The sequence below is a fragment of the Arthrobacter sp. AG367 genome, assembly GCF_007828995.1.
Classification (GTDB): domain Bacteria; phylum Actinomycetota; class Actinomycetes; order Actinomycetales; family Micrococcaceae; genus Arthrobacter.
Window position 1 is genome coordinate 341890 of the sequence record NZ_VIVE01000002.1, and the last position, 113109, is coordinate 454998.

Annotated in this window: 109 protein-coding genes (2 of these 109 cut by a window edge); 65 read left to right on the plus strand and 44 right to left on the minus strand. The window is 65.5% G+C overall.

Annotated elements, in window-relative coordinates; all coding sequences use genetic code 11:
• The 3 genes from FB478_RS08640 to FB478_RS08650 form a co-directional block, all read right to left on the minus strand.
• Positions 1-268, minus strand: partial view of a hypothetical protein gene (locus FB478_RS08640; protein WP_144600195.1) — the beginning only. It extends 272 nt beyond the left edge of the window; 268 of the gene's 540 nt are visible here — the first part of the coding sequence; its start codon is at positions 266-268; its stop codon lies off the left edge, out of view.
• 59 nt (positions 269-327) lie between these two features.
• The gene (locus FB478_RS08645; RefSeq protein ID WP_261377368.1) at positions 328-1149 is read right to left on the minus strand and encodes a hypothetical protein; all 822 of its coding nucleotides are present in this window, start codon (positions 1147-1149) and stop codon (positions 328-330) included.
• A gap of 523 nt (positions 1150-1672) precedes the next feature.
• Positions 1673-2551 carry a MurR/RpiR family transcriptional regulator gene (locus tag FB478_RS08650; protein ID WP_026265989.1) on the minus strand — a complete coding sequence of 293 codons (879 nt, stop codon included), beginning with the start codon at positions 2549-2551 and terminating at the stop codon, positions 1673-1675.
• 101 nt (positions 2552-2652) lie between these two features.
• On the opposite strand from FB478_RS08650, the gene FB478_RS08655 reads away from it, so the two are divergent.
• From FB478_RS08655 to FB478_RS08665, 3 genes are read left to right on the plus strand one after another with little or no spacing between them, the layout of a single operon-like run.
• A complete protein-coding gene (locus FB478_RS08655; RefSeq protein ID WP_026265988.1) occupies positions 2653-4047 on the plus strand; it encodes an MFS transporter in 1395 nt (464 codons plus the stop codon).
• Entirely contained in the window at positions 4044-4535 is a 492-nt protein-coding gene (locus tag FB478_RS08660) for a GAF domain-containing protein (protein ID WP_134165511.1), read from the plus strand. The genes FB478_RS08655 and FB478_RS08660 overlap by 4 nt, the downstream gene beginning before the upstream one ends.
• Positions 4532-5770 carry an amidohydrolase family protein gene (locus FB478_RS08665; protein ID WP_144600196.1) on the plus strand — a complete coding sequence of 413 codons (1239 nt, stop codon included), beginning with the start codon at positions 4532-4534 and terminating at the stop codon, positions 5768-5770. The genes FB478_RS08660 and FB478_RS08665 overlap by 4 nt, the downstream gene beginning before the upstream one ends.
• Before the next feature lie 70 nt (positions 5771-5840).
• Here FB478_RS08665 and FB478_RS08670 read toward each other — a convergent pair whose 3' ends face one another.
• The 3 genes from FB478_RS08670 to FB478_RS21105 all read right to left on the minus strand — a co-directional run bounded on the left by FB478_RS08670 (position 5841) and on the right by FB478_RS21105 (position 9943).
• On the minus strand, positions 5841-6809 hold the full coding sequence (locus FB478_RS08670; protein ID WP_018770697.1) for an SRPBCC family protein: 969 nt from the start codon (positions 6807-6809) through the stop codon (positions 5841-5843).
• A gap of 177 nt (positions 6810-6986) precedes the next feature.
• Positions 6987-9629: a Tat pathway signal sequence domain protein gene (locus FB478_RS08675; protein WP_144600197.1), complete on the minus strand. Its 2643-nt coding sequence runs from the start codon at positions 9627-9629 to the stop codon at positions 6987-6989.
• A 158-nt stretch (positions 9630-9787) separates the two neighbouring features.
• Entirely contained in the window at positions 9788-9943 is a 156-nt protein-coding gene (locus tag FB478_RS21105) for a hypothetical protein (protein ID WP_018770695.1), read from the minus strand.
• Between the two features lie 227 nt (positions 9944-10170).
• Between FB478_RS21105 and FB478_RS08680 the strand changes: the two genes are divergently transcribed.
• Positions 10171-10782, plus strand: a complete 612-nt coding sequence (locus tag FB478_RS08680; RefSeq protein WP_018770694.1) for an NADPH-dependent FMN reductase — start codon at positions 10171-10173, stop codon at positions 10780-10782.
• Positions 10783-10875: 93 nt separating this feature from the next.
• Here FB478_RS08680 and FB478_RS08685 read toward each other — a convergent pair whose 3' ends face one another.
• A complete protein-coding gene (locus tag FB478_RS08685; protein ID WP_018770693.1) occupies positions 10876-11352 on the minus strand; it encodes a sensor histidine kinase in 477 nt (158 codons plus the stop codon).
• 169 nt (positions 11353-11521) lie between these two features.
• Between FB478_RS08685 and FB478_RS08690 the strand changes: the two genes are divergently transcribed.
• On the plus strand, positions 11522-12274 hold the full coding sequence (locus FB478_RS08690; RefSeq protein ID WP_056391631.1) for a ZIP family metal transporter: 753 nt from the start codon (positions 11522-11524) through the stop codon (positions 12272-12274).
• 12 nt (positions 12275-12286) lie between these two features.
• Here the strand turns inward: FB478_RS08690 and FB478_RS08695 are convergent, their stop codons facing one another.
• Positions 12287-12991: an ABC transporter ATP-binding protein gene (locus FB478_RS08695; RefSeq protein ID WP_018770691.1), complete on the minus strand. Its 705-nt coding sequence runs from the start codon at positions 12989-12991 to the stop codon at positions 12287-12289.
• A 26-nt stretch (positions 12992-13017) separates the two neighbouring features.
• Positions 13018-14121 (minus strand): FtsX-like permease family protein, encoded by a 1104-nt coding sequence (locus tag FB478_RS08700; RefSeq protein ID WP_144600198.1) that lies wholly within the window; start codon positions 14119-14121, stop codon positions 13018-13020.
• 166 nt (positions 14122-14287) lie between these two features.
• Here FB478_RS08700 and FB478_RS08705 point away from each other — a divergent pair, with 166 nt between their 5' ends.
• The 4 genes from FB478_RS08705 to FB478_RS08720 all read left to right on the plus strand — a co-directional run bounded on the left by FB478_RS08705 (position 14288) and on the right by FB478_RS08720 (position 18224).
• Positions 14288-15607, plus strand: coding sequence for a sensor histidine kinase (locus tag FB478_RS08705; protein WP_186447766.1), 1320 nt, complete (start codon positions 14288-14290; stop codon positions 15605-15607).
• Complete coding sequence (locus tag FB478_RS08710) at positions 15600-16259, plus strand: response regulator transcription factor (RefSeq protein ID WP_018770688.1); 660 nt, start codon at positions 15600-15602, stop codon at positions 16257-16259. The genes FB478_RS08705 and FB478_RS08710 overlap by 8 nt, the downstream gene beginning before the upstream one ends.
• 86 nt (positions 16260-16345) lie before the next feature.
• Positions 16346-17959: an AMP-binding protein gene (locus tag FB478_RS08715; protein WP_144600199.1), complete on the plus strand. Its 1614-nt coding sequence runs from the start codon at positions 16346-16348 to the stop codon at positions 17957-17959.
• Positions 17960-18038: 79 nt separating this feature from the next.
• Complete coding sequence (locus FB478_RS08720) at positions 18039-18224, plus strand: hypothetical protein (protein ID WP_144600200.1); 186 nt, start codon at positions 18039-18041, stop codon at positions 18222-18224.
• Between the two features lie 189 nt (positions 18225-18413).
• Here FB478_RS08720 and FB478_RS08725 read toward each other — a convergent pair whose 3' ends face one another.
• Positions 18414-18932, minus strand: a complete 519-nt coding sequence (locus FB478_RS08725) for a GNAT family N-acetyltransferase (RefSeq protein WP_144600201.1) — start codon at positions 18930-18932, stop codon at positions 18414-18416.
• A 127-nt stretch (positions 18933-19059) separates the two neighbouring features.
• Here FB478_RS08725 and FB478_RS08730 point away from each other — a divergent pair, with 127 nt between their 5' ends.
• A complete protein-coding gene (locus tag FB478_RS08730; RefSeq protein WP_144600202.1) occupies positions 19060-20298 on the plus strand; it encodes a GAF domain-containing sensor histidine kinase in 1239 nt (412 codons plus the stop codon).
• Between the two features lie 59 nt (positions 20299-20357).
• On the opposite strand, the gene katG is transcribed toward FB478_RS08730, so the two are convergent.
• Positions 20358-22652, minus strand: coding sequence for a catalase/peroxidase HPI (gene katG / locus FB478_RS08735; protein WP_144600203.1), 2295 nt, complete (start codon positions 22650-22652; stop codon positions 20358-20360).
• A 573-nt stretch (positions 22653-23225) separates the two neighbouring features.
• On the opposite strand from katG, the gene FB478_RS08745 reads away from it, so the two are divergent.
• Positions 23226-24353: an SDR family oxidoreductase gene (locus FB478_RS08745; RefSeq protein WP_144600205.1), complete on the plus strand. Its 1128-nt coding sequence runs from the start codon at positions 23226-23228 to the stop codon at positions 24351-24353.
• A gap of 66 nt (positions 24354-24419) precedes the next feature.
• On the opposite strand, the gene FB478_RS08750 is transcribed toward FB478_RS08745, so the two are convergent.
• Positions 24420-26300 carry a GAF domain-containing protein gene (locus tag FB478_RS08750; protein ID WP_144600206.1) on the minus strand — a complete coding sequence of 627 codons (1881 nt, stop codon included), beginning with the start codon at positions 26298-26300 and terminating at the stop codon, positions 24420-24422.
• Positions 26301-26431: 131 nt separating this feature from the next.
• On the opposite strand from FB478_RS08750, the gene FB478_RS08755 reads away from it, so the two are divergent.
• From FB478_RS08755 to FB478_RS08830, 16 genes are all read left to right on the plus strand, one after another.
• Complete coding sequence (locus tag FB478_RS08755; RefSeq protein ID WP_144600207.1) at positions 26432-27910, plus strand: aldehyde dehydrogenase; 1479 nt, start codon at positions 26432-26434, stop codon at positions 27908-27910.
• A gap of 87 nt (positions 27911-27997) precedes the next feature.
• Positions 27998-29323: an MFS transporter gene (locus FB478_RS08760; RefSeq protein ID WP_222430058.1), complete on the plus strand. Its 1326-nt coding sequence runs from the start codon at positions 27998-28000 to the stop codon at positions 29321-29323.
• The gene (locus FB478_RS08765; RefSeq protein ID WP_144600209.1) at positions 29320-30510 is read left to right on the plus strand and encodes an FAD-dependent monooxygenase; all 1191 of its coding nucleotides are present in this window, start codon (positions 29320-29322) and stop codon (positions 30508-30510) included. Before FB478_RS08760 ends, FB478_RS08765 begins: the two co-directional genes overlap by 4 nt.
• Before the next feature lie 29 nt (positions 30511-30539).
• Complete coding sequence (locus FB478_RS08770; protein ID WP_144600210.1) at positions 30540-30980, plus strand: hypothetical protein; 441 nt, start codon at positions 30540-30542, stop codon at positions 30978-30980.
• Entirely contained in the window at positions 30977-31954 is a 978-nt protein-coding gene (locus tag FB478_RS08775) for an amidohydrolase family protein (protein WP_144600211.1), read from the plus strand. Before FB478_RS08770 ends, FB478_RS08775 begins: the two co-directional genes overlap by 4 nt.
• Positions 31951-33069, plus strand: coding sequence for an NADH:flavin oxidoreductase/NADH oxidase (locus FB478_RS08780; RefSeq protein WP_144600212.1), 1119 nt, complete (start codon positions 31951-31953; stop codon positions 33067-33069). Before FB478_RS08775 ends, FB478_RS08780 begins: the two co-directional genes overlap by 4 nt.
• A 53-nt stretch (positions 33070-33122) precedes the next feature.
• Positions 33123-33818 (plus strand): VOC family protein, encoded by a 696-nt coding sequence (locus FB478_RS08785; RefSeq protein WP_144600213.1) that lies wholly within the window; start codon positions 33123-33125, stop codon positions 33816-33818.
• A gap of 32 nt (positions 33819-33850) precedes the next feature.
• On the plus strand, positions 33851-35158 hold the full coding sequence (locus tag FB478_RS08790) for an MFS transporter (RefSeq protein ID WP_144600214.1): 1308 nt from the start codon (positions 33851-33853) through the stop codon (positions 35156-35158).
• Between the two features lie 72 nt (positions 35159-35230).
• Positions 35231-35494, plus strand: coding sequence for a hypothetical protein (locus FB478_RS08795; RefSeq protein WP_144600215.1), 264 nt, complete (start codon positions 35231-35233; stop codon positions 35492-35494).
• A gap of 284 nt (positions 35495-35778) precedes the next feature.
• Positions 35779-35976 (plus strand): hypothetical protein, encoded by a 198-nt coding sequence (locus FB478_RS21230; protein WP_261377369.1) that lies wholly within the window; start codon positions 35779-35781, stop codon positions 35974-35976.
• A gap of 133 nt (positions 35977-36109) precedes the next feature.
• A complete protein-coding gene (locus FB478_RS08805; RefSeq protein WP_056391598.1) occupies positions 36110-37858 on the plus strand; it encodes an ABC transporter ATP-binding protein in 1749 nt (582 codons plus the stop codon).
• The gene (locus FB478_RS08810; RefSeq protein WP_144600216.1) at positions 37855-39891 is read left to right on the plus strand and encodes an ABC transporter ATP-binding protein; all 2037 of its coding nucleotides are present in this window, start codon (positions 37855-37857) and stop codon (positions 39889-39891) included. Before FB478_RS08805 ends, FB478_RS08810 begins: the two co-directional genes overlap by 4 nt.
• Positions 39892-40071: 180 nt before the next feature.
• The gene (locus FB478_RS08815; RefSeq protein ID WP_144600217.1) at positions 40072-41520 is read left to right on the plus strand and encodes an HNH endonuclease signature motif containing protein; all 1449 of its coding nucleotides are present in this window, start codon (positions 40072-40074) and stop codon (positions 41518-41520) included.
• A 308-nt stretch (positions 41521-41828) separates the two neighbouring features.
• A complete protein-coding gene (locus FB478_RS08820; RefSeq protein ID WP_144600218.1) occupies positions 41829-42707 on the plus strand; it encodes a phosphatidylinositol-specific phospholipase C/glycerophosphodiester phosphodiesterase family protein in 879 nt (292 codons plus the stop codon).
• Between the two features lie 27 nt (positions 42708-42734).
• On the plus strand, positions 42735-43790 hold the full coding sequence (locus tag FB478_RS08825) for a hypothetical protein (protein WP_144600219.1): 1056 nt from the start codon (positions 42735-42737) through the stop codon (positions 43788-43790).
• 179 nt (positions 43791-43969) lie between these two features.
• Positions 43970-44452, plus strand: a complete 483-nt coding sequence (locus FB478_RS08830; RefSeq protein WP_018770662.1) for an SRPBCC family protein — start codon at positions 43970-43972, stop codon at positions 44450-44452.
• 79 nt (positions 44453-44531) lie between these two features.
• Here the strand turns inward: FB478_RS08830 and FB478_RS08835 are convergent, their stop codons facing one another.
• A complete protein-coding gene (locus FB478_RS08835) occupies positions 44532-45929 on the minus strand; it encodes an MFS transporter (RefSeq protein ID WP_018770661.1) in 1398 nt (465 codons plus the stop codon).
• A gap of 115 nt (positions 45930-46044) precedes the next feature.
• On the minus strand, positions 46045-46980 hold the full coding sequence (locus tag FB478_RS08840) for a dihydrodipicolinate synthase family protein (protein ID WP_144600220.1): 936 nt from the start codon (positions 46978-46980) through the stop codon (positions 46045-46047).
• A gap of 166 nt (positions 46981-47146) precedes the next feature.
• On the opposite strand from FB478_RS08840, the gene FB478_RS08845 reads away from it, so the two are divergent.
• The gene (locus FB478_RS08845; RefSeq protein WP_144600221.1) at positions 47147-48172 is read left to right on the plus strand and encodes a LacI family DNA-binding transcriptional regulator; all 1026 of its coding nucleotides are present in this window, start codon (positions 47147-47149) and stop codon (positions 48170-48172) included.
• An 8-nt stretch (positions 48173-48180) separates the two neighbouring features.
• Here the strand turns inward: FB478_RS08845 and FB478_RS08850 are convergent, their stop codons facing one another.
• The gene (locus FB478_RS08850; protein ID WP_144600222.1) at positions 48181-48660 is read right to left on the minus strand and encodes a GNAT family N-acetyltransferase; all 480 of its coding nucleotides are present in this window, start codon (positions 48658-48660) and stop codon (positions 48181-48183) included.
• A gap of 190 nt (positions 48661-48850) precedes the next feature.
• Here FB478_RS08850 and FB478_RS08855 point away from each other — a divergent pair, with 190 nt between their 5' ends.
• Together FB478_RS08855 and FB478_RS21110 are read left to right on the plus strand one after the other, a co-directional pair.
• Positions 48851-49771 (plus strand): patatin-like phospholipase family protein, encoded by a 921-nt coding sequence (locus tag FB478_RS08855; RefSeq protein ID WP_144600223.1) that lies wholly within the window; start codon positions 48851-48853, stop codon positions 49769-49771.
• A 208-nt stretch (positions 49772-49979) separates the two neighbouring features.
• On the plus strand, positions 49980-50123 hold the full coding sequence (locus tag FB478_RS21110) for a hypothetical protein (protein WP_155845608.1): 144 nt from the start codon (positions 49980-49982) through the stop codon (positions 50121-50123).
• A 238-nt stretch (positions 50124-50361) separates the two neighbouring features.
• Here FB478_RS21110 and FB478_RS08860 read toward each other — a convergent pair whose 3' ends face one another.
• Complete coding sequence (locus FB478_RS08860; protein ID WP_144600224.1) at positions 50362-50721, minus strand: VOC family protein; 360 nt, start codon at positions 50719-50721, stop codon at positions 50362-50364.
• Between the two features lie 119 nt (positions 50722-50840).
• On the opposite strand from FB478_RS08860, the gene FB478_RS08865 reads away from it, so the two are divergent.
• From FB478_RS08865 to FB478_RS08905, 9 genes are all read left to right on the plus strand, one after another.
• Positions 50841-51743 (plus strand): LysR family transcriptional regulator, encoded by a 903-nt coding sequence (locus tag FB478_RS08865; protein ID WP_144600225.1) that lies wholly within the window; start codon positions 50841-50843, stop codon positions 51741-51743.
• A gap of 131 nt (positions 51744-51874) precedes the next feature.
• Positions 51875-53248 (plus strand): MFS transporter, encoded by a 1374-nt coding sequence (locus tag FB478_RS08870; protein WP_018770652.1) that lies wholly within the window; start codon positions 51875-51877, stop codon positions 53246-53248.
• The gene (locus tag FB478_RS08875) at positions 53245-54156 is read left to right on the plus strand and encodes a shikimate dehydrogenase (protein ID WP_018770651.1); all 912 of its coding nucleotides are present in this window, start codon (positions 53245-53247) and stop codon (positions 54154-54156) included. Before FB478_RS08870 ends, FB478_RS08875 begins: the two co-directional genes overlap by 4 nt.
• Positions 54153-54893 carry an SDR family NAD(P)-dependent oxidoreductase gene (locus tag FB478_RS08880; RefSeq protein ID WP_056391576.1) on the plus strand — a complete coding sequence of 247 codons (741 nt, stop codon included), beginning with the start codon at positions 54153-54155 and terminating at the stop codon, positions 54891-54893. Before FB478_RS08875 ends, FB478_RS08880 begins: the two co-directional genes overlap by 4 nt.
• A 66-nt stretch (positions 54894-54959) precedes the next feature.
• Complete coding sequence (locus FB478_RS08885; protein WP_056391575.1) at positions 54960-56084, plus strand: Gfo/Idh/MocA family protein; 1125 nt, start codon at positions 54960-54962, stop codon at positions 56082-56084.
• 8 nt (positions 56085-56092) lie between these two features.
• Positions 56093-58159, plus strand: coding sequence for an FAD-dependent oxidoreductase (locus tag FB478_RS08890; RefSeq protein WP_056391572.1), 2067 nt, complete (start codon positions 56093-56095; stop codon positions 58157-58159).
• A complete protein-coding gene (locus FB478_RS08895; protein WP_056391569.1) occupies positions 58156-59025 on the plus strand; it encodes a sugar phosphate isomerase/epimerase in 870 nt (289 codons plus the stop codon). Before FB478_RS08890 ends, FB478_RS08895 begins: the two co-directional genes overlap by 4 nt.
• Positions 59022-59861 carry an aldo/keto reductase gene (locus tag FB478_RS08900; protein ID WP_056391568.1) on the plus strand — a complete coding sequence of 280 codons (840 nt, stop codon included), beginning with the start codon at positions 59022-59024 and terminating at the stop codon, positions 59859-59861. The genes FB478_RS08895 and FB478_RS08900 overlap by 4 nt, the downstream gene beginning before the upstream one ends.
• 12 nt (positions 59862-59873) lie before the next feature.
• Entirely contained in the window at positions 59874-61667 is a 1794-nt protein-coding gene (locus tag FB478_RS08905; RefSeq protein WP_056391566.1) for an FAD-dependent oxidoreductase, read from the plus strand.
• Positions 61668-61728: 61 nt separating this feature from the next.
• Here the strand turns inward: FB478_RS08905 and FB478_RS08910 are convergent, their stop codons facing one another.
• Both FB478_RS08910 and FB478_RS08915 read right to left on the minus strand, forming a co-directional pair.
• Entirely contained in the window at positions 61729-63600 is a 1872-nt protein-coding gene (locus FB478_RS08910) for a pectinesterase family protein (protein WP_056391563.1), read from the minus strand.
• Complete coding sequence (locus FB478_RS08915) at positions 63600-64943, minus strand: polysaccharide lyase family 1 protein (RefSeq protein ID WP_261377370.1); 1344 nt, start codon at positions 64941-64943, stop codon at positions 63600-63602. The genes FB478_RS08910 and FB478_RS08915 overlap by 1 nt, the downstream gene beginning before the upstream one ends.
• Before the next feature lie 165 nt (positions 64944-65108).
• On the opposite strand from FB478_RS08915, the gene FB478_RS08920 reads away from it, so the two are divergent.
• The 4 genes from FB478_RS08920 to FB478_RS08935 all read left to right on the plus strand — a co-directional run bounded on the left by FB478_RS08920 (position 65109) and on the right by FB478_RS08935 (position 66564).
• Positions 65109-65411 carry a hypothetical protein gene (locus FB478_RS08920; protein ID WP_144600227.1) on the plus strand — a complete coding sequence of 101 codons (303 nt, stop codon included), beginning with the start codon at positions 65109-65111 and terminating at the stop codon, positions 65409-65411.
• An 82-nt stretch (positions 65412-65493) separates the two neighbouring features.
• Positions 65494-65808 (plus strand): helix-turn-helix transcriptional regulator, encoded by a 315-nt coding sequence (locus FB478_RS08925; RefSeq protein WP_018770641.1) that lies wholly within the window; start codon positions 65494-65496, stop codon positions 65806-65808.
• The gene (locus FB478_RS08930; RefSeq protein WP_144600228.1) at positions 65805-66212 is read left to right on the plus strand and encodes an SRPBCC domain-containing protein; all 408 of its coding nucleotides are present in this window, start codon (positions 65805-65807) and stop codon (positions 66210-66212) included. The genes FB478_RS08925 and FB478_RS08930 overlap by 4 nt, the downstream gene beginning before the upstream one ends.
• A 103-nt stretch (positions 66213-66315) precedes the next feature.
• Entirely contained in the window at positions 66316-66564 is a 249-nt protein-coding gene (locus FB478_RS08935; protein ID WP_144600229.1) for a hypothetical protein, read from the plus strand.
• Between the two features lie 462 nt (positions 66565-67026).
• Here the strand turns inward: FB478_RS08935 and FB478_RS08940 are convergent, their stop codons facing one another.
• From FB478_RS08940 to FB478_RS08950, 3 genes are read right to left on the minus strand one after another with little or no spacing between them, the layout of a single operon-like run.
• On the minus strand, positions 67027-68490 hold the full coding sequence (locus FB478_RS08940; protein ID WP_235509802.1) for a hypothetical protein: 1464 nt from the start codon (positions 68488-68490) through the stop codon (positions 67027-67029).
• Positions 68491-68540: 50 nt separating this feature from the next.
• A complete protein-coding gene (locus FB478_RS08945) occupies positions 68541-70292 on the minus strand; it encodes a DUF5671 domain-containing protein (RefSeq protein ID WP_144600318.1) in 1752 nt (583 codons plus the stop codon).
• Positions 70289-70753, minus strand: coding sequence for a hypothetical protein (locus FB478_RS08950; protein ID WP_144600230.1), 465 nt, complete (start codon positions 70751-70753; stop codon positions 70289-70291). The genes FB478_RS08945 and FB478_RS08950 overlap by 4 nt, the downstream gene beginning before the upstream one ends.
• Positions 70754-71018: 265 nt before the next feature.
• Between FB478_RS08950 and FB478_RS08955 the strand changes: the two genes are divergently transcribed.
• The 3 genes from FB478_RS08955 to FB478_RS08965 all read left to right on the plus strand — a co-directional run bounded on the left by FB478_RS08955 (position 71019) and on the right by FB478_RS08965 (position 74655).
• Entirely contained in the window at positions 71019-72389 is a 1371-nt protein-coding gene (locus tag FB478_RS08955) for an MFS transporter (RefSeq protein ID WP_018770636.1), read from the plus strand.
• A gap of 110 nt (positions 72390-72499) precedes the next feature.
• Positions 72500-73756: an aminopeptidase P family protein gene (locus FB478_RS08960; protein WP_144600231.1), complete on the plus strand. Its 1257-nt coding sequence runs from the start codon at positions 72500-72502 to the stop codon at positions 73754-73756.
• A 62-nt stretch (positions 73757-73818) separates the two neighbouring features.
• Positions 73819-74655, plus strand: a complete 837-nt coding sequence (locus FB478_RS08965) for an IclR family transcriptional regulator (RefSeq protein WP_056391544.1) — start codon at positions 73819-73821, stop codon at positions 74653-74655.
• Positions 74656-74682: 27 nt separating this feature from the next.
• On the opposite strand, the gene FB478_RS08970 is transcribed toward FB478_RS08965, so the two are convergent.
• Positions 74683-76017, minus strand: coding sequence for an MBL fold metallo-hydrolase RNA specificity domain-containing protein (locus FB478_RS08970; RefSeq protein WP_261377371.1), 1335 nt, complete (start codon positions 76015-76017; stop codon positions 74683-74685).
• A gap of 66 nt (positions 76018-76083) precedes the next feature.
• Positions 76084-76551, minus strand: a complete 468-nt coding sequence (locus FB478_RS08975; protein WP_186447768.1) for an Hsp20/alpha crystallin family protein — start codon at positions 76549-76551, stop codon at positions 76084-76086.
• Positions 76552-76822: 271 nt separating this feature from the next.
• On the opposite strand from FB478_RS08975, the gene FB478_RS08980 reads away from it, so the two are divergent.
• Entirely contained in the window at positions 76823-77290 is a 468-nt protein-coding gene (locus tag FB478_RS08980; protein ID WP_056391542.1) for a DUF4383 domain-containing protein, read from the plus strand.
• 44 nt (positions 77291-77334) lie between these two features.
• Positions 77335-77790 carry a universal stress protein gene (locus FB478_RS08985; protein WP_134165487.1) on the plus strand — a complete coding sequence of 152 codons (456 nt, stop codon included), beginning with the start codon at positions 77335-77337 and terminating at the stop codon, positions 77788-77790.
• A gap of 501 nt (positions 77791-78291) precedes the next feature.
• On the opposite strand, the gene FB478_RS08990 is transcribed toward FB478_RS08985, so the two are convergent.
• The gene (locus FB478_RS08990) at positions 78292-79905 is read right to left on the minus strand and encodes a PucR family transcriptional regulator (protein ID WP_144600232.1); all 1614 of its coding nucleotides are present in this window, start codon (positions 79903-79905) and stop codon (positions 78292-78294) included.
• Between the two features lie 106 nt (positions 79906-80011).
• Between FB478_RS08990 and FB478_RS08995 the strand changes: the two genes are divergently transcribed.
• Both FB478_RS08995 and FB478_RS09000 read left to right on the plus strand, forming a co-directional pair.
• A complete protein-coding gene (locus tag FB478_RS08995; RefSeq protein WP_144600233.1) occupies positions 80012-81562 on the plus strand; it encodes a cytosine permease in 1551 nt (516 codons plus the stop codon).
• Positions 81563-81624: 62 nt separating this feature from the next.
• On the plus strand, positions 81625-82572 hold the full coding sequence (locus tag FB478_RS09000) for a polysaccharide deacetylase (RefSeq protein ID WP_144600234.1): 948 nt from the start codon (positions 81625-81627) through the stop codon (positions 82570-82572).
• 87 nt (positions 82573-82659) lie between these two features.
• Here FB478_RS09000 and FB478_RS09005 read toward each other — a convergent pair whose 3' ends face one another.
• Positions 82660-83502: a helix-turn-helix transcriptional regulator gene (locus tag FB478_RS09005; RefSeq protein ID WP_018770626.1), complete on the minus strand. Its 843-nt coding sequence runs from the start codon at positions 83500-83502 to the stop codon at positions 82660-82662.
• Between the two features lie 85 nt (positions 83503-83587).
• Here FB478_RS09005 and ilvD point away from each other — a divergent pair, with 85 nt between their 5' ends.
• The 6 genes from ilvD (at position 83588) to FB478_RS09035 (ending at position 89880) form a co-directional block, all read left to right on the plus strand.
• Positions 83588-85447 carry a dihydroxy-acid dehydratase gene (gene ilvD / locus FB478_RS09010; protein ID WP_144600235.1) on the plus strand — a complete coding sequence of 620 codons (1860 nt, stop codon included), beginning with the start codon at positions 83588-83590 and terminating at the stop codon, positions 85445-85447.
• Between the two features lie 105 nt (positions 85448-85552).
• Positions 85553-86326 carry a hypothetical protein gene (locus FB478_RS09015; protein ID WP_018770624.1) on the plus strand — a complete coding sequence of 258 codons (774 nt, stop codon included), beginning with the start codon at positions 85553-85555 and terminating at the stop codon, positions 86324-86326.
• An 82-nt stretch (positions 86327-86408) separates the two neighbouring features.
• Positions 86409-87227, plus strand: coding sequence for an oxygenase MpaB family protein (locus tag FB478_RS09020; RefSeq protein ID WP_056391521.1), 819 nt, complete (start codon positions 86409-86411; stop codon positions 87225-87227).
• The gene (locus tag FB478_RS09025) at positions 87220-88128 is read left to right on the plus strand and encodes a DUF817 domain-containing protein (protein WP_261377372.1); all 909 of its coding nucleotides are present in this window, start codon (positions 87220-87222) and stop codon (positions 88126-88128) included. Before FB478_RS09020 ends, FB478_RS09025 begins: the two co-directional genes overlap by 8 nt.
• A gap of 70 nt (positions 88129-88198) precedes the next feature.
• Positions 88199-89440 carry an MFS transporter gene (locus FB478_RS09030; protein WP_144600237.1) on the plus strand — a complete coding sequence of 414 codons (1242 nt, stop codon included), beginning with the start codon at positions 88199-88201 and terminating at the stop codon, positions 89438-89440.
• 44 nt (positions 89441-89484) lie between these two features.
• Positions 89485-89880: a cupin domain-containing protein gene (locus FB478_RS09035; RefSeq protein WP_144600322.1), complete on the plus strand. Its 396-nt coding sequence runs from the start codon at positions 89485-89487 to the stop codon at positions 89878-89880.
• 77 nt (positions 89881-89957) lie between these two features.
• Here FB478_RS09035 and FB478_RS09040 read toward each other — a convergent pair whose 3' ends face one another.
• The 6 genes from FB478_RS09040 to FB478_RS09065 all read right to left on the minus strand — a co-directional run bounded on the left by FB478_RS09040 (position 89958) and on the right by FB478_RS09065 (position 95847).
• Positions 89958-90380, minus strand: coding sequence for a universal stress protein (locus FB478_RS09040; RefSeq protein ID WP_018770619.1), 423 nt, complete (start codon positions 90378-90380; stop codon positions 89958-89960).
• A 112-nt stretch (positions 90381-90492) separates the two neighbouring features.
• Entirely contained in the window at positions 90493-91869 is a 1377-nt protein-coding gene (locus FB478_RS09045; RefSeq protein WP_018770618.1) for an LLM class flavin-dependent oxidoreductase, read from the minus strand.
• Positions 91870-91893: 24 nt separating this feature from the next.
• Positions 91894-92652 carry an ABC transporter ATP-binding protein gene (locus tag FB478_RS09050; protein ID WP_018770617.1) on the minus strand — a complete coding sequence of 253 codons (759 nt, stop codon included), beginning with the start codon at positions 92650-92652 and terminating at the stop codon, positions 91894-91896.
• Positions 92628-93482, minus strand: a complete 855-nt coding sequence (locus FB478_RS09055; protein ID WP_144600238.1) for an ABC transporter permease — start codon at positions 93480-93482, stop codon at positions 92628-92630. The genes FB478_RS09050 and FB478_RS09055 overlap by 25 nt, the downstream gene beginning before the upstream one ends.
• Positions 93479-94597: an ABC transporter substrate-binding protein gene (locus FB478_RS09060; RefSeq protein WP_144600239.1), complete on the minus strand. Its 1119-nt coding sequence runs from the start codon at positions 94595-94597 to the stop codon at positions 93479-93481. The genes FB478_RS09055 and FB478_RS09060 overlap by 4 nt, the downstream gene beginning before the upstream one ends.
• 356 nt (positions 94598-94953) lie before the next feature.
• Complete coding sequence (locus tag FB478_RS09065) at positions 94954-95847, minus strand: helix-turn-helix transcriptional regulator (protein WP_026265975.1); 894 nt, start codon at positions 95845-95847, stop codon at positions 94954-94956.
• A gap of 140 nt (positions 95848-95987) precedes the next feature.
• On the opposite strand from FB478_RS09065, the gene FB478_RS09070 reads away from it, so the two are divergent.
• The gene (locus FB478_RS09070; protein WP_018770613.1) at positions 95988-97004 is read left to right on the plus strand and encodes a zinc-dependent alcohol dehydrogenase family protein; all 1017 of its coding nucleotides are present in this window, start codon (positions 95988-95990) and stop codon (positions 97002-97004) included.
• A 145-nt stretch (positions 97005-97149) separates the two neighbouring features.
• On the plus strand, positions 97150-98190 hold the full coding sequence (locus FB478_RS09075) for an NAD(P)-dependent alcohol dehydrogenase (protein WP_144600240.1): 1041 nt from the start codon (positions 97150-97152) through the stop codon (positions 98188-98190).
• 93 nt (positions 98191-98283) lie between these two features.
• Here FB478_RS09075 and FB478_RS09080 read toward each other — a convergent pair whose 3' ends face one another.
• The 5 genes from FB478_RS09080 to FB478_RS21335 form a co-directional block, all read right to left on the minus strand.
• Positions 98284-99321 carry a nitronate monooxygenase gene (locus FB478_RS09080; RefSeq protein ID WP_144600241.1) on the minus strand — a complete coding sequence of 346 codons (1038 nt, stop codon included), beginning with the start codon at positions 99319-99321 and terminating at the stop codon, positions 98284-98286.
• Positions 99322-99458: 137 nt separating this feature from the next.
• On the minus strand, positions 99459-99653 hold the full coding sequence (locus tag FB478_RS09085; RefSeq protein ID WP_018770610.1) for a hypothetical protein: 195 nt from the start codon (positions 99651-99653) through the stop codon (positions 99459-99461).
• 318 nt (positions 99654-99971) lie between these two features.
• Entirely contained in the window at positions 99972-100703 is a 732-nt protein-coding gene (locus FB478_RS09090; protein WP_018770609.1) for a GAF and ANTAR domain-containing protein, read from the minus strand.
• A 100-nt stretch (positions 100704-100803) separates the two neighbouring features.
• Positions 100804-101154 (minus strand): hypothetical protein, encoded by a 351-nt coding sequence (locus FB478_RS09095; protein WP_144600242.1) that lies wholly within the window; start codon positions 101152-101154, stop codon positions 100804-100806.
• A 9-nt stretch (positions 101155-101163) separates the two neighbouring features.
• Entirely contained in the window at positions 101164-101508 is a 345-nt protein-coding gene (locus FB478_RS21335) for an ANTAR domain-containing protein (protein WP_261377373.1), read from the minus strand.
• 443 nt (positions 101509-101951) lie between these two features.
• On the opposite strand from FB478_RS21335, the gene FB478_RS09105 reads away from it, so the two are divergent.
• Positions 101952-102686, plus strand: coding sequence for a GAF and ANTAR domain-containing protein (locus FB478_RS09105; protein ID WP_144600243.1), 735 nt, complete (start codon positions 101952-101954; stop codon positions 102684-102686).
• Positions 102687-102717: 31 nt separating this feature from the next.
• On the opposite strand, the gene FB478_RS09110 is transcribed toward FB478_RS09105, so the two are convergent.
• Positions 102718-103443 (minus strand): Type 1 glutamine amidotransferase-like domain-containing protein, encoded by a 726-nt coding sequence (locus tag FB478_RS09110; RefSeq protein ID WP_144600244.1) that lies wholly within the window; start codon positions 103441-103443, stop codon positions 102718-102720.
• 82 nt (positions 103444-103525) lie between these two features.
• Here FB478_RS09110 and FB478_RS09115 point away from each other — a divergent pair, with 82 nt between their 5' ends.
• The 3 genes from FB478_RS09115 to FB478_RS09125 all read left to right on the plus strand — a co-directional run bounded on the left by FB478_RS09115 (position 103526) and on the right by FB478_RS09125 (position 105124).
• Positions 103526-103858 (plus strand): helix-turn-helix transcriptional regulator, encoded by a 333-nt coding sequence (locus tag FB478_RS09115; RefSeq protein ID WP_056391489.1) that lies wholly within the window; start codon positions 103526-103528, stop codon positions 103856-103858.
• A 12-nt stretch (positions 103859-103870) separates the two neighbouring features.
• Complete coding sequence (locus FB478_RS09120) at positions 103871-104368, plus strand: SRPBCC domain-containing protein (RefSeq protein ID WP_018770603.1); 498 nt, start codon at positions 103871-103873, stop codon at positions 104366-104368.
• A 156-nt stretch (positions 104369-104524) separates the two neighbouring features.
• Positions 104525-105124 (plus strand): DUF1992 domain-containing protein, encoded by a 600-nt coding sequence (locus FB478_RS09125; RefSeq protein ID WP_056391486.1) that lies wholly within the window; start codon positions 104525-104527, stop codon positions 105122-105124.
• A gap of 132 nt (positions 105125-105256) precedes the next feature.
• Here FB478_RS09125 and FB478_RS09130 read toward each other — a convergent pair whose 3' ends face one another.
• Positions 105257-107428 (minus strand): transglycosylase domain-containing protein, encoded by a 2172-nt coding sequence (locus FB478_RS09130; protein WP_056391483.1) that lies wholly within the window; start codon positions 107426-107428, stop codon positions 105257-105259.
• A gap of 178 nt (positions 107429-107606) precedes the next feature.
• Between FB478_RS09130 and FB478_RS09135 the strand changes: the two genes are divergently transcribed.
• The gene (locus FB478_RS09135; RefSeq protein WP_018770600.1) at positions 107607-108233 is read left to right on the plus strand and encodes a PadR family transcriptional regulator; all 627 of its coding nucleotides are present in this window, start codon (positions 107607-107609) and stop codon (positions 108231-108233) included.
• A gap of 24 nt (positions 108234-108257) precedes the next feature.
• Here the strand turns inward: FB478_RS09135 and FB478_RS09140 are convergent, their stop codons facing one another.
• The 3 genes from FB478_RS09140 to FB478_RS09150 form a co-directional block, all read right to left on the minus strand.
• Positions 108258-109577, minus strand: coding sequence for an ammonium transporter (locus FB478_RS09140; protein WP_144600245.1), 1320 nt, complete (start codon positions 109575-109577; stop codon positions 108258-108260).
• 322 nt (positions 109578-109899) lie between these two features.
• Positions 109900-110694, minus strand: a complete 795-nt coding sequence (locus FB478_RS09145; RefSeq protein WP_134165460.1) for a carbon-nitrogen hydrolase family protein — start codon at positions 110692-110694, stop codon at positions 109900-109902.
• Positions 110694-110930 carry a DUF2630 family protein gene (locus FB478_RS09150; RefSeq protein ID WP_026265973.1) on the minus strand — a complete coding sequence of 79 codons (237 nt, stop codon included), beginning with the start codon at positions 110928-110930 and terminating at the stop codon, positions 110694-110696. The genes FB478_RS09145 and FB478_RS09150 overlap by 1 nt, the downstream gene beginning before the upstream one ends.
• Before the next feature lie 85 nt (positions 110931-111015).
• Here FB478_RS09150 and FB478_RS09155 point away from each other — a divergent pair, with 85 nt between their 5' ends.
• Entirely contained in the window at positions 111016-111414 is a 399-nt protein-coding gene (locus FB478_RS09155; protein WP_018770596.1) for a hypothetical protein, read from the plus strand.
• 32 nt (positions 111415-111446) lie between these two features.
• On the opposite strand, the gene FB478_RS09160 is transcribed toward FB478_RS09155, so the two are convergent.
• From FB478_RS09160 to FB478_RS09170, 3 genes are read right to left on the minus strand one after another with little or no spacing between them, the layout of a single operon-like run.
• Entirely contained in the window at positions 111447-111782 is a 336-nt protein-coding gene (locus FB478_RS09160) for a DUF202 domain-containing protein (RefSeq protein WP_144600246.1), read from the minus strand.
• 4 nt (positions 111783-111786) lie between these two features.
• On the minus strand, positions 111787-112182 hold the full coding sequence (locus FB478_RS09165; protein ID WP_018770594.1) for a YidH family protein: 396 nt from the start codon (positions 112180-112182) through the stop codon (positions 111787-111789).
• Positions 112183-112191: 9 nt separating this feature from the next.
• Entirely contained in the window at positions 112192-112551 is a 360-nt protein-coding gene (locus FB478_RS09170; RefSeq protein WP_056392051.1) for a YnfA family protein, read from the minus strand.
• Positions 112552-112605: 54 nt separating this feature from the next.
• Here FB478_RS09170 and FB478_RS09175 point away from each other — a divergent pair, with 54 nt between their 5' ends.
• Positions 112606-113109: the start of an LLM class flavin-dependent oxidoreductase gene (locus FB478_RS09175; RefSeq protein WP_056391473.1), read on the plus strand. It continues 525 nt past the right edge of the window; 504 of the gene's 1029 nt are visible here — the first part of the coding sequence; its start codon is at positions 112606-112608; the stop codon falls past the right edge of the window.

A 113109-nucleotide genomic window follows, 5' to 3' on the forward strand; every position in this document is an offset into this window, starting at 1 on the left:
CATCAAAGAGAACCATGCCCATGCCTCGATTGCCGGCGTTGAAGATCTCGGCCAGCGCGAAGCCCATGGAGGGATCCAATTGCGCCTCGTGCTGCCACGACCTGTGGAAGACGTTGCATTCACCTGGCTCGGTCGGACCGAGGATCGGCGGAGTCGATCCAGACGCCGGTGGTTGGGTGATCAAGGCATAGGACTTGCGGACCATGGCCGTGTCTTCGGCCCTTCCGCCGTGAGGCTCCAGCACTTTGCTGCTGGCTTCTGGATGCATCGGGGTCCTCCTCCTGTTGGTTTCCGTCCCAGAGCTTGTTGGGGCGGGCAGGGGCTGTCTCAGAAGTCGATCCCCTTGACCAAGGTGACGAACTGTTCCTTAACCTGCTCTTCGGTGCGTCCAGCTGGTGAGATCAGGATCTCTGCGACGAATATGGCCATGTTCTGGCCGCGGGCCACCATCAGTGACATGTAGGTAACCGGTACATCACTTGGCGGCCGGAGAGCCTTGGGTCCGCCCGGGTCTGATCGGATTACCAGGATTGCTTTGTCTCCAACGCCTTCGATGCTTTGGCCATCAGGCGGCATAGGCCCCGAGAGCGCGGACGCACCGCCTTGATGGAGCTCGATGGCGAATTTGAGCGAGTCCGGCCCGGGCGTACCCAGAGCACCAAATTGGTACCGACAGTTGCCCTCACCCGGGAGAACCTGCGCCTGCGTTGTGGTGCCAAAAGCCTGCTTGAGCGCGTCTAGGCTTACCAAGGCACATACGGGATTGTTCGTCTCAGTCTGGGGACCGACGGGCGGGGCGGGCGGTACACGGAGTTCAGCCCCGTTGCCCCACCCGCCCTCGACAAGGGCCTGGGCAAGTGCGCGCGCCGCGGCGTCGCCGTCCGGTCCCGGGGTGTCCGGTGACATTGGCGGCATGGCCACGATCCGCAGGTCGAGCGACTCGTTGCCGCGGACAGCCTTGAGCACCGTGTTTGCCGACGCCCCGCCGGACTCGCCGCGGAACCAGCCCGACCACTGCATGCATGCGAAATCACCGATGCCCTCAATGACCGAGCAGTCCGGTGTCTTTTTCGTTTCGGCGATCTCCGCCGCCGACGCGGGTGAGGTCAGTGAAACGGTGAGCGCAAGGACCTTCTCCGCCTTGCTCATGTAACTGCACACATACCCCTGGCTCCCCGCCGGTTTGCCCCCTGGGCCCATTTGGGCCAAACCAAGATCGATCTTTACGGCGATCTCGGGTGTGATCAGGTCACAGGCCGGACTGCCCGACTTGGCTGAAGCTGACCGCGTTGGTCCGGACAAGGGGGACTGCATTGGTTCGGATGAGGGCGACGCTGTTGGTGACGGAGGCGCACCGCCTTGCGCGCACCCTCCGAGGAGAAGGGCCTGTGCCGCGACAAGCGCAAGACCTTTCCACGGGGAGAGTTTCCGGTCAGCGCTCATTGCTTTCCCCTCCACCTCCAAAAAGCTGCCAAGCATCCGGCTGTTCTAATGCGCTGATGCTATGGGTGTGAAGGGCGGGTCGAAAGAGGCTAAGGACCCGCTGAAAAGAGAAGACGTGAACCGCTGAACTTCACCGTGAGTTGTTCCGATCAAGCCGCGCGCACATCAGTACCGATACACCGGCCACCCACCTGAACGGCTACCTCTGCCGGTCCTATCATTGGGCAGCTTATGAACTGGGCCGCGGGTGCATGATCCGCATCTGGTCCCAGGTGCGTTCCGAAGCCGCGATACTCCGCGTCGAACGATCGCGATCCAAGGAAGCGAGCTCAACAGCCACAGCCTGCACCGCCGCCACTGCGCCCGTCAGGGAGGGGAAGAAGCCCGCACTTTCAGCAGGCACCACAATCCGGTCCGTTGCATGTTCCGCAACCGGTGAGCTGGCGGTGTCCGTGATGGTAACGATCCTGGTGCCGAGACTGTGTGCGATGTCCACGGCCCGGACGGTGCTGTCATAGACGCGCCAAAGGCTGATGGCAATGACCAGATCGTCCGGCGTCAGGCGAGCCACAGCATTGGTCAGTGCCGCCACGTCGGCGTCGAACAGCCTGACGTCGTACCCGGCAATGATGGCGTTGTGTTCCAGCGCCTTACCCGGAATGGCATAACTGCCGGCAGCAATAATGAGGGTTTGCCGCGCACCTGCGATGGCCTCGGCAACCGCATGGACCACGCCCGGATCCACGGTCCGCTCCAGGTGCGCCAGGTTGGACCGATCGGTGGTCAGCGAGGCCTGCGCCGGGCTGCTGACGTGGCCGTTGTGTTCGGCGGCGATTTCGACTGCGCTCAGCGATGCGAGGAACCGGGAGCGGAGCTCGAATTGAAACTCAGCCCACCCCTTGAAACCAAGCGTTTGGGCGGTGCGGGTCACGGTCGACGCGTTCGACGATGCCGCGGCCGCTATGTCGCTGACTGAACCGTAGGAGGCCAGCCGGGGCTGGGATCGAAGGACACCCAGTACCTGCAGCTGCCGGGCTGCAAGCTTGCGTCCCTGGGCCTGGCCGTCGAGCCATTCGGTCAAGGTGGCGCTGTTAACTTCTTGTTTCACCTATTGACCTCCGCAAGTGATCCACGTAACTTCAATCTACATGCACGGATCTGTGCAAATACCAAAAACTGTACAACTTGGCCCACTTCGGCAGGATTCCCATGTCTCTAACAGCTCGCCTGGACCGGCTCCCACTCAGTCGTCCACACTACAAGCTTCTCCTTATCGGAGGGCTTGGATACTCCTTTGACGGCATGGACGGCGCGGTCGTGGCCTTCCTGCTGCCCCGCATCCAGGAACTCTGGGGCCTCAGCACGGCGTCCCTGGGCCTGGTTGGCTCCGCTGCGCCGCTGGGCTTCTTCTTTGGCGCTATTCTTTCCGGCTGGATGGGGGACCGGTTCGGGCGCAAGAAGGTCATGCTGTGGGCCCTTGCCTTCTACTGCGCCATGTCCGTGGTTGCTGCCATGGCGCCCAATTTTGAAGTCTTCCTTGTGGCACGTGTCCTTGCAGGGCTCGGCGCTGGAGCGGAAAGCGTCATCATCGCCCCGTTCCTCTCAGAGTTCATCCCGCCCAAGCGGCGTGGCTGGTTCATCGGGACGCTGGCCGGGTTCTTCTCCTTCGGCTTCGTTGCCGCCGCATTCATCGGACGGTTCGTCGTCCCCGTGGGCGACGACGGATGGCGGTGGGCGCAGGTCATCACGGCAGTTCCCATCCTGCTGCTCCTCTGGTGGCGCCGCAGCCTGCCTGAATCACCCCGCTTCCTCATGAGTCAAGGCCGTGCGGCGGAGGCCCAACGCGTGGTTGAAGGCTTCGAGCAGAAGGTCCTCCGCGCAACAGGCAAGGAGTTGCCGGCAGCGGAGGAAGGCGTCGAGGATATTGCCAAGCATGGGCAAAAAATCAGCATTTGGAACGCCCTGAAGGTCATGTGGTCGCCGGCCCTCCGTCGCAGGACCGCCGTGATCTGGCTGATTTGGTTCGTCATCACCTTCTCCTACTACGGATTCTTCTCCTGGATCCCCACCCTTCTTGTGGGGCGCGGAATCACGGTCACCAAGAGCTTCGAATACTCCATCATCATTTACCTGGCCCAAATCCCCGGCTACTTCTCCGCCGCCTGGCTCTGCGACCGCATCGACCGCAAGAACACCATCGCCCTGTACCTGGCGGGCTCGGCCCTCAGCGCGTTCTGGCTCAGCCAATCCAGCGATGCCGGGATGATCCTGGTGGCGGCAGCAACGCTTTCCTTCTTCCTCAACGGCACCTACGCCGGCGTTTACGCATACACGCCGGAACTTTTCCCCACGTGGATGCGGGCTACCGGCGTAGGGCTGGCAAGTGCCGTTGGCAGGGTGGGAAGCATCCTGGCCCCGTCCATCATCGGTGTGTTCGCCGCAACCCTGGGCTTCGGCGGTGTCTTCACCATGACCACGGTGGTCCTGGCAGTTGGCGTTCTGGGTGTGGTCATCTTTGGAACGTCGACAGCGGGCAAGTCCTTGGAAGATATCAACGCCCGCACTGAACCGGAGCGCCCGGCCGCAGTGGGAGGCGGCAAATGAACGGATCGAAAGTCGACGCAGCACTCCAGGCCGTTTACGGAGAATTGCGCCAGGATCCTGGGGTCATCCTGTTCACCGCACTCCGTTGGCTGCAGGCAGACTCCGTATTGCGGCGTGTGTTCACCAGCCATCCAGAGGAGTACCCGCTGGGTGCTGAAAAGTCAGTGGAAATCTCTGCAGGCTGGCTGGAAACCGTCATAGCTAAGCAGCGGCCATTCCTGGCACCCGATCTGGAGTCGCTGGCCGAAGTGTTTACTGATGTTGCCCTGATTCAGTCCCTCGGATGCGGTGCGGTCATCAATATTCCCGTGGTCTCCGGCGGTGCGGTGGTGGGTGTGTTGGCACTGCTTGATGCCGAGGGAAAGTACACCGATCGGAGCCTCAGCACCGCATCAGCAGTTGTGTCCGCTGCGACCGAAGAGATCGCGTCGGCCTTTATCAATTCAGACCAAACCGTCTTTACCGGAAAGGAAGCAGTCCGCCCGTGACTCAATCCACCCAACCACTTGTCATTAGGAACGCCAGTGTCCTGGACGTTCACGTCGGCACCTTCTCGGTCGCCGACGTAGTCACAGCAGACGGAAAAATCAGGAGTGTAGAGAAGGGTGCGGATGCTCCGGAAGAAGCGCAGATCATCGACGGAACGGGCAAATATGTCATCCCGGGCCTCATTGACGCCCACGTGCACGTCGTGGCCTCGAGCGCGGACTTCCGTTCGCTGACCTGGACTCCGCCCTCCTATGTGTATGCGCAGACCGCCCGAATCATGCAGGGTATGCTGCGGCGGGGCTTCACCACCGTCCGTGACCTTTCAGGTGCAGATTTCGGCCTGGCGAAGGCGCAGGCCGAAGGGCTTCTTGAGGGTCCCAAGCTTCACTTCTGCGGGCGGGCCCTCAGCCAGACGGGTGGCCACGGCGATATGCGCCTTCCCGGCGAGGACCATGAGCCCAACCGCAAAGGCTGCTGCGGGATCGGCCGGGTTGCCGATGGTGTGGACGCCGTGCGCGCCGCGGCCCGTGACGAGCTCCGCAAGGGAGCCCACCACATCAAAATCATGGCCTCAGGAGGGGTATCGTCCCCCACCGATCGCATCGACTCCACCCAGTACTCGCGCGATGAAATGCGGGCCGCCGTGGAGGAAGCGGAGGCGGCCAACCGGTACGTCGCCGCGCACGCCTACACTGCCCGCGCCATCAACCGGGCCCTGGAGGCAGGAGTCAGGTCGATCGAGCACGGCAACCTTCTTGATGACGAGAGCCTTCGTCTCTTCCTGGAAAAGGACGCCTTCCTGGTGCCCACCCTTGTGACATATTGGGCCCTGAAGGAAGAAGGACGGGAGTCCGGGCTGACGGAGGAGATGTGGGCCAAAGTGGATTCTGTCCTAAACAGTGGACTTGAAGCCATTGCCCAGGCCCACGAAGCAGGCGTGAAGCTGGTCTACGGTTCAGACCTGCTGGGCGGCATGCATCGTCACCAGAACGAACAGTTCAGGCTGCTGGGAAAGGTCCAGCCGGCCATCGACGCTATCCGTGCCGCGACCACCACGGCCGCCGAGTTGCTGGGAAGGCCCGGTGAAATTGGAATTACCGCGCCCGGAGCGGACGCCGACATGCTCGTCCTGACGGCTGATCCGGTACAGGACATTGCTGTGCTTGCCGACATGGCTGACCATCTTGAGTTCGTCATCCAGGACGGCGCCGTCATCCCGGGGGCCGCAAACTAAGCAGTGACGGCAAAGCGCCGCCCGCCTTTGGGGGAAAGGCGGGCGGCGCTGGTTCTTGGGTTGGGACGGGTCAGTGGCCGCCGAGGTTGCCGCCCACAGGCGGAAGGCCGCCGTCGGCGTTGCTGTCGTCCTCGCGCCGTTCGCCGGCGCTCAGGTTTTCGCCGGCAACCGTGTCATCGGACTCGCCGGTGGTGTCCACGAGGCCGTTGGTCTGGTCAAAAGCGTGGCCGATCCTGTCATCGCCCAGGTCGGCGACCGAGCCGGTGGAGCCGGCCCCCGACGTCGTGCCTGGGGTTGTGGTATCAGTTGTCCCCGTGCCCGGGTAGGCGCTGCCGGTGGTGGCGCCGGTGGTGAGGGGCTCTGCGGGTACAACCGGTTCTGCCGGGACCGCGGGAGTGGTCTGCGTAACCGTCACGTCACGCGTTTCGGTGTCTTCCTTGTTGCCGCTGGCAGCCATGGCCGCTGCTGCGCCCGCAGCCGCTGCGATGCCGACGCCGGCCGCAACCTTGCCGGAGACGCCGGCCTTGCCGGAATCGCCGCGGGAGCCCCCTGCATGTTCAACACCGGGCGTGCCCACAGCTGAGCCGGCATTGACGGATCCGCGCCAGGCGCCGCTGGCGTAGCCTTCGTCCTCAATAAATTCCTTGAACTTCTGCAGGTCCGATTCCGCCTGCCGGTCCACGACGTTGAGCTTGTCGCCCACCTTCTCGATCAGGCCTTCGGGCTCGTATTCGAGGCTCAGCCGGATGGAGGTCTGGCCGCCTCCCACGTCCTCGAACTCCACAGCGCCGGCGTTCGTGGCACCTTCGGTCGCGGCCCACGCAACTTTGCGGTCCGGGACCTGCTCCAAAATCTTGGCTTCCCATTGCCTGCGGACGCCGCCGATCTCGGCCACCCATTCCAGCCGGTCGTCACTGAGCTGGGTCACGCTCTTGACGCCGCCCATGAAGTGCGGGAATTCCTCGAACTGGGTCCACTGGTTATAAGCGGTGCTCACCGGTACGTTCACCAGAATGCGTTTTTCCACCTTCGTGCTCATAACGTCTCCTTCGCTTTGCTACCGGAAACCAATGACTCGGGAAGAATCATCAGCATGCTTACTAACATACCTTTTGATCGTGGATGTTTCCAGAGTCCAACTTGGTCATGGGGGAAAACGGACGACGGCGGCACCCGGCCAGGTGCCGCCGTCGCGGTTTTGTGCCACGCAGGAGTGTCAGTCCAGGTACCGGCCCACGAGCGCCAGGTTCTGGATGACTGCCAGCCCGAACTGGGCGGTGTCATTGGTGGACACCGTCGGCGCCTCGTCCACGGGCGCCAGCACGTGGGGCGGCTCGATTTTCCGCAGGGTGAAGGCCGATTCGTGGTTCAGGTGCTCCCCGCCTTCGGCAAAGCTTTCCCATGCCCGGGCTGCCAGTTCGGGGTCCTGCAACCTGGCCGCCGCGTAGGCCGTCAGCCTGCTGTGGGCCTGGGTGAGATGGATGCCGTCGAGCGGCCGGCCCACGGCTTCCACCTGTTCCTCCTTCGATGCCAGAAAGAGCCGGCAGTACTGCAGCCAGGACCGCTCGAACTCCGGGTCCGGCACCAGGTCCACCAGCTCGCTGCAGATTTCCACCAGGCCGAACACCGCGCTGAGGTGTGAGACCTGGATCTGCTCGCGGCCGGTGTCGAACCGGCCCTTGTCCAGGTCATACAGCGCTTCACCGGTGAGGAAACCGTACTTGAGCGAACCGATGTCCGCCATGGTTCCCAGCAGCCGGTCGCGGGAACGCGGGTTGCCGGTGCGTTCCCAGTCCGTCAGCCAGGTTGCGGCGAGGGAACCCCAGTCCGTCCCCAGCCCAACGCCAAGTGCGCCGCGGTTGGGGCGGTAGGTGTCGGCATCCGGGCGGACCTTGCGCACGGGGTCAAGACCCAGGAAGTTCTGGTCGCTGTCCACCAGTTCGGTCAGCAGGTCCCCGGTGCGCTCGTCCGCCGTCAGGTAGTAGTAGAAACGCCGGTAGGCCGGCGTGCTGATCCGCAGCTGCTTGGCGCTGCAGCCCCAGTGCTGGACGTTGTGCCGTGAGCCGAGCCCCTTCCAGGGACCCAGGTGGTAAACGTCCACTTCTCCCGTGTGCCGGGTCATGGCCTCGGCAAAGCGGAAGATGTCCGCCCGGCCGGAGCGCAGGCTGGAATACCAGAGCCACAGGTCGGGGGACAGTTCCGAATTGTCCCAGGCGTAGCCGCCCACGTCGTACCGCCACACGTGCCGGTCAAAGTCGTAGGTGTGCATCACGTCGCCGTAGTTCCAGAAGCCGTACCAGCGCCGCTGTTCCACCTGGCCGGCGTAGAAATCGAACAGGAAGTCCAACCGGTCTTCAAGCACGGCCCGCGCGGGAGTGCTCCGGTCCACCGGATCCCAGTCGCCAAAGACGCCCGCCGAGTGCAGATACTCCGGTGTGGCCTGCAGCAGGGCCGGGGTGGCAGCGGAGGCGGCGTCGGCCGCGAGGCTTTCGGTGGGCGCGGTGGCATCGTAGGCGAACAGGGTCAACTCGTGGGTGCGGGCAATTCCCGTGGGGTTGCCGAAGCCCGGCTCATAGTCCTCATACGTGATTTCCAGGCCGTCGAGCTGTTCCTCGAACGTTTCCTGGCCCAGGCCGTCGTGGTAGAAACGCAGGTCCATGGGCTGGGCCTCGGGGGAGAACAGCCACGCCGTGAGCGAGGCCTCGCCGGTGGCGGCGCCGCGGATGTCCAGCTGGCCCGGGTGGGACTGCCAGAAGTCCTTGATGCACACCCCGAGTCCGCCGCGGGTATCGCTCAGGGAGCAGAAGCCGCCGGCGCGGGTGCCGCCGGTGATTCCCACCCAGCCGTGGCCGGCGGCGGTGCGCTTGCGCAGCTCGAATCCGTCGGCGCTGAGCTGGCTCAGGGTGTAGTCGCCCCACGTGGGAACCAGGTGGAGGCGGGTCGAGACTTCAGGATTCCAGGTATCCGGCGGGGGAGTGGGGCGGCCGTTAATCTGCGCCTCCCGTACGTCCTCGCCCGGGTCGCGGCGGAGTCCGGTGAGGCCGCGGACTGCCTCGGCGAGGAACCCGCCGTCGGCTCCGGCGATGCGGATGTGCCGGTTGTGCAGCTCCGCCGCCAGTGGCACCGTGAACCGCACGCCCAGTCCTGCCAGGAAGTCCTGGTCCGCGTCTCCGTCCCAAATGAAAGAGTGCACCATCCGCACGCTGCGGGCGTTGGCATGGAAGTAGAAGCGGACCACAAACGGCAGCCAGTCCCGCTTTCCGCTTTCTGGAGTGTCCGGACGGTGGTTGCCTTCCAGCCGCACCACCGCCCGCACGGGGCCGCTTTGTTCCAGGACGACGGCGGTGACCCCGCCGGTGAAGGCGTTCCGGCCAACCGTTCCCGCGCCCTCGGGGACGCTGTCCTGCAGCAGGCTGACCAGCCGGGCGTCCCGGGCAACTTCCCGCCCGTTCCGGGAAAGGGTGCTGAACAGGGTGGAACCGCCGCGGTTGATCACCATCTGCAGGACGCCGGTGTCCACGGTGAGGGTGTCCGCACTTTCGGTGACCGTGACGGACGCGCCGGCCGACGACGGCTGGCTGGGTTCGGCGGCCGTGCCGCCGTCGGCCCTCACCTGATAGGTGTCCGAGGGGGTGTCCGTTGCCGGCAGCGCAATGCCCGCCCACTTCAGGGACCCGTCCGGCCAGGTGGCCAGGGGCCAGGCCTGGCTGGGGACCGGCGTGCCGCTGCCGTCCGCAACTGACAACGCCTCCACACCTTGCGCGGTGCCGCGCGGGAACGGCATCCCCCACGTGGTTCCGCCGCTGATTTCTGCGGGTGCCTGCCCGTCGATCCACCTGATGAGGGTGTTGTCCGTCATGTCATCCAATTCCACTGGTGATTGCTGCGCGCGGAAGTCCCGATAGTGGGAAAGCGCTTTCTCGATGACCTACAACGTAGTAGACAGGTGGCGTGCGTGCAAGGGGATTTTGCCAGGCGGGACGGTTGGCTGCTGGGCCGGGGCTGGCGTCCGGGCGGCTATTTCCTGGCGGGGTCCCCGTCGTCGTCTGCTCCCTCGGCGGGGTCCTGGGAGTGGACGCGGATGTCGGCAGGGTCTGCGTCCGGATCGCCTTCGGCGGGCGATTCAGCGTGGACCCGGTCGTCGTCGTCGTTCCGTGAGCGATCTTCAGTCATGGCTGCTCCTCGTGGCGCTGGTTCGCGGTACCCCTCATTCAGCGCTTCGCTCCATGACGTGTCAAGGACCTCCCACGCACTCTGGCCGCAGCAGGGCTTGTGTGCTGGACTGGTGAAGCAGTGAGCACCAACCGCCGTTTCTTCGCTCCTCCAGGCTGCTGGGACGGCGCCATTTCCAACCCAAACCGACCCAGCCGGCGCGGCCCGGCTGTTGGAAAGGACCACTCATGGCAACTTACAAGATTGGATATTTCGTGGGCAGCCTGGCCAGCGGCTCCATCAACCGGGTTCTGGCCAAGGCCCTGATCAAACTCGCGCCCGGGGAACTGGAATTCACGGAGATCCCAATCAAGGACCTCCCGCTGTACAGCTACGACTACGACGCCGACTTCCCGCCGGAGGGCCGGGCCCTCAAGGAAGCCATCGAGGCCGCGGACGGGATCCTCTTCGTGTCCCCGGAATACAACCGCTCCATCCCGGGAGCCCTCAAGAACGCCATCGACTGGGGATCCCGGCCCTGGGGCACCAACTCCTTTGCCCGCAAGCCCACCGGCATCATCGGCGCCTCACCTGGCAGCATCGGGACGGCCGTGATGCAGTCCTCCATGCGGGCCGTCCTGAGCTTCCTGGACGCACCGCAGCTGAATGCGCCGGAGGCCTACGTCAAGTACGATCCCAAGGTTTTCGGCGACGACGGCGAGGTCAAGGACGGGTCCACCGCCAAGTTCCTCAGCCACTACATGGAAGAGTATGCGGCCTTCGTGGCACGGGTCCTGGCCGCCAACGCGCCCGGTCACATCGGCGACCTGGAACCGGACGCCGCCAAGCTTTCCCGCTGATTCCCTGGCGGGTTTTCATAAGGCGTACGGATGCCCGCCGTCCCAGCAACGGCGGGCATCCGAGTCTTTATGCCGGCATTGCGAGCCGGCGGGTCAGTCCAGCGGCAGCGTCACCGTCACACTGGTGCCCTGGCCGGGGCTGGAACTGATCTCCACAGCGCCGCCCGCTTCCTGCACGGCGACCGCCATGAGCCGCAGGCCGTAGCCGTGGTGCCGCCCGCTCTTGGCGAGGATGCTGTCGAAGCCCGTGCCGTCGTCGGCCACTACCAAGCGGATGCCGTGGTCAACAGCCGCCAGCTGGATGCTGAGCGTGGACGCGGACGAGAATTTGAACGCGTTGCTGAGCGCCTCCCGGGCCGACTGGTACAGGAGGGACGCGCAGTCCGCCGGGATCTCGACGCCCCAGTGCGGAGTATCCCAGTGGACCGAGGTCCCGCGCTGCCTCAGGGGGGCGGTAAGCCGGTCAATGCACCCGGCCAGTCCCAACGTGTGGAAATCCAGCGGCTGCTTGTCCGTCAGCACGCCTCCCACGGTTGTGACCTCGTTGTCCAACGCTGTTCTGCTTCCCATGACTTCCTGCTCCCCACAAGCTGGTTTGGTCCTATGGCTAAAGCGTGGACCTGCAATGTCTAGGGATGGCAAGGTTTGCCTCAAGATCCCATCAATTCTGCGCGTGGAGGGTGACCGGGTGCACTGCTGCCCCTTGTTTCATTGCCGCCGCGCTGGGGACGGAAGAGGTATGCCTACCTGGTTGATGTCACTTGTATGGGGCACCGGTGCCGGTGCTGCCCTGGTCCTGGGAGCTGCCGTGTCCTGGCGGTGGTCCATCCCCTCCAAAATCGTCTCGACGGTCATGGCTTTCGGCGCAGGTGTGCTGATCTCGGCCCTTGCCTTTGAACTGGTGGACGAGGCGGTCAAGGGCGGTGGCCTTTGGCCCACGGTGGCGGGCTTCCTGGCGGGGGCAGTGGTGTACGTGGGCGCCAACGTGCTCCTGGCCAGGGCCGGCGCCAAGCACCGCAAGCGGTCCGGGGACCAGCAGCCCTCCGAAAAGGACAATCCGGGCAGCGGCACCGCCATCGCCGTCGGTGCACTGCTGGACGGCGTCCCGGAATCGGTGGTCCTGGGCGTCGGCCTGCTGGCCGGCGGAGCGGTGAGTCCTGCCATGCTGGCAGCCGTCTTCATCTCCAACGTGCCGGAGGGCCTGTCCGGCACCGCCGGCATGAAGAAGGCGGGCCGGAGCAGGGGGTACGTGTTCGGGCTCTGGGGCGGCATTGCGCTCCTGAGCGGAGTGGCAGCGCTGCTGGGATATGTGGCGCTGGAGGACGCCCCGGATGAGCTGGTCGCATTCATCACCTCCGTTGCCGCCGGCGGCATCCTGGCCATGCTGGCGGACACGATGATTCCCGAGGCCTTCGAGGAGCACCACAACCTGACCGGACTCACCGCGGCCGTGGGGTTCCTGACGGCGTTTACGGTGCACCACCTGGGGTGAGGACAGGGGCCCCTACGCCCCCGTCAGCACCGGCGCCGTCAGCCTGCCGTCCCGCATGGTGGCCACCACGTCCGTCAGCGGCACGAACTCGGTGTCATGGGTGACCATCACGGTGGCCACCCCGAAACCGGTGGTCACCTGGCGGAGGAGCCCGATGATCGAGGCGCTGCGTTCATGGTCCAGAGCGGCGGTTGGCTCGTCCACCAGCAGCACTTTGGGGCTGCCCATGAGTGCCCGGGCGATGTTCACCCGCTGGCGCTGGCCGCCGGAGAGCTGGTGCGGCAGTTTCCGCGCACTTGCGGAGAGGCCAACGACGTCCAGCAGTTCCGCGGCCTTCGTCCGAGCCGCCTTGGCAGGCTTTCCGCGCAGGTGGTCGCTGATGATGAGCTGTTCGACGGCGGTGAGCGAGGGCAGCAGGTTGGGCTGCTGGAAGATGATGCCCACCTTGTGCCGGCGCAGCGCGGTGAGCTCCTTGTCCCTGAGGCCACCGGTATCGGTGCCGTCAATCATGACCTGCCCGTGGGAGGGGCGGACCAGGGTGGCGGCGACGGCCAGGAGGCTTGATTTGCCGGAGCCCGAAGGGCCCACGAGCGCAACCAGCTGGCCGGCCGGGGCCGTGAGGCTGACCCGGTCCAGGGCGGTGGTGGTTCCGCCGCCGTCCGGATATTCGAGGGTGACGTTGACCAGGCTCAGGGGAGCGGGGGTGGGGGAGGGCATGATGGCGTTCCTTTCGTAAGGGTGGATTAGTTGCCGCCGAGCGCCAGGAGCGCGTCGACCTTGGTCACCCGGCGGACCGCCAGTGCGGCGCCGGCCAGGCCCAGGGCAACAATCCCGCCGACGGGAAGCACCGTGGTGCCCGCGTTCAGCAGGAACGGGGCAGCCTGGGCGGCAAGGGAACCGGCCGCGACGCCCACGGCTCCACCTACGGCGGCACCGGCGGTGAGGACGATCGCGGCCTGGGTCAGGGCGTCCCGGAGGATGTAGGCACCGGGCGCGCCCATGGCTTTCAGCACGGCAATGTCCCGGGTCCGCTGGATGGTCCATACGGTCAGGAATGCCACGATCACCAGTGACGAGATCCCGTACAGGAACGCCTGCATCAGGGTCAGGGACCCGTTCTCGCTCTTGAAGGAGCCCAGCGCCTGGAAGGACCCGGTGCGTGAGGCGCTGACCGTATGCGCGGCTGCGTCGACGGCGGCGCCGTCCACCGTGGCCCCCGGGGCGTAGGTGACGGCGACGACGGTCGCCAGCTGTCCGCCGTCGGACACGTGCGCTGCCCTGGCCCACGCCGGCAGGGCCGTCCACACCACGCTGGTATGTGCGTACCACTGATCCGGCACCACCGCGGCGACGGAAAGCTCCGCGCCGCCCAGGGAGACTTTGTCGCCTTGGCCGGCCGACAGAGCCTCCGCAACCGAGGTGCCCAGCACCGCGGTGCCGGCGGACACCTCAACGGGTGCCAGCGGGCTTCCCGGGGAAACGCCGAAAACCGCCACGTTTGCCGTGCCCGACCCCTTGACGGTCTGGGCCCGGGTCTGGGTAATGCCCAGCGGCTCTGCGGACCTGACGCCGGGCTGGTTCTTCCAGCGCTCCACCTGGGCGGCCGTCACGGAGCTTTCCGTGTAGGACGCCTTGGGGGTGGCGGAACCGGGAGCGCCGAAGACGATGGTATCCACCGGCCTGGTGCCGGCCGCGCCCAGCTTGTCGATGGCCGACGTCGACTGCTCGGCCAGGCCCGCCGTCAGGCCTGACAGCATGACCAGCAGGAGGGTGATCAGGGCTACGACGCCGCCCATCATGGCGAACCGGCCTTTGGCGAAGCGGATGTCGCGGATTGCCAGGAACACGTTGTTTCTTCTCTCAGCAGGGGTGGATTCTTGTGTCCTTCCACTCTCCCGGGGGCTGCCCCCGGCGGCATCGCGGGGACGGTTGATCCTCCGGTATGGAAGGGTTGAGCCGGGAGTCAACCGTTCGGTTGATCCCCTGCAGGCGGTCCCGGCATAAGCTGGGGAAATGCCTGCCACGCCCCTGCCGCAACCCCCGGAGAAGGCCGGCGGCATCCCCGCGACGGGGCCGCTGAATGCGCTGGAAAACGCATCGTCGGCGGCAATCCTTCGGGTCCTGCGGGTCACCCTGCACACGGGGTTCGCGGTGCTGCTGGCCGTGGCCCTGGTCCGGATGCTGATGTCCGGTGGTTCCCTGCGCTGGCTGTGGGCGGGCGCCGCCGTTGTCCTCGCTGCTGTGTACCTGGCCGGAACGGTCCTCGAAAAGCGCCACGCGGAAGCCCGGATCGGCTTCAACCCCCGCCGTTACGGCCTGCTCTGGCTGGCCCTGGTCACGGGCTTGTGGGCGTTGCTGCTTGCCGGGAGTGCGGACTTTGCGTGGCTGGCGTTCCCCATCTTCTTCCTGCACCTGCACCTGCTGCCCCGGCGGGCTGCGCTGCCGACCATCGCGCTGATGACGGTGGCGGTGGTTGCTTCCCAGTGGGCTGCCAGCGGCGCCCCGGTGCCGCATGCCGCGGCCGTGGTGGGACCTGTGCTGGGTGCGGTCTTCTCGGTAATCACCGGGCTGGCGTACGCGGCCCTGTACCGCGAGGCCGAAAACCAGCGGCGTGCGGCCGACGAACTGCGCCGGACGCGGGAGGAGCTGGCCAGGTCCCAGCACGACGCCGGGATGCTGGCGGAGCGGGAGCGGCTGGCCCGGGAAATCCACGACACCCTGGCCCAGGGGCTGTCCAGCATCGTGCTCCTGGGACGGGCGGCGGAGCAGTCCCTTGCCGATGGTGATGCCGCGACCGCATCCTCACGGCTGGCGCTGGTGCAGCAGACCGCCGCCGAAAACCTGGCGGAGGCGCGCAGCTTCGTCCGCGGCCTGTCCTCGCCACAGCTGGAGGGGACCACTTTGGTGGAGGCCCTGCGCCGGTTGTGCGGCAAGACGGAGGCGGGCGCCGCGGCCGCTGGGGTGGCGTTGCGGTGCCGGCTGGAGGTGGACGGTGAGCCGCAGGATCTGCCCCAGCCGGTCCGCGTGACCCTGCTGAGGGCGGCGCAGGCGAGCCTCGCGAATGTCCGCGAACACTCCCGGGCAGCGAACGCCGTCGTCACCCTTGCCTTCCTGGGCACCGAGGTGACCATGGACATTTACGACGACGGCACGGGCTTTGATCCCGCCGCTGCGGCCGGTGCCGCGGACGCAGCGGACGGCAGCGGGTTCGGGCTGCGCTCGCTGCGGGAGCGGGTCACCGGATTGAACGGGACGCTTGCACTGGAGTCCGCGCCCGGCGAGGGCGCCGTGGTGGCCATCCGGCTGCCGCTGGACGGTGGTCCCCGTGGGTGAGGTGCACGTCCTGCTGGTGGACGACCACCCCGTGGTCCGTGCCGGGCTGCGTGCCATGCTCACCGGAATCGAGGGCATCTCCATCGCCGCCGAGGCCGCTGACGGGGCCGCTGCGCTGAAGGAACTGGCCCGGCTGACGGCGCTGGGCGAGGCGCCGGATGTGGTCCTCATGGACCTGCAAATGGGCGAGGGGATGGACGGTGTCACGGCCACTGCCGAGATCCGCAAACTTCACGCCGCTCCGCCGGTACTCATCCTCACCACGTACGACACCGACGCGGACATCCTGGCGGCCGTCGAGGCGGGAGCCAGCGGGTACATGCTGAAGGACGCGCCGCCGGACCAGCTCCGGCAGGCGGTTTTGCAGGCGGCTGCTGGCGGGACGGCCCTGGCGCCGCGGGCGGCTGCGCTGCTGATGGACCGGATCAGCAACCCCGGCACTTCGCTGACCCCCCGGGAGGTGCAGCTGTTGGAGCTGCTTGCCACGGGCCTGTCCAACCGCGCCATCGCCAGGCAGGTCTTCATTTCCGAGGCGACGGTGAAGACCCACCTGGTGCACATCTACGGCAAGCTCGGCGTGGACAACCGCACCGCCGCCATCGCGGCCGCTGCCCAGCGGCGCATCATCAGGCCGCCGGGCGCCAGGGGCTGACCTGCAGTACGTTTATTCCACTGCGTTACAGAGGCCGCTGTTTCCAGGTGCCGCTGTTCCAGGTCACATTGTTCAAAGGAGAATGAATGTCCCGTCCGGTCCCAGCCGTTGATGCCCTTCTTTCCACCTACGGTGCGGCCGACGCCTGCGCGGCCGAACTCCTGTGTGACAGCCACGATCCCAACGCCGTTGCCTTTACGGTGGTTGCTGCCGACCTCTCCGCCGAGGACATCACCTACGGCGAGCTCCGGGAACGCTCGGAACGGGGAGCCGCCGCCTTGGCGGAGTTGGGAATAGGTCCGGGAGATGCGGTGGCCACCCTGATGGGAAAGTCGGCGGACCTGGTGGTCATGCTCCTGGCTATTTGGCGCCGCGGTGCCGTCCACGTGCCGCTGTTCACCGCCTTCGCGTGGCCGGCCATCGAGCTTCGCCTCACAGCCTCCGGCGCAAAGGCTGTGATCACCGACGCCGACCAGCGGGCGAAGATCCACGAAACCGAGGCCGCCGTCGTGGTTGCCGGCGCAGAAGCATCCCTGCCGGACCTGGCGCTCACGCCGCTCCTTGCCAGGCAGCAACCGGGGATCGCGGCCGAAGCTGTGGGAGGTGACGGTGATTTGGTGCTGATCTTCACGTCCGGAACCACCGGTGCACCCAAGGGCGTACCGGTGCCCGTCCGGGCGTTGGCCGCGTTCCGCCAGTACGTCGAGCTGGGCCTGGACGTCAGTGACGAGGATGTTTTTTGGAATGCCGCAGATCCCGGCTGGGCCTACGGCCTGTACTACGGGATCCTCGGTCCCATGGCGGCAGGGCGGCGGAACCTCCTGCTGCGCCCGGGTTTCTCGCCGGAACTCAGCTTCAAAGTGCTGGAGGCGTTTTCCGTCACCAACTTCGCGGCTGCCCCCACCGTGTACCGCACCATGCGCGCGAAAGCCGGCGCCGGAATCAGTCCTTTCCACCTTCGGCGCGCCTCGTCCGCCGGCGAACCGCTGACCCCGGAGGTGATCAGCTGGGCCCGGGAGGTGCTGGGGGTTCCGGTACGGGACCATTACGGACAGACCGAACACGGGATGATGATCATCAATGCCTGGCATGACGACGTGCGGACGGAACTCAGGCCGGGTTCCATGGGCCGGCCCCTGCCGGGGTGGAGCTGTGCGGTCCTCAAGGACAACGCCGACGAGCCGGCCGCGCCGGGTGAACTGGGCCGGGTTGCCGTCAATGTGGCAGACAGCCCCATGATGTGGTTCAAGGGGTACCAGGACGCACCGGAAAAGACGGCGGAAAGATTCAGCGCGGACGCCAAGTGGTACCTGACCGGCGACGCGGGCACGGTGGACGCGGACGGCTACTATTTCTTCTCCTCCCGTGATGACGACGTGATCATCATGGCCGGCTACCGGATTGGCCCTTTCGATGTGGAGAGCGTCCTGGCCACCCATCCGGCGGTCCTGGAAACTGCCGTGGTGGGCGCTCCCGACGAACTGCGCGGAGAAGTCCTGGAGGCTTATGTTGTCCTGGCGGAAGGGACCACCGGCAGTGATGCCCTGGTGGCCGAACTGCAGACCATGGTCAGGACGCAGTTCGCCGCACACGCCTACCCGCGCCGCATCCACTTCGTTGAGGACCTGCCAAAGACGCCGTCGGGCAAGCTGCAGCGCTACATCCTGAGGCAGCAGCGGGCCGCGGAACTGGGCAGCTGACTTCAGGAGATGGCCGCCTTCCGGCGCCTTTTGGGTCGGGGGCTGTTAGCGTGGAGGCCCAGCCACAGAAGGAGGAGCGATGTCCATCAATTCACCTGATTCACTGCCCGAGGATGAGCCGCAGGAAGGCTCGGCGGCCGGCAAAGGCAATGCCGACGGCGGGATCCCCGGTGGCAAGGACGGCGTCGGGATTTCCGACGGCGCCGAGCCCAACACCTTTGAACCGGAAGAGGATCCGGATGCCGCGGCGGGGCCAACGGACTGAGTTCCGATGAGATCGCGCAGTGAGCTCCGCTCAAGGTTGGCTCAAGATTGGCCGAAGGTGCCGGTTTTGGACATTTAGGCAGGCTACCGACGGTAATTTCTTAACTGCTTCCACGTCAGTTCCCCGGCAGGAAGCATTGGAGGCCCCTGCGCTGGAGCTAGACTCGCGCGGGGGCTTCCCCCCCATGGGCTAGGCGTTCTCTATCCAATAGCGGCGCTTGCCGTTGCGCGTGTCTTCGTACTGCCCGCCATTCTTTTCAATGGTGGCCCTCGAGCCGGCATTGGCCTCGTCGCAGGTCAGGAGCACCCGTTCGATCCCCAGCGCCCGCGCCACGGGAAGCGCGTCTGCCAACGCTTTCGCTGCATGGCCGCGCCGCCTCGCGGAGGGCCTGACGCTGTAGCCGATGTGCCCGCCTTCGTTGAGGAGGTAGTCGTTCAAGCTGTGCCTGATGGCCAGCGATCCGACGAACGTGCCGCCGTCGACAATCCACAGGTAGGTGCAGGGCACGTAGCCGGGCTTCCGCACCGTTTCCGGCCTGGCGTCTTTGATGAGGACGTCAACGAACCGGCTGAACGCCTGCGCATCGATGAGATCGTCCGGGGACCAGCTGTCTGCGCCCGCACCGTCCTGCCGGGCACCGGCAAACTCTGCCGCTGCCTCAAGCCAGGATGAGTGGAGGCTGACGTCTGGTGCGATGAGCTGGGCCATGAGAAGATCCTATGCTGCGGGTGTGCCTGCGTTCCGGCCGTGCACGGTGAGCGCGTTCCCGGGAAATCGCTGCTGGCCTGTACTATCGGCCCCGGACCCAAATTTGCGGTCTGAAAGGGGACAATTCATGGCGCGCACTCAGACGGTAACTGCAGCTCCCGCGGATCCGGCCGGGCGGGACGAACTGCTGCAGGAATACGGGTTCGCCTTTGCCGCTGACGAAGGATCCACGCACACCCCTGACGAGCTGTCTACGGAACCCCTGAAGAACCTGGTTCAGTTGGCCGCCAAACTTTGCGGCGTCCCCTTCGGCGTGATCAATGTTGTCACCTCCGATCAGCAACAGCAGGTGGCGGCCGTCGGCTTTGAGGCCGCCGTCTGCTCCCGCGAAGATTCCATGTGTTCACAAGTCTTCCTTTCGGGGAAGCCAACCGTTGTCCCCGACGCATCCCTGGACCCCCGCCTCGCATCGAATCCGTTTGTGACAGGGGAGATCGCCTCCGTGCGGTTCTACGCGTCGGTGCCCCTGGAGACCGCGTCAGGGTTCGTGCTGGGCTCCCTCTGCGTCTTCGCCAATACCCCGGGCACCCCTGGGAAGGACCAGCTGGGCATGCTGGAGATCCTGGCCCGCCAGGCCGTCCAGCTCCTGGAACTCCAGCGGCGAACCCTCCAGCTGAACAGCGCCCTCAGCGAAGTGCGCGAAAGCAATGCCAAACTGGCGGAGTTCGCGGGACGTGTCAGCCACGACCTGCGCGGACCCCTCACCACGATGCTGGGCTACGTGGAGATGGCCGGGGACGAGGTGGACGGTGACCACCCTGCGGCCGAGTACCTGCAGATCATCGATGCCAGCGGGCACCGGATGCTCGCCATGCTTGAAGACGTCCTGACCTACTCCCGGATGGGCGGTGCCCTCCAGCGGCAACGGGTCTCCCTCCAGACGGTGGCAGCAGAGGTCGCCAAGGATCTGGGCCTGTCCTTCGGCAGTGGCGCCGTCCTGGACGCCGAGGCTATGAAGCTCCATGTGGATCCCGGCCAGCTGCGCACGCTGCTGCAGAACCTGGTGGCCAACGCCGTGAATTACCGGAGCCCGGACCGGGACCTCAAGGTCCGCATCAGCGGTATTTCCAACTACCACGGAACCACGGTGTTTGTGGCGGACAACGGCAAGGGGATCGCCCCGGAGGACCGGCAGCGCGTCCTGGAACCCCTCGTCCGGCTCCACAGGGACGGTGACGGACACGGCTCGGGTCTGGGCCTGGCAATCGCCCGGCGCGTTGTGGAAGCCCACGGTGGAGAGCTGAGCCTGAAAGAGACGCCGGGCGGCGGCACCACCGCGGTGATCAGCTTTCCCGCCGGACCCTGACAATCGCTTCAAAGGAGTCAGGGCCGGCTGCGGTATGCAGCCGGCCCTGACTTAGGGGTCTAGTTCAGGTCGAAGCGGTCCAGCTCCATGACCTTGGTCCAGGCGGCCACGAAGTCGTTGACGAACTTCTCCCGGGCGTCGTCGCTGGCATAGACCTCGGCGAGGGCGCGCAGCTGCGAGTTGGAGCCGAAGACCAGGTCCACGGGGGTGGCCGTCCACTTCAGCTCACCGGTGGCGGCATCGGTAATTTCGTAGACATTTTCCTCCGACTCGGACGCCTTCCATTTGGTGCCTGGTGAGAGAAGGTTGACGAAGAAATCGTTCGTCAGGACCTGCGGCCTGTCCGTAAGCACGCCATGGCCGGCGCCGCCCACGTTGGTGCCCAGGGCACGCATGCCGCCCACCAGCGCCGTCATTTCCGGCGCGGAGAGGTCCAGCATGTAGGCCTTGTCCAGCAGGAGGGTCTCTGGCTGGAGCTTCAGGCCGGGCCGCAGGTAGTTGCGGAACCCGTCAGCCCGCGGCTGCAGGTACTGGAATGATTCGACGTCGGTCTGCTCCTGGGTGGCGTCCGTGCGGCCGGGCCGGAACGGCACAGTCACGGGGAACCCTGCGTCGGCAGCGGCCTTTTCCACCGCAGCCGCGCCGCCCAGGACGATCAGGTCGGCGAGGGACACCTTCTTGCCGCCGGCCTGGGCTGAATTGAACTCATCCTGGACACGCTCAAGGGACTGGAGCACGGTGGACAGCTGCTCCGGTTCGGAGACGTCCCAGCTGCGCTGCGGCTCCAGCCGGATCCGGGCACCGTTGGCGCCGCCACGGCGGTCCGTCTTGCGGTAGGTGGCAGCCGAGGCCCAGGCCGTGCCGGCCAGTTGCGGGATGGTCAGGCCGGAATCCAGCAGCTTGGCCTTCAGGGAGGCGACGTCCTGGTCGTCAATCAGTTCATGGTCGACGGCGGGAACAGGGTCCTGCCACAGTTGCGGCTCCGGGACCCACGGGCCCAGCATGTGGGGCCCCACCGGGCCCATGTCGCGGTGCAGCAGCTTGTACCAGGCCTTGGCGAACGCCAGGGCGAACTCGTCCGGGTTCTTGAGGAAGCGCCGTCCGATCGCCTCATAGACGGGGTCGAAGCGCAGCGACAGGTCCGTTGTCAGCATGGTGGGCCGGTGCTTCTTAGCGGGATCGTGGGCGTCCGGGATGATCTCGGGGGCGTCCTTGGCCACCCACTGGTGGGCGCCACCCGGGCTCTTGACCAGTTCCCACTCGTACTCGAACAGGATCTCCAGGAAGCGGTTGCTCCATTGCGTAGGCCTGTCCGTCCAGGTGACCTCAAGGCCCGAGGTGATGGTGTCGCCACCCTTGCCGCTGCCGTAGGTGCTGAGCCAGCCCAGGCCCTGTGCCTCAAGGTTGGCGGCTTCCGGTTCGGGACCCACATGAGCATCGGCGGGGCCGGCGCCATGGGTCTTGCCGAAGGTGTGGCCGCCGGCGATCAGCGCGAAGGTTTCTTCGTCGTTCATTGCCATCCGCTTGAAGGTCTCGCGGATGAACGCGGCAGCGGCCACCGGGTCCGGGTTGCCCTTGGGGCCTTCGGGGTTGACGTAAATCAGGCCCATTTCGGTGGAGCCGACCTCTTCGGACATCTGCCCTTCGCCGACGTAGCGCTCGTCGCCGAGCCAGGCATCCTCCGGGCCCCAGAAGATCTGCTCGGGCTCCCACACGTCCTCCCGGCCAAAGGCAAAGCCGAAGGTCTTGAAGCCCATCGATTCCAGGGCAACGTTTCCGGCCAGGACCAGCAGGTCGGCCCAGGAGAGCTTCTGGCCGTACTTCTGCTTGACCGGCCACAGCAGGCGCCGGGCCTTGTCCAGGTTGGCGTTGTCCGGCCAGCTGTTCAGCGGGGCAAACCGCTGGCTGCCGTCACCCGCTCCGCCGCGGCCGTCCTGGACGCGGTAGGTGCCTGCGGCGTGCCAGCTCAGCCGAATCATGAGGCCGCCGTAGTGGCCGAAGTCCGCCGGCCACCAATCCTGCGAGGTGGTCAGGACCTCGGTGATGTCACGCTTGAGTGCCTCCACGTCCAGCTTCTGGAATTCCTCGCGGTAGCTGAATGACGGGCCCAGCGGGTTGCTCGCCTGGCTGTGCGCATGAAGCACGGAAAGGTCCAGCTGGTTGGGCCACCAGTCCTGGTTGGTCCGTGGCCGGTGCCCCTTGGGCTGCGGCGTGTCAATCGCCGGGTTTTCACTTTCGCTGCCCTGGGCCGTGGCGCTGCCATGGGCTACGGGGCACCCACCCCCAACCTTCTGGTCCAGGCCCTGTGCGCTCCCGGGCGTGGGGACCGGGGGATGGTCTTGGGGTTCGGTCATGTGCTTCTTCCTTCCGTTGGGCCGAGGCCGCGGTTGGACTCGGGCAGCCGGTGCAACCCTCCTATTGGAACATAGACGCGGGGGAGGGAAACCCCTCTTTTCCAGGAGGGATCCGTTCTCCAAGTGAGGGAACGTAACAGTTGGTCAACCGGTTGGGAGGCTGCCGCTGCCCCCAGCCATAATCAAAGTGCGGGTCCTCTCTCAGTCAGTCCGCACTCTCCATTTCTTCCCACCCTTTTGCGTGGGACTTTCGAAATTTCAGGAAACAACTTCATGGACGGTTCAAGCCTTGTAGCCCTCTTCCTTGCGAGGAGCGACGACACTGCCACCAGCGCGCTGCCGCGTGCGCCCAAGAGGGTTCGGGTAAAGAAGCCCAGCCTGTCACCCTGGTCAATCCTGCGGGGGCGGACGGCAAGTGTGCTGCACCGCCTTGCGTGGGCGATTGAGCCTGACACAGAGGGCAGCTTCTAGCCCCCTCCGCCTACACCTCGACTGAGCGGCGGAATATCTGCCTGACGCTGGGGCTTGTCGCAAGGGGGCGTCGTCGGACAACCCGGCAGCAGAAGGAGCACTATGACCATCGGTTCAGGAACAGCAGCGGGTGCAGGATCAGCAGCGGGTGCAGGATCAGCAGCGGGCAACGGGCGGACTGCCCTGGTGGTGGGTGCCACCGGCATCGCGGGGTCCGCGCTGGTGGATACTTTGGTTGGCGAAGGCTGGGCTGTCCTTGCCTTGTCCCGCAGGCCCGGAGCTGAGCGCCCTGGCGTCCGGTGGCTCTCGGCGGACCTGACCTCAGCTTCCTCCCTGGCGGCTGTGCTTGGTCCTGAGAACCCCTCCCATGTCTACTTCACCGCGTGGTCGCGCCGGGCCACCGAGGAAGAGAACATCGCCGTCAATGCCGGCATGGTGCGTGATCTCCTCGGAGCACTGCAGGGCAAGGACGTGTCCCACGTCGCCCTGATGACAGGCCTTAAGCACTACCTGGGACCGTTCGAGGCGTACGCGGCCGGGGAGATGCCGGACACGCCCTTCCATGAGGAGGAGCCGCGCCTTCCAGTACCCAACTTCTACTACGCCCAGGAGGATGAACTCTGGGCGGCAGCGGCTGGGCAGGGCTTTACCTGGTCCGTGCACCGCGCACACACCGTGATTGGCCACGCGGTGGGCAACGCGATGAACATGGGCCTTACGCTTGCTGCGCAGGCCACCCTGTGCCGGGACAGCGGGGAGCCGTTCGTGTTCCCGGGATCCGAGACGCAATGGAACGGCCTCACTGACATGACGGATGCAGGCCTGCTGGCCGAGCACATGCTCTGGGCCTCCACCACCCCGGAAGCCGCGAACCAGGCTTTCAATATCGTCAACGGTGACGTGTTCCGCTGGCGGTGGATGTGGCCGAAACTCGCCGCCTACTTCGGCGTGGAGTGGGAGGGGTACCAGGGAGAGCCCCGTCCCCTGGAGCAGTCCATGGCGGGGCGCGGGGACCAGTGGCGGCAGCTCGCCGCCCACCACAACCTCAGCGAGCCGGAGCTGGGCCGGGTGGCATCCTGGTGGCACACGGACGGTGACCTGGGACGCGGCATCGAGGTGGTGACGGACATGGGCAAGAGCCGGGACGCCGGCTTCATGGGATACCGGCGGACGCTGGACGCCTTTACCTCGCTGTTCGACCGCTACCGCGCAGACAACCTGATTCCCTGATCAGGCGCGCCTGGTGTAACTCTGGCCCGCTCGACCCAACGCGTGGGCCGTTGGTTGTTCCTGGCGCTAGCGGGTTGCCAGTGGTGCCGGACCGGCCCGGTCATCTGCGGGCAGGAACTTCGAGTCGGCAACGTCGCCGATGGCCAGGGCAGCGGCAAGGTCCATTGCCTGGTCGGGGCGGCTCAGGTCCCTGTTCGTCAGGACCTGTATGCGTCGAAGCCTCTGCGCCACAGTGTTGGGGTGGACCTGGAGAAGGCGTGCGGTTTCCGCGTTCATTTGTCCGGCTGCGAAGTACGTTCGCAACGTTTTGAGCAGCTCAGTTCCCCGGGTCTCGTCATGGTTGCGGACGGGGCCCAGTGCCTGGCCGGCATACCGGAGCAGCTGGCTGGAGTCATCCAGTTGGAGCAGCAGGCCTACCAGTCCGAGATCGTCGAGGGTAACTGATGCATTGGTCCGTCCACCCAGGGCGAGCATGTTCAAGGCTCCGGCCACGGAGCGGTATACCCGGGGGTACATGATCAACTCGCTGACCGGACCTCTCGACACGGCTGTGGCAGTGGCCTTGGGATGGCGTGACACGGCCATTCTTCGGATCTTTTCGGTTGTGGATTCCTCTTCAGAGCGGCCGGACGGCGAAGGGATGAGCACAACGATCCGGTCGTGATGGATGGTGCACAGGGGCCGCGGCCTCTGCGTCGATGCCCACGCATTGATCCGCCGGAGGGCCTGTTGAAGGCATACGTTGACATCCTCCTGCGCCATTTCCGCCAAGGAAACGCCTACAAGGGTGTGCTCTACCTTCAGGTTGTGGCCCAGGCGTTCGGCCCGGGCATGAATTGAATCCATCGCAGAGGGTTCACCCAGCAAGAGGTCATTCAGTACCTCTCCCTGCAGTCGCCACTGGGCCTCCTCGGCTGTTCGTGCCCGGAGGAGTTCAAGTGATGTCACCACGGTGGCATGTTCGACGGCGCGGGTCTCAAGCGGAGCCAGCGTTCGCGATCCGGTCGCAGTCCAGATTCTTGCGACTTCACTGTCGTTGAGGAGCACGGGAAAGACCTCGAACGCCGGGGACGGATCAGCCCGGCCGCCGGCCCTGGTCTTCTCGTCGGGAAGCCCGGCATCAACGCTCGACCGGCCAATCACTGCCCCCTGGGCGTCTTCGATCAGGACAGCGCGTGAAATCAAATTCGCCAGGGCAACAGCAATCCCGGGCACGCCGCCACCCCTTAGCGCGATGTCGGTCAGTTTTTGGTGGATCACTTCGGACTTCTCGAGGAGATCCCGTTGTGTATGCAGCTCTGCATTAAGACGTACCAATTCGTCCATCCGCCGGGCTTCATCCGAACGTAGGCGGGACGTAGTGAGGGCAATGGCGGCATGGTCTGCGAGTACCGAGAGAAGGGCGATCTCCTGCTGGCCGAAATTGTGGGTGCCTCTCCGATAGCAGTTCAGTGTGCCGATAGCCCGTTGACCCGATTCCAGCAGGGGTACAGAGATCATGGACCGGTATCCCTGCTCTCGGGCGACACCGCCCCAGGGGGCAAATTGAGGCTCCGCCTGGATATCCGCAATGGCAACGGGCTTTCCGGTCCGGAATGCACGGCTCGAGGGGGCCTCCGGAGCCGTGCCCTGCTGCAACAAAACCGGGTGATCCGCGTTCACTTGGTCGATGTACTCGCGGGAGAGTCCACTCGATCCTTCGATCGTGAGCCTGCTGCCAGACGGGTCCGGCAAGAGAACGCCACAGAATTCGTAGCCCATGAGGGCAGCGGCAGTATTGGCAATCAATTCGAGCACCTGCGGGAGCGGTTGGGCTGTCGCCACCGTTTGGGTAATCCCCCGGACGCTGTCCAACCAGCGGTGGACCTCAACAGTTCCACGGGTTTGCCTGGTGCCGTCACTCGTCATTCTCCCGAGTGTACCCATCGAGAGTGTCAAAGGAAACATATATAGCCACTAATTGTGTGCCCAGAAACATATTGCAGCTACCCTTCACATCGCATACTGAGAGGGATTCCTTTCAGGGCCGTCAGAGCAGACGGACGACAAGAAATGAGGCACAGATGATGGAACGGCTGATGTTTATCAATGGAAAGGATGTTCCTGCCGAGAGCGGAGCATTCCTGACGATCTCCAACCCCGCAACCGGCCGGCCGCTGGCTACTGTTCCGGATGGCGTCCGCGTCGATGTCGACAAAGCCGTCGCTGCCGCCCGGGTAGCCTTCGAATCAGGGCCGTGGCCCCGGATGAGCCGGACCGAACGCGCAAAGGTGCTGTTGAAGGCTGCTGACGCGCTGGAAACGGCAAGCGAGTCTCTGTTCACTCTCGAGACCCAAAACAACGGCCGCCCGATCACTGAGACCCGCGCCCAGCTGTCGCGTGTACCGGAGTGGTTCCGCTACAATGCGGCCCTTCTCGCCGCCCAGCGGGACGCTGTCCTGCCCAGCGATGGGCCTTACCTGACCTATCAAAAGCGCAGCCCTCTTGGGGTCTGTGGAATTATCACTCCGTTTAACCACCCGGCGCTGATCCTTGCACGGAGCTTGTCTGCTGCTTTGGCCACGGGGAACACCGTGGTGATCAAACCATCTGAACTGACTCCGCTGACCACCCTGGCCATCGCGCGCATTGTCACCGAGGCCGGCGTCCCCGAAGGAGTAATCAACGTTGTTACTGGCGGACGCGAGGCCGGGATCGGCCTGACGGAACATGCTGACGTCGCGAAGGTGACGCTGACCGGGGGCACCGAGGCCGGCCGCTCGGCCGCCGTTGCTACGGCATCCAGGTTTGCACGAATCACTGCGGAACTGGGCGGCAAGACCCCTGTGATTGTCTTCGGAGACTACGATCCTGTCGCTGCGGCTGAAGGCGCTGCATTCGCAGCCTTCGTTGCCTCGGGGCAATCATGTGTAGCCGGGTCCCGTTTCCTCGTGCAAAGGGATCGATACGTCGAGTTCGTTGAAGCCCTGGCCTCACGGGCCAACGCAATCAGGATCGGCGACCCGGCAAAGCCTGAAACGCAGATGGGCCCGATGATCAGTGACGCGCAGCGTCGGAAGGTCCTTGACTACATTGCCGTCGGTCAGGAGGAAGGTGCCCGCCTCGCCGCCGGTGGCACGGTTCCCGAACTGCCCGATGACCTCCGCGACGGGTACTTCCTCCAGCCCACCGTCTTTGCTGATGCAACGAATAGTATGCGCGTCGCCCAGGAGGAGATCTTCGGGCCGGTGGCCGTCGTCGTGCCATTCGACACTGAAGCCGAGGCCATTGAGATGGCTAATGACAACCGCTTCGGCCTTGGGGCGGCCGTCTGGACCCATGACCTCGCACGAGGGCACAGGGTGGCCGCCGCGATCGAGTCAGGAATGGTGTGGGTCAACGACCACCACAGGCTTGAGCCTTCACTGCCGTGGGGCGGCATCAAGGAATCCGGGGCGGGCAAGGACGCGGGAACGGAGTCCTTCGACGACTTCACCTGGATCAAGACCATCGTCGTTCGGACAGCGGACTCCGACGTCGATTGGTACGGTGCCGACGCTCCCGGGCGCTTGAACTGACTCGACAGGGATCCTGAAAGGACAGCGCACGTGATGCGGAACAAACAAGATTCGGCGGCCCCTGGCTGGCGGCAGCAAATCACAAGGGTGCAATGGCTCGTACTTTTCGGCACCACCATGGGATGGGCGCTCGATGGCTTCGCGGGCAGCCTTTACGCACTCGTCCTCGGGCCGGCAATGACGGACCTGTTGCCGCACTCCGGCGTTGTGGTCAATTCGGCGCAGATCGGATTCTACGGCGGCCTCACGGTGGCCCTCTTCCTGGCAGGGTGGGCCACCGGCGGAATCCTCTTCGGAGTGTTGGCGGACTATTTCGGGCGTGTTCGTGTCCTGTCGATCGGCATCCTCACTTATGCCGTCTTCACGGCTGCTGCAGCGTTCGCTGATACATGGTGGCAACTGGGCATCCTGCGATTCATCGCGGGTCTTGGATCGGGTGTGGAAGCCCCGGTCGGTGCAGCGCTGGTGGCTGAGGTGTGGCGCAACAGGTACCGCGCCCGGGCGTGCGGGGTCATGATGTCCGGCTACGCAGCAGGGTTCTTCATGGCAGCGCTTGCCTATGGCCTGCTGAGTGAAAAGGGCTGGCGTTTCATGTTGGTCCTCGCCGTCGTTCCCGCATTCCTGGTCTGGTTCTTGCGCCGGTACGTGCCGGAGCCGGAGGAGATCACGGACGTCATTGCCAGGCGCAAGGAGCGCAAAGGACAAACTTCCCGCCGCCAAGAGGACCAGTTCGTTCTCCGCAGGCTTCTTTCGGCACCACATTTGCGGGCAACACTGATCTGTACTGCATTGGCCACGGGGGCATTGCTCGCCTTTTGGAGCGTCTCTACGTGGTACCCCCAGATCATCCGGGACATGACCCTGGCGGAGTCACTTCCAGCGCAGGAAGCGAACCACCGGGTGGCGATCTCGTCCATGTTGTTCAACGCGGGTGGAATTCTCGGCTATGCCTCCTGGGGCTTCATTGCCGATGCCATTGGACGCAAGAAGGCGTTCCTGGTCAGCTTCGTCATTTCCGGGGCAAGCGTGGCATACCTGTTCCCCTTTGAGCACTCTTACAGCACTTACCTGGCCGTCATCCCAATTGTTGGCTTCGGCCTGTTCGGCGCATTGTCCGGCAACTTCGTCTATGGACCGGAGATGTTCTCGCCAAGCATGAGGGCGAGCGGAATTGCCCTGGCAAACAGCATCGGCCGCTACGTCACCGCGGCAGGCCCGCTCGTGGCAGGAGTCATCGCATCCTCGTGGTTTGGCGGCAACCTCGGAGTGGCCACAGCAGTCCTTGCCTCCACTGGAATCATCGCGCTCATCGGCCTGTACTTCGCCCCCGAAACCCGAGACGCGGAACTACCCACGGACGCCCCTGAAGGCGTCCCCCAAGATCACACAACAGTGAAAGGAATATCGTCATGAGCGCCTATGAAGGATCGCGCGCACTGGTCATCGGAGGATCGATCGGCGGCCTGACAGCCGCACTGTTGCTCCGCGACCTCGGGTTCGACGTTGACATTTACGAACGCACACCCACAGACCTGGACGGCCGCGGCGGCGGCATCGTCCTGCAGCCGGACACCCTGAGGTGGTTCCAGGAACGCAGTTCCCAGCGACCCGAAGACGTGAGCACCACAACCAGCTGGGTCCAATACCTCGACGCCGGGAATCGCATCATCGACCGCGAAGCCCGCACGTGGTCCCACACATCCTGGGGCACGTTCTACCGTGCCTTGCTCTCCGACTTTGGACGGGACCACTACCATCTTGGGGAGTTTGCCTGCGGCTTTGACCAGGACGAGGATTCAGTCACTGTCCGGTTTGTTAGCGGGCGCCAGGAGAAGGCCGCACTCGTTGTCATCGCCGACGGGATCACCTCCGCCAATCGGGCGCGGATCGATCCGGATGTCACCCTCGAATACTCCGGCTACATCGGATGGCGCGGAACCGTCGACGAGGCGGACCTCTCGGCAGAAACGGCCAACCTGCTCAACGATGCCGTGACGTACAACGTTGTTCCGCACTCGCAGATCACCATGTACCCCATCCCGAGTGAGAGGGGACTCGGTACGGGGCAGCGGCTCATGAACTATGTCTGGTACCGCAACGTGCCGGAAGGTCCCGAGCTCGATGAAATGCTCACCAACAAGCAAGGATTCCCTGGCAAGGTCTCCGTGCACCCCAACCAGGTCCAGGATCGCTACGTTGACGAAATGCGCCAGGCGGCCGCCCGGCTCCTCGCACCCGCGGCAGCTGAACTGGTCACCTCCACAGAGTCCCCGTTCATCCAGGTTGTCTGGGACTCCCGCGCGTCAAAGATGGCCAAGGGCCGCGTGGCGCTCATCGGCGACGCTGCCTGCGCCGCCAGGCCGCACGCAGCCGCCGGCACCGCCAAGGCTGCTGCCGATGCGTGGGCCCTCAGTGAAGCGCTGACGGCCGCTGCAGGCAATGTGGCTGAAGCACTGGAGAAATGGGAGCCGAGCCAGCTCGAACTGAGCAGCAACCTGCTCGCCCGCGTAAAAGCCATGGGAGAACGGTCGCAGTTTACGAATACCTGGACCCCGGGCGACAAGGATCTTCGTTTCGGACTTTACGGGCCCGGACGCTAAGCACAACGAACCAAGGAAAGGGCTCCACCATGAGCACCAACAGCTTTCTCAGCGACCTTCCCCTTGCGGGAACCCTCGTCGGAACAGATTTCGACGGATGGTCCGAAGAACTCCGGAAGGAGTTCAAGACCCATGCTTTTGATGGCCAGGTAGGGTCCACACTGCTGAGCCAAAACAACCGGGTCAGGGTGTGGGAAATCCGACTCGCACCCGGTGAACGCTGGCATGCGCACCGGCATGTCCTCGATTACTTCTGGACGGCCGTCAACGCGGGCAGCAGCCGGCAGCATACGCACGATGGAACAACCCGTGACGTATCTTATTCGGCCGGCGAAACCCGGCACTTCCACTTCGGCGCGGGGGAGTACCTGCTCCATGACATCGAGAACATCGGCCAGACTGACCTGATTTTTACTACGGTCGAGCATCTCGATTCGGAAAACGAACCACTGCCGTTGGGCGCGTCATGAGCACCGGTTTGATCGACGTTCACGCCCATTGGCTGCCGGCAAGCTTGTTCCGCCTGCCGGCCGGTTCGCCCTTTGGGGGAATGCGGGACCAGGACGGTGAGCTGTTCCTTGGAAACCTGCCGCTGTCCATCAGGACCGAAGCAATGAGCGACGTCAACGCGATCATTGCGGACATGGATGCCCACGGCATCGCGCTGCGGGCGTTGTCGCCACCGCCGTTCGCCTTCGCTGTGAGCTCGTCATCGGAGGACTACATCAATGAGTACAACGCGAGCCTTTCAAAGGTGGTGGCTGAGTCCTCCGGCCGCCTCGCCGGTCTTGGCCTGACGCGGCTTGATGATATCTCCGCGGCACAACAACAGATCCGCGATATTTCCAAGGTTGGTGTCCTGGCAGGTGTCGCCATCCCGCCAATCCTTCGGGAACAGTCGCTGGACACCGGTGTGCTTCGCGCAATCCTGCGCTCAGCGGCTGAGCACCGGCTTGCCGTGCTCGTTCACCCGATGCAGTTGCCGCGTCCTGAATGGTCTTCCTACTACTTGGCCAACCTCATTGGGAACCCGGTAGAGACAGCGACAGCGGTGGCATCAGGAATCTTGGGGGGCGTCCTGGAAGAACTGCCTGATCTCCGGATCTGCTTCGTCCACGGCGGGGGATGCGCGCCTGCACTTCTGGGCCGATGGGCACATGCCTGGCGTGCGCGCGCCGATGTTCGGGCCGCCAGTTCCAGCGATCCCCGGGACCTCTTCAGCTCTGCGTACTTCGACACGGTCACGCACGATCGGGAGACCCTCCACCTGCTGGCATCCCATGCAGGGGAAGACCGGATCCTTTGCGGGACGGACTACCCGTTCGACATGGCAGAAGCCGACCTGACGGCCTTCGTGGACAACAGTGGACTGGACCGGGCCGCTCTCCAGCGCAACGGCGCGGCCTTCCTGGGCGTTGGCCCGAGGACGGCGGAGCCACGATGAATGAGCTGTTCCAGCCCCTCACTCTTCGGCGACTGACAATACCTAACCGCATCTGGATGTCTCCCATGATGCAGTTCTCCTCCCATCCGTCCGGACCCGAGACAGGTGCAGCCACTGATTGGCACTTCCAGCACTTCGCAGCCCGCGCACTGGGCGGTGCAGGCCTAGCCATGGTCGAAGCAACCGCGATCAACCCGGAGGGGCGAAGCAGCCGCTACGACTTGGGCCTGTGGAACGACAGTCAGGCTTTGTCCTACCGCAAAATCATCAGGTTCCTGCACCAGCACGGGACTTCTGCCGGTATCCAGCTGGTACATGCCGGCCGCAAAGCAGCCACAGGCCGCCCTTGGGAAGACGGAACCGGTGAAGAAAGCAATTGGGAGCGTGTGGGGCCCAGCGCCGTGCCGTTTGGGAGATTGTCGGCCCCGAAGGAGCTGACGCGCGCTGAAATCCATGCTCTCGTCCAGGACTTTGCCCACAGCGCCGGACGGGCCAACCTGGCGGGCTTCGATGTGTTGGAGCTCCATGGGGCCCACGGCTACTTGATCCACCAGTTCCTTTCACCGGCGTCCAACCAGCGCACCGACGAATACGGCGGATCCCTGGGCAACCGGATGAGGTTCGCAGTGGAAGTCGTTGACGCAGTGCGGCAGCAGTGGCCCGAGGAGAAACCACTATTCTTCCGCGTATCGGCTACGGACTGGCTGGCTGGTGACACCGACGATGAACGCCTCGGATGGACCAGAGATGAGTCGGTCTTGCTTGCAAAAGAATTAGGGGACCACGGAGTGGACCTGCTCGATGTCTCCACCGGAGGCATCGTGCCGGACGCGAGGATTCCTGTACGGCCGGGCTATCAAGTTGAATTTGCCGAACAGATCCGCGAGGAAGCGTCCATCGCAACGGCGGCTGTAGGGCTCATCACGGACGCCCACCAGGCTGCCCGGATCGTCAGCTCCGGCCAAGCAGACGCAGTGTTCCTTGCCCGGGAACTGTTGCGCAACCCCAACTGGGCCCGGCAGGCGGCCGAGCATCTGGGCGAACCGGCGAGGTACCCGCACCAGTATTCACGGGCTTTCAGCAGGCCTGTCCAGGCCGCATTGTCACGGCCTTGACCCAGGGCCCACCGCAAAAGTACCCACAAGAGCATCAACATAAGGAGCCATAAGTGATCACACTCGATCACATCGCGGTCTGGTCTGACAACCTGTACCGCACCACCGTGGAACTCAGCCGCCAAACCGGCATCGGGTCTTCCGACGGTGGTTACTTCCCGGGCCTGGGGCTGGGCCAAAAGATCATCTCGCTGGGCAACTACGTGTACATCGAAGTAGAGAGCATTGTTGACCACCGCATGATCAGGGACCGCGGACCCATGGCCCTTGAACTGGAGCGCCAAACAGATTCGGGCGATTGCTTTGCCGGATTGTGCCTGCGCACTGACTCCATGGACGAGATCTACGAATTCGCCAGAGCCCATGGACTCACGCCCATGGAAGGAATATCCGGCGGGAAGGTCTCCATGGTCCCCTCGGCGGATAAACCACCGATTCCCCACACTCCCGATTTCTGGAATTCCTGGCGGACTGGGAAGCCGAACATCTACTACGTCCCGGACTTGAGCAGGCATTCCAGCCTGGCATCTGTCCAGCAGGGAACCGGCGACGTCCAGGGCGCAGGCGTCGTCTCGATCGAGATCGGTGGCACCGAGGCCAATCTCCAGGCGTGGCTGGGCGATGTTGCCAGCGCGCGGGAGCTCGGCGTCGACGTCACCTACAACGGCGGACCTGACGGGCTCTACGCGGTCACCTTTGATTCCTCCGTCGGACCGCAAACCATTCGGCTAAACCCCATCACCCTCTAACCCCACTCCACTCCCCAATTACAGGAGCTAAAATGTCAGTAACCATTGCAGGCGTCGAAGGGCAAACTAAAGCCCAAAGGGTGCGTCGTGCTGCCTTCTCCGGATTCTTTGGCAGCGCCCTCGAATATTACGATTTCATCATCTACGGCACTGCCGCGGCCCTTGTCTTCGGCAAAGTATTCTTCTCCGACATGTCAGGCGGAGCAGGAGCCTTGGTGTCCGTCGCAACCTTCGGCGTCGCCTATGTTGCCCGTCCTTTCGGCGCCATATTCTGGGGCCACATCGGTGACCGGCTGGGCCGCAGGACTGCCCTGATGCTCTCCATAGGCCTAATGGGTGGCGCCACCTTCCTCATAGGCGTCCTCCCTTCCTATGGAAGCATCGGTTTGGCGGCTCCGATCCTCCTGGTGGTTCTTCGGCTCCTGCAGGGCATCTCGGCAGGGGGAGAGGTACCGGGATCCAGCAGCCTGACTGTAGAACACGCCCCGGACGGCAAACGGGCTTTCTACACAGCGTTCTCGATGAGCGGCATGCAACTGGGTATGTCGGTGGGAACGTTGGTGTTCCTGCCGCTTGCCGCAATGCCGCAGGAACAGCTTGTTTCGTGGGGATGGCGCATCCCATTTCTTCTCAGCGGCATCTTGACACTCATTGCGTACCTCCTCAGGCGAAACCTTGAAGAACCCGAGGTCTTCAAGGAGGTACGCAAGGAAGGCAAAACAGATTCCCTGCCCATCGTCACCCTTCTGCGCTACCACTGGAAAGCCACGCTCCGCGTACTTGTCTGCAGCTGCATCAACGTCGTAGGCACCATATTCAACGTGTTTACCCTGGCTTACGTGACGCAGAACCAAGGCGTCTCCAGCGTCACCATGCTGGTAGCGGTGTCTGTGGGAAACATTGGTGCCGCAGTGATGGCACCCGTTGTGGGCATCTGGGCGGACCGTTTCGGACGGCGCCCCGTCTACATCATCGGCGCACTGGGTGCCAGTTCCACGCTGATCGTCCTGTTCAACGCTATCGACACGGGCAACGTCATCCTTCTGCTCATCGCAGCGGTCTTGGGCATCAGCGTCTTCTACAGCATGGCCATCGGCGTCGGCGCCGCCTACTACGCGGAACAGTTCCCATCCAAGGTGCGGTACACCGGAATGGCAGTAGGGCTGATGCTCGGATTGGTGGCTGCAGGTTTTGCTCCGACCATCGCCCAGGCGCTCGGCGCCGGACCAAGCTCGTGGCAGCCGGCAGTGTGGATGTGCGTGGCGGTGGGCATCCTGGGCACCATCGCAGCGCTCGCCGGACCGGAAACCGGCCGCAAAACAACCCGCGAACTCGGGTAGCGGCAGGCCCGGTCAAGACCGATTGCGCGCAAACAACGGATCAACTCCATGGCCATATTCAAAGAGACGGAAGTGTCGTTAGCGGTTGACGCGGACGATCCGCACACCCAGAAAAGTGAACTGATGCGTGCCATCGAAATCGCAGAGCTTGAGGCCGGCCTGTTGGGCGGTGCCGGAGTCGTGATCACCCAGCACGACTACTGGTCCTTCTCCATCACACCAACCTTTGAGGTTCCGTTTGGCCAAAAGGAGGAGCGACGGCAATGGCTTGCCCTTCTCGGGGAGGCTGGACCGTCAGGTGTCCCGGCGATGCGCGGTCAAGGATCACACCTCTGACGGTCGCCTGGACCGATCACCTAAAGCGTTCGGAACCTCCCGTTCCCGGGACACGGGAGGTTCCGGAGCCGAGTCCCGGGCGGCGGCCGCCGCCCGGGACCGATTCACAACAGAGACCCCGATCGGGCGGGGATTACAGCAATTAGTTGAACGGAAATCTCGTGACGATGCATGCACATTGCAGACGTGAGGCTGAACATCCTGCACTGCCGGCTGTCGTCGAGCCGCGCACTCCCTCCATCCACATGCGGGCTTTCATCACCTGGACGGCAATCTTTCCCTTGGTGTCTACCGGGATGCTCGTGCTGGGGCCCTTGATGGAAGCGTGGCACCCGGTCCTCCGGGCGCTGCTTCTCACTGCACTGGTGGTGCCCCTGGCGGTCTACCTTGTGGTGCCACGGCTGCTCGCGGCCTACGGTGCGCTTACCCGGAAGGCGAACATCGCTCGCCGGACCTACACCGCACGCCGCAATAAGACCTGAACCGGAGTCCGCGTACGCCGTCAGTGAACCCTGAAAGTTCTGGCTCGAACCCCCGGTTAAGTCCCAGCCTCCGGACGTACACTGACCTTCGCACCACGTTTGTGGACACTCCGTCAGGTGAGGGCTTGTACGTATGCTCTGGAAGTTGCTTGTCGAATACCTGCGGCCGCACCGGCCGCTGCTGGTCGCCGTCGTGGTTTTCCAGCTGGCGCAGTCCATCGCGTCGCTGTACCTGCCAACGCTGAACGCGGACATCATTGACCAGGGTGTGGCCCGCGGCGACACCGCCTACATCATGTCCACGGGCAGCGTCATGCTGCTCATCACCCTCGCGCAGATTGCCTGCGCCGTGGTGGCCGTGTACTTCGGTGCCAAGGCCGCGATGGGCCTGGGCCGGGACCTGCGCGGCGCCATCTTTGACCGCGTGGGCGAGTTTTCCGAGCAGGAGGTCACCCGCTTCGGCGCCCCGAGCCTGATCACCAGGTCCACCAATGACGTCCAGCAGGTCCAGCAGCTGGTGCTGATGTCCGCCACGCTTATGGTGGCCGCGCCCATGCTCAGCATCGGTGGCGTGATCATGGCCATCCGGCAGGACGCCCAGCTGTCCTGGCTCATTGCCGTGTGTGTCCCGGTGCTGCTGATCGCCGTCGGGCTCATTGTCACGCGGATGGTGCCGCTGTTCCGCAAGATGCAGGCCCGGATCGACACCGTGAACCGCGTGCTGCGCGAACAGCTCGCGGGCATCCGCGTGGTGCGGGCATTCGTGCGGGAGGACATGGAAACGGCGCGGTTCGCCCAGGCCAACACGGACGTCACGGACGTTGCCCTCCGCGCCGGACGCCTGATGGCGCTCATGTTCCCCACCGTCATGCTGATCCTGAACGTATCCAGCGTGGCGGTTATCTGGTTCGGCGCCTTCCGGATCGAGGACGGGTCCATGCAGGTGGGCACCCTGATCGCGTTCCTGAGCTACCTGATGCAGATCCTCATGTCCGTCATGATGGCCACCTTCATGGCGGTGATGATCCCGCGCGCGTCGGTGTCCGCGGACCGGATCGGCGAGGTGCTGGGCACCAGTTCCAGCGTCCTGCCGCCGGAGAACCCGGTCACCAGCGCGGCGTTCGCCGGCAGGCAGCGGCGCGGCGAGCTGGAGATGCGCGACGTCGGATTCGCCTACCCGGGAGCCGACCAGCCGGTTCTGTCAGGCATCAGCTTCACCGCCCGCGCTGGGCAGACGACCGCGATCATCGGCAGCACCGGCTCCGGCAAGACCACGCTGGTGAACCTGATGCCACGGCTCTTCGACGTCACCTCCGGCGCGGTGCTGATGGACGGAGTGGACGTCAGGGACCTGGACCCGGACCTGCTCTGGGGGCACATCGGCCTGGTGCCACAACGGCCATACCTGTTTTCCGGCACCGTGCGCAGCAACCTCCTGTACGGCAACCCGGACGCCACCGAGGACGAGCTGTGGACCGCGCTGGAGATCGCCCAGGCCCGGGACTTCGTGGAGCAGATGGAGGATGGGCTGGACGCGGCGATCTCGCAGGGCGGCACCAACGTCTCCGGCGGGCAGCGGCAGCGGCTGGCCATCGCCCGGGCCCTGGTGAAGAGGCCCGAGCTCTACATCTTTGACGACTCGTTCTCGTCCCTGGACACCGGCACCGACGCCCGGCTGCGCCAGGCGCTCAAGCGGAGCACTGCTGGTGCCACCATGGTCATCATCGCCCAGCGCGTGTCCAGCATCGTTGACGCGGACCAGATTATGGTGCTCGACGACGGCAGGATCGTTGCGCACGGCACGCACCATGAGTTGCTGGAGACATCCGAGACGTACCGTGAGATTGTTTCGTCCCAGCTGGCAGCGGAGGAAACGGTATGAGCACCCAACACCCGGGGACCCGTCCCGCTCGCGGCACCAAAACCGGGCCCGGCTCCGGAGCCGGCCAGGCCGACGTCGTACGCATTCCCCGGCCGCGCGGCGGCCCAGGGCACGGCGGACCGTTTGCCGGGATGAACGTCCCGGTAGAGAAGGCGATGAACTTCAGCGGTTCGGCCAAACGGCTGCTGGGCACCCTGCGGCCGGAACGGCTCTGGCTGGTGCTGGTGCTGGTAATGGCCGTGGCGGGCGTAGTGCTGCAGGTGATTGGGCCGCGGCTGCTCGGCGAGGGCACCAACCTGATTTTCGCCGGTGTGGTGTCCAAGCAGCTGCCGCCGGGGATGACGCAGGCGCAACTGATTGCGCAGCTGCGGGCGGCGGGGGAGAACCAGAAGGCGGACATGCTCGGCGCCATGACGCTGACGCCGGGTGCGGGGATCGACTTTGCGGCGCTGGCCAGCGTGCTGACGTGGGCGCTGGTGCTGTACGTGCTGGGGTCGGCGTTCATGTGGGGGCAGGCGTATGTTCTGAACGGCGTGGTGCAGCGGACGGTATTTGGGCTGCGCGAGAAGATCGAGGCGAAGATCAACCGGCTGCCGCTGCGGTATTTCGACTCGATCCAGCGCGGTGAGCTGCTCAGCCGGGTGACCAACGACGTCGACAACATTTCGCAGAGCCTGCAGCAGTCCATCAGCCAGGCGGTGACGTCGTTGCTGACGGTGGTGGGCGTGTTGGTGATGATGTTCATCCTGTCCCCGACGCTGGCGCTGATCGCGCTGGTGACCATTCCGCTGACGCTGGGGATCACGGCGCTGATTGCCAAGCGCTCGCAGAAGCTGTTTGTGCAGCAGTGGAAGAACACCGGTGAGCTGAATGGGCAGATTGAGGAGACCTACACCGGGCATGCACTGGTAAAGGTGTTCGGCCGGCAGCGCGAGGTGGGGGAGCGGTTCCGGCAGAAGAACGTGGAGCTGTATGAGGCGAGTTTCGGGGCGCAGTTCATTTCCGGGCTGATCATGCCGGCCATGACCTTCATCGGGAACCTGGTGTACGTGGGGATTGCCGTGGTGGGCGGCCTGCAGGTTGCGTCCGGGGCCATGCAGTTGGGTGACGTGCAGGCGTTCATCCAGTACTCGCGGCAGTTCACCCAGCCGCTGGCGCAGCTCGGCTCGATGGCCAACCTGCTGCAGTCCGGCGTTGCGTCGGCTGAGCGGGTGTTCGAGTTGTTGGATACGGAGGAACAGTCTGCCGATCCTGTGGGTGCTTCTTTGCAGAGTCCTGATGGTGCCGGGCGCGGGCGGCTGGTGTTCGAGGACGTGTCCTTCTCGTATTCGCCGGACAAGCCTCTGATTTCCGGGTTGTCTTTGGTGGCGGAGCCGGGGCAGACGGTGGCCATTGTGGGGCCGACGGGGGCGGGCAAGACCACGCTGGTGAACCTGATGATGCGGTTCTACGAGCTGGATGCCGGCCGGATCACGTTGGACGGCGTGGACATCACCACCATGACCCGGAACGACCTGCGCTCGCGGATGGGGATGGTGCTGCAGGACACGTGGCTGTTCGGTGGGACCATCCGGGACAACATTGCCTACGGCCGGCCCGCTGCGTCTTCGGACGAAATTCTGGAGGCGGCGCGGGCGACGTATGTGGACCGGTTCGTGAAGTCGCTGCCCGAAGGGTACGACACCGTGCTGGACGACGAAGGCTCCAACGTGTCAGCGGGTGAGAAGCAGCTGCTGACCATCGCGCGGGCCTTCCTGGCGCGGCCCTCTGTTTTGATCCTGGACGAGGCGACGTCTTCGGTGGACACCCGGACCGAGGTGCTGGTGCAGAAGGCCATGAGCGCCCTGCGGTCAGACCGGACGTCATTTGTGATCGCGCACCGCCTGTCCACGATCCGCGACGCCGACCTCATCCTGGTGATGGAAGCCGGCCAGATCGTGGAGCAGGGGACCCACTCATCACTGCTGGCCGCCGGCGGGGCTTACGCACGGCTGTACGAGGCGCAGTTCGCGGCGCCGGTTGCGGAGGTTTAGGACAGCGTGCCTCCCATTTTGGGACACAGCCGTCATTGAATCTGACCCCATGCCGGCGCCCATGACCGACCGGAGTGCAAAACCCTGGCGGGTGGGGAACCGAAGCGGGCGCGATGACGGATACTCGGTTCTGCTGTGGGTGGAACTCGAAATGTCAGACCCCAGTGACAGCATTTGGGTATGGAAACCGGAGCGGTTGTGGACGCGGGACGCAGGGCCGGGTTGCCGGCCGCCGTCACCTCCCTGGCCGGACTGGTGGACGAGTTGGCCGGAGTCCTTGCCCGTTCCTCGGAAGCGTCGGCTCGTGGTGACGGCCTCTCTGGCCATGATCCTCTGCGGGAACTTTCCGAGTCCTGCCTGGGCGGCCTGGCGGTGGTGGCCCGGATCGAAGCTGCCACAGCCGCGGCGAAGGTCCAATTGCTGGCCGGTTACGCAGAGGCATCAGAGGCGTTGGAAGGGCCGGCGCAAAGTGCCTATGAATCGTCGGCGCGGGAAATGAGCCTGGTGGCAGAGGTTGCCTGCGTCCTCACCATCGGTGAACGTGCCGCGTCTGCACTTTTGGGGGAAGCCCAGGCGCTGACCAGCTCTTTGCCGTCGACGCTGGATGCGCTCCAGGACGGAAGCATTTCCTGGCAGCACGCACGGATCCTTGTGGACGAAACCTCTGGCCTCAACCCCGCTGCGGCCGCTTCATTGGAGGCTCACTTCCTTGACCCGGATGCACCGAACGCGGCCAGGGGAGCCGCTGCTGGCGAATTGGTGCCGGCCCGGTTTCGTCGGAAAGTCCGTTCCTGGCGGGAACGGCATCACCCGGAGTCCCTGGATTCGAGGCACGCGAAGTGCGCAGGGGACCGGCGGATGGAGTACTCCCTGGACCGGGACGGAATGGCATGGGTCTCGCTGTACATGCGGGCGGACACGGCATGCGCGGTCTGGAACAGGATGTCCGCCATGGCCCGCGGCCTGCAGGGCCCGGATGAACCGCGGACGCTTGCCCAGCTCAGGGCGGATGTGGCTGCGGGGTTGCTGTTGGGCAATCCAGCCCAGGCAGTTGGCGCGGCGCCCTCCCTTAAAGCCGACGTGCTGGTCACCGTGCCGGTGTTTTCACTCCTCGGAACCGCGGACGAGCCCGCAGAGCTTGACGGTTACGGACCCATCCCGGCGTCGATGGCCCGAAGGCTCGTCACGGAAGGTGCCGGCTCGTTCTACCGGGTCCTCGTGGATCCCCGGGACGGGGCACCGCTGGAAATCAGCCGGACCAGCTACCGCCTCCCGGAATCACTGAAGCGGTGGTTGCGGATGCGCGATGGAAAATGCACTTTTCCCGGCTGCAGCAACGCCAGCCTGGATAATGAATCAGACCACCTCACAGCCTGGGAACATGGCGGAACTACCGGAATCAGCAACTTGGGTCAGCTGTGCCCCAAGCACCACAGGCTCAAGCACCGAACGGGCTGGAGCCCCGGACCAACCGCCAGGAACGAACCACCCGGCTGGATCTCGCCCACCGGGCGCCAATACAACGCCGAACAACCGGACCGGGAACCGCCACTGTGGCCGCCGGGCTTCCTGCCCGGAGAAGGAAGCCTCTTGGAAGCAGTATGCGTGGATTATCTGGCTGCGTCATAGCCGGGGTATTCATGCTCTCCGTCGGCGTGCTCCGTTGGTGTGCGCCCCGGCACAGCCAGGACCGCGTCCAACCACGGCGCCACGTGGAGCAATCATCCGTACCGGTCTTGGAAGTGAAGTAGACATCCGTGCCGGTCTTGGAAGCAGGCTGCCGGTCCTGTAGGGACCGGCCTGTTGTTCCCTTCCGTTTACCCACCATCAACCAAAGCGCTCCAAACCGTTCCAGCAGGCACAGCAAGCTGTTCGGGCACCCTTCCGCCCGTCACACCCCGGCCGGGCAGACATCCCCGACGCACCAGGAGTACTCCGTGTTCGTGAAAAGCACCCTCGCCACCGTCGCCATCCTCGCTTCCCTTGCCGGGACAGCCGTAGCCCCCGCCCAGGCGCAGACTCAAGCCCCGGCTGAGGCACCCAGGCCGGCTCCCGTCGTCGTCGGCCAGCCGCTTGCCGGGACACACGCCCACAATGATTACGAGCATGACCGGCCCCTGTTCGACGCCCTGGAGCACGGCTTCACCAGCGTCGAGGCGGACGTGTGGCTTGTGGACGGCGAACTGCGGGTGGCCCACGACCTCGCCGACGCCAAGCAGGGCGTCACGCTCGAGAGCCTCTACCTCGACCCGCTCCAGGACCTGGTCCGCAGCCAGCCCGGCCACAGCGTCTACCCCCAGTGGGACGGCAGCCTCCAACTCCTGATCGACATCAAGAGCGAAGGCGAGGCCACCTACGCCGCCGTCGAACAGGAACTGTCCGAGCACCGCGGCATCATGAGCCGCTACACCAACGGCAACGTCAAGACCGGCCCGGTGACCGCCGTCATCAGCGGCAACCGCCCACTGGCCACCATGCAGGCACAGACCCAGCGCTTCAGCTTCTACGACGGCCGCTCTACGGACCTCGCCTCAGGCCTCCCCGCCGCCCTGATGCCCCTGGTCAGCGACAACTGGACCAAGCTCTTCACCTGGCAGGGCGTGGGCCCCATGCCCGAATCCGAGCGGACCAAGCTGCGCGCCTTCGTTGCCACGGCCCACGCCAACGGCTACCGCGTCCGCTTCTGGGCCACCCCGGACCAGCCCGGCGCCGCCCGCGACGCCGTCTGGACCGAACTGGCCGACGCCGGCGTGGACCACATCAACACCGACGACCTCGCCGGCCTCCAGCAGTTCCTCACCGCCCGCGGCGCCTAGGCATTTAGCAGAAACAGGAGCAATCACATGCCCACAAAGACTTTGAAAATTACGACGGCGGCACTCACCCTGGCGCTTGGCCTCCTTGCGTCCCAGCCCGCATTCGCCGGAATACAGGCTGCGGACAGCAGCAGCGACAACAACCAGGCCTTCACCTTCGCCGCGATCGGCGACATCCCCTACGGCGCAACCGAGATCGCCAAGTTCCCGTCCCGCATCCAGGACCTCAACGCCGACAAGGACCTGAAGTTTGTAGCACACGTGGGCGACATCAAGAACGGCTCCTCCGTCTGCTCCGACGGGTACTTCTCCTACATCCGCTCCCAGTTCGACACCTTCACCCACCCGCTGGTCTACACGCCTGGCGACAACGAATGGGTGGACTGCCACCGCGCCAACAACGGCGCCTACAACCCGCTGGAACGCCTGGACAAACTGCGGGAGGTCTTCTTCAACCAGCCCGGCAAGACACTCGGCGCCACCATGCCGGTGAAGTCCCAGGCGAACCTGGGCCTGCCCGAGGACGTCCGCTTCACCAAGAACCGGGTGGCCTTCTCCGTCCTGAACGTCCAGGGCAGCAACAACTCCCTCCTGCCGTGGACGGGCCTGGGCAAGACAGAACCCACCCCGGAGCAGCTGGCGGAGGTGGAGCACCGGACGGACGCCGTCATCACCCAGATCCACCAGACCTTCGCCGACGCCAGGCGCAGCAATGAGCGCTCGGTGGTGCTCATGCAGCAGGCCGACATGTTCGACCCTTCCCTCCTGGCCGACGCCACCGCCAATCCCGAAACCGTCTCCGGCTTCCGCGGGATCGTGCAGGCGATCGTCGAGGAAACCAACCACTTCGACGCACCGGTCTACCTCATCAACGGTGACAGCCACGTCTTCGCGGAGAACCAGCCCCTCGCCGCGGGATCGCCGTGGCTGGGCATCTACGGCTCGGCCCCAGCGGACAACCTGCGGCGCATCACCGTGGACGGCGCCAACAACGCCGTGGACTATGTGCGCTTCACTGTGGCCGGCAACAGCGCCACGGGTGAGGACGTCCTGAGTTGGGAAAAGGTCGCCTTCAGCGGGTAGGCACCAACCGGAAGCGGACGACGTCGGGCGCCCACCCGCCGTCGTCCGCTTGGGAATTCCAAGGCTCTGGACACAGATAGCTGCCGGACTTATCGTGCTGGGGTGGCGGCTGCCTGACTGGCAGGAAGGCCAGTGCTGCCGGTCTGTCGCTGCGGCCGTCCGTCATAAGGAGGAAGCAGATGGAACACTTCGAAGAGGTTGAAGAGACCGTTGAAGTCGCCGTCCCAGTGGGTACCGCTTACAACCAGTGGACCCAGTTCGAATCCTTTCCGCGGTTCATGTCCGGAGTGGAATCGATAACCCAGCTGACGGACACCACCAACCACTGGGTTACCAAGGTGGGTGGCGTCAGGCGGGAGTTCGACACTGAAATTGTCGACCAGGAGCCCGATGACCGGATCGCCTGGCGCAGCGTCGACGGCAAGTCGCATGCCGGTATCGTCAGGTTCACGCCGCTGGACGCTACTCACACCAAGGTCAAAGTCCATTTCGAATGGGCCCCGGAAACCGTCACCGAAAAGGCAGGCGCGGCGCTGAAGATCGACAAGATGCAGGTCAAGGCGGACATGCGCAAGTTCAAGGACTTCGTTGAATCGCGCGGCACCGAAACCGGAGGCTGGCGTGGCGAAGTCAAGGACAGCGGCCCCACCGGCCAGTTGTAGACCTGGCAAACAGAAACGTACGACGGCGGGTGCCCACCCGGCGTCGTACGTTTCCTTGTTTTTGTGGTTGTGGTGCGGGTCAGGGCGAGAGTTCCTCGAGGACCCGGCCCTTGGTTTCGATGGCAAAGAAGATGGTGACCAGTCCACCGATGAGCGCGACTGCGGCGAAGACCGTGAAGACGTAGCTGACCCCGTAATTGTCCACGATCCAGCCGACCAGGATGGGCCCGATCGCGGAGCCTGCCCGAAGCCAGGCACTTCCGAATCCGGTGCCGATGGCGCGGAGACGCGTCGGGTAGAGCTCGGCCGAGTAGAGGTAGAGGGAAAACGAGATGGTCTGGAGGATGGCGTAGGCGATGCTGGCGAACACCACAACCTGCGTGGCGGAGACGGCGCCGAGGGCGGTGAGCACTACCAGCGGGACCGTAGCGGCGAGGAATGCCCATGAGTACCAGCGCTTGCGGCCCACGCGGTCGATGAGGAGCGCGCACAGGATGGACGCCACGACGCCTACTGCCGATGTCACCCAGCCGTAGGCAAGGCTGGCCTGAAGCGGGAGGTTGAAGGTCTGCTTATAGAGCGTTGGGAGCCAGGTGATAAGGCCGTTGTTGACCATGTAGACGCAGATCCAAAGCATCCAGATCATGAGCGTGCGTTTGCGGTAGATGCCTGAGAAGAGTTCGCGCCAGTCGGTCCGGGCGGTCGCTTTCGGGTCCACGGGGCGCACAACGGGCTCGGAAAGGGCGTGGCCTGCTTTTCGGGCTTCATTTTCCAGCATGGTGACAACCATGTCTGCCTTGTTGACGTGTCCCCGGGAGGCGAGCCAGCGGGGGGATTCGGGCATCAGCCAGCGCATGGGAATGGTGAGCAGGGCGGGGACGATGCCGACGATAAACATCGCCTTCCAGCCCACCACCGGGACAAGGAAGTACCCGGCGATGCCGGCGAACATGAGGCCCACGGGGAAGATGACCTCGTAGAGGAGGAAGAACCTGCCGCGCTTTTTCGCTCCAACGAATTCGTTGATGTAGGCGCTGGCCACCGGGACCTCACCACCGGTTCCAATGCCCTGGATGAAGCGGAAGACGATCATCGACGCGGCGCCCCACGCGAACAGGCAGGCGACGTCCATGGAGACGAAGAGCAGGATGGTGATGAGCAGGACGGGAAGTCTGCCGATCCTTTCGGCCAGCTGGCCAAAGAAGAGTGAGCCGAAGATCTGGCCGACGTATCCGGCTGACAGGATCATCCCGATCTCCCCGGCCGTCAGGTGCCATTCCGTGGACAGCTGCGGCATGGCGAAGGCGATGGCCAGGACGGTATAGGCGTCGAAGAACGTGGCGGACCCGATGATCACGCGGATCAGGGTCAGGCGCCGGGTGAGCGGGAGCCTTTCGAGACGGGCTACGAGCTCTGCATTTATCCGGGCGGCGTTGGGGCCGCCAGCCATGGTGGTGGTGTTGTTCGGCTCGCGCATTGCGAGTCCTCCTTCTCCAGCGCGGTGCTGGGGTCCTCATTGACCAAGAGTGGAGATGGCTAAAGCCTAGGGGAGGATGGCGGGAGTTGTCCCCGCCATCCTCAGGATCCGTGGATCAGACAGTGGCGGTGACCTTGCCGATGTTTGCGGCGGCGAAGGCTTCCGCAATTTCGGTCTCGGCGCCTTCCGGCAGGGGCAGGAGCGGGGTGCGCACTGTTGCGTGCTCGAGGATACCGCGGTTCACCAGGCCCCACTTCAAGGCGACGGTGCCCTCCATGTGGGAGCCGCGGTGGTAAACGTTCTTGGTCACTGGCAGCAGCCGCTCATGAATGGCGTGGGCACGATTGTAGTCCTGCGCCTTGCCGGCCTCGATCAGTTCGACGAGCAGTTCGGGGGCGATGTTGCCGTAGCCGACGAGCAGACCGTCGACATCGAACATTGTCGGGAGCAGGTACTCGTCATGGCAGGACAGCACCTGCAGCTCGGGGTACGCGGCGCGCAGTGCGGGAATCTCGGTGTACCACCGGCGCATGTTGCGGACACCGTTCTTCGTGGCAAAGACGCCCTCCTGGCCGGCGATCTCCAGCTGGGTGTCGAGGTCGTAGGTCGCCTTGGTGTTGTCGGGGTACTGGAAGAGGATCAGCGGCAGGCCGGACTCTTCGTAGATCTCCTGGTAGCGCGACTGCGGGGCACCCTTCTGGTATCCGAAGCGCAGCCACCCGTGCGAGGGGTAGACGAGACCAGCTGACGCGCCGGCCTCGACGGCCTTCCTGGCCTCGAGGGCCGCGGTCTTGTTGCCCTCCTTCGTGATGCCCGCCACGACCGGAATGCGGCCGTCGGTGGACGCCACGAACGCGCGGATGACGTCCAGCTGCTCCTCTTCGGTAAGGAACGTGCCTTCGCCGGCGTGGCCCAAGACGACGAGACTCTTCACGCCCTCAATCGATCCGAGCCACGAACCCAGACGCTGGATCGCAGCGAAGTCGACAGCGCCATCTTCGGTGAACGGGGTGACAGGTGCGGGGCTGAGTCCGCGGAGATCGAGTGTCATTACAGCTACCTTCTTCTCTTCTTTGATAGTTGGCAGTTCCGCTAGTATGGGAACGTTTGCAGGAACGTTTTCAAGTTTGCACGTGTCGCAGCTCACTGTCAAGGGAACGTTTGCAAGTTGGAGGAATAGAGTGTCTGTTACACCCTTGCTGAAGAGGAGAACCGCGATGGAACGGGCCTTACCCGGCGCGATCGTTACCCTGAAGGACGTCGCAGCTGCCAGTGGCGTCAGCATCTCCACGGCCAGCCGGGCCCTGGATGAACGCACCCCGTCCCGTTCAGCGGCCGCAATACACGTCCGGAAAATCGCTGAGGAGCTCGGCTATCGGCGGAATTCCTTCGCCTCAAGTCTTCGCCGCGGCGAGACCCGGACGTTGGGTGTCTTGGTTCCCCGCCTGAGCGACACCGTCATGGCCCTGATGTTTGAAGAGCTCGAGAAGGCGGCATCTGCCCGTGGCTACTTTGCCATGGTCGCTACCAGTGGGGATGACCCTGAGGATGAACGAAGCGCAGCCGAAACACTCCTGGACAGAAACGTCGACGGGTTGATTCTCGCCACGGCACGGCTCGATGACGAACTCCCCCGGCGGCTGCGTGAGCGCCGGGTAGCCCATGCGCTGGTGCTGCGCACCGACGGTATCAGCCCCTCCGCGCTCGGAGACGACGAGATCGGCGGCTACCTCGCCGTACGCCACCTCATCGACCTCGGTCACCGTGACATTGCTGTTGTTACCGGTCCCGCCTTCACATCAACCGGAACCGCACGCCTGGCAGGAGCCCGGAAAGCACTGAGCGAAGCAGGGATACAGCCGCGCGAAGAATGGCTGATCGCGGCCGGATACGGCATCGAGAACGGATATTCGGCAGGTGAAACCCTGCTTGGACACACTGCGGGAAACCGACCCACAGCCATATTCGCAGCCAATGACAACATTGCCATGGGGGTCATTGCCGCGGCGCACCATCACCGGATCGAGATAGGGAAAGACCTGGCCCTCGTGGGCTATAACGACATCCCCCTGGCTGCCAGGCTCTCCACGCCCCTGACGTCCGTGCGGGTACCCCTGGACCAGATCGCCGCCACCGCGATCGACCTCATTATGAATCCCGGAAAGGAACCGCGCATACGGAAATCCCTTCCAACGCTCATTCCCCGCGAATCCAGCGGCGCCCCCAAACACTTTCCGCGGTAAGGGGGCGTCTACGCCTGGAGCCTCAGCTCCATGAACACGCTGTTGGGGTCCAGGACGTAGTCGGCGAAGGGCGGGCACTCGGTGAAACCGTGCCGGGCGTAGAGACGCCGTGCGGGCGCGAAGTAATCCTCTGTTCCGGTCTCCAGGAAGACGTGCCCAAGGTTCCGGGCACGGGCGTCCTCAAGGATATGCCGAATCATGAGGGTGGCCACACCCCGTCCCCGCGCCGTTGCCGTGGTGCGCATCGACTTGATCTCGCCGTGCCTTGCGGCGCCGGCGGGGGAGGGCAAAAGTTTGAGGGCGCCGCACCCCAGCAGCGCGCCGTCCTCGCGTGCGGTCCAGAACGAGATGGACGGCGCGGACAGCGCGGAATGGTTCAGCGCGTGGACGCTTTCGGCGGGCGAGGTGGCGAACATGTCCGCCAGGTGCTCGCTCAGGAGCAGACGGACGTCATCACGCGCGGGGCTGTCCCGCTCAATCAAAATCATCGCTACAAATTTACCCGTTGCGCCCGGCCCCGCAGGTGTGCCAAGATTCCGCTGATTGTGACCAGGCCGCAGGAGGTGAGACCCATGAATGCTGTATCCGCAATGGGCGCTCCCCGCAGTCCACGATCGAGCGGCTGAACTAGTCGCCACCGGGAGCGCCGAATCAGGCAATTCGCGAAGGGCGACTCCCATGAACTCAACACCTTCTTTAACTCCGCACGGCACCTTTGCGGTGTCTTCCGGGCGCGCACTGGTCCTTGGCGGCGGCGGCTCAACAGGAAATGCATGGCTGATCGGCGTCCTCGCCGGGCTGGCGGATGCCGGTTTGGACGCGACCGGCGCCGAGCTGGTCATCGGCACCTCCGCCGGGTCAACAGCTGCAGCCCAGATCGCCGGCGCCCCTCCCGCCGAACTCTATGCGGCCGTCCTTGACGCTGCGCCGCAGCAACGAACGGCTCCGGCCGGAGCAGCTGCTGGGGTGAGTCCCGCCAGGCCGGTGTCCGACCACCTCGAGCGGACTGACCGGATCATCGCCTCAGCTGCAGATCCAGCCGACATGCGCCGCAGGATGGGCGCGCTGGCGCTGGACCTCGCTTCCGCGCATGACGCCACCGGGCGGTGGCGCGAAACCGTCGCCAGCCGGCTGCCAATCCGGGAGTGGCCGCAGCACAGGCTGCTCATTACGGCGGTCGATGCCCGCACCGGCGAACCGGCCGTCTTCGACCGCAACAGCGGCGTGGACCTGGTGGACGCCGTCGCCGCCAGCTGTGCCAGCGGGTTCGCCTACGGGATCGGGGACAGGCGCTATATCGACGGCGGCTACCGGCGCAACGAGAACGCCGACCTTGCCGCGGGGCACGGGCGCGTCCTGGTGCTTTCGCCCTTTGGCGGCAGGACCCGGATGCCGCTCGAATGGGGCATGCAGCTCACCGCGCAGATGGCGGAGCTGACTGCAGGTGGGAGCAGGGTGGAAACGGTCTTCCCGGACAGCGGTTCCGAGCACATGTTTGGCGCCAACGCCATGGATCTGTCACTTCGTCCTGCCGCGGCCCGGGCTGGGTTCAGCCACGGTGAAAAGCTGGCCCCGCAGCTCACTGAATTCTGGCGTTGAGTGGGTGGTTTTCCTGCGGCAATTTCGGAAATTTCGGCGCCATGCCCAAATCAGCAGAATCATCAATTTAATGTTTTTGTACTCCGCTCCGAAAATGACCAGACCCCGCCGCAGGGCAGGCGGAGGCGGCTGCGTGGGGCGATTTTGGGAGGGCTGGATAAATAAATAAAACGGCGTAGGGTGGCGGGTATCGCAAGCAAGGAAAGGCGTGATTCCGATGTCCGGAAAATCTCCCAGGGGCTCCGCTGCCAAAAAGGTCGGCAAGTCGATTCTTGAAAAACGGGCCGACAAAAAAGCGAAACATGAAAGCGGCATACTCAACATCGTGAAGCCGCGCAAGAACCAGCGCTGACAGGCGCGCGGGCGGCCGGAACTCCTAGCCCGGCCGCCCGCTGCTGACGGCCGGGATCAAAGCAGGAAGGACGACGGCGGGTGCCCACCCGCCGTCGTCCTTCCTGCCTGACTGCCAGTCCTCCGATGGTGACGCCGCGCCAGAAGGTGTTTTTGCCGCTCTCCCGCAGGTAGCCGGCGTTGACAGTGTCGCGCGGGAAGTAGTGGTGCCGGCGGCGGGCTTGTTTCCGGTGACGGCGCTATCGCGGGCTTTTGTCGATGACGCAGAACCGGTTCCCGTCCGGATCCTCCAGGACCACGAAGTCCGGGTCATCCGGGTACAGGTCCCAGTCCACCCGCTGGGCGCCCAGCGAGACCAACCGGTCAACCTCCGCAGCCTGGTCATCCGCGTAGAGGTCCAGGTGGATCCGCGGGTGGTCCTGGACGGGCGTTTCGCTGAGCTGGAGGGACAGTTCCGCGCCAGGGCCCGACGCCGGCACGAGGGTCACCCACGTGTCGTCGCCAGGTTCCCGCGGGACGTAGCCGATGGCGGCGTTCCAGAAGTTGGTGGCGGCGGCAACGTCGTTGACGCCGAGGACGATGGTTCCGATGGTCAACATCCGCCCAGCCTAAACCCGGTCCTTGGGGACCGGCCAGGTTCCTGCGCATGGGGGAGCGCCGGTGTCTGCGAAAGCTGCGCGCCCACGGTAATAGGCACGAAAGAGTAAATTCTGAAGATATGACAGAGATCCGCTGGCTGGAAGCATTTGTTGCGGTTGCCGAAGAACTGCATTTCGGCCGTGCCGCACAGCGCCTGCACACTTCGCAGTCGCCGCTGAGCCAGACCATCCGGAAGCTGGAGGCGGACCTGGGGACGCGTCTCTTTGAACGCAACACCAGAAGCGTAGCCCTCACACCGGCAGGGTATGCCCTGCTGCCGCGGGCGTACCGTGTGCTCCACGAAATGCGCCTTGCCCGGGAGGCGGCCCAGACCGAGGAGGCGGGCGTCCGTGGCAACATCAGGATTGGATTCTCAGGTGCCGTAAACCATCTCACTCTTCCGCCGCTCACCCGCGCCGTCCGGCGTCGCTATCCCGACATCAAGATGGACCTCACCAGCCGGGTCCGAACGGCTGATGGACTGGCCAGCGTCGCGAAGGGCGCTCTCGACCTTGCTTTCGTTGGCCTTCCCGAATCCCCGCCAGCGTCGGTGATGACCAGGCTGGTTGCCAGTGAGGAAGTCGGCGCGGTACTTCCTTTGGACCATCCGCTGGCCCAGGAACAGTCCATCCCATTGAAGTCACTGGCAACCGACGACTTCATTTCCCCGCCGCTGGATGGCTCATCGTCAATGACCGACGTGATGCTCGCGGCCTGCCAGGCGGCGGGATTCCGTCCCCGCATCGTCCAGGAGTTGTCAGACCCCTACATGGTGTTGACCTTCGTCGCCGCCGGTGTGGGGGTCACCCTGATGAGCAGCGGGATAGCGGGCATCATTCCCTCCGGAGCCACATACGTGGCCCTGGATGACCCGCCGCATTTCATGAACCATGCCATCGCGTGGTCGGCGGAGAACGATTCAGCCGTCCTGGCCGCTGTGCTCGGAGTTGTCGAGGAGATCTTTCCGGAGGTTCCCCGCTGACGGCACCTAACTCCACTTAGTGGAATAGCAGCATAGTGATAGATCATTTTAGTCGTGGACTAGCTAAGTGATGACAGCCACACTGGATGGAGCAGCCGCATCAAGCGGCGAACCACAAGAAAGGGAACTCCATGTCAGTGTCGACATCGGCTCCAGCACGCCCCAAAAACAACGCGAAAATCGCGGCCGTATCCGGCTTCGTGGGCAGCGCACTTGAGTACTACGACTTTTTCATCTTCGGCTCCGCGGCAGCGCTGATCTTCGGCAAGCTGTTCTTCGCGCCCGGTCCCTCCGCCATGCTGCTGTCCTTTGCAACGGTGGGCGTCGCCTACATCGCCCGCCCGCTCGGAGCAGTGGTCTGCGGGCACCTCGGCGACAAGTTCGGCCGCAAGCGGGTCCTGCTCCTGACCCTGCTGCTAATGGGTACCTCGACCTTCCTCATCGGCTGCCTGCCTACCTATAGCCAAATCGGGATGGCAGCGCCCATCCTCATCGTGGTTCTTCGCCTTGTGCAGGGACTTTCGGCGGGCGGCGAATCACCCGGATCAAGCTCACTGACCCTTGAGCACGCCCCTGACGGGAAGCGCGCCTTCTACACCAGCTGGACGATGAGCGGCATCATGTTCGGCATCGTGCTTTCCACCCTTGTCTTTATTCCGGTGGCATCCATGCCCGAAGACCAGCTGTTCTCCTGGGGCTGGCGCATCCCCTTCCTCGCCAGCGCAGTAGTCACAGTCATCGCCTTTATCCTCCGCCGCCTCCTCGAAGAGCCTGCCGTCTTCGAGGAAGTCAAAGAGCACGACGCAGTGGTCAAGGTACCGCTTGTTACGCTGTTCCGGCATCACTGGGCAACCGTCATCCGCGTCACGGCAATGTCGCTGTTCACCATCATCAACACCATCATCAACGTCTTCGCCCTCTCCTACGCCACCTCGGTGGTCGGCGTGGAAAAGGGACTCATGCTGACGGTGATCGCCGTCGCGAACCTTGCCGCCGTCGCCATGGGTCCGCTGGCAGGCATGCTGTCGGACCGGATCGGCCGCAAACCCGTCTTCGTCTCCGGGCTGCTGCTGCAGATCGGCATGATCTACGTGTTCTTCATGGCCCTCTCCGCCGCGAACGTCCCGCTGATCTTCCTCACCGGCATCCTGCTGATCGGTGTCGCCTACACGTCCACCAACTCCATCTACCCCGCCTACTTCCCGGAGCAGTTCCCGGTCAGGGTCCGGTACTCGGGCATGGCCATCAGCCTCATGTTCGGACTGCTCCTGGCCGGATTCGCCCCGGTCATTTCCGAGCTGCTGATCGGTGGGGACAAAGCCAACTGGGTGCCGGTCGCAACCTTCGCCGCGGTGGCCTGTGCCATCTCCGCGGTCGCTGCGCTGATGGCACCCGAGACCTTCAAGACTCCAACTGCCCAGCTGGGACTGAAGAAGTCTGACCTGGCGCGCCACCCGGCGTCGTCCGCCATTCCTGCGGCAGCCACCGCCAAGGTGCAGGCATGAGCCAGCTCGCGCTGCCTGGCCTGTGGTCATTCCAACCACGTGAAGCCGATACCGGCCACCGGTTTGTCGTCGGACTGCTCGGATCGGGGATCGGCGGCTCACTGACCCCGGCCCTACATGAAGCGGAAGCCGATAGCCTGGGCCTTTCCTACACGTACCGAGTCATCGATCTGGACGTCATCGGAGAACCCGCAGAGCGGTCCGCGGCACTGGTGCGGCGCGCAGCAGACCTCGGATTCGACGGCCTGAACATCACCCATCCGAGCAAACAACTGGTGCAGGACGGCCTCGACGAACTCTCACCCGAAGCCCGGATCCTCGGTGCCGTCAACACCGTCACTTTCCACAACGGAAGGGCGGTGGGCCACAACACGGACCACGTTGGCTTCATCGGCGGTCTCCGGGCCGGCCTTCCGACCGCAACGACCGGCTCGGTGGTTCAGATCGGTGCCGGGGGAGCCGGTGCGGCAGTGGCCTTCGGGCTGCTCAGCGCCGGAACCAGGAACCTGGTCATTGCTGATATTGAACCGGCAAGGGCCGAAGATCTCGCCGCCAGGCTCGCCCGGCACTTCCCGGGCAGCCAGCTGTCAGTGAGCGGGACGGATGCCATCGCCGGAAGCCTCCGGGAGGCCGACGGGCTGGTGAACTCCACGCCCATCGGCATGACAGGCCACCCCGGTACACCGGTGGATCCGGACCTCATCCACCCCGGCCTGTGGGTGGCGGACGTGGTCTACCGGCCGCTCGAAACCCAATTGATCAGGGCAGCGCGTGGCAAGGGCTGCGCTGTACTTGACGGCGGCCGCATGGTGGTTGGCCAGGCAGCCGCCGCCTTCGAACTCTTCACCGGGATTCCCGCAGACGCTGACCGCATGCTTGCCAACTTCCGACGGGCGGTTAGCCGATGACACGCCAGGCACCGGCCACCATCACCGGGTCCCGCTGCCTGGTGGTCGGGGCAGCCAGCGGCATCGGGCGTGCGACGGCGTCATGCCTTCGGGCGTCCGGGGCGGCGGTGGTCGGCGCCGACCTGCCCTCGGCCACCTGGCCCGGAGAAGCCGGGACCTCGTCACTGGCCATGGACGTCACCAACCCGAGGTCCGTTGCTGCGGCCGTGTCCGCCGCAACGGAGGACATGGGAGGGCTCGACGCGGTGGTGAACTGCGCCGGCATCCTGGGTCCCGTGTCCCCTGCGGCGGACATGTCCGTGGAAGACTTCGAACGCATCATCAGGATCAACCTGACCGGGGCGTTCATCGTCTCCCGGGCCGTCCTGCCGCGAATGGCAGAAGCAGGCTACGGCCGGCTGCTCCACATTTCCTCGACAGCCGGCAAGGAAGGCGTGGCCAACATGGCCGCCTACTCCGCCAGCAAAGCCGGGATCCTGGGCCTGGTCAAGTCCCTCGCCAAGGAGTTTGCGCTGTCAGGGGTCACCGTCAACGCCCTCGCCCCGGGCAATGTTGTAACCCCGCTCTTCGCCGAAGTTCCGCAGGAACAACAGGCAGCCCAGGCCGCCAAAATCCCGATGGGCAGGTTCGGCACGCCCGCCGAGGCGGCCTCGCTCATCCAATTCATCATTTCGCCGGCGGCCTCTTACACCACTGGCTTCGTTTTCGACCTGTCCGGCGGCCGCGCCACCTACTAGGCCGGAACCAGCCGGCCGCCCGGACCCACACACTTTCCCACCGCACCAGAAAGACGGCACCAGTCGATGAACACCGCACCACCTCCCACCGCCCGCCCTCTCCGGATTGGAATCGCAGGATGCGGCGCAATCTCCCGCAACCACCTGGAGGCCTTCCGCGCCCTTGACCACGTCACCATCGCCGGGGTCTGCGACATCGACCTGGACCGTGCGCGTGGCACTGCCGGGGCGTGGGGGATCCCGGCGGCAGTGAGCACCGTCCGGGAGCTCCTGGACCTGGGCCTGGATATCATCTCCGTCTGCACGCCGCACCCCACCCATGAGGATGTGGTGTTGCAGGCCGCTGCGGCAGGCGTCCATGTTCTTTGTGAAAAGCCCATCGCCATTGAGCTGGCATCGGCTGAGCGGATGGTGAAGGCCTGCGGGGATGCCGGGGTGAAGTTGGGCGTCCTCTTCCAACGCCGGTTCTGGCCTGCCGCGCAGCGCATCCGTGCAGCGATTGACGACGGCACGCTGGGCCGGCCCATCATGGGCCAATGCTCGGTGATGTTGTACCGCGAAGCGGAGTACTACTCCCGGGATGCCTGGCGCGGAACGTGGGCCAACGACGGCGGCGGCGTCCTGATGACCCAGGCCATCCATTACATCGACCTGCTGCAGTGGTTCATGGGAGATGTGGCAGAGGTCTACGGGAAGATCACCACCTACAAGCACGGCGGGCACATCGAAGTGGAGGACTCAGCGACGGCCGTCATTACCTTCACCTCCGGTGCCATGGCCACCCTTGAAGCGTCGACGGCGGTGTCCCCGAGCCTTGGCGTGCAGGTCAGGATCACGGGGGAGACCGGTGCCTCCGCGTCCCTCACCGAATTCCCGGAAGGCAGCGACGGGCGGGTGGACCTGTGGGCAGTATCCGGGACGGTCAGCACCGAGCCTGCCTACCCGGAAGGAATGCAGGCGAACGTTCCCCTGGAAAGGATCAATGGCCAACTCATCGCCCACCACACCTCCCAGGTCAAGGATTTTGTCCGGGCCGTCCGTGAAGGAGGCGAACCGGCCATCACAGGCCGGGACGCCACGAAGGCCCTGCGGATCCTGCTGGCGGTTTACGAATCGTCCCGTACCGGCAAACCCGTCCACTTCACCCAACTGCCGTCAGATACCCTGCCCCGTGTTCGGGTTGCAGGTTAAGGAACGTCATGGAATCCAACACACGCCACGCCGCCCGTCCGCTCACCCTGGGCCGCAACGGCCGCACCCCAAAAACTCTCCGTAACCGCCTCGCCTCCGCTCCCATGGAACGCAATTACGGAACCGCCGACGGCCGGATCACCGAGCAGTACATCGACTATCTGGTGACCCGCGCCAAAGCCGGGCTGGGGATGGTCACCACCGAGGCCACGTATGTCCGCGCCGACGGCAAGGGCCGCACCCACCAGCTGGGCCTGCACAGTGATGCCATGATCCCGGGTTTGCGCAGACTCACGGACGCCCTGCACGCGGAAGGTGCGCTGGCCGCCGTCGAACTCAACCATGGTGGGCGCACCGCCCAGGCCGCCGTGTCCGGTCTCCGGAACGTGGCGCCCTCACCGGTGGCGTGCGAGGTGGCCGGCGGCGAGGTTCCGCGTGAACTCACTGTGGAAGAGTGCCACGAACTGGCGGAAGCCTACGCCCACGCCGCCCGCAGGGCGGTCCAAGCAGGGTTCGACGTCATCAACATCCACGGCGCCCACGGCTACCTGATCCATCAGTTCATGTCGCCCATTTCCAACCACCGCACGGATGAATTCGCCGCCCCGGAACGTTTCATGAACCTGGTCATCGATGCAGTGCGGGCGGCTGTCCCGGACACCATTGTGGGCATGAGGGTGTCAGTTGTTGAAGGTCCAGCGGACGGCATCACCGCCGAGCAGCAGGTGGCCATCATCGCCAGGGCCCACCTGGAGCACCTGGACTTCCTGGACCTCTCCGCCGGCAGCTATGAAGCCGGCGAATGGATTGTGCAATCCGGCGAATGGAAGCCTGGAATCCTCGCTGACTACGCCAAGGCGTACCGACAGTTCAGCCTGCCCCTTGGGATGGCGGGGCGCCTGAACTCCCCGGCCATCATCGAAGAAGTACTCCGGGAGGAAACCTGCGATTTCGTCAGCCTTGCCCGCGCCATCCACGCCGACCCGGCTTTCGTCGGCGGCGTCCTCCAGGGCGGCCGCTACCGTCCCTGCATCGCCTGCAACGTCTGCATCGACAACCTGGGGCTCGGCCAGGTGACCTGCACCGTTAACCCGGCCGTGGGACGTTCCCGCGTTCCCGTTCCCACACCTGCCGTTCGCGAAGGATCCCGCGTTGTCGTGGTGGGTGCCGGCCCTGCGGGCCTTACGGCAGCCCGGGAACTTGCTGAAGCGGGAGCGCAGGTGACCGTCCTCGACGACGGCGCCCGCGCGGGCGGTCAGTTCGCCCTCGCCGAGCGGATGAAGTCCACGCCGGACTTCCACCGTTTTGCCGAATGGTCCGCGGAGGAGAATACACGGCTGGGCATCGATGTCCGGCTGGGGGTCCACGTGAATACCGGCCGCCTGGACGACCTTGTCCGCGGCATGGAAGCAGACGCCGTCGTGCTGGCAACGGGGGGTCTCCGACCCGCGGCAGGATTCACCGGGGCAGACTCCGCCAACGTTATGGATGTCCGCGAGTGGCTCGCCAAGCACCCGGAGGTTCTCGGCGCCAGTCCGTCAGACAGTGAAGTCCCTGATGCCGTGACCATCTGGGGAGCGGACTCCGTCGCCATGAGCGTCGCTGACACTTTGGCCCACAGGGGGACGGCTGTGCTCCTGGTGGGCCCGCAGGAGGCCATCGCGCCGGAATCCGGGCGGAGGGCCAAGATCCTGGCCGTGCCCCGGCTTGAGGCCAACCCACGGGTACGGATCCGGCTTGGCTCGACGATTGAAGAGTACGACGGCGGCCGGGTCCGGATCAGCGGTCCGGGCCTGGCTCCCGAGGGGGAGTGGCTGGACGCGCCGGGACCGCTCCTGGTTTCGCGCTCCGTGGTTCCGCTTGACGGGTCCGTCCCGGCGCAGATCCGGGACGGAGAGCTGGGCCGCCAGGCCACCGTGCCGGTGACGCTGGCCGGGACCGTGGCGGACCAGGCCCCGGCCATTGCCTCCAACGCCGTCAAGAGCGGCTATGACGCAGCGCAGAGGATCGCCGGGCTGCTGGCGTCCGGCGCCGCCGCAAACACCGAATTGAGCCTGAACGGAGCATCGTCATGACCGGAAATGCGCACAGGCCCATCGGCCTGGCCCAGCTGTCCCTGCTGAACACGGCCCCGCCTGAACTTGTGGGCGTGGCAGCCCGGGCGGGCTTTGATTTCGTCGGCGTCCGGGTCCGGCCCGTAACGCCGTCCGAACGGCGTTACGAGCTGCAGCCCGGTTCACCGATGCTGCGCGAAACGCTGGCCCGGATCCAGGACACGGGCGTCGGCGTACGGGACATCGAATTCCTGCTTCTTGACGGAAGCGACCAGCGCGACGCGTGGCTGCGGATGATGGAAGCCGGCCACGCACTCGGTGCCAGTTCCCTGACGGTGGCCGGCGGCGATCCGGACAGCACCCGCCTGACGGACACACTGGCGCGGATGACCGAGGACGGTCGAGGTTTCGGCATCACACCCACCCTGGAGGCGATCTCCTACCAGCCGGTCGCCTCCATCGCCCATGCAGCTGGCATCGCGCGACAGGCGGGCTGCGGGATCGTGGTGGATACCCTCCACTTCAACCGCTGCAGCGGTCCGGGCGCGGCCGCCCAGTGGAAGGAGCTGCGCGCCAACGCGGACCTCGTGCCGCTCCTGCAGCTGTGCGACGGGCCGGCAGCACAGCCGGTCAGCCGTGAGGCGCTGGTCTTAGAGTCGCGGTGTGAGCGCGGGATTCCCGGCGAGGGCGGGTTCGGCCTTGCGGAGGCGGTTGCCGCGGTGCCGTCCGGACTTCCGGTCAGTGCGGAGGTGCCCTCGGACCGGCGCGTGGCGGAATTCGGCGAGCTCGGCTGGGCACGCCGGCTCAAGGCAGGCGTTGACACTGTGCTGGCGCAGGCCGGCAGTAGGCAGTCGAACAGCTCTGTCCGCGCGGTGGCCGCGACATGAGCGCCACCACAAGCGAGATCACGACGGCGGAGCTTACGCCGGGTCTGCGCATTCCGCTCGTCGGCCTGGGAACATGGCCCTTGACTGGTGAGGGCGCCGCAGCGGCGGTGCAGCAGGCCATCGGCAACGGCTACCGGCATATCGATACGGCCGAGAACTACGGCAACGAAGAAGCGGTGGGGGAGGGGATCCGCCGCAGCGGTATCGGGCGCGGAGACCTTTTCCTCACCAGCAAATTCAACAGCCGGTGGCACAGCCGCAGCGGAGTGCGTGATGCCTTCGGCGAGGCTGTAAAGCGGCTCCGCGTCGACTACCTGGACTTGTTCCTGGTTCACTGGCCCAACCCAACCCAGGGGAGGTTCGTCGAAGCCTGCGAAGGACTGCAGGAACTTGTCAATGACGGCTCCATCAGGGCCTGGGGCGTCTCCAACTTCAAGCCGGCGCATCTACGGCTCGTTCAGGACGCAGGCCTTGCCGTCCCGCTGAACCAGGTCCAGGTGGACCCCGAGCACGGCCAGCCGGCGCAACTGGCCTGGCACCGTCGGCACGGGATAGTCACTGCCGCCTACAGCCCGTTGGGCCGCAACGGTAAGTTCCTCGGCCATCCTGCGGTGACCGGACCGGCGCGGCAGCTCGGCAAAACCCCCGCCCAAATTGTCCTGCGCTGGCATGTCCAGCACGGCCGGGTGGCGGTGCCGAAGTCCGCGGACGGCCAACGCCAGCGCGAGAACCTGGACGTTTTCGGCTTTGCCCTGGCACCGGAACAGCTTGAGGCCATCGACGCCCTGGAGACCGGCGCGCCGCCGCGCCTGGACTCCGATACCTTCTTCCATTAAGAAAGCACCGAAATGACTGCATCATCAACAACACCTTCATCTGCCCTGCCGACGATAGACTGCGACGTCCTGGTGGTCGGCTCCGGGGCCGGCGGCCTGTCCGCCGCCGTCACGGCTGCCTACCACGGCTTAAAGGTCATTGTGGTGGAAAAAGCCGAGGTCTGCGGCGGGGCCACATCATGGTCCGGTGGGTGGGCCTGGACGCCGGGAAATCCATTGGCCAAAGCCGACGGCGTCGCCGAGGACCGGGAACTGTTCCGTACGTACCTGCGCCACTGTCTCGGCCGGAACTATCAGGAGGAGCGGGTAGAGGCCTTTCTGGAAGCGGTCCCGCACATGGTTGGCTTCTTCCAGAACAAGACAAGCCTCCAGTTCGTGCCGGGAACCAAGATCAAGGACATCTACGGCAACACCCCGGGCGCGGGCGCCGGCCACCGCTCAGTGGGGCCCAAGCCAATGAACGCCCGCCGGATCAAGCCAGAGCTGCGCGCCAAGATGCGCCACCAGCTCTACGAAACCTCGTTCCTTGGAATGGGGATCATGGCGGGTCCTGACCTGACCAAGTTCCTCTCCGCCTCCCGTGGCAACATCAGGGGCATCGTCCATGCAGGTTGGCGGGTGGGCTTCCACCTCCTGGACCTCCTCACACACCGCCGGAACATGCAGCTTGTCAACGGCACGGCCCTCACCGGGCGCCTGCTGAAGTCGGCAGATGACCTGGGGGCGGAAATCCGCGTCTCCACCCCGGCCAAGCACCTGCTTACCGACGGTTCCGGCACGGTGACGGGCGCCGTCGTAAGTTCCCCGCAAGGTGAGCTGCAGATCAATGCCTCCCGCGGCGTCGTCCTGGCCGCAGGCGGCTTCCCCAATGACATCTCCCGGCGCAAGGCGCTGTTCCCCGGGAACCCCACGGGCCGGGAGCATTGGACACTGGCACCGAAGGAAACCACCGGGGACGGCATCACCATGGCCCAGGCCATTGGGGCACGCTTCGAGACCGATGTCGCGTCGCCCGCTGCATGGTGCCCGGTGTCGCTGGTCCCGTACCGGAACGGACGGACCGGTACGTTTCCGCACATCATGGACCGTGCCAAGCCGGGCAGCATCGGAGTCCGCCGGGATGGCAAGCGGTTCGTCAACGAGGCAAACGGCTACTACGACTACGTTGAAGGCCTGCTCAATGCGACCCCCGAGGGTGAGCCCGTAGAGGCGTGGCTAATCGCCGATGCCGCGTTCGTGCGGAAGTTCCCCCTGGGCATGGCGAAACCCCTGCCGGTGCCTCTCTTCCCGTACATACGGTCCGGCTACCTCAAGAAGGGCAACACCCTTGAGGAACTGGCGGCAGCATGCGGGATTGATCCACAAGGGCTCACGGCCACAGTGGCAGCCTTCAACGCCAATGCCCGCCTGGGCATCGACCCCGACTTCAACCGCGGAGAGACCGAGTTCAACAGGTACGGCGGCGACCCCGGAAACACCCCCAACCCTTCATTGCGTCCCCTGGAGAAGGGCCCCTTCTACGCAGTGAAAATTGTCCCCGGATCCTTCGGTACCTTTGCCGGACTCGCAGCCGATCACCACGCACGGGTCCTGGATACGCAGGGCCAGCCCATCAGCGGCCTTTACGTTGCGGGCAACGACCAGGCCTCAGTCATGGGTGGGCACTACCCGGCTGGCGGAATCAACCTGGGCCCCGCGCTGACCTTTGGGTACATTGCGGGGCGCCGCCTCGCGGACGCTACGGAGTATGAAGACGACAACACCCCCGAACCGGGAGTACAGGGGAGCCAAGTTCATCCAGGTTGAGAGACGTGCAAGCTGCGAGAGCCCGGCTCCCCTGCCGGAACCGGGCTTTCCCGTCCCGGGACTAAACGGCAGGCACCACGCTGCAATCCGCCCTTGAACCAGCGAGCTGCGGCGCCCACCCGTCACTTCCCTGCAGGTAGGTCCTGGCCGTGTACTTGGCCGCCTCAGCCGCGGGCAACTGCGGACGGTCGGGGGTAACCTGCGCGCCGGGGCCGTGGTTGTTGTACTCATGGAACCGCGCCTCGCGCCAGGAGAAGCCGCTCATGTCCGTCCACGGCGTGCCGGAGATGTGGGCGCCAAGCCAGGAGTCCCGCACCAGGACCTGGGCAACGGCTTTCGGGTCGCCGCTGGGATGCCACGGCCTGCCGAGATGGACGGTGTCCCTCGCCGCGTCCGACACCAGCCGGCACTGGTCGAAGAGGTAACCGTGCGGGATGGACAGGTCCTGGCTGCCCGCCGTCACGTAACCGTTGTTGGTGGTGGAACCCCGATCCAGGGATTTGATTTCGCAGCCTCTGAAGACGGCCGTTCCGCGGCCGAAGATGAAGTCCACGTCGCCTTCCACATAGCAGCCGTCAAAGTAGAAACGGGCCTGGACGCCTGCAGCCGGTGAGTTGACCAGCAGGGTGTCCTGGTTGCCCAACAGCCTGATGTTGGACAGCACCGACCGGTCCGCCGTGATGTGCAGCGCCACGGCCTGGCGGTCCTTCATCCCCGTGTTGGCTGCCTCGTCGAAATCGTTGCTGATGGTCAGGTTCCGGGCCACAAAGTCCGGCCCGTCGATCCGGACGGACGCGCTGCCGGAGGTGCCAAAGTTCCCGCTGCCACCCGGCTTGGGGGTGCCGGACGCGTTGTTGAAGACCAGCACCACATCCTCGGGACGTCCGCCCTGGCCGATGAAGGAGATCCGCGGCTTGTCAGCCGGAACCCGCACGGCTTCGCGGTAGGTGCCGGGCTGGATCCTGATGACGGCCCGCTGGAGGCTCCCCGCAGGCGCGGAATCCACGGCGGCCTGTACGGTAGCGAACGTCCTGCCGGGTCCGACGTCGAGCGTCATCGGGACGTCGATGGGCCGCTCGGCCGGCCAGTACATGTCGAGCAGGGGTTCCGTGACGGCATCGATGTTCTGGAAATAGCCCGGCGGGACGATCTCCTTGGACTGCAGTTCACGTGCCACGAGGCGGGCCACCGCCACCGCGCCGGCGGCCTGAAAATGCGTGTTGTCCTCCGAACCCTGAGGGTACTGCGGGTGCTCGCCGGGAGCCAGGAAAAAGAACTGCGACTTGGTTCCTTCCGGCCCCAGCTGCTGCCAGAGCTGCTTCGAGGACGCGGTGAGGTCCACCAAAGGAGTGCCGGACGCGGCGGCAAGCTCCCGGACAGCCTGCGGATACGCTCCGTGGGAGTCCTTCGCATTGCCGAACGAGTCGAAGCGGCGGCGTTCCACCGGGGTGACCAGAACAGGTTTTCCCCCGCGTGCCCTGGCCCCGTCGATGTACCTGCCCAGGTACTCCTTGAACGTGGTGTCCGGGAGCGTTCCGCGCGCTGGGTCCGCCACCTTTTCGTCATTGTGGCCGAAGGAGACCAGCAGGTAATCGCCCGCCTGCATCAAGGTCAGCACCTGGTCCAGCAGCCCGGCGTCGGCAAAGCTCTTCGAGGAGGCGCCGGACCATGCGTAATCAAAGACGGTTGCCTGCGACCCCAACAGGAGTGGCAGGGCCTGGCCCCAACCGGCGCGGGGGCGCTCGGACTGCTGGTAGGCCGACGACGTCGAGTCCCCGACCACGAAGATGACCGGCCTGTTGCGGGGTTTCGTGGGGTCGGGGCCAGCTTGGGCGAAGGCCGCCGCCATGCCCGTTCCAGGGAAGGCTGCGGCGCCGGCGGTGAGTGCCAGCGCTGTCAGGACGCTGCGGCGGCTGGGCAGGATGGCAGCCATCAGAGGTCGCCTCCGGCCGTGAAGACCGGGCCCGTGGAGTCCTTGAGCAGTGCCGGCACGGCCTGGGCCGGGTGGACCTGGGTGCGCAGGGCAGGTAGCCAGGACGTGTCCTCGGCCAGCTGGTCTGCGGGCGCCGCGGCGGCGTTGTACTCGGCGCGAATGTCGGTGATCTTGCCATTGACTGCATTGGCGGTGGTGGTAATGGCCGTTCCCTTGTAGCGGCCGATGATCTCTGCCGCATCAACGCCGGCTGGAAGCGTGAAGGCGTTCGCCTCCGCGTAGAGGTGTGAGCTGAACCCGGCGCCCAGGCTGTATTCGTAGGGGATGGCGCTGTCTTCGGTCACCTTAAAGTGGTTGTTGTACACGTCCACGTGGCCGAACCGGACGCGTGGCGCGCGCTGGCCCACATTTTCAAAGACGTTGTGGTGGATGGTGACCCGCAGTTTGCCGGGGTCCCCGCGCGTGGGCGAATCGGTGGAGCCGATCAGCAGCAGCTTGTCGTGGTCGGAGAACCGGTTGTAGGACATGGTTACCAGGTCCGATCCGTTGGTGACATCGACGGCGCCATCATGCACCTGGTAGGGGCGGCCGAAGTAGAGCGGCTGGGAGCTGTCGAGATTGGGGGCGTCCGTGAAAGCAGAGTGGTCGATCCAGACGTGCGTGGCCTTGTTGATGACTTGCAGCAGGTCGTATTCGCTGTTCCAGTTCCCCTCAGTGCCATCTGTGGGATCCCACGCGGGAAAGCAGTCGGCAGCGTCCCGCAGGGTGAGGTTACGGACGATGACATTGCTGGCTCCGTTGATGCGGAGGGCTGCGCCGGTGATGCTGCTGCCGGGAGTGGCACCGACGATGGTGGTGTTGCCTGGGATGTCCCACCGGATGGTCTTCGCCTGCTTTGCGGCGGCCAGGCGCCTCGCGTCCTCCTGCGGGCCCTCCGGCTTGCGGTCCCGGCCGTAGGTTGCCGGATCAAAATCCTCGAGGTACTGCGCCAGGCTGTAGTTCGTGCCGTCCGCGTAGCTTTCGCAGGTGAGTGGCGAACCATCCGCGGCAGTGTTGGCGTCGATGCTGCCGTGGACACGGACAATCTTGGGCTGGTTGCCGCCGGTGGCGAATGCAGCCAACAGTTCCGCCTTTGTGGAGACGTCGTAAACATTGGCGGCCTCTGCTGCCGAGCCGCCGGTGGTTCCAGTATCTTCGGATGCCCAGCCGTTTCCAGTGGGAAGAATCTGGCGCTCAAGCGGCGTCTGGGCGGTCTGGGCCGTGGGATCCGCCACTGGAACTGGGGAAGCTCCTGCCGGTCCGGCAACGAGGAGTGCTCCTGCAATGGCAATGGCTGCAGACATGGATAGGTGCGTACTGCTTTTTCGCATGTTCTCTCTTCCGTCATTGGAATGAACTGCGCCCAGGACCGGGGGCCACTATGCCGCCGACATTTGTGAGCGCTGACAAGGACCATATCCAGAAAACGGTTTCTCGGCAATAGTTCTACTCCGGCTAGACTCGCCTGCATGGGGGAAAACAACATGCCTGACGAGGGCCAACCGTCCAAACGCGGCAAGCTTCCAGCCGCCGTCGTGCCAGTGCTCGGTGCTGCGGCGGTGCTGCTTGGCTGCCTGATCGCGTACCTGAACCGCAACTTCACCGGCTGGTTTGCCTATGCGCCGCTGAGCAAGACGCCCTTCAGCGCCAACGGCGCGGCCTTCGTCACCCAGGGGACCCAGATAGGCCTGGCCATCATGGCCGCCGGGCTGCTGGTGCTCGCATTCTGGGCCGGCTACCGGTTGGGACGGCGGGCGAAGCCCGGACGCTAAGGCGTCGCCAGACCCGAGCCAGCGGAGCCGCCCAGCGGAACCCGCCTTGATACGTCGGAAAATTCCGACATATACTGTGGGTGTGCTTCCCGATGTCTTTGCCGCCGTAGCCAACCCGGCACGGCGCACCATCCTGGACGAGCTTCGGCAGGGACCGCGGACGGCCGGTGAGCTTACCGGCCTGCTGGACCTCAGCCGCCCCGCCGCGTCCGAACACCTGGCCGTGCTTCGCGAGGTGGGGCTGGTCCGCGAGGAGCGGCAGGGCCGGAACCGGGTGTACCACCTCCAGCCTGCCGCCCTCGCCGAGGTCGGCGGCTGGGTAAAGAACTTTGAGCACTACTGGAACCAGCGGCTGGACGCGCTGGCAGACCTTCTGGACGAGGAGAATCCGTCATGACCGAGAATGCCATCCGGCTGGAACGCCACTACCCCCACCCTGCCCCGGCGGTGTGGGCTGCACTGACCACACCGGAACTGCTGACGCGCTGGTGGGCGCCCGGCGATATTGCGCCCGTGGCGGGACATCGTTTCACCATGGACATGGACGCCTGGGGCCGGCAGCAGTGCGAGGTCCTGGCCGTGGAGGAGGGCAGCTCCATCAGCTTCCTCTTCTCCGAAGGCCAGCTGGACACCACCAGCACCTGGCGGCTCGAACCGGTCGACGGCGGTACCGTCCTCCACTTCGAACACGCGGGCTTCCAAGTCGATACCCCTATGGGCCGCCATGCCATAGAAGGCATGGGCAACGGCTGGCCGGGCCTGCTGGCCCGCATTGACGGGATCCTCGCCGAAGTCTCCTGACGCCTTGGGGGAGCGGACGACGGCGGGACGCGCCCGCCGTCGTCCGCTCCCTTCGGTGCCTTCCGCGGGTTTACCGCCCGAAGGAGAAGGGTAACGATGGAGTATGACTGATTCAGGAGCGGGCGGCGCCAACGACCCCTTTGACGGCAGCGACGGGATCGTGGCCGGAACCGAGCACCTTGAGACGCCTGAAAGCATCGTCGAGGATGTCCGCCACGACATCCAACTGGGCCACGTCCAGGACGATGTTACCCACGTCCTTGAGGAGCGGTTCGAGGAAGCAGGCATTGAGGCCCGCCCTGAGGAAGTGGATGACCTCGCCGAAGACATCGAGCGGGACGCATCAAGCTAAGCCCCTGGCGTCGACGCCAAGGAGCAGGTGCTTCACCGAGCAGGACGGGCCTGAAACGGCAGGTAACAACCTGGTCCAGTGCGCTGGCCGTGTTGGGCGCATGGCTTGAAGGAGTCATACCGGTGGTCCAGGTGGCCCGCCCCTCAACAGGGTGGTTGCGGCTTAGGGCCAATCGGCCCGGGTGAAGCGTATGGGGCTCCGCAGTGTGAGAAGGCAATCGGATGTCCACTCGGCGACATTGCCTTGTGAGTCCTGTGCATTGGGCGCTGCGACCTGCTGCACGTCCTGGTTTGCAGCGTCTTGAGGACCATCGGCGATGCTTTTCATTTATCCCCCTTGGCAAGCGTGTGTGCCCACCCTAGGCACCCCGGAATGCCAAAGGAAGAGGGTTAATCCACCAGCGGGATAAACTGCGCAAATCTTGAGTATCAGCGCGATTGTTCCCGCATCCGGCACCGCAGCTCACATCCCGGCATGCGAGAAAACAGTGCTGAAGAAGGCGGCCAGCGCGTCTGCTTTGGCCTGCGTTTCGGACTGTGATGCCGTGTTGCTGTTTGCCTCCATCGACAGCGTCCCCTTGCGCGCGCCGGCCCGGATATGCCATGCACCCGTCCCGTCGGAGAGCTGATAGGCCACGGCGTAACCCGAGTCGGCAGCCACCCCAAGGTTCAAGGGGGACACCGAGGTCCACGCCCGGCTGCCCCCACCGAACAGGCTTTCGTTAACGTTCGTGCAGCCCCGGAGGCGCTCCGCCCTGGAGTCAAACGGATAGGGTGGCCCCATGGTCGAGGGCATGCTGATGACGGTGAAATCGGTGTAGTCGTTCTTGCTGGCCCCCGTAATCTGTCCCTGCCCGTAGACGGACCCAAGCAGCGAGGCGGTGTAGGTCTCGTCGCTGATGGTGCAAGGGGAATCAGGCAGCTGGGATGAGGCGCCAGGGGTGAAGCCGGGAGGCGGCCCAAGTACCGTGGCCTGCGGCAGGCTGACCGGTTCCCCGTTCGGGCCGGTGATGCCCTTGAACAGGGCCACCAGCCGGTCCGGGGTCAGGGAGTTTGGCGGCGGCGCTGCCACTGATGAAGCGCCCTTCCCTGCCTGGTCAATGAGCTCCTTGGCAAGTCCTGCCATGGCCTCAAGGGCGGGCTTCGCATCAGACTCAGAGTTGAGACTGGCCACCCCAAGACTGAGGGTAATGGACAGTGTGCCATCCAGGACCCGAAGCCCCACGGTGCCTATATCCCCATGGCTCGTCGGCTTGGTGACCTGCATGAAGCCGTGCTGCTTTTCCCCGACTTGGGGAGCGGCAAGCAGTTGGAAGGCGGATGTGGAGGTCCGGCCGGCCTCGGTGTAGGCCAGGTCGAACTGGCGGCAGCGGGACACGAGATCATCCGCGTAACCGAAATCAGCCTTTGCAATGGTGTCCTTGTCCGCGCTCCGCAGGATGATCATGATGGTGGTGGTGGGGCCGGACTCACCACCGGCCGGCGGCATGCCGCCTTCCGCAAAACCGATGTCCTTGTCAGCCCAGCGGGCGAAGGGATCCTGCGGGACGAAGGCGACGCAATCCCCGGGTGTCGTTTCCATTTTCGTGGAGGGAAAGGACCCGCTGACGGCGCCGCTTCGAAGCGAAGCCGAATCATGGGCGGCGGGGAAGGGCAGGTTGCGGGTCTGGCCCACGCCGTTGATGATGGCCACAAGTTCAGCATCCGAGACAGGCTTTGACAGGGATGCCGTTGCGCCGGGGCTGCTGGGCGCCAGGGGGGTTTGCGGGGCAGGCCCGGAGGTGTTGGAAGGGCTGCTGCCCTGGGTGGTGCTACCGGAGGAACAGCCGGCCACGGCGAGCAGGACGGCCGCCATGCAACTGAACCACCCCCTGCCGTTCCTTCGTGGAGCAGCAACGCTGCGCTTCGCGGCTCCACGAGCTGCCATGGCCGGCCTCCTTTGCCAGCACCCACGCTAGGCCGCCACCCGGACGCCAGCTAGGGCCGTAGGACCCGGCCCGGCGCCGTGCCACCAGGGACGGCAGAACCCCCGGCGGCAACCAGCGGCGTGACTTCCAGCCGGGTTCCCGGCCCTGCCAGCACCAGGACATGCTGGGCTGCCACGCCCTCCAGGGCGGCAGCCACCTGCGGGACGATGTCCTCCACCCCGGCAGGAAGGACGGACGACGGCGGAAGTCCGGCGCCGCCGTCGTCAGCCCTCAGCCACGTGGTCACCTTGGCGCCGCCGGTGGCATCAGCGATGCCACGTGCCAACGCCTCCGGGTCCACGGTTCCCGGCGCGTAGCCGCTGATGAGCGTGACCCGCTCAATCACCCGTTTATGGATGGGTGCGGCGGCGGCAAGCAGGGCCCGGTCCTGCCGCCACAGCGCAAAGTGGTAACCCGCCACCAGCCCGGCCGCCACCAGGAGGCCCAGCGGGGCCCGGATCCGGTCCAAAAGGCTGCCGCCCGAAACGTCACCCAGCAGGAATTCGAAGAGCCGGTAGCCAATGACCAGCAGCGTAATGAGCGCCACCACCGCACTGACACCGAAAAACGCCACCAGGTAGACGCGCCGGCCGGGAGGGATATCGGCTGCCGTCCGCGGCTGGTGCCTCGGCTTCCACGCCTGCCACCAGACCGGGCCGCCGACGGCGAGGGAACTGATGCCGCCCAGGAGCAGGGTGCGCGTGGCACCACCGGCCAGTGGCGATACCGCAGCGGCCAGCAACGCGTTCACCACCACCCCGATGCCGGACGCGGCCGCGGCAAGCGCCACGGCCGACGTCACCAGGAGACTGGCGCGGCGGGTCCGGGGTGATCGGTGGACGGACGTGGTGCGGTGGTACCGCCACACCAGGGCGCCGATGACGGCGGCCGCAATGGCCGGGGCGAGCGGTTCGAGCAGGTCGTTCAGCGGGTCGCTCCGGTCAAACGCCAGCCGCAGGAGGACAAACAGGATGACACCCAGCCCGCCCAAAGCGGAGATCCCGGCGACGAAGATGCCGACAACGATGATGGTGACGTCCACCAGCCCCGTTTGGTAGCGCCGGCCACCCTCCCGGAACCAGTGCCACCACCACACCACTGCTCCGCCGGCGGCCCAAATGAGGGACCGGAGGACGTCGACCCACCACGGCTCAAAGGTGGCGGTGGCCGTGAAACCGCGGATGGCGACATCCAGCAGCGTACTGAGCGCGGCAATCGAGGCGCCGGCGGCCAGCAACAGGCCAAAGACGAAGCCGACGACGGCGCGCACGTCCTCAAGGTGCGATGAAGGTTTGCGGGGGTGCTTCCACATCCACCGGTGCCACCACCAGATAGCTGCCCACACAAGGGCGTTGGCCAACGGGGACTGCCACTGGCTTTCCTTCGCATCAACAAAAGATGAGGCGAGGTCCAGCAGCGATGTGGTGCCGATGATGAGCGAGACCGCGTACATACCGGTCAGGTAGAGGCCCCACCCGGGCGCAGTCCGCTCCGATTCGTCGTCGAGCCTCCGCCACACGAACCACCAGAGAAGCAGTGCCAGCGGTCCGCCGATCAGGGTGAAGGCCAGCGACAGGGCCAGCCCGGCCACGTCGCCCGCCGCCAGGACGTACGCCGTTCGGAACAGCCGTTCCAGCAGTCCGCTGAGGCCTGACGCCGTGATGACCACCAAGGCAAACAGCAGAACGTACAGGATCAGGCGGCGAAGTGTGGCCAGGCCGCTGGCGGGAGCGGGAGCCAATGGTGCTGCCGGCGCCGTCATTGCTTCACCGGCGTCACGGTGCAGGCCATCAGGGGGTACGGCGGCTGGTCGATCATCCATGTCCCGTTCACCTTGAGGAGCGAGAAGGCGTCCTCCATCTCATACTCTGAGGGGCCGAACGGTCCGCCCTGTGACGACCGCACGATCGAAACTTTGACGGTGGCTGAATCGGTGCGCTCCGTCGTCGAAATCAACACCACCCGGGCAGGGCGCGGTTCGCCCGGATAGGACCCACTGCACTTGCTCCGGGCACCCTCAGTGAGGAAGGACTGCGCGGTGGGGATGTCGCCGTCGATCACGGCTTTGCTGTACTGCTGGACCACTCCGGCGGGGCTCGCCTTATCCAGCGGTGCCGGCTCACCCCGGGTAAATACCACGGCCAGCGCAACCACCACCAGCACCACCACAACGCCCGCCAGCGCGAGCAGGATCCGGTCCGGTTTTCGCGCTGCGTCATCCATGGCGCAAGTATGCGGCAGGTCGGCGGCTTTCGCCCGTGTCTTAGGACCTGATTTTCCGCCGCCACTCGAATACTCAACGACGTTGCGCCTCACGCAACTTAATTGGGCATTGCTGGCCGATTGCGTTCGTCCTGCGACGGCGTTGCCACTCCGTGGAATGGGCTAAGAAACTTTGTAGGCGGCTATTGACTGTGGCACGCGTCACGGCCTATCTTGAAACAACCATGTTGCAACAGCTGCAACTCCTACTTTTACTGGTGGTTCCATGAGTAACGAATCAAACTCACCCGTCGCAGGAGTCATTGCCAATGACGTTGATGCTCCTTCCGCGGCAGGCCACGGCGCGGACAACCCGGTGGCCAGCAAGGACGTTCGACGCCGGGTGGTCACGGCGAGCTTCATCGGCAACTTCGTCGAGTGGTTCGACTACGCCGTGTACGGCTATCTCGCGGCCGTAATTTCCTCGGTATTCTTTCCCGAAGCCGACCGGCAGACCGCGCTGCTGGCAACCTTCGGCGTCTTTGCCATTTCCTTCTTCGTCCGGCCCCTGGGCGGCTTCTTCTGGGGCCACATCGGCGACAAGCTGGGCAGGCGCAAAGCCCTGTCGCTCTCCATCGTCATCATGTCCGTCTCCACCTTCTGCATCGCCCTCATTCCGGGATACTCAACCATCGGCATGCTGGCTCCGGTCCTGCTGCTCCTGGTCCGCGTGGTGCAGGGCTTCTCGGCAGCCGGCGAATACGCAGGCGCCTCAGCCTTCCTGGTGGAATACGCCCCGGCCAACCGCCGCGGACTCTACGCCGCGGTGGTCCCGGCCAGCACCGCAGCGGGCCTGCTCCTGGGTTCCCTGATCGCTGCGCTCCTCAGCTCTGTGCTCAGTACTGAACAGCTGCACGAGTGGGGCTGGCGGCTGCCGTTCCTCCTGGCGGCCCCCATGGGCCTGATCGGCCGCTACATCCGCACCAAGCTGGAGGACACACCCGCTTTCCGCGCCCTGGCCGACCAAGCCGAATCAGCGCCTAAGGCTCCTGCGCTGGACATGTTCCGGACCTACCGCAAGCAGCTGATCATTGCCTGCGGGGCAGTGCTGCTCAACGCCGTCGGCTTCTACGTCATCCTCAGCTACATGCCCACGTACCTTTCCGAGGAACTGGGCTTCGGGCCCACCGAATCCTTCCTGGCCACTACCATCGCCCTGGCCAGCTACATCGGATTCATCTTCCTGACCGGCATCGCGTCGGACCGGTTCGGCCGCAAGAAAATGCTGATCACCGCCTCCGTGCTGTTCATCCTCCTGACCGTCCCCGCCTTCATGCTCCTGGACACCGGCAACTTCCTGGTCATCGTGCTGGTCCAGATCCTGCTGGGCGGCATGCTCACCCTGAACGACGGCACCCTGCCCAGCTTCCTTGCCGAACTGTTCCCCACCAAGGTCCGGTACAGCGGATTCGCAGTCAGCTTCAACCTGTCCAATGCATTGTTCGGCGGCACCGCACCCTTCATGGCCACACTGCTGATCGGCCTGACGCAGAGCAAGCTGGCCCCCGGCTGGTACCTGGTGGCGGCCTCTGTCGTATCCCTGGTGGCCGTGCTGTTCGCCGCCGAAACGTCGCGGAAGCCCCTTAAACACCTCTGAGCGACCAGAGGCCCCTCAACCAACCCCTCGCACAAACAACACCAACTGCAGCGCAATCACCTGCCGCGGCATGCCCTGGCAGCAGCTGCATCCATTAGAAAGGCACACCCGTGACCATCACTGCCGACAACGCCTCATCCATCGCCGAGCTGGAGCGCCTCAAGGTCCTGCACAACGGCACCAAGGGCAAGCTCACGTTCTCCGACGCAGAGTTCGAGCGCCGCCTGGGCGGGCTCCGCCGGATCATGGCCGCCAAGGACCTGGACGCTGTCATCCTCACCAGCTACCACGGCATCAAGTACTACTCCGACTTCCTGTACACCACGTTCGGCCGCAACTACGCCCTGGTGGTCACCGCTGACGACTCCGTCACCGTCACGGCCAACATCGACGCCGGCATGCCCTGGCGCACCTCCTACGGCGAGAACATCGTCTACACCGACTGGCGCCGCGACAACTTCTACTTCGGCCTGCAGGAGGCACTGCGCCAGCGCGGCGTCAAGGCCTCCCGCCTGGGCGTCGAGGACGACTTCCTCCCCGGCCTGACCCGCGAGAAGATCGCCGCCGCCTTCCCCGGAGCGGAACTCCTGGACGTTTCGCAGGACACCATGCGCCAGCGCATGATCAAGTCCGCCGAGGAGATCGAGGTCATCAAGCACGGCGCCCGCATCGGCGACCTGGGCGGCGAAGCCATCCGCAACGCCATCCGCGAGGGCATCACCGAGTACGAGGTGGCCCTGATCGGCACCGAGGCCATGGTGCACGAAATCGCCCGCACGTTCCCGCACCGTGAGGTCCGCGACACCTGGGTGTGGTTCCAGTCCGGCATCAACACCGACGGCGCCCACAACTGGGCCACCACCCGGAAACTGCAGCAGGGCGACATCCTCTCGCTCAACTGCTTCCCGATGACCTCCGGCTACTACACCGCCCTGGAGCGCACCCTCTTCCTGGGCCAGCCGGACGAACGCTCCCTGGAACTGTGGAACATCAACGTGGAGGTACACCGCCGCGGCCTGGAACTCATCAAGCCCGGCGCCGTCTGCAAGGACATCGCCGCCGAGCTCAACGAGATCTACATCAGCCACGGCCTGCTGGCCAACCGTACCTTCGGCTACGGACACTCCTTCGGCGTCCTCAGCCACTACTACGGCCGCGAAGCCGGCCTGGAACTGCGCGAGGACATCGACACCGTCCTGGAACCCGGCATGGTGGTCTCCATGGAACCCATGATCACGGTAGCGGACGGCCTGCCGGGCGCCGGCGGCTACCGCGAGCACGACATCCTGGTCATCGGCGAGGACAACACGGTGGAGAACATCACCAAGTTCCCCTTCGGCCCGGAACACAACATCATCCAGGCATAACCATCACACTGGGAGGCGGCGCCACGGACACGTGGCGCCGCCTCTGCCGTCCATGAGGAAAGATGGTGTCCACCATGACTCCTGCAAAAACCTCCGACAGCAACGGCAACGGGACCGGCACCAACGGCGGGACGGACGCGAAAGGCGCCTCCGTCGTCGTCAATGCCATCGCCGTCCTGCGCACCTTCACAGCTGACGAACCACTGCTGGGCGTCACCGAAATCGCCAACCGCGTAGGCATGCACAAGAGCAGCGTCTCCCGGATCCTGGCCACCTTCGAGCAGGAAAACCTGGTGGAACGGGACCCCGAAACCAAGCGGTTCCGGCTGGGACTGGGACTCATCGCCGTCGCCGGGCCGCTGCTGGCCGAGATGGAGGAACGGCGCGTGGCGTATCCGGTCCTGCGGCAATTGACCGAGCAGACCGGGGAAACCAGTGCGCTGATGCTCTGGAACGGGGACGAGGCCATCTGCGTGGAGCAAATCGCCAGCCACCACCAGATCAAGCACACCACCCCTTTGGGGGCGCGCTACCGGGACGCCATGAGCGCCTCCGTCCAGGTATTCCTCTCCACCCTCCCGGCCGAGCGGGTACGGGAGCTGCTGCGCAGCGGAACCATCACCTTTCCAGGACTGGACGACGCCGGACTGGCAGCCTACGAAGCCAGGCTCCAGGATGTGGCGGAGCGGGGATGGGCGGGAAACTACGGCGAATCGTCCATGGACGAGGTTGGCGTCGCCGCCCCCGTCCGGGACCACCGCGGCGACATAGTGGCCGCCGTCCTCATCCCAGCCCCCCGCTTCCGGGTATCGAAGGAACAGTTCGAAAGCCTGGGGGAGGCCTGCGTGGCCGCCGCCGCCAAAGTCACCACCCGCCTGGGCGGGCGCCCCACAACCTGAAGCGGCGTGGCGGTGTTCTGCGTCTCTTTAGCTGGGGTGTTCGAGCGAGATGGTTTCCAGGTGCTCGGGGACGCGTGCTTTCCAGCCAAGTTGGCGCTTGATGCGGGCCCGGAGGGTGTCTGCGGCGTCCGATTCACCATGCGTGACGTAGGTCATGGCCGGCGCCTGGGAAGCGGTCTTCATCCATTGGATCAGCTCGTCGGAATCCGCATGGGCTGACAGTCCTTCCATTTGGATGACTTCTGCTCCGATTTCAACGTCCTGTCCGTAGATGCGGAGGTGTTTTTCACCCGCGGCGAGCGATGCTCCGCGCGTGCCTCCGGCCTGGTATCCGCTGAGGATGATGGCGTTGCGCCGGTCCGGCCCGTAGGCCGCGAGGTGGTGCAGGATCCTGCCGCCAGTGAGCATGCCGCTGGCGGAGATGATGATCATGGGTCCGCCGCGAAGGTTGAGCAGCTTGGATTCGTCAGCGCTTCGGACGGGCGTAGCCACTTTGTACATGCTTTCGAATTCGTGCTGTTTGAGCCTGTGTTCCTCCCGGTGGCGCTGGTACATACCGGAGGCGTCAATGGCCATCGGGCTGTTGAGGTAGATCGGGATGGAGGGGATGGCATTCCTGGCCAGAAGGCGTGAGAGGTGCAGCAGGACTGTTTCGGCCCGGCCGACGGCGAACGCAGCGATCATGATGACGCCGCGTCGTTTGGCCACCCGGCTGATGATCTCGCCCAGTTCGGTTTCAGGGTTCCCCGCGGGATGTGCCCTGTTGCCGTAGGTGGATTCGGTGACCAGTACGTCCACGGGCTCAAGGTCACGGGGCGGGTACATCAGTGGGTCGTGGGTGCGGCCCAGATCCCCGGTGAAATGGATCGTCCTGCCGCCGAGTTTGAGGTGCACCTGTGCGGCGCCCAGGATGTGGCCGGCGGGAAGGAATGTCGCGTCGATGCCCCCGGGCAGGGAAAACGGGGAGTCGAAGCCCTGGGTCCTGAAACTGTTGAGCGATCGGACGGCGTCTTCTGCAGTGTAGAGGGGCACTGGCGGATGATGTGTTGATGATGCTGTGCGGTCCGCATACCGGGCTTCCTCTTCCTGGAGGTAACCGCTGTCGGGAAGCAGCAGTGAACACAGTTCTGCCGTACCAGGGGTCGCATAGACAGGGCCGTTGAAACCGTCGCGGACCAGGGCAGGAACATACCCGGTGTGGTCCAGGTGGGCATGTGTGAGGACAACGGCGTCGATGTTCGCGGGGCTGACCTGGAACGCTACCCGGTTACGGTCGCGGAGGTGTTTATAGCCCTGGAACAGACCGCACTCGATCAGGACCCGGTGGCCGCGTGAACGGATCAGGTATCTGGAACCCGTCACAGTGTCGGTTGCACCGAGGAACTGCAACGTCGGGGGATGCTGGTCCCTTGGCTGGGGCACTGCCCGTTACCCGCGGGTGATGGGAAGTTTTTTCGGTTCGGTGGGTTGTGCCTGCTCGGGCAACGGGGTGCGGACTTCCAGGACCCCGTTGGTGTAGGTGGCTTTGATGTCTTCTTCCTTGACCCCGTCAGGGAGCGGGATGTTCCGGTTGAAGGACCCGTAGCGGAACTCTGACCGATAGCTGCCTTTGTCCTTGTGTTCTTCCTTTTCCTGGCGTTCAGCGCGGATCCGCAGGAACCCGTCATCCATTGTCACTTCAATGTCTTTGTCAGGATCGACGCCGGGCATCTCGGCACGCACCACAAGGGTCTTGTCGTCGACGAACTCTTCGACCCTGATCGGGGCAGGGCCGGCCGGTGACTCAAACATGCGCTCTATGGAGTCCAGCAACTCCGCCGGGGAGCGCAGGGCAGACGTGAAGGGGGAGGGCCACCGGGAGGCTGCGAAGGGGGACCATTTGAGCAGATCAGACATGACAAAAACTCTCCAGATTCGGTGCGGAGGACGCCCGGAAGGGGCCGGATCAATCCAGTAAATACCCGTGCAGCCGGGGCTGGCAGGGGCAAAAGACCCGCCCGCCCGGAGCCCTCACGCACAGCCCTGAAATTCATGGATACCTGAGGACTAAAGCCTCTGAAGGCAAGACGCGCCCGGCTCGAAGCTGGAACCATAGGGAGGCTTGCCCCACCCCGGCAGCCGAACTTCAACACAACTATTTCCCTCCCTGCGTACAAGGAAGCAAGCCATGTCTGCATCATCAGCACATCCGGGCGTAGGCGCACGTCACCACCGCACGGCCATCGAAATCACAGCCCTGGCGGCGGGAGCCGTTTTCGCCCTGGTGGGCGTTCTCGGTTTCATCCCTGGAGTCACCACGAACTATTCGGAACTGAGTTTCGCCGGCCCCGACTCCGGCGCGATGCTCCTGGGTGTCTTCCAGGTATCCATCCTGCACAACATTGTTCACCTCCTCTTTGGAGCAGCCGGCCTGCTCATGGGCAGGACCGCGTCCCAGTCGAAGTACTATCTCATCGGCGGCGGCGCCCTCTACCTGGTTATTTGGCTCTACGGACTCCTGATTGACCAGGCATCCTCGGCCAACTTCATCCCGGTGAACACCTCAGATAACTGGCTCCACGTGGTGCTGGGAGTCGTCATGCTCGCAGTGGGGATTGTGCTTGGCCGCGGAACCGGCCCGGCGAAAGCACCCTGATCCCTCTGACCCAGTACGGCTCGGGGCAGTGAAAGGAAAGACGAATGACCAGCACTGGTCCATTCCTGATTGTTGTCGGCTTTGACGGTTCCGAACCCTCCCAGGCAGCACTGGACTGGGCGATGGATGAGGCCCGCCAACGCAATGGCCAACTCCGCTTCGTCACCGCCTGGAACAAGCCGCCAATGGCGTGGTATCCGGCTGTCCTGGAAACGGCCGCAGGTGAAATTGCCGCCGAAGAGTCTCCGGAGCACATCGCCCGGACGCTCCAGGGTGAGGCGCTGAAGGCCGCCGCAGATGGCGGCGTGACCGCTTCGGGGCAACTCGTAGACACCCATTCACCTGCTTCGGCGATTCTTGACGCCGCCAAGGACGCGGATCTCATTGTCGTCGGCTCCCGGGGCCATGGGGGATTTCCAGGGCTGCACATGGGCTCCGTATCCACCCAGGTGGTCAACCACGCCCCCTGTGCTGTCCTGGTGGTCCAATCCAAGGCGTAATGCCCCTGGAGCCTGCTCAGCTGGGCCCTGTCAGCCGCTGCAGCTGGGCGCGTGGAGGGGACGCACACCAAAAGTTCAAGCGGAATGCGCTCTACCTCTGGTGGAGTGCCGGGGCCGGTCGTAGAGTGGAAGTGCCTGCAGGTAACCATCAGATGACGCCGGGTTGTTCAGGACATGAGAATGTCCGAGCCGTCTCTTAGCGAGATCGCGAAGGTACCTGCAGGTTCTGCGTTTAAACACTTTTCTCCGCTGGAAATTTGGCTCTTGCGTCCCCGCAAAACCAGGCGTAACACTGTTAATACGTTCTTCGAAAGAAGGGCGGGAACGGACAACAGGGAACCCTGGAACACACCGTGGATCTGATCCAGGTGGTCTGCCGGTGACGAGGCAGGAAGCACCAGGATTCCCGCAAGTTCGGGAGATGATGTTCGTCATAACGGAATCAAAACAGTCGAAGCCCCTTCAGCATTGCTGGTGGGGCTTCCCCTATGTACTGCCAGGTCAGGGCAGTCCGGCCATCCGGGCCGCCAGGTGCAGTGCCGCCAGCCGGCCCGTGCCGCGCGGATCACCGCCGCACAGCTCGAAAATGCGCTGCAACCTGTGGTGCATCGACTGGCGCTCCAGGTGCAGTTCCCGTGCAGACTGCGCTGTGTTGCAGCCTGAGTCCAGCCACACCTGCAGGGTCTCCAGCAGCTGGGACTGCCGCTGCGCATCATGCTCAAGGACCGCCCGCAGCTGCCGGTTGACGAACGCCTCCCGTGATGAGGCATCAAGGCAGGTCAGGGACAGGCTCTCCACGGCAGCGTCCTCCGCATCCACCACCACCAGGCCGCGGGCCGGATAGCGCCTGCGCGCCGACGCGTTCCTGCGCCGGATCTGGCGCACCTCCAGGGTGCGGCGGGCTTCGGCCAGGGACCAGGCGGCTTCCGCCACGCCGCCGGCCAGGGGACCGACGGCGATCACCGCATCATGGTCCCCTTCCAGCCCCTTCAGCGATTCCACAAGCTGCCGCCGTTCACCGACAGTGTCAGCGCAGGGCAGGCCGATCATCACCACCAGTTCGGCATCATCCAGATAGGCGGCGCACGGAATGCGCCGTGAGCTGAGGAAGCTTTCGACGGCGCCACGCAGCTCCTGCGGTGACGCGGCGTGGATTGCCGCCACCACGGAGGGGGAGTCCGTGGGGAAGCCGGCACCCGGAGCCAGCTGCTCAAGGCGCCACTCCGGAGCTGCGTTCAGGACTGCCCGCATCAGTTCGGCGCCAGCCAGGGCATGCAGTCCGGGAGGCGTGTGCTGCAGCAGCGCCAGGCCCAGGATGTCCACGGCGCGTTCCCCCGCCACCTGCGCCAGGGCCACGTCCGCGGCATCCGGAACCCGCACCTCCAGGCGGCCCATGAGGACACCCCGCACGGGAATGTCCACGGTGATCACCGTTCCGCCGGCCCTGCCGTGAAAGCCGCCGTGCCCGCCCGGCCCGGAGCCGCCGTCGTCCGCGGTATCGCCAGCTGCCGCCGCCCCGGCTTCCGCGCCAATGTCACCGTTCCAGCCCTCGGGCATGGCGCTGCCCATGGTGACTCCCCAGGGGGAGGTGAGCTTCACCGCGGAGCTGGTGATGCCGGCCAGTACGCCCAGGATCTTGTCGAGTGAAGCGCCGTGGGCCAGCTCCGCCGCCATGGCCCGGGTGGCAGCGTCAGCCTGCTGCAGGTGTCCCACGGACTCGCTCACAAGCAGGGAATTGATGGCCTGCATGACGCCCACGAACGGCACCACCTTGCGCAGCTCCACCACCGGAAGGCCATATTCCTCGGCCTTTTCGAGCATGTTGGCCGGGATCTCCGGCAGGGCGCCACCGGTCTCGATGGCGAGCGCCGCAATCCCGCGCTGGGCCAGTTCGCGCACGTAGTCCTCGCGCTTGGCAGGCGTGGCCGTGGCCAGGGTGATCCCGCCGCACAGCAGCAGTTCGCCGCCCCGGAGCAGGGGTGCAATGTCAAGCACTTCGCTGGAGTGGACCCAGCGGACCGGTTGCGCGTCGGCCGCCACACCCAGGGGGTGGACCACGGGATCGGCGGCGGCGAGGGCGGGGTGGGCGAGTATTTCGCCAAGAAACACTGACACGACAGTCCGTAACGTAGTAGGGGAATCTGTTCGACACATCGTATCTTGTTCCTTGTGATGGGGGCCACATAGCCTTTTGGTACTTATCCACCTCACGGAGGCCCCCATGCAAGAAAAGCTTTCACCAGCCACGCACGGCCAGCCCGGCCAGGCCACGCAGGACCACAACGCCGTGGACCACGAAGCCTGGCTCCAACCCATCCCCGAATCAGCACGCACACGCAAGGTTTCCGGCCAGTTCTGGATCTGGGCGGGCGCCAACCTGGCACCCATCAACTGGGTGCTGGGGGCACTCGGGATCCAGCTGGGACTCGGGTTGGCGGACACCGTCACCGTCCTGGTCCTGGGCAACCTGATCGGCATGCTGCTCTTTGGCTGCTTCGTCCTCCTGGGCCAGAAGACCGGCGCCACTGGCATGGTCCTGGCCCGCGCCGCATTCGGACGGCGCGGCAATTACCTCCCGGCCGCCATCCAGGCCCTCCTGGTCATCGGCTGGTGCGCGGTGAACACCTGGATCATCCTGGACCTGGTCATGGCGCTCTTCGGAACCCTTGGGTGGGTTGACCCGGAAGCCCCCAACTACGCCTGGAAGATCGGCGTCGCCACCTTCATCATGGCCCTGCAGGTAGCCATCGCCTGGTTCGGCTACAAGGCCATCGCGGCCTTCGAAAAATGGACCGTACCGCCCACCATCCTCATCCTGGCCGTCATGTCGGCCGTCGCCTGGTTCGGCATGGACATCGACTGGGGCTACGCCGGACCGGCCGGCGCCATCCTGGAAGGCTCGGAGCGGATCGCCGCCATGAGCGCCGTCATGACCGCCATCGGCATCGGCTGGGGCATCACCTGGTTCACCTACGCCGCGGACTACTCCCGGTTCGTCAGCACCAGCGTCCCCAAGAAGAAGGTCTACCTCGCCTCGGTCCTTGGCCAGTTCATCCCGGTGGTCTGGCTGGGTGTCCTGGGCGCCAGCCTGGCCACCAACTCCGGGGAGATCGACCCCGGCAAGCTGATCGTCCTCAACTTCGGCGCCATGGCGCTGCCGGTGCTGCTCATGGTGCTCCACGGCCCCATCGCCACCAACATCCTCAACATCTATACGTTCTCCGTCGCAACCCAGGCACTGGATATCTCCATCAGCCGCCGCAAGCTCAACCTGTTCGTCGGCGTCTTCTCGCTGGCCGCCGTCGTCTTCTTCATCTTCCAGGAGGACTTCGCCGCGGTACTCGACGCCTGGCTGATTGGCCTGGTGGCCTGGGTGGCCGCCTGGGGCGGCATCATGCTGGTGCACTACTTCTGGCTGGACAAGCGCTGGCCGGGCGAGCCGGAGCGCCTGTTCGACGCCGTGGGCACCAAGCGGCTGCCCGGCGTCAACTGGGCCGGTGTCATCTCCCTGGTGGCCGGGATTTTCGCAACGTGGCTCTTCATGTACGGCCTGATCCCCATCATGCAGGGCCCCATCGCGGTGGCGCTGGGCGGCTGGGACCTGTCCTGGCTGGCCGGTGGACTGACCAGCGCCGGGGTGTACGCCATCCTCGGGCCGCGGCAGCACATCCGCTACCTTGCCCTGCAGCCCCGCATCAAGGAGGCGGCGGACAGCGCCCCTGGAGCAGACGGCAAGGCAGCGGACAGCGCGCCCGCCCTTCCCGCCCTCTAAACGGCCCTGCCCTTCTTCCCCAGCACCTGGCGGGCGCACTGCGCCCGCCGAAAGGATTTCCCGTGAACCAGCCCGCCATCGCAGACCCGCTGCACCCCATCACCTGGCCCGACGGCGCCAAGGCCGCCGCATCCTTCACCTTCGACGTGGACGCAGAGTCCTGCACCATCGCCCACAACCCCACAAGCACCCGGCGCATGTCCCTGATGAGCCACCAGTCCTACGGTCCCAAAATCGCGGTGCCGCGGCTCCTGGCCATCCTGGCGCGCCAGGACATCCAGGCCACCTTCTTCATCCCGGGCTTCACCGCCGAGTCTTACCCGGACGTGGTGCGGCAGATCGTGGACGGCGGTCATGAAGTGGCGCACCACGGCTACCTGCACGAACCCATGCAGGGCATCGACGCCGCCACCGAGGCAAGCTACATCGACCGGGGCCTTGAGGCCCTGGCCACGGTGGCCGGAGTCCGGCCGGTGGGCTACCGGGCACCGTGGTGGGAGCTGAACTGGCACTCGCCGGGCCTGCTGGCCGACCGCGGCTTCCTCTACGATTCCAGCCTGCTCGACGGCGACGCCCCCTACCGCTTCGCCGTCGCCGCCGATGATCCCCGGGACATTGTGGAGATTCCGGTGGACTGGACCCTTGACGACTGGGAGCAGTACGCGTTCTATCCCGGCGTGACGGGCAGCGGGGTGATCGAGAGCCCGGCCAAGGTCCTGGAGATGTGGACCCTTGAAGCCGAGGCCCACCACTCCCAGGGCAGCTGTTTCGTGCTGACCAACCACCCGTTCATCTCCGGCCGGCCGTCCAAGGCGGTGGCGCTGGAGCAGCTGATCGAGCGGGTTAAGGCGATGGACGGCATGTGGGTAACCACCATGGAACAGATTGCCCGGCACACCAAGGAAACCGTGACGGAGGTCCACACCCACGCTCGGATCGACGTGCCGGTATTCCCGGGCGCGGGTGCACAGTTCCAGGCCGCCTTGGTGCGGCAGGGGGTGCTGGCCTAGCGTCCTGGGGTAGCGCCCGGGGCAAGCGTCCCGGGCGAGGAAAGCGGCCGACGGCGGGAGTTCCCGCCGCCGGCCGCTTTCGGTTGTTTACGACTGGTCAGCCGTGGTCATCAGGGACTGCATCTGGGCTGCGGCGCCGCTGCCCGGGGCGGGCGTGTAGACAACGATGTGCAGGTCCGGCCGGTCCGAAGGCGACACCTGGTGGTGTTCCAGCTGGAGGACTCCGACGGCGGGGTGGTGGAAGAGCCGCTCGCGGGATTCGAAGCCCAGGATGTCGTACAGGTCCCAGCCCTGGCGGAACTCGGGGCTTGCCTCCTTGAGCCGTTCCACCTGGTACTGGATGTCCGGATCACCCAGCCGCTGTCCGGTTTCGGCGCGGAATTCGGCAAGGAAACGCTTGCTGGTGGTGTCCCAGTCCGGGAGCAGGTCCCGGACGTAGGGGTCGGTGAACACCAGCCACAGCAGGTTCCGGTCCGCCGGGGGCACTGTGGCGATGTTGGGGTACAGCGCCGCATAGGCCTTGTTCCAGCCGGCTACGCCCCAGTCCGGGAACAGGGCAAAGGACGGATTGGGATCAAGTGCATCCAGCAGCCGCTGGATGTGGGGCGGAGCAGTATCGGCGGCGGGGCCGGAGGGCGCCGCGGACGCATACCCGCCCAGGGACAGGACATAGCCAAGGCCGGTGGTGGAAAGATGCAGCGCGCGGCTGACGGCCTCCAGGACCTGGCGGGAGGGGCTGATGTCCCTGCCCTGCTCCAGCCAGGTGTACCAGGTGACGCTGACACCGGAGAGGAAAGCCACCTCCTCGCGGCGCAATCCCCGGTCGCGCGAGCGGCCGATCGGCGGCAGGCCATAGTCGGCCCGCAGCGCCTGGTCGCGGCGGGCGCGCAGGAAGAGGCCAAGTTCCTTGCGCCGTCCGGGATCACTCACCCGGAAATACTATTACTCTGGTACTCCTACTACTAGTAGCAAGAGCGTCTTCCACCCCGCCCTATGAGCCCGCAGGATGGTAGGCATGCCTGCACTTCGCTCTAAAACAGTCACCCATGGCCGCAACATGGCCGGCGCCCGCGCACTGCTGCGCGCTTCCGGCGTCGCCAATTCGGACATCGGAAAGCCGATCATCGCCGTGGCCAACTCCTTCACCGAGTTCGTCCCCGGCCACACCCACCTCGCCCCCGTGGGCCGGATCGTCTCCGACGCGATCCTCGCCGCCGGTGCCGTGCCGCGCGAGTTCAACACCATCGCCGTGGACGACGGCATCGCCATGGGCCACAGCGGCATGCTCTACTCGCTGCCGTCCCGCGACCTGATCGCCGACTCCGTGGAGTACATGGTCAACGCACACTGCGCGGACGCCCTGGTATGCATCTCCAACTGCGACAAGATCACCCCCGGCATGCTCATGGCCGCGCTGCGCCTGAACATCCCCGTGGTCTTCGTCTCCGGCGGCCCCATGGAAGCAGGGCGCGTGACCCTGACCGACGGCTCCGTCCGCTCCCTGGACCTGGTGAACGCGATTGCCGATGCCGTGGACGAGTCCATCTCCGATGCCGACATCAATCTCATCGAAGAGAACGCCTGCCCCACCTGCGGCTCCTGCTCCGGCATGTTCACCGCCAACTCGATGAACTGCCTCACCGAGGCCATCGGCCTGTCCCTGCCGGGCAACGGGTCCGTGCTCGCCACCCATACCGCACGCAAGGCCCTGTACGAGAAGGCCGGCGCCACCGTCGTCGAACTCGTCAAGCGCTACTACGACGGCGACGACGATTCCGTGCTGCCGCGCTCCATCGCCACCGCGAAGGCCTTCGATAACGCCATGGCCCTGGACATCTCCATGGGCGGCTCCACCAACACCATCCTGCACCTGCTGGCCGCCGCCCAGGAAGCCGGCGTGGACTACGGCCTGGCCGAGATGGATGCCAAGTCCCGCCAGGTGCCCTGCCTGGCCAAGGTGGCTCCGAACGTGGCCAAGGACAAGACCTACTACATGGAGGACGTGCACCGCGCCGGCGGCATCCCCGCCCTGCTGGGCGAGCTGAACCGAGGCGGCCTCCTGCACAAGGACGTCCACTCCGTGCATTCCGATGACCTGGACGGCTGGCTGGATGACTGGGACATCCGGGGCGGCAAAGCCACCGAGGAAGCAAAGGCCCTGTGGCACGCCGCTCCCGGCGGTGTCCGCTCCTCCACCGCGTTCTCCCAGTCGAACGAGTGGACCTCCCTGGACACCGACGCCGCGGAAGGCTGCATCCGCTCGGTGGAGCACGCGTACTCCAAGGACGGCGGACTGGCCGTGCTCCGCGGCAATGTGGCCATCGACGGCGCCGTGGTGAAGACCGCCGGCGTGGACGAGTCCATCTGGACCTTCTCGGGCCCGGCCGTGGTGTGCGAATCCCAGGATGAAGCCGTGGAAAAAATCCTGAACAAGACCGTCAAGGAAGGCGACGTGGTGGTCATCCGTTACGAAGGCCCCCGCGGCGGCCCCGGCATGCAGGAAATGCTCTACCCGACGTCGTTCCTCAAGGGCCGCGGCCTGGGCAAGAAGTGCGCCCTCATCACTGATGGCCGTTTCTCCGGCGGCACGTCCGGCCTGTCGATCGGGCACATCTCGCCGGAGGCTGCCTCCGGCGGCGCCATCGCCCTGGTGGAGGACGGTGACATCATCAGCATCAACATCTCGCAGCGTTCCATGCAGCTTGAGGTCTCGGACGAGATCCTGGCCGAACGCCGCGAGAAGCTGGAGGTCAACGGCGGCTACAAGCCCAAGGACCGGGACCGCCAGGTCTCCGCTGCACTGCGCGCCTACGCCGCCATGGCCCTGTCCGCGGACAAGGGCGCAGTACGGGACGTGTCGCTGGTAGAGCGGTAAGGCGTCCACGGCGGGGAAGGGGAGAAGCAGGTCCTCCGGCCCTCCCCCGCCCGGGCCCGGCGCGCCACACTTGAAGGGTCATCGGCAGGCCCAAAGGAGGGTGTGGTGCGCAGGCTCATCACGGCGTTTTCGGCAGCGGCCCTGGCAATGCTGTTCCTGGCCGGCTGCTCACCGCAGCCGGGAAGTCCACAGCCCTCGCCATCCACGGCGGGCTCTGCCGCCACGTCAGCAACGGCCACCGGTACGGCTGCCGGGCCGACGCCGTCGAGCGTCCCTTCCACACCAACAGCCGCGCCCGGCACTTCTGCGGCCGGTTCTGCCGCGGCTGCCTGGACCACGTTCACGACGGCGGATGGCGCCATGGCGTTCGACTTACCTGCCGCCTGGAGCGTCAAGGATCCGGCAGGGGAGTTGGCGGAGGGCGGAGGGGCCTTTGCGGAGGTGCGGAACCAGGCCGGAAAGGTGATGGCCACGCTGCGGACCAACATGGCCACCGGCTCCACGTGTACCGAGAGGTACCCGTATGAAGTCCTGGACAGCGCGGACATCCCGGTACTGGTCCAGGGCGGAGTGGTGCCGCAGTTCGTGTTCGAGACCCGCGCAAACGCCGCGGCGCCGGGCATGTACCGCACCCCGGCGGCCGGCTACGGCATTACGTCCGGCCCTCCGCCGAGTGGTCCCGACGCCTGCCCCATCTTCCAGTTTTTCCGGTGGCCGCCCAACGCTGCCATGTTCGGCGCCTCCTACGACCCGGAAATCAACGCGACACCCGGCGACCAGTCACTGCCGTACCTTGAGCTGGCGCGGAAATACCGGGACACGGCCGAGTACGCGGACATCAAGAGAATGATCACCTCGCTGCGGCCGGTAAACCGCTGACCGGACGATACGTGGGCCTTGCCCCTTGTCAACGGGCCAAAGGTCCGGTCCTGCCGTCCTGCCGTGACGGTACCCTGTTGACATGGTGCAGGAATTTTCCGACTACCGGGCGGAAGGCATCCTGCTTGCTGGGGCAGGGCGGGCCATTCTGCTGCAGCTTGCCAATCCGGCCATTGGCCGGGGCGTGGCGGAACACAGCACGTTCACTGAGCGCCCCGTCAACAGGCTCAAAGGCACACTGACGTATGTCTACGCGGTCGTCTATGGAAACGACGCCCAGGTTAACGAGGTCCGCCGCAGGGTTAACCGGGCTCATGTTCCGGTGCACGGCACTGCGGACAAAACGTCCGCCGGGTACAACGCCTATGATCCGGAACTGCAGCTCTGGGTGGTGGCCACACTCTACGACACCGCTCTGACCATCATCGAGAAGATCTACGGCCCGCTGGACGATGCAGCTGCCGACGCCATGTACCTGGACTACGCGCGGATCGGCACCGCGCTGCAGCTTCCGCCGGGCATGTGGCCCAAGGACAGGGCGGAGTTCGGCCGCTACTGGGCCGAACACGTCTCCACCCTGCACGCGGAGGCCCCCGGGGTCCGCGTTGGACGCGGCCTGCTGTTTCCCAAGCACACAGCCCTGTGGTACCGGGCCATCATCCCCCCTGCCAGGTTCCTCACCGCCGGACTCCTTCCCCACCAGTTGCGGAAAGACTTCGGCCTCGGCTGGAGCGACCGGCACGAACGGCGCTTCAACCGCACCTTTCGCATCCTGGCCGTTGCCTACCCGCGGCTGCCGCGGGGCATCAGGTACTGGTTCAAGAACTACTGCCTGCGCGAACTCGACAGGGACCTGAAGAGAAACACCCGGCCAAGCCAGCGCCAGGGGATCAGTGCCTAGCCCCAGACGCGGTTCACCACCGGTGGAGCAGCGGATCGACGAACGGGCCAGGAGGTTCCTGGCAACTGCTCCGGCCGGCGGCGGCAAAACAAGACTCACTGAGTTCGTGGTCTTTGGCCTCAAGCAGGGCTGGGCCTGCATCTTCGGCGCGGCGCTCCTGGCAGTGCTCATGGCCGCCAGGATCTGGTATCCGGACACTGCCGGCCTGGCGCGCAACGACTTCCTGACGATCGCCGCCGTCGTCATCCAAATCCTGATGGTGGCGTTCAAGCTGGAAACCCTGCGGGAACTGCGGGTCATCGTCCTGTTCCATCTGGTGGGGACCGTCATGGAGCTGTTCAAGACCGACGTGGGTTCGTGGTCCTACGATGCCCAAGGCTTCCTGCGCATCGGGGCCGTGCCGCTCTTCAGCGGGTTCATGTATGCCGCCGTGGGCTCGTACATGGTGCGCGTCTACCGGCAGTTCGACCTGAAGTTCGCCGCCTACCCCCGGCGCTGGATCACCGCCGTCCTCGCCGCCGCGATCTACGCCAACTTCTTCACCCACCACTACATCTGGGACCTGCGCTGGGTGCTGCTCGCCGCCGTCGTGCTCATCTACGGCCGGTGCGTCATGCACTTCCGCGTGTTCCGCCGGGAGTTCCACATGCCGCTGCCGGTCTCTTTCCTGCTGGTGGCGCTGTTCATCTGGCTCGCCGAGAACATCGCCACCTGGTCCGGCGCCTGGCTCTACCCCAGCCAGGTGGACGGCTGGCACCCGGTGGGCCTTGAGAAACTCGTGGCTTGGTTCCTGCTAATGATCATCTCCGTGGTGCTGGTGGCCTGGGTGTACAAGCCGCAGCCCCCGGTGGCGGCCACGGGAGGGCGGCGGGAGGCCCCGTCGTCAGCTGTGCTGCGGTAAGGGGGGTCTGCCAAGACCCGTTTCAGCAGGGCCCTCGCTAGGGCTTCGGAAGCGCGCTTTGATGGAGGCTATGGCCTCCGAAACAACCGTCATCAACACCAGCGGGCAGCAGCGACCAGGCATCCCCGGGCACCAGCAGGCCCACTGGGGAGGCGTCTTCGCGATGTCGCTGTGCGTCTTCTCGCTGATCGCCTCCGAGTTCATGCCGGTCAGCCTGCTCACGCCGATGGCATCGGAACTGCAGGTTTCCGAGGGCATGGTGGGACAGGGCATCGCGGTCTCCGGCGTGCTGGCCGTCCTGACCAGCCTGTCCGTGTCCACTCTGGCCGGCGGCATAAACCGCAAGACCCTGCTGCTGGGCCTGACGGCGCTGATGGCCGCCTCCGCGGCGCTGGTGGCCACGGCCCCGGGGTACCTGCTCTTCATGATCGGCCGCGCCCTCATCGGCGTGGTGATCGGGGGGTTCTGGTCCATGTCGGCAGCCACCGCCATGCGGCTGGTGCCGGCCCACCAGGTGGCGCGGGCCTTGGCCATCTTCAACGGCGGCAACGCCCTCGCAACCGTGCTGGCTGCACCGCTGGGAAGCTACCTTGGCTCCGTCATCGGCTGGCGCGGGGCGTTCTTCTGCCTGGTGCCGGTGGCCGTGCTCGCGCTTCTCTGGCAGTGGATCAGCCTGCCGTCCATGAACGTCCAACGGCAGGCGCGTGTAGCGGGAAACATCTTCGGGATCTTCGCCGCGTTCAAGAGCCGGCCGATTGCCTGGGGCATGGCCGCCTGCGGCGCCTTCTTCATGGGGCAGTTCGTCCTGTTCACCTACGTCCGCCCGTTCCTGGAAACGGTGACCCGCGTCGATGCGGGCATGGTGTCCCTGGTGTTGCTGGTCATCGGTGCGGCGGGATTTGCAGGCACCCTGCTGATCGGCCGGTTTCTCGGCACCGGACTGTACCGGACGCTGGTCTTTATTCCGGCGCTCATGGCGGTCCTTGCCGCAGCGCTCGTTCCCTCCGGCGGGTGGATCGCCGCCGTCGTGGTTCTCCTGGGCCTGTGGGGCCTGATGTCCACGTCCGCGCCGGTGGGCTGGTGGAGCTGGATTGCGAAGGCGATGCCCCACAACGCGGAGGCGGGCGGCGGCCTGATGGTGGCCGTCATCCAAACATCAATCGCCATCGGATCCACGCTGGGCGGAGTGCTGTTCGACTGGGCCGGCTACCGCGTCACCTTCCTGGTGGCCGCAGCGGTCCTTGCGGCGGCGTCCGTCCTGGCCTTCGTGACGTCCCGGGCCACGCCTGCCGGCCCCGGGCAGACAGCATGACCAACGCACACCTTCCCATCTACCCGAACCACCAGGAGGAGAACATGAAGTACACCCAGAGCGGCGGCCAGACGACGGCCGGGCCCAAGGAATGGTTCACGGGTACGGTCCAGATCGACGGGATCCGGAATCCGGATGAACAGTCAGCCATTGGCTGCGCGCACGTCCGGTTCGCGCCCGGCGCCCGGACCGCCTGGCACCACCACCCCATGGGCCAGACCCTTTACGTGACGGACGGCATCGGCCTGGTGGCCCGCCGCGGCGGCGAGGTACAGGAAATCCGCCCCGGCGATGTGGTCTACATCGAACCCGGCGAGGAGCACTGGCACGGGGCCACCCCTGAGCGGTTCATGGCACACATCGCCATGCAGGAAGCCGACGGGAACGGACAGGTTGTCACCTGGCTCCGCCACGTGACCGATGAGGAGTACGGGGCGTAACTCACCGTTGCGCAGAAGGAGGGCGGACGACGCCGGGAGTTCCCGCCGTCGTCCGCCCTCCTTGTGTGTGGGGCAGGTCAGTCCTCGTACGTGTTCGCGATGTAGACATCGCAGGGGGCATTGTGCGCCACACTGTTGGCGACGCTGCCCAGGAGCCGGCCGATGCCGCGCATCCTGCGGTTGCCCACCACGATCAGCCGGGCATCCAGGCGGATGGCTTCCTTGATGAGGGAATCGGCCGGCTTGCCGCGGGCAGCGAAGTGGGTAATCTCCACTCCCGGCCGCGAGGCGCCGAGCGACTTTGCCACCATCTCCGAGCTGTCCGCGTTGGAGATGCGCACCTTGTCCGAGCCCACCCCGAAGGTTTCGGCGTTCTCCATTTCAAAGGCGGTCACCACATGAAGTGTCGCTCCCAGCGACTCCGCCAGCCCCAGCGCCACTTCCGCAGCCTTCCGTGCGGACGGGCTGGCGTCCACACCTACAACGATTACACCGCTCATGTCCTGCTCCTTCGTCCAGTCCTGGCCTTAATGTTCACTGCCAGTCTAGGGACTACCCCTCCCGGGCCCTCGTATCACACGGTCTGGGGCACCGTCTCATGGATCCCGGCAGTCAGAACGCGGATCCAATCGAGGCAAGGCCGGCGGCGGACGCCCCCGCGTACCGGTTGGCCGGCCGTGGCAGGCCGTAGTGCTCCCTCAGGGTCCGGCCCGTGTATTCGGTCCGGAACAGGCCGCGCTCCTGCAGGATGGGCACCACCTGGTCCACGAAGGTTTCCAGCCCGGACGGGAGCACCGGCGGCATGATGTTGAAGCCGTCCGCCGCTCCGCCGTCGAACCATTCCTGGATGGCGTCCGCCACCTGCACCGGGGTGCCGGTGAAGGTGCGGTGCCCGCGGCCGCCGCCCAGGCGGCCGATCAGCTGCCGCACGGTGAGCTGCTCCCGGCGCGCCAGCTGGACGATCAGGGTGTAGCGGCTCTTGGCGCCCTCGATCTCATCCTCGCTGGGCAGGTTGTCCGGCAGTTGCCGGTCCAGCGGCAGGTCCTCCGGGTCCACGCGCAGGGTCTTGGCCAGCTGGATCCGGGCGTATTCGGGTTTGATCAGCCGGTCCAGCTCGCGCTCCAGCTCCTGGGCTTCCTCCGCTGTGGCACCAATGACCGGCACGATGCCCGGCAGGATCTTGATGGCCTCCGGATCACGGCCGGCGGCCGCGGTGCGGGCCTTCAGGTCGCGGTAGAACTCCTGCGCATCGGCAAGGGTCTGGTGGGCGGTAAAGACGGCGTCCGCGTACCGGGCAGCGAGGTCCTTGCCGTCCTCGGACGAGCCCGCCTGGACGATCAGCGGGTGCCCCTGCGGTGAGCGGGGAACGTTCAGGGGACCGCGGACCTTGAAGTGCCTGCCCTCGTGGTCGATGGCCCGGATCTTGTCCGCGTCACCCCACACGCCTTCGGCCTTGTCGGCCAGCACGGCGTCGTCCTGCCAGCTGTCCCACAGCTTCTGCGCCACCTCGATGAACTCTGCGGCGCGCTCGTACCGGACAGCGTGGGCGGGCTGGTCGTCCACGCCGAAGTTGCGGGCGGCGTCCGGGCCGGCCGTGGTCACCACGTTCCACCCTGCCCGTCCGCCGCTGGCCCAGTCCACGGACGCGAAGCGGCGGGCCAGGTTGAAGGGCTCGTTGTAGGTGGTGGACGCGGTGGCGATCAGCCCGATCCGTTCGGTGGCGCCGGCGATCGCCGTCAGCAGCACCGTGGGCTCGAGCTTGCCGGCAGGACGGCGGCCCACCTCGCCGAACAGGACGGGGGAGTCGGCAAAGAAGATGGAGTCCAGCTTGCCGCGCTCGGCAGTCTGGGCGAGCAACTTGTAGTGCCCAATATCCGTGCTGGCCTGCGGATCGCTTTCCGGCAGCCGCCATGAGGCCTCGTGGTGGCCGGTGCTCATCAGGAACGCGTTCAGGTGGAGCCGGCGCCGGGGAGGGTTATTGGAAGTCATGGGTAGTCCTTCGGGTCTGGTGGTTCAGTGGGTGGCGCCGACGACGCCAAGATCGGTGAGGAGGCCGCGGCGGAGGGCTTCATGCCCGGCCGCATCGGCGGAGGAGCGGATCTCCGGCGTTACCGGGCGGACGGTGGCGATGCGGCCGTGGTCCAGGACCACGATCCGGTCTGCAAGCGCGATGGCCTCGTCCACGTCGTGCGTGACCAGCAGGACGGCTGGGCGGTGCGCGGCCACCAGGTCCTGGAGCAGCCCGTGCATCCTGATCCGGGTCAGCGCATCCAGGGCGCCGAACGGCTCGTCGGCCAGCAGCAGCTGGGGTTCGCGGACCAGTGAACGGGCCAGCGCCACGCGCTGCTGTTCGCCGCCGGACAGCTGGTGCGGCCATGCTTTTTCACGTCCGGCGAGCCCCACTTCGGCGAGGGCCTTGCGGGCGCGGGCTTCGGCGTCGTGCTCCCGGACGCCCAGGGTGACATTGCCCAGCACGCTGTCCCAGGGCAGGAGCCGCGAGTCCTGGAAAACCACGGAGACGCGGTCCGGGACGCTGATCACGCCGCTGCCCCGGACGTCGTGGTCCAGGCCGGCCAGGGCGCGCAGCAGGGTGCTTTTGCCGCAGCCGCTGGGTCCCAGCAGGGCCACGAACTCGCCGGGGGCGATGTCCAGGTCAACGCCGTTCAGGACTCCCTTCGGGCCGAATCCCCGGACCAGGTCCCGGACGGAAACGGCGGAACGTACGGGACGTGCGGGGCCGATGGCGGTCAGCCCGCCAGGGTGCGCTGCCATGAGAGGGCCTTTCGTTCGATGAAGCGGACAATGCCGTCGGAGAGGAGGCCAAGGATGCCGTAGACGGCCAAGCCCAGGACGATGATGTTGGTCTGGCCGTAGGTGCGGGCGAGCTCCATCATGTAGCCGATGCCGCTGGTGGCGTTGATCTGCTCCACCACCACCAGGGACACCCAGGCGCCGGTCACGGCGAAGCGCAGGCCCAGGAAGAACCCGGGCAGGGCACCGGGGAGGACCACCTTGCGGATGAAGCCGGCCCGGCTGAGCCCCACGGTCTGTGCGAGCTCCACGAAGCGCAGGTCGATGCCGCGCAGGCCCGCATGCGTCTGCAGGTACACCGGGACAAAGACGCCCAGGGTGATGGTGAGGACCTTCATGGTCTCGTCGATGCCGAACCACAGGATCAGCAGCGGGATCAGGGCCAGGCCGGGGATGGCGCGCTTGATCTGCACGGGCCCGTCGATGAGGGCCTCACCCACCCGGCTCAGCCCGGACAGGAGCGCCAGGACGGCGCCCACCAGGATGCCGAAGAAGAGCCCCAGGCCGGCGCGCTGGGCGGAAATGGCCAGGTTCTCCTGGAGCCGGCCATCCGCGATGAGCTCACCGGCGGTGGCCACCACGGTCCAGGGTTCGGACAGGATGCGCGGGTCCAGGAGCCCTGTTGCGGAAGAGACTGTCCACAGCAGCAGCAAGGCGGACGGGCCCACCCAGGCGAGCTGCCGGCGTCGTCCGGGCCCCAGCCGCTTCCCTGCGGGCCGCACATCCGGCCGCCCTGCCGGTGCCGGATCCTGGTGGGCTGCCACCACGGGCCGGTCCAGTACGGTGCTCATGCGGCACCTGCCTTTCCGGCGGGCGCAAATGCCGTGCCGGCGAGGGCTTCAAACCTGGTGTCGTACAGGTCGGCCGCCGTCAGCTGCGGCTTCTTCTGCTCGCGGGCCAGGAGGTCGATGGTTTCCTGGTGCCTGGCGATCGCTTCGGTCCAGGCGGTGGGCAGGTCGCGCTTGCCGGTGGCATCGATCAGGTATTGGCCGTCCTCGCGGGACAGCCCCTGGTCCTTGACGTAGTAGCCGTCAAGCCACTGCGCCGGGTGGTCTTCGATCCAGCGCTGCGCCTTGCCCCAGACCTTCACGTAGGCGGCCAGGGCGGCGGCCTTGGCCGGATCGGCCAGGACCTTGGCGGGGGAGTAGAGGAGGCTGGGATCATCGCGCAGCCCGTGGCGGATGGTGGTGGCGCCGTCGGCCTTGTACTTGGCCAGGTAGCGTTTGATCTGGACCCCGCCCAGGGGAGCTGCGTCCACCTGTTTGCTGGCCAGCGCCGTGGCGTAGGCGTCCCCGGTGCTGGGCAGCTCCACCAGCTTGACGTCCTCCTGCCTGAGCCCGGCCTTGTCCAGGATCCGCAGCACCAGCGCACCCTGCGCCTGGCCCGGGCTGTAGGCCACTTTCTTGCCGCGCAGGTCTTCCAGGCGGCTGATGCCCGCTCCCGGGGCGACGCCCAGCTCATAAATGGGATGGTTCACGGCATCCTGGCGGTAGCCCGCGGCGATGATGCGGACGTCGAGGCCGGTCCAGGTGGCGTGGATGGGCGGGATGTCCGCCACGGACCCCACGTCCAGGGCGTTCGCCCGGAACGCCTCGGTGGTCTGCGGGCCGCCGGAGATGTTGGCGAACTCCACCGTGAAGCCGTCCAGGTCCTTGATCAGGCCGGACAGTTCCAGCGCCACTTTGATGCTGGGATCGCCCACCTTGATGGTGGTCCCGGCGGGCACCGAGGCAGCCAGCGGTTCCAGGGCGCCCTGGCTGATGCGGGCGCCGCCTGCGGTGGCGGTCCCGCCGCAGGCGGACAGCAGGCCGACGGCGGGAATCGCCAGAAGTGCGCCCAGCGCACGGCGGCGGGTGAATGCCGGGGAGCCGGGGCTGGAGTGGGGCGGGGGTGCTGGGAAGGACATGGTGTTCCTTTCGGGGAAAGATTCCGGGTACGACGACGGCACCCGGGGTGTGTGCCCGGGTGGACGTGTGAGGTGGGTGGGGCCGTCGGCGCGGCGGCGTGCCCGCGCTTTGGGCTGGTGCTTACGGCCTGGCCGGTGCCGTGAAAACACTCAAGCACGGTCCGCAGGGCGTTGGCCAGCAGCACGCAATGGAGGCTAAACGCTGCGAAACGGCGCTACTTATGGCGCCATCCGGCCGACAAACGCGGACCAATGGGGACAAGCCAGGCAACGCGGAGCCACGAACCGCAACGGAGGTTAATGTGACTGGACGGCAAGGCGCGGGCGAAGGCCGGCGGCCGGTGAAGCCCTGTGGCCTAGGCGCGGACTTGGCCCTGGGCCATGTCCGCGATCTTTTCGGTGGCCGCCCAGGAGGCCAGGAGCTTGAGGGCCTCCTCGGAGGGGCTGCCGGGAGTGGCGGGATACACGGTGAGCGTGTGCCCGGGGTCCTCTTCCAGGCCCAGGACCTGGTAGTTCAGTTCCAGGAGGCCCACCACGGGGTGCTGGAAGAACTTGGTCCCCGCGTAGTGGCGGCGGACGTTGTGCGCTGCCCAGAGCGTGCGGAACTCGTCACTCCGCATGGACAGCTCACCGATGAGTTCGGCGATGCCCTTGTCATGCGGGTTGCGGCCCGCCTCGCGGCGGAGGATGGCCACATTGGTGTTGGCGGCCCGGTCCCAGTCGGTGTAGAAGTTGTGGGCCCGGGGGTCAAGGAAGATGAACCGGGAGTGGTTGGCCGGCCGTGACGGGGCACGGTACATGTCCGAGTAGAGGGCGTAGCCCAGGGTGTTGGCGGCCACGATGTCCATCCGGTTGTTGCCGATGAACGCAGGTGCCCCGGTGATGGTGTCCAGGAGGTACTGCAGCTCGGGCCGCACTTTCGAGGGCGCGGAACCTCCGGCGCCCGCAGCCCTCTTCCGGCCCGACGTGTTGGCCGCCCGGGCCAGGTCGTAGAGGTGGTCGTGTTCCGCGCGGTCCAGTTCCAGGGCACCGGCAATGGCATCCAGGACACTGTCCGAAACGCCGCTGAGGTTCCCGCGTTCCAGCCGGGTGTAATAGTCCACGCTGACGCCCGCCAGCCGGGCCACCTCCTCGCGGCGCAGCCCCGGTACGCGCCGCCGGCCGCCGTACGGTTCGATGCCGGCCTGCTCAGGGGTGATGCGCCCACGGCGGGAGGACAGGAACTGTCGGACCTCGGCTCGGTTATCCATGGGGACCACGTTACGACCATCGGCATCGCCCTAAGGAGGTTCTGCCAGAACCAGTTACAGCAGGGCCCTCGCCAACATTCCCCGGGCCGGGTTTGATGGGATTGTCCGTTTTCAGCTTTCCACCCCTTGGAGGACCCAGCATGCGCGCAGCCATCATGCACGCCCCCGGAGACGTGCGCGTCGAGGACCGTGACAAACCCGCCATCAGGCAGCCCAGCGACGCGGTCATCAAACTCGTTGCCGCCTGTGTCTGCGGGTCCGACCTCTGGCCCTACCGGGGCGCAGACAAACTGGCCAAACCCATGCCGATGGGCCACGAATACGTGGGAATCGTCGAAGAAGTGGGCGCCGACGTGAAGAATGTCCGCCCCGGCCAGTTCGTGGTTGGCTCCTTCTTCGCCTCGGACAACACCTGTGAGATCTGCCGCTCCGGCTACCAAAGCGGCTGCGTCCACCGGCAGGGCGTGGGCGGTGCGCAGGCTGAGTACCTGCGCGTCCCGCTGGCGGACGGCACCCTGGTGGCCACGCCGGAGATGCCCGACGCCGGCATGGTTCCGTCGCTGCTTGCCGCCTCCGATGTCCTGGGCACGGGATGGTTTGCCGCCAAGGCGGCCGAAGCGGGACCAGGCAAAACCGTGGCGGTCGTGGGCGACGGCGCCGTGGGGCTTTTGGGGATCCTGGCCGCACAGCAGATGGGCGCCGAACGCATCATTGCCATGTCCCGCCACGCCGACCGGCAGGCCCTGGCCCGCGAATTCGGCGCCACCGACATCGTCGAGGAGCGCGGGGACGCAGGCGTGAAGAAGATCAAGGAACTCACGGGCGGGCTCGGCGCACACTCGGTCATCGAGGCCGTTGGCACGCAGGAATCCATGCTGCAGGCAATCCACGCCACCCGTGCCGGCGGCCATGTGGGCTTCGTCGGTGTCTCCCATGACGTGGCGCTGCCAGGCCGGGACCTGTTCTACTCGCACGTCCACCTGCACGGCGGTCCCGCTCCGGTCCGGCAGTACCTTCCCGAGCTGATCGACCTGATCCTCCGTGGCGACATCAACCCCGGAAAGGTGTTCGACCTCGAACTCCCCTTGGACCAGGCAGCAGAGGCGTACAAGGCCATGGACGAACGCCGCGCCATCAAGGTGCTCCTCCGGCCCTGACGTTTCACCGGCTTGGCCAGGCTGCGGAGGGTAGGACTGCCAAGACCAGGTACAACAGGGCCACGCTGGCCCCACCTTTTCCGGGGTTTGATCCGAACAACCCCGGTAGCATTTCAGTTATCCCCCAACAGATCACAGGAGAACCATGACTACCGTCAAGGCTTATGCATCCCCGTCCGCCACGGAGGACCTGGTGGCAACCACCATTGAGCGCCGCGAGGTGGGTCCCCACGACGTCATGATCGACATCAAGTTCGCCGGCATCTGCCACTCGGACATCCACACTGTCCGCGGCGACTGGGGCCCGCAGCAGTACCCGCTGGTTCCCGGCCACGAAATCGCGGGCATCGTTACCGAGGTGGGCTCCGCGGTGACCAAGCATGCCGTTGGCGACCGTGTTGGTGTTGGCTGCATGGTCAACTCCTGCAAGGAATGCGCCAACTGCCAGAAAGGCGAGGAACAGTACTGCCTCAAGGGCAACGTTGGCACGTACGGCGCCGTTGACCGCGACGGCACCATCACCCAGGGCGGCTACTCCACCCACGTTGTGGTGACCGAGGACTTCGTGGTGACCATCCCCGAGGGCATCGAACTCGATGTCGCCGCACCGCTGCTCTGCGCCGGCATCACCACCTACTCACCGCTGCGGCACTGGGGCGCCGGTCCCGGCAAGAAGGTCGCCGTCGTCGGCCTCGGCGGCCTGGGCCACATGGCCGTCAAGCTCGCCCACGCCATGGGCGCCGACGTGACTGTCCTGTCCCAGTCGCTGAAGAAGCAGGAAGACGGCCTGCGCCTGGGCGCTGACAGCTACTTCGCCACCAGCGATCCCGCCACGTTTGAGGTGCTCGCCGGCTCCTTCGACCTCATCATCAACACGGTCAGCGCTTCAATCGACATCAGCTCCTACCTCGGCCTGCTGAAGCTTGACGGCGCACTGGTCAACGTTGGTGCTCCTGCCGAGCCGCTTCCCGTCAATGCGTTCGCACTGATCGGCGGCCGCCGCTCCTTCGCCGGTTCCATGATCGGCGGCATCCGCGAGACCCAGGAGATGCTCAACTTCTGCGCCGAGCACGGCCTGGGCGCCGAGGTCGAGGTCATCCCGGCTGAGAAGATCAACGAAGCCTACGAGCGCGTCCTTGCCTCGGACGTCCGCTACCGCTTCGTGATCGACACCGCCACCCTCTAAAGCACCACCCCCGCGCGGCGGGCCGGCTCCGAAAGGGGCCGGCCCGCCGTCGTCCGTGGCAGAAGCAGCAGCCGTGGCAGAAGCATCAACCCGCTACGGGGCGAGGCTCTTGAGGATCGCCGCCGCGGGGCCGTCCACGGCATGCCGGTAGTTGATGCCGGCCCACAGGTTCAGCCAGTCCGGCTCGCCGGCGGCTGCAGCCGCTGCCCGCAGGGGAGTGGTCAGGTGGTGGATCTCCGGGTAGCCGTAGGGGGCATCGGGATCGTGGCGGCGCATGAATTCGTTGTAGAGGCCGCGGGCGTTGCGGCCCGAGAAGGCGCGGGTGACGGCGGTGGTGGTGAACCGCTCCGATGACGACAACGCGGCCCGGTGCGCCGCCTTGGTTCCCGCTTCATCCGCGCGGAGGAAGGCGGTTCCGGCCTGGACCGCCGCGGCACCCACGGCGAGGGCAGCCCGCGTGTCATCGGGCGTGGCAATCCCGCCGGCCGCGATGAGCGGCACCTCAAGGTCGGAGAGCTCTTCGAGGATGCCATGCAGGGGCACCTCGGGAGGCGGAACATCCGCCTTGAACGTCCCGCGGTGGCCGCCGGCTTCCGGGCCCTGGACGCACAGGGCGTCGGCGCCTGCTTCAAGCGCCTGAAGCGCTTCGCCGCGGTCCGTCACCGTGGCGACCACATACACACCCTGCTTTTGGAGGGCCTGGACCACCCCGGTAGCGGGAACGTCGAAGGTGAAGGACACAACGGCCGGCGCGAGCTCCAGCAGGACCTCGAGCTTTTTGTCCCAGTCGTCATCGTCATGCCGTGGCTCGCCCAGGCTGACACCGAAGCGCTCGGCGTCAGGGGCCAGGGACGCCGCGTACTTCTGAAGGGACGCCGGGCTGATGACCGACGGCTGGGGAACGAACAGGTTGACCCCGAACGCCCGGCTGGTGAGTGAGCGCACCGTCTCAATCTCGGAGCGCATCGCCGCGGCGGTCTTGTATCCGGCCGCGAGGAAGCCGAGGCCGCCGGAGGCAGTGGCAGCCGCCGCGAGCTGAGGTGTGGAGGGCCCGCCTGCCATCGGTGCCTGGATGATCGGCACTGCCAGGGACCCGAGGTTGAACCGGCCGGGCTTTTGCTGGGTATCCATGTTTCCTCCCCGTCCTGCTGCGCGTACCTCACGAATGCTACGCCGTTCCGCGGTCCCGCTCGACGGGGCAGCAAAAAGGCGCGGACGACGGCGGGTGGTTCCCCGGCGTCGTCCGCGCCCCCTGGTGGTGGGAGTGCCTAAAGGGCCAGTGCCGCCTCGTCGCCGCGCACACTCAGGGTGAAGGTGTTGGGCCCGCTGCACGTGACAGCGATGCGGCAGGTGGTGGTGTTGTGGCGCGACGACAGGTCGCTGACCGCGGAATCGAGGGTCTCGTGGAGTGAGGTACGGTCCCAGATCTTCAGGGTCACGGATTCGGCAGTATTAAACGTCATTGTTCAGACTTTCCTGTATCAAGCCGGCGCTGCGTCCGGTCAATTGGCCTGTCCGCGCTCAGAGGATCGGTGGCCGGTGCTCACCGGTGGGCCTCATTGCGTCACCAGGATGTCAAGGGCCGATGTGTCCGGCCCTGCCCTTCCATAGTGCCCATGACGAAAGTGCCTGCTCAACCAAAATGCCCTATTATTGCGAGTGATTCTCATCACTTGTGAGCGGGCGCACAGTCCACCCCGGCGTTACGGAAGCGCAGTGCTGCTCCACGCCGTTGCTCGTCGGCTTCGATCAGCTGGTCCGGCCCCCGGTCCATTCGGCATTCATCTTTTACCCCCACCCGGATCGGCATTAAGGCTGCCCCTCGCCACGATCTCCTGCGCAATCTCCTGGATCCGGCGGTTGCCGGATGCGGCAGCGGCCTGGAGGAGGTCCAGTGCGCCGTCCCGGCCGCCGCGGGCCTGGAGCATAACCAGCGCAATGGCCGCGTCAACCACCGCGCGCGACTTCAGTGCGGCCCGCAGGTCCTCGGAAAAGACCTCAGGGGCGTGGAGCCGCAGGGCGAGCCGAAGGATGCGGGACATCGACGCCGCCTGGTCCTCCACCAGCTTGACGGTCTCGGGGTCGAAGGCATGGACAGCATGCGCGTAGCAATTGAGGGCCGCTTGGGAAAGGGGCTCCGTGCGGATGGGTACCGCCAAAACCGAGCGCACACCCAGCTTTGCAACGGCATAGGTGTACGGTGCCCACCTCTGGTCAAGCTGCAGGTCGTCGATCAATACGCTGCGCTGCTCCCTGAGCGCGGCGAGGCATGGGCCTATGCCAAAGGCGTACTGGGTCTCGTCCAGCCGGCGGCCCTCTTCGCTGCTGTAGGCAAACGTGGACAGGGCGCCGTCGCGCTCCACGGTGACCGTACATGCCACCGGCGCCCCGTCGCCCCCCAGCTGCGACGCGGATATGGTCGCAAGGCCCAGGAGGAACTGCGAAAATTCCGGGGTGTTGAGCAATAAATCCTGATACTGGTCTGCGGTGGTGACTGCATCGTTGTTGGCCATAAGGCCTCAATCCCTAGTTGCGCCAGTGATCCTTTATTCGACACTACGCCTGTAAAGGGGATTCCGAACAGGGTTTGATGCCCGTCTCACTGATGCTGCTTCAGGGGCTTGGCGCGGCGGCGCCTGGTTCGCTGCCGCCGTCGTCATCCCCTTCCGCATCCCCACCCGCATCCTCTTCCGCGGCCTCCGGCCTGGATGTGAAGTCATTGGAGTAGGGCGCACGCGGCCGCGGCCGCTCGTCAATCAACTCGTTCGCCGCAAGCGCCAGCAGGTCGCGCTGGATCGGCGGCAGCGAGAGAAGGCCCTGCAGGTAGGCCTCCACCTCATATTCGCCTGCGTCTCCGGACATGCCAAAGTACTTCAACCACAGCTCCGACACGGAGATATCCGCTGCCCTGAGGGCTGCACGGAGCCGGCGCCTTTGTTCCGGTTCGTGTGGATCGAAACCCATCCGCGCTGCCTAAATCCCGGACGCCGGCGTCCCGGCCAGAATGGATTCGCTGATGTTCAGCAGGGTGGTGCGCTCGTTCCGCGCCTGGTTCATCAGCTGTTGCAGCGCCGCCTTGTGCGTCGTGCCCAGGCGTTCCATCACCACACCGCAGGCGCGGTTGATGACATCCCTGCTGTGGAGCGAAGTCTGCAGCCCTTCCGTCATTTTGCGCGGAGCTTCGCTTCCTTGGACGTGCGACAGAAGGGTCGCGGCCGGCCCGGCGAACAGTTGAATCAGCCGCACGCTGGTCTCGTCGTAGCCGGACGGTGTGGCGGCATACAGTTTGAGGGCGCCGATCGCTTCCTTGCCGGCCATCAACGGTGCACTCACCACTGACCGGATGGGCAGTTCCCCGCACCGAGTCCCGCCATAGCGGCCACCGCATGTCGTCGTGGAGGTCCTGGACCAGGACGGGAATCTCTGCCGCCCAGGCTGTCAGGCAGGGACCTTCGCCATGGCGGTACTGTTCGGCGTCAGCCTGCTCCACCACCCCGTCGGTGTAGCCGCTGCTGGTCCGCCGGCCCCGGGAGTCAAGCAGGGACACGCCAGCACCGATGGTGCCCGGGACTGACTCCTTGGCGGCCCGCGCCAGGAGGCTGACCGCGGTGCCCACCTTTTCCTCTGTCAGCAACAATCCCTGAATCCGAGCAATCACAATGCTGAGCTCGTCAATGGGCAGGTGCTGGGGCATCTCTCCAGCATATGTTAACCACTTGGCGTCTCCACGCGCCGCTTGGCTGCAACAGTAGGATTGCAGCATGTCGACATCAGCAGATAACGAGTCGGTCCGTCAGCTGCAGGAAATCCTGGTGGGCGCGGAGGGCATTGTGGATTTCCTGTCCGGGCTGTCGGGCATGGCTGCCGCAGCGGTCTCCGAAGCTGCGAACGACACGATCGAGTGTGCTGTCACCCTCAAAGTCCGGCGGCGTCCTGCCACTGCAGCCGGCAGCAGCGACCGTGCGCTGGAGCTCGACCACATAGAGCAGCTGTTGGGCGACGGGCCTTGCGTCCGTGCCCTCCGGGAGATGACTCCGATCATGATTGACGACGTCGCAAAAGACCCGAGATGGCCGGACTTCAACAAGAAGCTGGCCGAACACAGCGTGCGCAGCAGCCTTGGCGTGCCGTTGGTGATAACCGGTGATGCAAGGGCGGCGTTGAACTTTTTCGCCGCCAAACCCCACGCGTTCACCGCTGATGTATACGATAAGGCAGTTGGTTTCGCTGGTGCCGCCCACAACACCATGCAGCTCTCCGTGCGCATCAACACGAGCGAAAACCGGGCCGACGACCTGGAAGCCGCCCTTGAGAGCAGGACCGCCATCAATCTGGCCTGCGGCGTGATCATGGCGCAGAACCGATGCTCGCAGGAAGAGGCGATGGAGATCCTCACCAAGGTCTCAAGCAACCGCAACCGTAAGCTCCGGGATGTTGCCAAGGAACTGATTGAGCAGTTGTCCGGCACCAGCGTCCGCACGCACTTCGACTCGTAGCCGGCAGGTTGCCAACCTGATCCCGGCCCGGTCAGTATGCAGATCTTACGGATACGACGGCGGTCCCTCCGCTTCGGTGAACGTCCCAACAGTGGCCGCTGCCGATGACGTCGTAGTCCCCGTCGCCCAAGGCCGCTAAAACCACGGCTGTTTGCTCGTCAATGGCCACCGTCCTTTCCACCAGGCCAGCTGCCACGGCGCCCACGGCACGGCTCAAGGTCCCGGCCTGGGCGGCATGGACATCCACGGAAAACCCGGCCAGCCCCAGACCCTCGCGGATATCCACTGAGTCCAGGCCCTCCGAGCACTCTTCGCCGCAAACTTCCACTCCGTTGACCATGTATCCGCCAACCAACGCCCGCCGGGGTGCCACCATGGCGCCGGCGGAAAACCCCAGATAGGGTGCGCCGTCGGCAACCAGGCGCCGTATCGTTGCGGCCGCGGGGTGCAGGGCCTCCCAATAGGCCGGTGTGAGACCGCCGCCCACCACCACCGCATCGACTTTCGCGAAAGCGCCGGGGTCGGCAGGCTTGCCGTCTGGAAGCGGTACGGCAGCAATTTCGCACTCGATCCTGGCCTGGAGGGGTTCGGCGCAGGCGGCCACGAGTTCCTGCAGGTTGCCGCCGCGTTGGTGCACGGCTACGGCGATGCGGGGAGTCCGGCGGCCGGCATGTTCCCGGACGTCGAGTGCGAACCGGTCGAAGACCTCCTGGAATGCCAGCGGATCCGGGCCCGCCCCGGCGAGGAAGATGCTCATGGCCTTCAAGATACCGGCACGGCCGGGGTGCCCACGGCAGGACCATTGACGCACGTCCAACTGAGGGCTAATCTACAACCAAATGGTTGTAGATACGCTGACTGAGACTGAACTGGACCGCCTCTTCCAGGCGTTCGCCGATTCCACCAGGCGGGACATCGTCCGCCGGGTGACTGTCGGCGAGTACTCCGTTTCCGGCCTGGCAGCGCTTTATGCCATGAGTTTTGCGGCCGTCCAGAAGCATGTGGCGGTGTTGGCGCGGGCATCCCTGGTCGCCAAGGAAAAACGCGGAAGGGAGCAGATCGTGCGGGGCAATCATGAAGGACTGCGGAAAGCCCGGCAGCTGCTCGACGAATATGAACAAATCTGGCGGCAGCGCGCCGCCAGGATGGCAGACATTCTCGCTGAAGGTTAGGAAGGCTTTGCCATGGCAGTCATCACTATGGACAAGAACCCGGAGGCGCTGACCCTCACCCTGGTCGCAGAGTTCGACGCCGGCGTCGATCGTGTGTGGCAGCTGTGGGAGGACCCCCGCCAGCTGGAGCGCTGGTGGGGCCCACCCACCTGGCCGGCCACATTCCACAAACTGGAATTCGTCCCCGGCGGCCGTGCCAACTACTACATGACTGGCCCGGAGGGGGAGAAGGCCCACGGCTGGTGGGAATTCACAGCGATTGATGCCCCGCGGACGCTGCAGTTCGACGACGGGTTCGCGGACGACGACGGCAATCCCACCGGCGACCTGGGCGTCACCCACGCCACGGTCACGTTGGAGCCGCTGGGGGAGCGTACCCGCATGACCATCCAGTCGTCCTTTGAATCCGAGGAGCAGTTGGAGCAGATGGTGGCCATGGGCATGGAGGAGGGCCTGAAGGGAGCCGTGGGCCAGATCGACGGCATCCTCGCCGAGCACGCCAACGCCTGACTGCACGGCTGCCACGACGAACTCCCGCCACAGCATCTGGTGGGCGGACGACGGCGGGACGTCCCGCCGTCGTCCGCCCACCTTTGCCGTTGAACAAGGAAGCCGCCCGTTGAAATACTGGAAGGTGGTTCAGGCCGAGGGAAGGCGGTGGCAGCAATGAGCGGCGGGACAGGGGATTTCCGGAAGCGCCTGGAGAGGGCAGTGGAGCTCCGTTCATACCGCGGCGCCGGCATCAGTGCCGAGGAGGAAGCCGCGCTGGACGCCCTCGACGAGAGGGAGCGTGAGAAGCGGAGGAAAGTCAGTGATGCCGCCCGCGCCGAGTACCTGGTCCGGGACGCCATGGCACAGGGCAAGTTCGACAACCTCAAGTACGCGGGCAAACCGATCCCCGGCCTGGGGGACTCGTACGATCCCGACTGGTGGGTCAAGGGGCTGATCCAGCGGGAACATATCAGCGGCCTGGGCCCGGCTGCCATCCTGCTCCGCGCCGAGGACGCTGAGCTCGAAGCCAAGCTGGATACCCAGTACACCGAGCAGCAGGTCCGGGACCTCCTTCAGGATTTCAACCGGCGCGTGATCGATGCCCGCCGCCAGCTGCAGGGCGGGCCGCCGGTGGTCACCAAGACCCGTGACGTGGAGGAGGAAGTGGAGCGCTGGCGCAGCCGGCGTGCGGCGCGGAGTGTGGAAGTTCCTGTCGAACCGGAGCCCCAGCGTTCGTGGTGGAAGCGGTTGTGGAAGGGGACGGGCCAGGAATAAGGGTTCCACTGCTCATGGAGCCGGCTGGCAGATGGGGGGACAGTTATCGGCGGTCAGCTGGTTTTCCACATAGGGCTCTGGGTGGCTGTCGCTGTCGGACCCTGAGGTCTGCCGCTCCGCTGAAGCCAGGGCCTACGGCTTCGGGGTGGGGCTGGGACCAATCATCGAAGCGGGAGGCGGCGCGAACGGGGTTGCGGGATAAAGCGGCGCCACCTTGAGCATGTAGTTGGCCCACTGTGGACCGGCGATCATGTATCCGTCCAGCCGGGGGTAGAAGGTGCCGTTGATGGTCACGTTTTGTCCTGGCCGCTTTTGGCCTTCCAGGGCATCCCCGAAGAAGGAAGCGGTGACCATGCCGGTGGTGTATCCCACCACCCAGGTGGAACCGTTGTTGTTCGAGGTCCCGGTCTTGGCTGCGGTGGGGACCTTGTCATGGACCTTCGGGTTGATCCAGACACCGGAGCCCCTCTTCAGGACATCCTGCAGTACCGAGTTGACGCCGCGGGCTACGTCCGGTTTGACGGCATCGTGGCAGTCCGGGGCCTGGGCAGGCAGCTTCGCCCCGGCTGCATCCGTGACATCAACCAGTCCAATGGGTGCGCAGAAGCGGCCGTCCGTGGCGAAAGTGGCAAAGGCATTGGCAAGGGTAAGGGGGGCAACGCCGGTTCCGCCCAGCAGGTTGCCCAGCTGGTGCATGTTGACCGGGGTGCTGTCGAGGCCACTGTGCAGCCCGACGGCATCCACCATCTTCTGGATGCCGCAGAAGTCCAGCTGCGCTGCCGCGGCGAAGGTGGCGGTATTGATCGAGTTGTACAGGCCGTAGTTGACGGGCATCGGCCGGTAGAAGCCGTCCTCGGCATTCTGCAGGTCGTCGGCAGCACCAAGGGCGGGGTTTGCCTGCGCGGTGCTGTAGGCTCCCAGCACCTTTCCGCAGCTGTCCTTCCACGGGAACCCCAGGGGATAGACGCGGCGTGAGGCGTCCACTTCGGCGGTGATCGACTTTCCCTCGTTCAGCCACTCCGCAAAGGTGAAGGGCTTCATGGTGGACCCGGGCTGGAAACCTCCGGCGCCGTTCAGGTCGTTGCCCTGGGCGTCCTTGGCATCCACGTTGAAGTTGAGGTTGGTGTCGAACTTGCCGGGTTGCGGAAGGAACACCGTGTTTTGGGCCATCGCCAGGATCTTGCCGCTGCCGGGCTGGATGGTTACCAGCGAAGCTGCCCACCGGTCAGGATTTGCGCCTGCGGTGCCGTCAACCTGGGCCTGTGCGGCAGACTGAAGCCTGCTGTCCAGGGTGGTGACGATAGTGAGCCCACCCCGGTACAGCCTTCGTTCCCGTTCAGGTTCCGTCGGGCCGTAGGCGGGATTGTTGAGGATCAGGTGCGAGATGTAATCGCAGAAGTACGGCGCGATGGCCGCATTGGCGCAACCCTGCTGCTGGGGCGTGATCTTCAATTCAATCGGAGCGGCCACGGCCTCGTCATGCTGGGCCTGGGTGATCTTGCGCAGGCGCAGCATCTCGGACAGGACCTGGTTGCGGCGCACAATCGACTTGTCCGGGTTGGTGGCCGGGTTGTACAGGGTTGGGCTGTTGACCAGCCCGGCCAGCAAGGCTGCCTGGGGAAGGGTGAGGTCTTTCGCGCTGGTGCTGAAGAAGTAGCGTGCCGCGGCTTCAATTCCGTAGGCGTTGCTGCTGAAGAACACGATGTTGAGGTAACCCTCAAGGATCTGGTCCTTGGTGTACTTCTTCTCCAGCGTGATGGCGAGCTTCATTTCCCGCAGTTTGTCGCCAAGGGTCTTCTGCCCGTTCAGCACCACCGCGTCCGGCCTGTCCTGTGAGAGCTGTGCCTCGTTCAGGACGTTGGTGACGTACTGCTGGGTGATGGTCGAGGCGCCCTGCTCGCCGCCCTTGGTCAGGTTGGACACCATCGCCCGCAGGATCCCCTGCGGATCAACACCCGCATGGTCGTAGAACCTGCTGTCCTCGATGGCGACAATGCCGGTCTTGATGAAGGGCGACATCTGGTCCAGCGGTACCCGCACACGGTTCTCCGCGTAAAACGTGGCGATCGGTTGCCCATCGGCGGTCAGGACCTTCGTAGCCTGCGACGGCGGCTGCACCGTCAATTCCGCCGGCAGGCTTTCGAAGAAGCCAATGGAGGAACTGACGCCCATCCCGGCGGCTGCCACAGCCGGAACCACCAGGCTGGCTGCCAGCACGCCGCACATGACGCTCGCTGCAAGGAACCCCAGGATCCGTCCCAGGGCCGCGCCAAAACCGCCCCTGCGCTTCCGCTTCTTCACCATTCCTCAGCCCTCGTCCTGTGAGGTGGGAACAGGATACGCCCCTGCCAAGGGCCGAAACAGTGGCGGAAGGTCAGGATTTGGTCACACCGAACCATTGACCAAGCGATAGTTACCGACATATCGTTAGCTATCGCTGAATAAAACAGCGAGCTTCTGAAAACGAAAGGACCATGCCACCATGAAAGGCATATTTGATGACAGGAATCCCGGCCCGGAATTCGGCAAGGGCCGCTTCGAACGGGGGAGGGGCCACAGGGGACCGCACGGGCACCGGGGTCCGGGCTTTGGTCCCGGTTTCGGACCTGGTTTTGGACCTGGTTTCGGACCCGGATTCGGGCCGGGCTTTGGCCCGGGTTTCGGGCGGGGCGGCCGGCGGGCCAGCCGGGGCGATGTCCGTGCAGCCATCCTCTCGCTCCTTGCGGAGGCACCATCCAATGGTTACGGACTGATCAAGACCATCGCCGCAAAGACCGGCGGAATGTGGCGGCCAAGCCCGGGATCCATTTACCCCACGCTCCAGCAGTTGGTGGACGAGGGCCTGATCGAGGCGCTCAGTGAAGGCCGCGGGACCGAGTTCGCACTCACGGACGCAGGCAGGGCCTATGTGGCAGAGCATGCCGAGGAGATGGAGAACGCCTGGAACGCCGAACCGGACAGCGCCGACAGGGACTTCCACCAAAGCATCGGCAAGCTCCTGGGCGCCATCCATCAGTTCCGCACCGGCGTGACCCAGGAACAGCGAGCTGCTGCGATCGAGAAGATGGACGAAACCCGCCGGGCGCTTTACAAAATCCTTGCGGACTAGATCCTTAGGCCGCGGCTGCGGAAGCTACGCGAAGGAGTCTTCCCGGGCGTGCCGCTCCGCGGGAGCAGCAGCGGTTGGGATGTGCGCAGCTGCCTGGCGCAGGGGGTTGAAGCCTGCTCCGATCTCGCCGAACGCGTAGGCGGTCTCGGCGTGCTCGGACAGGTCCACGCCGGCGGTCTCGGCCTCGTGGCTGACGCGGAAGCCCACCGCCTTGTTGATGACCCGCGCAATGACCGCCGTGCCAAGTCCGGACAGCAGCAGGGTGATGACGACGGCGGCTGTCTGGGCGATGAGCTGCTGGACACCGCCGCCGTAGAAGAGGCCGCCGCCCTGGCCGTTCACGGGGAGGGCGATGAATCCCAGGGACAGGGTGCCAATGAGGCCCGCCCCCAGGTGGACGCCCACCACGTCCAGGGAGTCATCAAGGCCGAACCGGTACTTGAGGTCCACGAATACGCAGCATGCCGCTCCCGCCACCAAGCCCAGGCCGATTGCTGCCACCGGGCTGACGTTGGCGCAGGAAGGGGTGATGGCCACAAGGCCGGCCACAACGCCGGAGGCGGCGCCCAGAGAGGTGGGGTGCCCGTGGCGGATCTTTTCGGTGATGAGCCAGGTGAGCATGGCCGCGGCGGGGGCCACCAGCGTGTTGATCCAGATGAGGCCGGCCTGTTCAGCGCTGGTTGCGGCGCCGCCATTGAAGCCAAACCAGCCGAACCACAGGATGGCCGCGCCCAGCATGATGAAGGGCAGGTTGTGGGGGCGGTGATTGGGGTCCTTAGCGAAGCCGTGGCGCTGGCCCACGATGATGGCCAGCACCAGCGCGGCAGTTCCTGAACTGATTTCCACCACGGCGCCACCGGCGAAATCGATGACCTGGCCGAAGATTGCGGAGACGGCCCCGCCTGCACTCATCAGCCCGCCACCCCAGATCATGTAGGCGAGAGGGCAGTAGATCAGGGTGATCCACACGGGAACGAACAGTGCCCATGCGCTGAACTTCGCGCGGTCGGCGATGGCGCCGCTGATCAGGGCCACGGTGATGATGGCGAAGGTGGCGCTGTAACCGGCCTTGAGGAGGTCCGGCGAGCCCATCAGGTTCTGCAGGCCGAAACTCGTGAAGGGATTGCCGAAGAGCCCCAGGATGCCGTCTCCGGTAGTCATGGAGTAACCCCAGAGAACCCACACCACGCCCACGATCCCGGCGGAGATGAAGCTCATCATGATCATGTTCAGCGCGGCCTTGGCGCGGGTCATGCCGCCGTAGAAGAGGCCGAGCCCAGGGGTCATCAGCAGTACCATGGCGGCCGAAATCATCAGCCAGACGTGTTGGGCAGTGATTTCCACCGGTGGGTCCCTTCGCAACGTGATCTTGGTCCGGGGCCCGTTTTGGCCCCAAGCATTTCCCCCGGGATCCATTTTTGGCGTCGCGTGTTTCAGTCAATGCCGCTTAAAGTTGCAGGCACGTTACACAAATCGCTCCCGCGTGAAGTTCACGTATCCGGTATGTTTCGGGAATGTAAACGGCTTCTCTGGCCGGAGCCACCCACGCTGGCACCTTCCCAAAACTTCCCCGCCGGCACGGGCGACGCAGCGCACCTAAGGTGAGAAACGCCGTCGTACCCTGCTTGGCCTTCTGTTTCAGAGCTATGAACGGCAGCTCACAGGGTCAGAACCTGCGCGCGTTGGCCAGGACCGGCAGGTTGGCCCGTACGTCGGCCACCGTGGCGGGGTCAATATCGACGACGGCGAGTTCGGGTTTTCCGCCAAGGGTCACCAGCGGTTTGCCGAGTGGGGTCACAACCGCGCTGTGGCCGATTCCCGTGGGTGCTGTTCCGGCGGGACCAGCGCCGACAGTTTCGGGATCCCCTTGGCCGCAGGCAATCACGAACGCGGTGCTGTCCAGCGCCCGTGCGCGAATCAGCAGGTCCCACTGCTCGGCCTTGCCCTCCCCGGCGCCCCAGGAAGCGCACACGATGTTCACCTGCGCCCCCGCGTTCGCGTTTGCCGTGAATAGGCCGGGAAAGCGCACGTCGTAGCAGGTGGCAAGGCCGAAGACGGTCCCGTCGAGTTCGAACGTAACCGGCCCTTCCCCTGCGTCCACTGTCTTGGACTCCGTGAACCCAAAGGCATCGAAGAGGTGGATCTTGTCGTAGGAAGCATCCACACCGGGTCCGGTGACCAGCAGCGTGTTGCGGACGCGGCCGTCCTTCCCCGGCGTGAACATGCCGGCCACAATCGTGATCTCCAGCTCCCGGGCCATCCTGCGGACCTCGCTGGCCCACGGGCCGTCGAGGGGCTCGGCAATGTCCCTGAGGGAGTGCCCGAACGCGCGCATCGTCGCTTCGGGAAAGACAACCAACTGCGCGTCCGCATTACTGGCCTGCGCGGCGTAGTCCCACATCAGTTCAAGGTTGGCGGCGGTGTCTGCACCGCTGATGATCTGCGCTACTGCAATACGCATTACTGCCGGTAGCCCTCAACCTCGCTGATGGGGCGGGCCTCGGCGTCGTTCGGGTTCTCCCCGGAATCCTTCTTGGCCCGGCGCTGGCGCAGCAGGTCCCAGCACTGGTCCAGGCTTTCTTCCACGTACTTCAACCGCGCCGGGTCCGGGGCCTGCCCGCTGCCCGATCCCTCGCGCAGCGAGTGCTCCTCCTCCACCAGGGCCTGGATGTGCGTCAAAATGTCCTGATCATTCATGGCTTCCCCTAACTCCGGACCGGTCACCTTCAGCGTACGGATCAGGTGCTGAAGCCACCAGTCCCCGCGCGGTACCATCAACTTCATGCCCACTGCGCTCGATATGGCAGGTCCCATCCTGGAAGTGCTCACCTGGTTGTGCCTGCCCGCCGGGCTGGGACTGCTTTTCTACACCGGCTTCCTCCGCCGCTTCGTGCACCCCTGGGACGTGGCCGAGGCCGTGGTGTACTCCGATTCCACCGGCGTGGGGTTCCGCTGGTTCGACCGGAAGCACCAGGTCCACAACGCCCCCATGTCTCCCTACGACATCAGGGACATGGCGGCGGGAGACACCCTCCCCATCTACTACCACCCCAAGCGCCCAACGCAGTGGCAGACCACCGCGCCGGAGGAAGCCGGCAGGACAGCCTCGGTCCTGGGCCGCTGCCTGACGGCGATCGGCTCGGTAGCGCTCCTGGCCGGCTTCGTCCTGCCGATGTTCTAGGAACCGGCTGTGTTCCAAGGGCCGGCTGTGTTCTACGGACTGATCAGGACCACAACAATGCCAAGTCCGCCAAGGACCACTCCGGCGAGAGCGGTCCAGAGCACGGCAGGCAGGTCCGCTTCGATGCTTTCGCCTGCCAGGCCATGGGACCTGGCCCGGTACCGGCGGCGCTGCGTGAGGTAGATGGCAAGGGCGGCGCCGCCGGAAATCGCCGGCAGCATCAGGATGGGTAACCCGTAGACGGGTAGCCAGCGCAGGAAGAAGGCGCTCGCCGTCACCAACGCCAGCATGGTGCGGCCCCATGCCAGGGCGGTCCGCTCGGGCTGGAGGCCGGGATCGCCGTGGGGGCTGGGAGCATGGGCTGCCACAGGCTCAGCGCCAGAGGATAAAGACCAGGACGACGGCGGCAGCCAACGCACCTGCCCCGGCTAACAGGGGCACAAAAAACGGCAGGGGCAGCGGGGCCCTGGTGCGCATGCTCCGCTCCACCCGAAGCCACCGCACCGCGGCACCACCGCTGAGCATCATGCCCAGCAGCAGCAGGAGGACGGCAAGGCCTTTGCGGACAGGCTCAACAAAAAGTCCGGACGTGAACGCCTCAATGGCAATGCCGCCTGCCAGCAGCGCCAGCGACGTGCGGATCCAGGCGAGGAAGGTGCGCTCGTTGGCAAGCGTGAAGCGGGGGTCCGGTTCCTCGCCGCCGGGGAGCAGCCGTTCGGCCATTTTTCCGCGCGGGGGCGGGCCGGGCGGCTGCTCACTGTTGGTCACCGGGCCAGTTTAGCCGCCGCTCCGCGGGGCAAACATGATCACGGCAACACCCAGCAGGCAAACCAGGGAGCCTGTGATATCCCACCTGTCGGGGCGGAAGCCGTCAAAGACCATGCCCCATGCCAGGGAACCTGCCACAAACACCCCGCCATAGGCCGCCAGGATCCGGCCGAAGTGCGCGTCCGGCTGCAGGGTGGCCACGAAGCCGTAGGCGCCGAGCGCGGCCACGCCAAGTCCGGCCCACCACCAGTCCCTGCCTTCGCGGACGGACTGCCACACCAGCCAGGCGCCGCCGATCTCCGCTGCCGCGGCCAGCACGAACAACACAATGGCCTTGAAAATACTGACGGTTTCCTCCGGTATGCCCACGGAGCCATCTTTCCAGCCGGGAATGCCACCGGTATCCGGACAGTTGGGCAAGGTATGCAGCGCATAGGATTCCTTTCATTCGGCCACTGGGGCCCCGGCCAGGGCTCGCGCACCAGGACGGCGGCGGACGCCCTGCTCCAGGGGATCGAACTGGCGGTTGCCGCTGAAGAACTCGGCGTGGACGGGGCATTCTTCCGGGTCCACCACTTCGCCAGGCAGCAGGCATCACCTTTCCCGCTCCTGTCAGCCATCGCAGCCCGCACCAGCCGGATCGAAATTGGCACCGGCGTCATCGACATGCGCTACGAAAATCCCCTGTACATGGCGGAGGAGGCTGCAGCGGCAGACCTGATCAGCGGTGGCAGGCTGCAGTTGGGCATCAGCCGCGGGTCACCCGAGCCGGCCCGGGAAGGCGCGTCGGCATTCGGCTACCGGCCGCAGCCGGGGGAGACCGACGCCGACATGGCCCGGCGCCACACCGCCGTCTTCCGCAAGGCCATCACGGGTGCCGGCATGGCTGAGGCGGACCCCAGGTACGCCGGCGGCGCCACCGGCCTC

Excerpts from the sequence above, each read along its gene's own strand:
- FB478_RS08645 (WP_261377368.1), bottom strand. The coding sequence starts at position 1,149 with ATGAGCAAGGCGGAGAAGGTCCTTGCGCTCACCGTTTCACTGACCTCA.
- FB478_RS08655 (WP_026265988.1), top strand. The coding sequence starts at position 2,653 with ATGTCTCTAACAGCTCGCCTGGACCGGCTCCCACTCAGTCGTCCACAC.
- FB478_RS08660 (WP_134165511.1), top strand. The coding sequence starts at position 4,044 with ATGAACGGATCGAAAGTCGACGCAGCACTCCAGGCCGTTTACGGAGAA.
- FB478_RS08670 (WP_018770697.1), bottom strand. The coding sequence starts at position 6,809 with ATGAGCACGAAGGTGGAAAAACGCATTCTGGTGAACGTACCGGTGAGC.
- FB478_RS08675 (WP_144600197.1), bottom strand. The coding sequence starts at position 9,629 with ATGACGGACAACACCCTCATCAGGTGGATCGACGGGCAGGCACCCGCA.
- FB478_RS21105 (WP_018770695.1), bottom strand. The coding sequence starts at position 9,943 with ATGACTGAAGATCGCTCACGGAACGACGACGACGACCGGGTCCACGCT.
- FB478_RS08680 (WP_018770694.1), top strand. The coding sequence starts at position 10,171 with ATGGCAACTTACAAGATTGGATATTTCGTGGGCAGCCTGGCCAGCGGC.
- FB478_RS08685 (WP_018770693.1), bottom strand. The coding sequence starts at position 11,352 with ATGGGAAGCAGAACAGCGTTGGACAACGAGGTCACAACCGTGGGAGGC.
- FB478_RS08690 (WP_056391631.1), top strand. The coding sequence starts at position 11,522 with ATGCCTACCTGGTTGATGTCACTTGTATGGGGCACCGGTGCCGGTGCT.
- FB478_RS08695 (WP_018770691.1), bottom strand. The coding sequence starts at position 12,991 with ATGCCCTCCCCCACCCCCGCTCCCCTGAGCCTGGTCAACGTCACCCTC.
- FB478_RS08705 (WP_186447766.1), top strand. The coding sequence starts at position 14,288 with ATGCCTGCCACGCCCCTGCCGCAACCCCCGGAGAAGGCCGGCGGCATC.
- FB478_RS08715 (WP_144600199.1), top strand. The coding sequence starts at position 16,346 with ATGTCCCGTCCGGTCCCAGCCGTTGATGCCCTTCTTTCCACCTACGGT.
- FB478_RS08720 (WP_144600200.1), top strand. The coding sequence starts at position 18,039 with ATGTCCATCAATTCACCTGATTCACTGCCCGAGGATGAGCCGCAGGAA.
- FB478_RS08725 (WP_144600201.1), bottom strand. The coding sequence starts at position 18,932 with ATGGCCCAGCTCATCGCACCAGACGTCAGCCTCCACTCATCCTGGCTT.
- FB478_RS08730 (WP_144600202.1), top strand. The coding sequence starts at position 19,060 with ATGGCGCGCACTCAGACGGTAACTGCAGCTCCCGCGGATCCGGCCGGG.
- katG (WP_144600203.1), bottom strand. The coding sequence starts at position 22,652 with ATGACCGAACCCCAAGACCATCCCCCGGTCCCCACGCCCGGGAGCGCA.
- FB478_RS08745 (WP_144600205.1), top strand. The coding sequence starts at position 23,226 with ATGACCATCGGTTCAGGAACAGCAGCGGGTGCAGGATCAGCAGCGGGT.
- FB478_RS08750 (WP_144600206.1), bottom strand. The coding sequence starts at position 26,300 with ATGTTTCCTTTGACACTCTCGATGGGTACACTCGGGAGAATGACGAGT.
- FB478_RS08755 (WP_144600207.1), top strand. The coding sequence starts at position 26,432 with ATGTTTATCAATGGAAAGGATGTTCCTGCCGAGAGCGGAGCATTCCTG.
- FB478_RS08765 (WP_144600209.1), top strand. The coding sequence starts at position 29,320 with ATGAGCGCCTATGAAGGATCGCGCGCACTGGTCATCGGAGGATCGATC.
- FB478_RS08770 (WP_144600210.1), top strand. The coding sequence starts at position 30,540 with ATGAGCACCAACAGCTTTCTCAGCGACCTTCCCCTTGCGGGAACCCTC.
- FB478_RS08775 (WP_144600211.1), top strand. The coding sequence starts at position 30,977 with ATGAGCACCGGTTTGATCGACGTTCACGCCCATTGGCTGCCGGCAAGC.
- FB478_RS08780 (WP_144600212.1), top strand. The coding sequence starts at position 31,951 with ATGAATGAGCTGTTCCAGCCCCTCACTCTTCGGCGACTGACAATACCT.
- FB478_RS08790 (WP_144600214.1), top strand. The coding sequence starts at position 33,851 with ATGTCAGTAACCATTGCAGGCGTCGAAGGGCAAACTAAAGCCCAAAGG.
- FB478_RS08805 (WP_056391598.1), top strand. The coding sequence starts at position 36,110 with ATGCTCTGGAAGTTGCTTGTCGAATACCTGCGGCCGCACCGGCCGCTG.
- FB478_RS08810 (WP_144600216.1), top strand. The coding sequence starts at position 37,855 with ATGAGCACCCAACACCCGGGGACCCGTCCCGCTCGCGGCACCAAAACC.
- FB478_RS08815 (WP_144600217.1), top strand. The coding sequence starts at position 40,072 with ATGGAAACCGGAGCGGTTGTGGACGCGGGACGCAGGGCCGGGTTGCCG.
- FB478_RS08825 (WP_144600219.1), top strand. The coding sequence starts at position 42,735 with ATGCCCACAAAGACTTTGAAAATTACGACGGCGGCACTCACCCTGGCG.
- FB478_RS08830 (WP_018770662.1), top strand. The coding sequence starts at position 43,970 with ATGGAACACTTCGAAGAGGTTGAAGAGACCGTTGAAGTCGCCGTCCCA.
- FB478_RS08835 (WP_018770661.1), bottom strand. The coding sequence starts at position 45,929 with ATGCGCGAGCCGAACAACACCACCACCATGGCTGGCGGCCCCAACGCC.
- FB478_RS08840 (WP_144600220.1), bottom strand. The coding sequence starts at position 46,980 with ATGACACTCGATCTCCGCGGACTCAGCCCCGCACCTGTCACCCCGTTC.
- FB478_RS08845 (WP_144600221.1), top strand. The coding sequence starts at position 47,147 with ATGGAACGGGCCTTACCCGGCGCGATCGTTACCCTGAAGGACGTCGCA.
- FB478_RS08850 (WP_144600222.1), bottom strand. The coding sequence starts at position 48,660 with ATGATTTTGATTGAGCGGGACAGCCCCGCGCGTGATGACGTCCGTCTG.
- FB478_RS08855 (WP_144600223.1), top strand. The coding sequence starts at position 48,851 with ATGAACTCAACACCTTCTTTAACTCCGCACGGCACCTTTGCGGTGTCT.
- FB478_RS08860 (WP_144600224.1), bottom strand. The coding sequence starts at position 50,721 with ATGTTGACCATCGGAACCATCGTCCTCGGCGTCAACGACGTTGCCGCC.
- FB478_RS08865 (WP_144600225.1), top strand. The coding sequence starts at position 50,841 with ATGACAGAGATCCGCTGGCTGGAAGCATTTGTTGCGGTTGCCGAAGAA.
- FB478_RS08870 (WP_018770652.1), top strand. The coding sequence starts at position 51,875 with ATGTCAGTGTCGACATCGGCTCCAGCACGCCCCAAAAACAACGCGAAA.
- FB478_RS08875 (WP_018770651.1), top strand. The coding sequence starts at position 53,245 with ATGAGCCAGCTCGCGCTGCCTGGCCTGTGGTCATTCCAACCACGTGAA.
- FB478_RS08880 (WP_056391576.1), top strand. The coding sequence starts at position 54,153 with ATGACACGCCAGGCACCGGCCACCATCACCGGGTCCCGCTGCCTGGTG.
- FB478_RS08885 (WP_056391575.1), top strand. The coding sequence starts at position 54,960 with ATGAACACCGCACCACCTCCCACCGCCCGCCCTCTCCGGATTGGAATC.
- FB478_RS08890 (WP_056391572.1), top strand. The coding sequence starts at position 56,093 with ATGGAATCCAACACACGCCACGCCGCCCGTCCGCTCACCCTGGGCCGC.
- FB478_RS08895 (WP_056391569.1), top strand. The coding sequence starts at position 58,156 with ATGACCGGAAATGCGCACAGGCCCATCGGCCTGGCCCAGCTGTCCCTG.
- FB478_RS08900 (WP_056391568.1), top strand. The coding sequence starts at position 59,022 with ATGAGCGCCACCACAAGCGAGATCACGACGGCGGAGCTTACGCCGGGT.
- FB478_RS08905 (WP_056391566.1), top strand. The coding sequence starts at position 59,874 with ATGACTGCATCATCAACAACACCTTCATCTGCCCTGCCGACGATAGAC.
- FB478_RS08910 (WP_056391563.1), bottom strand. The coding sequence starts at position 63,600 with ATGGCTGCCATCCTGCCCAGCCGCCGCAGCGTCCTGACAGCGCTGGCA.
- FB478_RS08915 (WP_261377370.1), bottom strand. The coding sequence starts at position 64,943 with ATGTCTGCAGCCATTGCCATTGCAGGAGCACTCCTCGTTGCCGGACCG.
- FB478_RS08920 (WP_144600227.1), top strand. The coding sequence starts at position 65,109 with ATGGGGGAAAACAACATGCCTGACGAGGGCCAACCGTCCAAACGCGGC.
- FB478_RS08930 (WP_144600228.1), top strand. The coding sequence starts at position 65,805 with ATGACCGAGAATGCCATCCGGCTGGAACGCCACTACCCCCACCCTGCC.
- FB478_RS08935 (WP_144600229.1), top strand. The coding sequence starts at position 66,316 with ATGACTGATTCAGGAGCGGGCGGCGCCAACGACCCCTTTGACGGCAGC.
- FB478_RS08940 (WP_235509802.1), bottom strand. The coding sequence starts at position 68,490 with ATGGCAGCTCGTGGAGCCGCGAAGCGCAGCGTTGCTGCTCCACGAAGG.
- FB478_RS08945 (WP_144600318.1), bottom strand. The coding sequence starts at position 70,292 with ATGACGGCGCCGGCAGCACCATTGGCTCCCGCTCCCGCCAGCGGCCTG.
- FB478_RS08950 (WP_144600230.1), bottom strand. The coding sequence starts at position 70,753 with ATGGATGACGCAGCGCGAAAACCGGACCGGATCCTGCTCGCGCTGGCG.
- FB478_RS08955 (WP_018770636.1), top strand. The coding sequence starts at position 71,019 with ATGAGTAACGAATCAAACTCACCCGTCGCAGGAGTCATTGCCAATGAC.
- FB478_RS08965 (WP_056391544.1), top strand. The coding sequence starts at position 73,819 with ATGGTGTCCACCATGACTCCTGCAAAAACCTCCGACAGCAACGGCAAC.
- FB478_RS08975 (WP_186447768.1), bottom strand. The coding sequence starts at position 76,551 with ATGTCTGATCTGCTCAAATGGTCCCCCTTCGCAGCCTCCCGGTGGCCC.
- FB478_RS08980 (WP_056391542.1), top strand. The coding sequence starts at position 76,823 with ATGTCTGCATCATCAGCACATCCGGGCGTAGGCGCACGTCACCACCGC.
- FB478_RS08985 (WP_134165487.1), top strand. The coding sequence starts at position 77,335 with ATGACCAGCACTGGTCCATTCCTGATTGTTGTCGGCTTTGACGGTTCC.
- FB478_RS08995 (WP_144600233.1), top strand. The coding sequence starts at position 80,012 with ATGCAAGAAAAGCTTTCACCAGCCACGCACGGCCAGCCCGGCCAGGCC.
- ilvD (WP_144600235.1), top strand. The coding sequence starts at position 83,588 with ATGCCTGCACTTCGCTCTAAAACAGTCACCCATGGCCGCAACATGGCC.
- FB478_RS09020 (WP_056391521.1), top strand. The coding sequence starts at position 86,409 with ATGGTGCAGGAATTTTCCGACTACCGGGCGGAAGGCATCCTGCTTGCT.
- FB478_RS09030 (WP_144600237.1), top strand. The coding sequence starts at position 88,199 with ATGGCCTCCGAAACAACCGTCATCAACACCAGCGGGCAGCAGCGACCA.
- FB478_RS09035 (WP_144600322.1), top strand. The coding sequence starts at position 89,485 with ATGAAGTACACCCAGAGCGGCGGCCAGACGACGGCCGGGCCCAAGGAA.
- FB478_RS09040 (WP_018770619.1), bottom strand. The coding sequence starts at position 90,380 with ATGAGCGGTGTAATCGTTGTAGGTGTGGACGCCAGCCCGTCCGCACGG.
- FB478_RS09045 (WP_018770618.1), bottom strand. The coding sequence starts at position 91,869 with ATGACTTCCAATAACCCTCCCCGGCGCCGGCTCCACCTGAACGCGTTC.
- FB478_RS09050 (WP_018770617.1), bottom strand. The coding sequence starts at position 92,652 with ATGGCAGCGCACCCTGGCGGGCTGACCGCCATCGGCCCCGCACGTCCC.
- FB478_RS09055 (WP_144600238.1), bottom strand. The coding sequence starts at position 93,482 with ATGAGCACCGTACTGGACCGGCCCGTGGTGGCAGCCCACCAGGATCCG.
- FB478_RS09060 (WP_144600239.1), bottom strand. The coding sequence starts at position 94,597 with ATGTCCTTCCCAGCACCCCCGCCCCACTCCAGCCCCGGCTCCCCGGCA.
- FB478_RS09065 (WP_026265975.1), bottom strand. The coding sequence starts at position 95,847 with ATGGATAACCGAGCCGAGGTCCGACAGTTCCTGTCCTCCCGCCGTGGG.
- FB478_RS09070 (WP_018770613.1), top strand. The coding sequence starts at position 95,988 with ATGCGCGCAGCCATCATGCACGCCCCCGGAGACGTGCGCGTCGAGGAC.
- FB478_RS09075 (WP_144600240.1), top strand. The coding sequence starts at position 97,150 with ATGACTACCGTCAAGGCTTATGCATCCCCGTCCGCCACGGAGGACCTG.
- FB478_RS09080 (WP_144600241.1), bottom strand. The coding sequence starts at position 99,321 with ATGGATACCCAGCAAAAGCCCGGCCGGTTCAACCTCGGGTCCCTGGCA.
- FB478_RS09085 (WP_018770610.1), bottom strand. The coding sequence starts at position 99,653 with ATGACGTTTAATACTGCCGAATCCGTGACCCTGAAGATCTGGGACCGT.
- FB478_RS09090 (WP_018770609.1), bottom strand. The coding sequence starts at position 100,703 with ATGGCCAACAACGATGCAGTCACCACCGCAGACCAGTATCAGGATTTA.
- FB478_RS09095 (WP_144600242.1), bottom strand. The coding sequence starts at position 101,154 with ATGGGTTTCGATCCACACGAACCGGAACAAAGGCGCCGGCTCCGTGCA.
- FB478_RS21335 (WP_261377373.1), bottom strand. The coding sequence starts at position 101,508 with ATGGCCGGCAAGGAAGCGATCGGCGCCCTCAAACTGTATGCCGCCACA.
- FB478_RS09105 (WP_144600243.1), top strand. The coding sequence starts at position 101,952 with ATGTCGACATCAGCAGATAACGAGTCGGTCCGTCAGCTGCAGGAAATC.
- FB478_RS09110 (WP_144600244.1), bottom strand. The coding sequence starts at position 103,443 with ATGAGCATCTTCCTCGCCGGGGCGGGCCCGGATCCGCTGGCATTCCAG.
- FB478_RS09115 (WP_056391489.1), top strand. The coding sequence starts at position 103,526 with ATGGTTGTAGATACGCTGACTGAGACTGAACTGGACCGCCTCTTCCAG.
- FB478_RS09120 (WP_018770603.1), top strand. The coding sequence starts at position 103,871 with ATGGCAGTCATCACTATGGACAAGAACCCGGAGGCGCTGACCCTCACC.
- FB478_RS09125 (WP_056391486.1), top strand. The coding sequence starts at position 104,525 with ATGAGCGGCGGGACAGGGGATTTCCGGAAGCGCCTGGAGAGGGCAGTG.
- FB478_RS09130 (WP_056391483.1), bottom strand. The coding sequence starts at position 107,428 with ATGGTGAAGAAGCGGAAGCGCAGGGGCGGTTTTGGCGCGGCCCTGGGA.
- FB478_RS09135 (WP_018770600.1), top strand. The coding sequence starts at position 107,607 with ATGAAAGGCATATTTGATGACAGGAATCCCGGCCCGGAATTCGGCAAG.
- FB478_RS09145 (WP_134165460.1), bottom strand. The coding sequence starts at position 110,694 with ATGCGTATTGCAGTAGCGCAGATCATCAGCGGTGCAGACACCGCCGCC.
- FB478_RS09150 (WP_026265973.1), bottom strand. The coding sequence starts at position 110,930 with ATGAATGATCAGGACATTTTGACGCACATCCAGGCCCTGGTGGAGGAG.
- FB478_RS09155 (WP_018770596.1), top strand. The coding sequence starts at position 111,016 with ATGCCCACTGCGCTCGATATGGCAGGTCCCATCCTGGAAGTGCTCACC.